Origin of the sequence: Butyrivibrio sp. Su6 (assembly GCF_900108105.1) — a bacterium.
Lineage (GTDB): Bacteria > Bacillota > Clostridia > Lachnospirales > Lachnospiraceae > Butyrivibrio.
On the sequence record NZ_FNUR01000013.1, the window covers coordinates 1 to 115,343 of the forward strand.

General features: G+C 38.9%; 102 protein-coding genes, 4 tRNA genes and 1 rRNA gene (1 of these 107 running past the window's edge). 34 read left to right on the top strand and 73 right to left on the bottom strand.

Annotated elements, in window-relative coordinates; all coding sequences use genetic code 11:
• Nucleotides 1–121, bottom strand: a 16S ribosomal RNA gene (locus tag C4S54_RS12875); the annotation flags it as partial.
• 512 nt (nt 122–633) lie between these two features.
• Here C4S54_RS12875 and C4S54_RS12880 point away from each other — a divergent pair.
• On the top strand, nt 634–1,980 hold the full coding sequence (locus tag C4S54_RS12880) for an MATE family efflux transporter (RefSeq protein ID WP_103869889.1): 1,347 nt from the start codon (nt 634–636) through the stop codon (nt 1,978–1,980).
• A gap of 44 nt (nt 1,981–2,024) precedes the next feature.
• Here C4S54_RS12880 and C4S54_RS12885 read toward each other — a convergent pair.
• From C4S54_RS12885 to C4S54_RS13005, 25 genes are all read right to left on the bottom strand, one after another.
• A tRNA-Ser gene (locus tag C4S54_RS12885) sits at nt 2,025–2,112 on the bottom strand.
• Between the two features lie 120 nt (nt 2,113–2,232).
• A complete protein-coding gene (locus C4S54_RS12890; protein WP_103869890.1) occupies nt 2,233–2,850 on the bottom strand; it encodes a methylated-DNA--[protein]-cysteine S-methyltransferase in 618 nt (205 codons plus the stop codon).
• Between the two features lie 24 nt (nt 2,851–2,874).
• Complete coding sequence (locus tag C4S54_RS12895; RefSeq protein ID WP_103869891.1) at nt 2,875–3,441, bottom strand: Fe-S-containing hydro-lyase; 567 nt, start codon at nt 3,439–3,441, stop codon at nt 2,875–2,877.
• 27 nt (nt 3,442–3,468) lie between these two features.
• Entirely contained in the window at nt 3,469–4,311 is an 843-nt protein-coding gene (locus C4S54_RS12900) for a fumarate hydratase (RefSeq protein WP_103869892.1), read from the bottom strand.
• An 85-nt stretch (nt 4,312–4,396) separates the two neighbouring features.
• A complete protein-coding gene (locus C4S54_RS12905) occupies nt 4,397–4,801 on the bottom strand; it encodes an HIT family protein (protein WP_022772093.1) in 405 nt (134 codons plus the stop codon).
• A complete protein-coding gene (locus tag C4S54_RS12910; RefSeq protein WP_103869893.1) occupies nt 4,801–5,433 on the bottom strand; it encodes a rhomboid family intramembrane serine protease in 633 nt (210 codons plus the stop codon). The genes C4S54_RS12905 and C4S54_RS12910 overlap by 1 nt, the downstream gene beginning before the upstream one ends.
• Nucleotides 5,434–5,451: 18 nt before the next feature.
• A complete protein-coding gene (locus tag C4S54_RS12915) occupies nt 5,452–6,468 on the bottom strand; it encodes an SCP2 sterol-binding domain-containing protein (RefSeq protein WP_103869894.1) in 1,017 nt (338 codons plus the stop codon).
• 38 nt (nt 6,469–6,506) lie between these two features.
• A complete protein-coding gene (locus C4S54_RS12920; protein ID WP_103869895.1) occupies nt 6,507–7,850 on the bottom strand; it encodes a DUF6382 domain-containing protein in 1,344 nt (447 codons plus the stop codon).
• An 8-nt stretch (nt 7,851–7,858) separates the two neighbouring features.
• Nucleotides 7,859–8,287, bottom strand: coding sequence for a pilus assembly protein (locus tag C4S54_RS12925; RefSeq protein ID WP_146059997.1), 429 nt, complete (start codon nt 8,285–8,287; stop codon nt 7,859–7,861).
• Complete coding sequence (locus C4S54_RS12930) at nt 8,280–8,711, bottom strand: prepilin peptidase (RefSeq protein WP_103869897.1); 432 nt, start codon at nt 8,709–8,711, stop codon at nt 8,280–8,282. Before C4S54_RS12930 ends, C4S54_RS12925 begins: the two co-directional genes overlap by 8 nt.
• Nucleotide 8,712: 1 nt before the next feature.
• Nucleotides 8,713–9,609 carry a hypothetical protein gene (locus tag C4S54_RS12935; RefSeq protein WP_103869898.1) on the bottom strand — a complete coding sequence of 299 codons (897 nt, stop codon included), beginning with the start codon at nt 9,607–9,609 and terminating at the stop codon, nt 8,713–8,715.
• Nucleotides 9,599–10,924, bottom strand: a complete 1,326-nt coding sequence (locus tag C4S54_RS12940; RefSeq protein ID WP_103869899.1) for a DUF5702 domain-containing protein — start codon at nt 10,922–10,924, stop codon at nt 9,599–9,601. Before C4S54_RS12940 ends, C4S54_RS12935 begins: the two co-directional genes overlap by 11 nt.
• Before the next feature lie 94 nt (nt 10,925–11,018).
• Entirely contained in the window at nt 11,019–11,237 is a 219-nt protein-coding gene (locus tag C4S54_RS12945; protein WP_330405673.1) for a Flp1 family type IVb pilin, read from the bottom strand.
• 54 nt (nt 11,238–11,291) lie between these two features.
• Nucleotides 11,292–12,749 carry a type II secretion system F family protein gene (locus C4S54_RS12950; protein ID WP_103869900.1) on the bottom strand — a complete coding sequence of 486 codons (1,458 nt, stop codon included), beginning with the start codon at nt 12,747–12,749 and terminating at the stop codon, nt 11,292–11,294.
• Nucleotides 12,750–12,774: 25 nt separating this feature from the next.
• The gene (locus C4S54_RS12955; protein WP_146059998.1) at nt 12,775–13,539 is read right to left on the bottom strand and encodes a type II secretion system F family protein; all 765 of its coding nucleotides are present in this window, start codon (nt 13,537–13,539) and stop codon (nt 12,775–12,777) included.
• Nucleotides 13,475–14,719, bottom strand: a complete 1,245-nt coding sequence (locus C4S54_RS12960) for a CpaF family protein (RefSeq protein ID WP_330405674.1) — start codon at nt 14,717–14,719, stop codon at nt 13,475–13,477. Before C4S54_RS12960 ends, C4S54_RS12955 begins: the two co-directional genes overlap by 65 nt.
• On the bottom strand, nt 14,703–15,731 hold the full coding sequence (locus C4S54_RS12965) for a hypothetical protein (protein ID WP_103869902.1): 1,029 nt from the start codon (nt 15,729–15,731) through the stop codon (nt 14,703–14,705). The genes C4S54_RS12960 and C4S54_RS12965 overlap by 17 nt, the downstream gene beginning before the upstream one ends.
• Entirely contained in the window at nt 15,728–16,126 is a 399-nt protein-coding gene (locus C4S54_RS16465; RefSeq protein WP_442861134.1) for a prepilin peptidase, read from the bottom strand. Before C4S54_RS16465 ends, C4S54_RS12965 begins: the two co-directional genes overlap by 4 nt.
• A gap of 122 nt (nt 16,127–16,248) precedes the next feature.
• A complete protein-coding gene (locus tag C4S54_RS12975; RefSeq protein ID WP_103869904.1) occupies nt 16,249–16,725 on the bottom strand; it encodes a flagellar protein FliS in 477 nt (158 codons plus the stop codon).
• A gap of 37 nt (nt 16,726–16,762) precedes the next feature.
• Entirely contained in the window at nt 16,763–17,923 is a 1,161-nt protein-coding gene (locus tag C4S54_RS12980; protein ID WP_103869905.1) for a flagellin N-terminal helical domain-containing protein, read from the bottom strand.
• Between the two features lie 33 nt (nt 17,924–17,956).
• Nucleotides 17,957–20,923, bottom strand: coding sequence for a DUF6240 domain-containing protein (locus C4S54_RS12985; protein ID WP_103869906.1), 2,967 nt, complete (start codon nt 20,921–20,923; stop codon nt 17,957–17,959).
• An 88-nt stretch (nt 20,924–21,011) separates the two neighbouring features.
• Nucleotides 21,012–22,937 (bottom strand): 1,4-alpha-glucan branching protein GlgB, encoded by a 1,926-nt coding sequence (gene glgB, locus C4S54_RS12990; RefSeq protein WP_103869907.1) that lies wholly within the window; start codon nt 22,935–22,937, stop codon nt 21,012–21,014.
• Between the two features lie 28 nt (nt 22,938–22,965).
• Nucleotides 22,966–25,884, bottom strand: coding sequence for a tetratricopeptide repeat protein (locus C4S54_RS12995; protein WP_103869908.1), 2,919 nt, complete (start codon nt 25,882–25,884; stop codon nt 22,966–22,968).
• A gap of 40 nt (nt 25,885–25,924) precedes the next feature.
• The gene (gene rsmA, locus C4S54_RS13000) at nt 25,925–26,803 is read right to left on the bottom strand and encodes a 16S rRNA (adenine(1518)-N(6)/adenine(1519)-N(6))-dimethyltransferase RsmA (protein WP_103869909.1); all 879 of its coding nucleotides are present in this window, start codon (nt 26,801–26,803) and stop codon (nt 25,925–25,927) included.
• Complete coding sequence (locus C4S54_RS13005; protein ID WP_103869910.1) at nt 26,804–27,580, bottom strand: TatD family hydrolase; 777 nt, start codon at nt 27,578–27,580, stop codon at nt 26,804–26,806. It abuts the gene before it with no gap.
• A gap of 186 nt (nt 27,581–27,766) precedes the next feature.
• Between C4S54_RS13005 and C4S54_RS13010 the strand changes: the two genes are divergently transcribed.
• A tRNA-Lys gene (locus tag C4S54_RS13010) sits at nt 27,767–27,839 on the top strand.
• 240 nt (nt 27,840–28,079) lie between these two features.
• Here the strand turns inward: C4S54_RS13010 and C4S54_RS13015 are convergent.
• The 7 genes from C4S54_RS13015 to sufC form a co-directional block, all read right to left on the bottom strand.
• Nucleotides 28,080–29,570 (bottom strand): radical SAM protein, encoded by a 1,491-nt coding sequence (locus tag C4S54_RS13015; RefSeq protein WP_103869911.1) that lies wholly within the window; start codon nt 29,568–29,570, stop codon nt 28,080–28,082.
• A 260-nt stretch (nt 29,571–29,830) separates the two neighbouring features.
• Nucleotides 29,831–30,379: a TetR/AcrR family transcriptional regulator C-terminal domain-containing protein gene (locus C4S54_RS13020; protein WP_022772112.1), complete on the bottom strand. Its 549-nt coding sequence runs from the start codon at nt 30,377–30,379 to the stop codon at nt 29,831–29,833.
• A gap of 14 nt (nt 30,380–30,393) precedes the next feature.
• Entirely contained in the window at nt 30,394–30,840 is a 447-nt protein-coding gene (gene sufU / locus C4S54_RS13025) for a Fe-S cluster assembly sulfur transfer protein SufU (RefSeq protein ID WP_103869912.1), read from the bottom strand.
• On the bottom strand, nt 30,830–32,050 hold the full coding sequence (locus tag C4S54_RS13030) for an aminotransferase class V-fold PLP-dependent enzyme (RefSeq protein ID WP_103869913.1): 1,221 nt from the start codon (nt 32,048–32,050) through the stop codon (nt 30,830–30,832). Before C4S54_RS13030 ends, sufU begins: the two co-directional genes overlap by 11 nt.
• A 33-nt stretch (nt 32,051–32,083) precedes the next feature.
• Nucleotides 32,084–33,253: a SufB/SufD family protein gene (locus tag C4S54_RS13035; protein WP_103869914.1), complete on the bottom strand. Its 1,170-nt coding sequence runs from the start codon at nt 33,251–33,253 to the stop codon at nt 32,084–32,086.
• A gap of 8 nt (nt 33,254–33,261) precedes the next feature.
• Nucleotides 33,262–34,674: a Fe-S cluster assembly protein SufB gene (sufB, locus tag C4S54_RS13040; RefSeq protein ID WP_103869915.1), complete on the bottom strand. Its 1,413-nt coding sequence runs from the start codon at nt 34,672–34,674 to the stop codon at nt 33,262–33,264.
• Nucleotides 34,671–35,417, bottom strand: a complete 747-nt coding sequence (gene sufC / locus C4S54_RS13045) for a Fe-S cluster assembly ATPase SufC (RefSeq protein WP_103869916.1) — start codon at nt 35,415–35,417, stop codon at nt 34,671–34,673. The genes sufB and sufC overlap by 4 nt, the downstream gene beginning before the upstream one ends.
• Before the next feature lie 177 nt (nt 35,418–35,594).
• Here sufC and C4S54_RS13050 point away from each other — a divergent pair.
• From C4S54_RS13050 to C4S54_RS13060, 3 genes are all read left to right on the top strand, one after another.
• Nucleotides 35,595–35,665, top strand: a tRNA-Gly gene (locus tag C4S54_RS13050).
• A 74-nt stretch (nt 35,666–35,739) separates the two neighbouring features.
• Nucleotides 35,740–36,636: a putative manganese transporter gene (locus tag C4S54_RS13055; RefSeq protein WP_103869917.1), complete on the top strand. Its 897-nt coding sequence runs from the start codon at nt 35,740–35,742 to the stop codon at nt 36,634–36,636.
• Between the two features lie 10 nt (nt 36,637–36,646).
• Nucleotides 36,647–37,105 carry a Fur family transcriptional regulator gene (locus C4S54_RS13060; RefSeq protein ID WP_103869918.1) on the top strand — a complete coding sequence of 153 codons (459 nt, stop codon included), beginning with the start codon at nt 36,647–36,649 and terminating at the stop codon, nt 37,103–37,105.
• 86 nt (nt 37,106–37,191) lie between these two features.
• On the opposite strand, the gene C4S54_RS13065 is transcribed toward C4S54_RS13060, so the two are convergent.
• From C4S54_RS13065 to C4S54_RS13075, 3 genes are all read right to left on the bottom strand, one after another.
• Complete coding sequence (locus C4S54_RS13065; protein ID WP_022772123.1) at nt 37,192–37,503, bottom strand: hypothetical protein; 312 nt, start codon at nt 37,501–37,503, stop codon at nt 37,192–37,194.
• Nucleotides 37,504–37,695: 192 nt separating this feature from the next.
• Nucleotides 37,696–38,466 (bottom strand): hypothetical protein, encoded by a 771-nt coding sequence (locus tag C4S54_RS13070; RefSeq protein WP_103869919.1) that lies wholly within the window; start codon nt 38,464–38,466, stop codon nt 37,696–37,698.
• Between the two features lie 28 nt (nt 38,467–38,494).
• Nucleotides 38,495–39,661 (bottom strand): DUF3810 domain-containing protein, encoded by a 1,167-nt coding sequence (locus C4S54_RS13075; RefSeq protein ID WP_103869920.1) that lies wholly within the window; start codon nt 39,659–39,661, stop codon nt 38,495–38,497.
• A gap of 166 nt (nt 39,662–39,827) precedes the next feature.
• Between C4S54_RS13075 and C4S54_RS13080 the strand changes: the two genes are divergently transcribed.
• Entirely contained in the window at nt 39,828–40,502 is a 675-nt protein-coding gene (locus C4S54_RS13080) for a response regulator transcription factor (RefSeq protein WP_022772127.1), read from the top strand.
• A 28-nt stretch (nt 40,503–40,530) separates the two neighbouring features.
• Nucleotides 40,531–41,937, top strand: a complete 1,407-nt coding sequence (locus C4S54_RS13085; protein ID WP_103869921.1) for a sensor histidine kinase — start codon at nt 40,531–40,533, stop codon at nt 41,935–41,937.
• A gap of 56 nt (nt 41,938–41,993) precedes the next feature.
• Here C4S54_RS13085 and C4S54_RS13090 read toward each other — a convergent pair whose 3' ends face one another.
• Nucleotides 41,994–42,686: a DUF4956 domain-containing protein gene (locus C4S54_RS13090; RefSeq protein ID WP_103869922.1), complete on the bottom strand. Its 693-nt coding sequence runs from the start codon at nt 42,684–42,686 to the stop codon at nt 41,994–41,996.
• A 32-nt stretch (nt 42,687–42,718) separates the two neighbouring features.
• The gene (locus tag C4S54_RS13095; RefSeq protein ID WP_103869923.1) at nt 42,719–43,498 is read right to left on the bottom strand and encodes a polyphosphate polymerase domain-containing protein; all 780 of its coding nucleotides are present in this window, start codon (nt 43,496–43,498) and stop codon (nt 42,719–42,721) included.
• 223 nt (nt 43,499–43,721) lie between these two features.
• Between C4S54_RS13095 and C4S54_RS13100 the strand changes: the two genes are divergently transcribed.
• Nucleotides 43,722–44,207: a hypothetical protein gene (locus C4S54_RS13100; protein WP_103869924.1), complete on the top strand. Its 486-nt coding sequence runs from the start codon at nt 43,722–43,724 to the stop codon at nt 44,205–44,207.
• Here the strand turns inward: C4S54_RS13100 and C4S54_RS13105 are convergent.
• The 9 genes from C4S54_RS13105 to C4S54_RS13145 form a co-directional block, all read right to left on the bottom strand.
• On the bottom strand, nt 44,188–45,612 hold the full coding sequence (locus C4S54_RS13105; RefSeq protein ID WP_103869925.1) for an O-antigen ligase family protein: 1,425 nt from the start codon (nt 45,610–45,612) through the stop codon (nt 44,188–44,190). The genes C4S54_RS13100 and C4S54_RS13105 overlap by 20 nt on opposite strands.
• Nucleotides 45,602–46,312: an RluA family pseudouridine synthase gene (locus tag C4S54_RS13110; RefSeq protein ID WP_103869926.1), complete on the bottom strand. Its 711-nt coding sequence runs from the start codon at nt 46,310–46,312 to the stop codon at nt 45,602–45,604. Before C4S54_RS13110 ends, C4S54_RS13105 begins: the two co-directional genes overlap by 11 nt.
• 88 nt (nt 46,313–46,400) lie before the next feature.
• Complete coding sequence (locus C4S54_RS13115; RefSeq protein ID WP_022772142.1) at nt 46,401–47,090, bottom strand: response regulator transcription factor; 690 nt, start codon at nt 47,088–47,090, stop codon at nt 46,401–46,403.
• 27 nt (nt 47,091–47,117) lie between these two features.
• Complete coding sequence (locus C4S54_RS13120; RefSeq protein WP_103869927.1) at nt 47,118–48,629, bottom strand: sensor histidine kinase; 1,512 nt, start codon at nt 48,627–48,629, stop codon at nt 47,118–47,120.
• Nucleotides 48,630–48,665: 36 nt separating this feature from the next.
• The gene (locus tag C4S54_RS13125) at nt 48,666–49,604 is read right to left on the bottom strand and encodes a glycoside hydrolase family 43 protein (RefSeq protein WP_103869928.1); all 939 of its coding nucleotides are present in this window, start codon (nt 49,602–49,604) and stop codon (nt 48,666–48,668) included.
• Between the two features lie 97 nt (nt 49,605–49,701).
• Complete coding sequence (locus C4S54_RS13130) at nt 49,702–51,282, bottom strand: glucose-6-phosphate isomerase (protein ID WP_103869929.1); 1,581 nt, start codon at nt 51,280–51,282, stop codon at nt 49,702–49,704.
• 162 nt (nt 51,283–51,444) lie between these two features.
• On the bottom strand, nt 51,445–52,140 hold the full coding sequence (locus tag C4S54_RS13135; RefSeq protein ID WP_103869930.1) for a 5'-methylthioadenosine/adenosylhomocysteine nucleosidase: 696 nt from the start codon (nt 52,138–52,140) through the stop codon (nt 51,445–51,447).
• 23 nt (nt 52,141–52,163) lie between these two features.
• Entirely contained in the window at nt 52,164–52,643 is a 480-nt protein-coding gene (locus tag C4S54_RS13140) for an S-ribosylhomocysteine lyase (RefSeq protein ID WP_026663688.1), read from the bottom strand.
• Between the two features lie 4 nt (nt 52,644–52,647).
• Nucleotides 52,648–53,514 carry a MurR/RpiR family transcriptional regulator gene (locus C4S54_RS13145; RefSeq protein ID WP_160110767.1) on the bottom strand — a complete coding sequence of 289 codons (867 nt, stop codon included), beginning with the start codon at nt 53,512–53,514 and terminating at the stop codon, nt 52,648–52,650.
• 191 nt (nt 53,515–53,705) lie between these two features.
• On the opposite strand from C4S54_RS13145, the gene C4S54_RS13150 reads away from it, so the two are divergent.
• The gene (locus C4S54_RS13150) at nt 53,706–54,245 is read left to right on the top strand and encodes an NADH peroxidase (protein ID WP_022772152.1); all 540 of its coding nucleotides are present in this window, start codon (nt 53,706–53,708) and stop codon (nt 54,243–54,245) included.
• A 48-nt stretch (nt 54,246–54,293) separates the two neighbouring features.
• Here C4S54_RS13150 and C4S54_RS13155 read toward each other — a convergent pair whose 3' ends face one another.
• The 9 genes from C4S54_RS13155 to arfA form a co-directional block, all read right to left on the bottom strand.
• Nucleotides 54,294–55,745, bottom strand: coding sequence for a CapA family protein (locus C4S54_RS13155; protein ID WP_103869932.1), 1,452 nt, complete (start codon nt 55,743–55,745; stop codon nt 54,294–54,296).
• Nucleotides 55,745–57,931 carry a DUF3160 domain-containing protein gene (locus tag C4S54_RS13160; protein ID WP_103869933.1) on the bottom strand — a complete coding sequence of 729 codons (2,187 nt, stop codon included), beginning with the start codon at nt 57,929–57,931 and terminating at the stop codon, nt 55,745–55,747. Before C4S54_RS13160 ends, C4S54_RS13155 begins: the two co-directional genes overlap by 1 nt.
• A 96-nt stretch (nt 57,932–58,027) precedes the next feature.
• On the bottom strand, nt 58,028–59,092 hold the full coding sequence (locus C4S54_RS13165; protein WP_103869972.1) for an undecaprenyldiphospho-muramoylpentapeptide beta-N-acetylglucosaminyltransferase: 1,065 nt from the start codon (nt 59,090–59,092) through the stop codon (nt 58,028–58,030).
• A 69-nt stretch (nt 59,093–59,161) separates the two neighbouring features.
• Entirely contained in the window at nt 59,162–60,256 is a 1,095-nt protein-coding gene (locus C4S54_RS13170; protein ID WP_103869934.1) for a hypothetical protein, read from the bottom strand.
• A gap of 8 nt (nt 60,257–60,264) precedes the next feature.
• Entirely contained in the window at nt 60,265–61,782 is a 1,518-nt protein-coding gene (locus tag C4S54_RS13175; protein ID WP_103869935.1) for an MBOAT family O-acyltransferase, read from the bottom strand.
• The gene (surE, locus tag C4S54_RS13180; protein WP_103869936.1) at nt 61,782–62,501 is read right to left on the bottom strand and encodes a 5'/3'-nucleotidase SurE; all 720 of its coding nucleotides are present in this window, start codon (nt 62,499–62,501) and stop codon (nt 61,782–61,784) included. The genes C4S54_RS13175 and surE overlap by 1 nt, the downstream gene beginning before the upstream one ends.
• Nucleotides 62,502–62,532: 31 nt before the next feature.
• Nucleotides 62,533–63,639 carry an SLC13 family permease gene (locus C4S54_RS13185; RefSeq protein ID WP_103869937.1) on the bottom strand — a complete coding sequence of 369 codons (1,107 nt, stop codon included), beginning with the start codon at nt 63,637–63,639 and terminating at the stop codon, nt 62,533–62,535.
• Nucleotides 63,640–63,645: 6 nt separating this feature from the next.
• On the bottom strand, nt 63,646–64,995 hold the full coding sequence (locus C4S54_RS13190; RefSeq protein ID WP_242973818.1) for an MATE family efflux transporter: 1,350 nt from the start codon (nt 64,993–64,995) through the stop codon (nt 63,646–63,648).
• 107 nt (nt 64,996–65,102) lie between these two features.
• The gene (arfA, locus tag C4S54_RS13195) at nt 65,103–66,614 is read right to left on the bottom strand and encodes an arabinosylfuranosidase ArfA (protein WP_022772165.1); all 1,512 of its coding nucleotides are present in this window, start codon (nt 66,612–66,614) and stop codon (nt 65,103–65,105) included.
• Between the two features lie 148 nt (nt 66,615–66,762).
• Between arfA and C4S54_RS13200 the strand changes: the two genes are divergently transcribed.
• Nucleotides 66,763–67,689 (top strand): alpha/beta hydrolase, encoded by a 927-nt coding sequence (locus C4S54_RS13200; protein ID WP_103869939.1) that lies wholly within the window; start codon nt 66,763–66,765, stop codon nt 67,687–67,689.
• Between the two features lie 45 nt (nt 67,690–67,734).
• On the opposite strand, the gene C4S54_RS13205 is transcribed toward C4S54_RS13200, so the two are convergent.
• The 8 genes from C4S54_RS13205 to dnaA form a co-directional block, all read right to left on the bottom strand.
• Nucleotides 67,735–68,697, bottom strand: coding sequence for an AEC family transporter (locus C4S54_RS13205; protein WP_103869940.1), 963 nt, complete (start codon nt 68,695–68,697; stop codon nt 67,735–67,737).
• A gap of 7 nt (nt 68,698–68,704) precedes the next feature.
• Nucleotides 68,705–70,159 carry a GGDEF domain-containing protein gene (locus C4S54_RS13210; protein ID WP_103869941.1) on the bottom strand — a complete coding sequence of 485 codons (1,455 nt, stop codon included), beginning with the start codon at nt 70,157–70,159 and terminating at the stop codon, nt 68,705–68,707.
• 7 nt (nt 70,160–70,166) lie between these two features.
• Nucleotides 70,167–72,722 carry a DNA gyrase subunit A gene (gene gyrA / locus C4S54_RS13215; RefSeq protein ID WP_022772170.1) on the bottom strand — a complete coding sequence of 852 codons (2,556 nt, stop codon included), beginning with the start codon at nt 72,720–72,722 and terminating at the stop codon, nt 70,167–70,169.
• 38 nt (nt 72,723–72,760) lie between these two features.
• Entirely contained in the window at nt 72,761–74,698 is a 1,938-nt protein-coding gene (gyrB, locus tag C4S54_RS13220) for a DNA topoisomerase (ATP-hydrolyzing) subunit B (RefSeq protein WP_022772172.1), read from the bottom strand.
• A 15-nt stretch (nt 74,699–74,713) separates the two neighbouring features.
• Nucleotides 74,714–75,820 carry a DNA replication/repair protein RecF gene (recF, locus tag C4S54_RS13225; protein WP_022772173.1) on the bottom strand — a complete coding sequence of 369 codons (1,107 nt, stop codon included), beginning with the start codon at nt 75,818–75,820 and terminating at the stop codon, nt 74,714–74,716.
• A complete protein-coding gene (locus C4S54_RS13230; RefSeq protein WP_022772174.1) occupies nt 75,817–76,032 on the bottom strand; it encodes an RNA-binding S4 domain-containing protein in 216 nt (71 codons plus the stop codon). Before C4S54_RS13230 ends, recF begins: the two co-directional genes overlap by 4 nt.
• Nucleotides 76,033–76,053: 21 nt before the next feature.
• Nucleotides 76,054–77,163: a DNA polymerase III subunit beta gene (gene dnaN, locus C4S54_RS13235; protein WP_022772176.1), complete on the bottom strand. Its 1,110-nt coding sequence runs from the start codon at nt 77,161–77,163 to the stop codon at nt 76,054–76,056.
• 294 nt (nt 77,164–77,457) lie between these two features.
• Nucleotides 77,458–78,855, bottom strand: coding sequence for a chromosomal replication initiator protein DnaA (gene dnaA, locus C4S54_RS13240; protein ID WP_022772177.1), 1,398 nt, complete (start codon nt 78,853–78,855; stop codon nt 77,458–77,460).
• 541 nt (nt 78,856–79,396) lie between these two features.
• On the opposite strand from dnaA, the gene rpmH reads away from it, so the two are divergent.
• The 14 genes from rpmH to deoD all read left to right on the top strand — a co-directional run bounded on the left by rpmH (nt 79,397) and on the right by deoD (nt 91,895).
• On the top strand, nt 79,397–79,531 hold the full coding sequence (gene rpmH / locus C4S54_RS13245) for a 50S ribosomal protein L34 (protein WP_013282343.1): 135 nt from the start codon (nt 79,397–79,399) through the stop codon (nt 79,529–79,531).
• Nucleotides 79,532–79,588: 57 nt separating this feature from the next.
• Complete coding sequence (gene rnpA, locus C4S54_RS13250) at nt 79,589–79,939, top strand: ribonuclease P protein component (protein ID WP_103869973.1); 351 nt, start codon at nt 79,589–79,591, stop codon at nt 79,937–79,939.
• Complete coding sequence (gene yidD, locus C4S54_RS13255) at nt 79,936–80,145, top strand: membrane protein insertion efficiency factor YidD (protein ID WP_022772180.1); 210 nt, start codon at nt 79,936–79,938, stop codon at nt 80,143–80,145. Before rnpA ends, yidD begins: the two co-directional genes overlap by 4 nt.
• Before the next feature lie 19 nt (nt 80,146–80,164).
• Nucleotides 80,165–81,478: a YidC/Oxa1 family membrane protein insertase gene (locus C4S54_RS13260; RefSeq protein WP_242973819.1), complete on the top strand. Its 1,314-nt coding sequence runs from the start codon at nt 80,165–80,167 to the stop codon at nt 81,476–81,478.
• 27 nt (nt 81,479–81,505) lie between these two features.
• Entirely contained in the window at nt 81,506–82,237 is a 732-nt protein-coding gene (gene jag, locus C4S54_RS13265) for an RNA-binding cell elongation regulator Jag/EloR (protein WP_103869942.1), read from the top strand.
• 68 nt (nt 82,238–82,305) lie between these two features.
• Nucleotides 82,306–83,727, top strand: coding sequence for a tRNA uridine-5-carboxymethylaminomethyl(34) synthesis GTPase MnmE (gene mnmE / locus C4S54_RS13270; RefSeq protein ID WP_103869943.1), 1,422 nt, complete (start codon nt 82,306–82,308; stop codon nt 83,725–83,727).
• Between the two features lie 3 nt (nt 83,728–83,730).
• Nucleotides 83,731–85,647 carry a tRNA uridine-5-carboxymethylaminomethyl(34) synthesis enzyme MnmG gene (gene mnmG, locus C4S54_RS13275; RefSeq protein WP_103869944.1) on the top strand — a complete coding sequence of 639 codons (1,917 nt, stop codon included), beginning with the start codon at nt 83,731–83,733 and terminating at the stop codon, nt 85,645–85,647.
• Nucleotides 85,637–86,374, top strand: a complete 738-nt coding sequence (gene rsmG / locus C4S54_RS13280) for a 16S rRNA (guanine(527)-N(7))-methyltransferase RsmG (protein WP_103869945.1) — start codon at nt 85,637–85,639, stop codon at nt 86,372–86,374. Before mnmG ends, rsmG begins: the two co-directional genes overlap by 11 nt.
• A 292-nt stretch (nt 86,375–86,666) precedes the next feature.
• Nucleotides 86,667–87,443, top strand: a complete 777-nt coding sequence (locus C4S54_RS13285; protein WP_103869946.1) for a ParA family protein — start codon at nt 86,667–86,669, stop codon at nt 87,441–87,443.
• A 13-nt stretch (nt 87,444–87,456) separates the two neighbouring features.
• Nucleotides 87,457–88,353 (top strand): ParB/RepB/Spo0J family partition protein, encoded by an 897-nt coding sequence (locus C4S54_RS13290; RefSeq protein ID WP_103869947.1) that lies wholly within the window; start codon nt 87,457–87,459, stop codon nt 88,351–88,353.
• A gap of 17 nt (nt 88,354–88,370) precedes the next feature.
• Entirely contained in the window at nt 88,371–88,892 is a 522-nt protein-coding gene (locus tag C4S54_RS13295; RefSeq protein WP_103869948.1) for a DUF4446 family protein, read from the top strand.
• Between the two features lie 64 nt (nt 88,893–88,956).
• Nucleotides 88,957–90,249 carry a serine--tRNA ligase gene (serS, locus tag C4S54_RS13300; protein ID WP_103869949.1) on the top strand — a complete coding sequence of 431 codons (1,293 nt, stop codon included), beginning with the start codon at nt 88,957–88,959 and terminating at the stop codon, nt 90,247–90,249.
• 36 nt (nt 90,250–90,285) lie between these two features.
• Nucleotides 90,286–91,173, top strand: coding sequence for a DUF3881 family protein (locus tag C4S54_RS13305; protein ID WP_022772193.1), 888 nt, complete (start codon nt 90,286–90,288; stop codon nt 91,171–91,173).
• 14 nt (nt 91,174–91,187) lie between these two features.
• The gene (gene deoD / locus C4S54_RS13310) at nt 91,188–91,895 is read left to right on the top strand and encodes a purine-nucleoside phosphorylase (protein ID WP_022772195.1); all 708 of its coding nucleotides are present in this window, start codon (nt 91,188–91,190) and stop codon (nt 91,893–91,895) included.
• A 79-nt stretch (nt 91,896–91,974) separates the two neighbouring features.
• Here the strand turns inward: deoD and C4S54_RS13315 are convergent, their stop codons facing one another.
• A complete protein-coding gene (locus C4S54_RS13315) occupies nt 91,975–92,169 on the bottom strand; it encodes a hypothetical protein (RefSeq protein ID WP_103869950.1) in 195 nt (64 codons plus the stop codon).
• 16 nt (nt 92,170–92,185) lie between these two features.
• Entirely contained in the window at nt 92,186–93,931 is a 1,746-nt protein-coding gene (locus C4S54_RS13320) for a S41 family peptidase (RefSeq protein ID WP_103869951.1), read from the bottom strand.
• 122 nt (nt 93,932–94,053) lie between these two features.
• On the opposite strand from C4S54_RS13320, the gene C4S54_RS13325 reads away from it, so the two are divergent.
• Complete coding sequence (locus tag C4S54_RS13325; RefSeq protein WP_103869952.1) at nt 94,054–94,872, top strand: MerR family transcriptional regulator; 819 nt, start codon at nt 94,054–94,056, stop codon at nt 94,870–94,872.
• Nucleotides 94,873–95,088: 216 nt separating this feature from the next.
• Here C4S54_RS13325 and C4S54_RS13330 read toward each other — a convergent pair.
• A tRNA-Arg gene (locus tag C4S54_RS13330) sits at nt 95,089–95,162 on the bottom strand.
• Nucleotides 95,163–95,352: 190 nt separating this feature from the next.
• On the opposite strand from C4S54_RS13330, the gene C4S54_RS13335 reads away from it, so the two are divergent.
• The 6 genes from C4S54_RS13335 to C4S54_RS13360 all read left to right on the top strand — a co-directional run bounded on the left by C4S54_RS13335 (nt 95,353) and on the right by C4S54_RS13360 (nt 104,023).
• The gene (locus C4S54_RS13335; RefSeq protein ID WP_160110768.1) at nt 95,353–96,402 is read left to right on the top strand and encodes an extracellular solute-binding protein; all 1,050 of its coding nucleotides are present in this window, start codon (nt 95,353–95,355) and stop codon (nt 96,400–96,402) included.
• 2 nt (nt 96,403–96,404) lie between these two features.
• A complete protein-coding gene (locus C4S54_RS13340; protein WP_103869954.1) occupies nt 96,405–98,111 on the top strand; it encodes a sensor histidine kinase in 1,707 nt (568 codons plus the stop codon).
• Nucleotides 98,112–98,113: 2 nt separating this feature from the next.
• Nucleotides 98,114–98,878, top strand: a complete 765-nt coding sequence (locus tag C4S54_RS13345) for a response regulator transcription factor (RefSeq protein WP_103869955.1) — start codon at nt 98,114–98,116, stop codon at nt 98,876–98,878.
• Nucleotides 98,879–99,022: 144 nt separating this feature from the next.
• Nucleotides 99,023–100,441: a hypothetical protein gene (locus C4S54_RS13350; RefSeq protein WP_103869956.1), complete on the top strand. Its 1,419-nt coding sequence runs from the start codon at nt 99,023–99,025 to the stop codon at nt 100,439–100,441.
• Between the two features lie 103 nt (nt 100,442–100,544).
• Entirely contained in the window at nt 100,545–102,371 is a 1,827-nt protein-coding gene (locus C4S54_RS13355; RefSeq protein WP_103869957.1) for an ABC transporter permease, read from the top strand.
• Between the two features lie 2 nt (nt 102,372–102,373).
• On the top strand, nt 102,374–104,023 hold the full coding sequence (locus C4S54_RS13360; protein WP_103869958.1) for an ATP-binding cassette domain-containing protein: 1,650 nt from the start codon (nt 102,374–102,376) through the stop codon (nt 104,021–104,023).
• Nucleotides 104,024–104,056: 33 nt separating this feature from the next.
• Here the strand turns inward: C4S54_RS13360 and C4S54_RS13365 are convergent, their stop codons facing one another.
• Entirely contained in the window at nt 104,057–104,926 is an 870-nt protein-coding gene (locus C4S54_RS13365; protein ID WP_103869959.1) for a sensor domain-containing diguanylate cyclase, read from the bottom strand.
• Nucleotides 104,927–105,137: 211 nt separating this feature from the next.
• Between C4S54_RS13365 and C4S54_RS13370 the strand changes: the two genes are divergently transcribed.
• Nucleotides 105,138–106,265 (top strand): aldo/keto reductase, encoded by a 1,128-nt coding sequence (locus C4S54_RS13370; RefSeq protein ID WP_103869960.1) that lies wholly within the window; start codon nt 105,138–105,140, stop codon nt 106,263–106,265.
• A gap of 64 nt (nt 106,266–106,329) precedes the next feature.
• Here the strand turns inward: C4S54_RS13370 and C4S54_RS13375 are convergent, their stop codons facing one another.
• Genes C4S54_RS13375 through C4S54_RS13390 form a run of 4 tightly spaced genes read right to left on the bottom strand, consistent with a single transcriptional unit; the run spans nt 106,330 to nt 111,049 of the window.
• Nucleotides 106,330–107,745: a DUF4340 domain-containing protein gene (locus C4S54_RS13375; protein WP_160110769.1), complete on the bottom strand. Its 1,416-nt coding sequence runs from the start codon at nt 107,743–107,745 to the stop codon at nt 106,330–106,332.
• Nucleotides 107,735–109,216 (bottom strand): GldG family protein, encoded by a 1,482-nt coding sequence (locus C4S54_RS13380; RefSeq protein WP_103869962.1) that lies wholly within the window; start codon nt 109,214–109,216, stop codon nt 107,735–107,737. Before C4S54_RS13380 ends, C4S54_RS13375 begins: the two co-directional genes overlap by 11 nt.
• Nucleotides 109,213–110,079, bottom strand: coding sequence for an ABC transporter permease (locus C4S54_RS13385; protein WP_103869963.1), 867 nt, complete (start codon nt 110,077–110,079; stop codon nt 109,213–109,215). Before C4S54_RS13385 ends, C4S54_RS13380 begins: the two co-directional genes overlap by 4 nt.
• A complete protein-coding gene (locus C4S54_RS13390; protein WP_160110770.1) occupies nt 110,057–111,049 on the bottom strand; it encodes an ABC transporter ATP-binding protein in 993 nt (330 codons plus the stop codon). The genes C4S54_RS13385 and C4S54_RS13390 overlap by 23 nt, the downstream gene beginning before the upstream one ends.
• A gap of 161 nt (nt 111,050–111,210) precedes the next feature.
• Between C4S54_RS13390 and C4S54_RS13395 the strand changes: the two genes are divergently transcribed.
• Both C4S54_RS13395 and C4S54_RS13400 read left to right on the top strand, forming a co-directional pair.
• The gene (locus tag C4S54_RS13395) at nt 111,211–113,673 is read left to right on the top strand and encodes a clostripain-related cysteine peptidase (protein ID WP_103869965.1); all 2,463 of its coding nucleotides are present in this window, start codon (nt 111,211–111,213) and stop codon (nt 113,671–113,673) included.
• Between the two features lie 15 nt (nt 113,674–113,688).
• The gene (locus C4S54_RS13400) at nt 113,689–114,498 is read left to right on the top strand and encodes a YlmH/Sll1252 family protein (RefSeq protein WP_103869966.1); all 810 of its coding nucleotides are present in this window, start codon (nt 113,689–113,691) and stop codon (nt 114,496–114,498) included.
• A gap of 56 nt (nt 114,499–114,554) precedes the next feature.
• Here the strand turns inward: C4S54_RS13400 and C4S54_RS13405 are convergent, their stop codons facing one another.
• Nucleotides 114,555–115,343: the 3' portion of a 3'-5' exonuclease gene (locus tag C4S54_RS13405; protein ID WP_103869967.1), read on the bottom strand. Its footprint extends 147 nt past the window's final position; 789 of the gene's 936 nt are visible here — the last part of the coding sequence; its start codon lies beyond the right edge, outside the window; its stop codon occupies nt 114,555–114,557.

Sequence of the window (115,343 nt, forward strand, 5' to 3'; positions counted from 1 at the left end):
CCGCCACTAAGAATATACAATCATCTGCCGAAGCTTCTGAAACGTATATTCTCCGTTCGACTTGCATGTGTTAGGCACGCCGCCAGCGTTCATCCTGAGCCAGGATCGAACTCTCACGTTTAAAAGTTTGATCAGGCTAGAACTAAGCTTGGCTTTTGTTCTGTCCGTTATTTACTAAATCTTTGTTCTGAATAAATTCTCTTTTGCATTGGTCTTGCGAATTGCTTCGCAATGCTCATTGCTTTTTGGAATTTTTCAGGGTTGCATTACTGTTTATTTGTCAAGGTGCTTTGTTGTTGTGCTCTTCAGCAGCAACTCATTTAGTATATCGCAGCTTCAGATGTTTGTCAACAACTTTTTTAAATTATTTTTTTGAGTTTTTTCAAACTCATTTTTGAAAACCGCTTAATTCTCGGCTTTCTTGCCCCTCTCTCAAGCGGGCAAAAGTTATTATAGCAAAGGGCCATACCAAATGCAACAACTTTTTTGAGAAATTTTTATAAATGTTTTTTATACATTATCTAGTAGCATTTTCTGGCTAAACTACTATTCTTTGTGGTCGCATAATCCTTGTGCAATACATAGGCATAAATTGTATAATGAAGAAAATCAAAAGAATCAATAGGGTGATCTATGCAAAACACAAGGACAAAAACAAGAAACATGACAGAGGGATCCATTATAAAGCAAATCCTTCTGTTCTCAATACCACTGATGTTTGGAAACATTTTCCAGATGCTGTACAACACCGTTGACTCCATAGTTGTTGGAAATTATGTAGGAAAAGAAGCATTGGCTGCAGTTGGTTCCACATCCATGATCGTCAACATGCTGGTGTTTTTCTTTAATGGCTTTTCAATAGGTGCAGGAGTTGTCATCTCAAGATTCTTTGGAGCAAAGAATTCAGACAGACTACATGCTGCTATTGAGACTACCATTACCACAACTTTCCTATTCTGCATCATTTTTACAGCAATAGGGTACTTTGGAGTTGATCCAATGTTAAGATTTATGAAGACTCCAGAAGATGTCTTTGGGCAGGCTCAGATTTATTTGCAGATCTATTTTCTGGGTTTTTCCGGGCTACTTATATATAATATGGGAAGCGCTATACTCAGGGCTGTCGGAGACACTACCCGCCCTCTGCTGTTTCTAATGTTCACAAGTATAATGAATATTATTTTAGATATCCTGTTTGTTAAGTATTTCAGACTCGGCATCAGCGGAGCAGCTTATGCCACAATTATTTCCCAGTTTTTATCTGCTGTTATGGTCCTGATTCTTCTTACTACTTCAAATGAAATATATAAGTTTATTTGGAGAGATATGAGACTTGATAAGGATATCCTTAAGAGCATTTTCATAGTTGGACTCCCCGCCGGAATACAGTCCGTCATAACGGCATTTTCAAATGTCTTTGTCCAGTCTTATATAAATCACTTCGGTTCCAGTTGTATGGCGGGATGGAGCAGTTACAACAAGCTTGATACTTTTATAATGCTGCCTATGTCGAGTATGGCAATGGCTGCAACCACCTTTGTAAGTCAGAATATAGGCGCCGGTAAAAATGAGAGGGCCTCAAGAGGAACCAGAGTAACTCTCTTATTGGCAGTTGGCGTTACCGTTGTTATTGCTGCCCTTTTATTTGCTTTTGCAGAACCTGCAATCGGCTGGTTTTCTAAAGACCAATCAGTTATAGACTTCGGAGCTCTCTTCATTCACGCAAATGTCTTTTTCCTGATTGCAAACTGCGTGAATCACACACTTGCCGGTGCCCTGAGAGGACGCGGCGATTCCAAAGGGCCAATGTTCATAATGATTGGCTGCTTTGTTGTTATCAGACAAATATACCTCTTTGTAGTAACCAGGTATATAGACAATACACCTCTTCTTGTTGGCCTCGGATATCCTGTAGGCTGGGTTACCTGCTGTATTACAGAGCTTATATACTATCGTATCAAATGGGGAAAAAAAGACTAAAAGAGATAACAAAAAAAGCTCGCAAAACTGCGAGCTATTTTTAACGGAGAAAGCGGGATTTGAACCCGCGCACCGCGCGAACGGTCTACACCCTTAGCAGGGGCGCCTCTTCAGCCACTTGAGTATTTCTCCATGCCTGAATCCCTCTACCAATATGTGGTTTTGAATTCATGCGTCTATGTCTAATAACCAAGACGCAAATGTAATTATACAAAGACCCAAAGGCTTTGTCAATTGTTTTCTCACTATTTATTATATACCATATTTCTTTAAATCAACTTTTCCATTTATAACTTCAACGCCTTCTTTTAAAAGAAGACTCTCCTGCACACCTTCTCCAAAAGCAAAATTGCCGGCAAGCTTTCCCTGTGAATTAACCACTCTAAAGCATGGTATGTTATCAGGGTCTGGGTTGTTATGCAAGGCATTCCCAACAGCCCTGCACATTCTCTTATTTCCCGCCATTTCTGCAACCTGTCCATATGTAGCAACATGACCTTTTGGAATTCTTTTCACAGCTTCATATATCCTTTTTGTAGGCGAGTCTGTAATAAGATCATAGCTGTGCCCTATCATTTTCTTTATTTCTTCATCCGGGATAGTGCCATCAAGTATTACCGTATTCCAGTGCTCTTTATTCTGATGATACGCAGGGATAACAGAATCATACGCCTTACGCCACAAATCCCGCCAGTCAGGGTCAACCTTCACGTTGATATTTATATATCCATCTTTTTCATATGTCCATAAAAAGGCTTTCTTACTACCCTTTACTCTGACAAGCTGCCAATTTTGCTCTCTAAATGGTGCTTCCTTATATGTATCAGGAAAGGACAAACCATACTGTATAACTTCTTCTCTAGTCTTCATTTTCAATTCCCTAATCGCACAGTTTTAATCTAAATTATATTTCTTCCCTGCTGTCTCATAGAGGTTGTTTCCCATGGAGTCAATGACTACTATTGCCGGGAATCTCTCGACTTTGAGCTTTCTGATGGCTTCGGTGCCAAGGTCATCGTAAGCAATTACTTCTGACTCTACGATAGCTTTGGACAAAAGAGCTCCTGCTCCACCTATGGCAGCAAAATAAACTGCGTCGTTTCTGACTATGGCATCTATTACTTCTTTTGACCTTTTTCCTTTGCCTATCATCCCACTAAGGCCAAGATCAAGAAGTGCCGGTGCATACTTGTCCATACGGCTTGCTGTTGTTGGGCCTGCTGAACCTATTGGTCGACCTTCTCTTGCAGGTGATGGCCCCATATAGTATATGAGGTTTCCCTCCATATCAATAGGGAGCTTTTCTCCTTTTGCAAGCGCTTCAGACATTCGCTTATGGGCTGCATCTCTTGCCGTGTATATAGTTCCTGTAATATAAACCATATCACCTGCCTTAAGTTCCTTCATTTTATTCTTATCTACGGGAGCCTGAATTTCTATATCCATATTGTTATCTTCCATATTCTTTAAATTATGTGTTTTTCATTATTACAGTGTCTTCGTCACATGTCTGTTCACATGGCAGCATATATTTACTGCCACAGGAAGTCCTGCAATATGAGTTGCGTAGGTATTGATGTTTACTGCAAGAGCAGTTATCTTGCCGCCAAGACCAGCAGGCCCAATTCCTGTCATGTTGATCAATTCGAGAATCTCTTTTTCCATTTCACAGACGTATTCTATCTCAGAATGCTCTCCGACAGGTCTTGTCAGTGCCTCTTTTGCCATTTCAGCGCACTTCTCAAAGGTTCCACCAATTCCAACTCCCACTACCATAGGTGGACAAGCATTCGGCCCCGCATCTCTTACAGCCCTGACAACTGCTGCTTTGACGCCTTCTTCTCCGTCAGCTGGTTTTAGCATGAATACACGGCTCATATTCTCTGAACCAAAGCCCTTAGGTGCACAGGTGATTGTAACCTTATCACCAGGAACTATGTCATAATGAACGACAGCAGGTGTATTATCCTTTGTGTTCTCTCTTATCAGCGGATCTCCCACAACTGACTTCCTAAGATAACCTTCTGTATATCCCTGGCGAACGCCTTCATTTATTGCGTCATTTAAGTCTCCACCTACAAAGTGTACATCCTGTCCTATCTTAAAAAAGAACACTGCCATTCCGGTGTCCTGGCATATGGGAATCTGATCACTTTCTGCTATCTTCAAATTTTCCTGAAGCTGAGTAAAAATCTTCTTCCCAAGTTCAGAGTCTTCTTCCTTTTCTGCCTTATCAAGAGCTCTCTGCATATCAGGAGAAAGCCTGTAATTGGCGCTGATGCACATATCTTTTACTGTCTGTGTTATTTCTGAAACGTTGATCTCGCGCATATAAAACCCTTCTATGTCGTTTTTTATTCTTTATTTATACAAAAAATAAGTAGACCCACAATGTGTGAATCTACTTAATATAATATCAGCCAATAATTGTATCTTTTATCTGAACAAGTTCTTCTGCCGAAGGACTTGTAGGATTCCAAAGAATCTTTTGTCCGTCATTTTCATATCTTGGAATTACGTGAAGATGAAAATGCATAACAGTCTGACCTGCTACAGGTCCGTTGTTCTGCACAAGATTAAGTCCATCGCATGCAAGCTTCTCTTTCATAAGACCTGCTACTTTTTTAGCAACTTTAATTGCTCCTGCTGCCTTTTCTTCAGGGATTTCAAAAAGATCTGCGTAATGCTCCTTAGGAAGGACCAATGCGTGTCCCTTTGTGGCAGGGCCGTTGTCCAAAATTACTCTGAAATCGTTATCCTCATATATTGTGTTTGATGGAATCTCTCCATTTGCAATTTTACAAAAAATACATCCGTCCATTATGCCAAGCCCTCCATAACTTTATTATTGCTAAATACTACTATATTAATAACTCCCAGCACAAATCCTGTAAGGAATCCTCCCAGATGTGCCGGTGTATTTGCCCCTTTTTGAAAAAAGCATGCTTCAACTACAAACACCAATAAAAACAGCATTCTTACAGCAGTTCCTCTATTCTTTAAAAAGGTCTTTCTGTTGGCTATGATCCAGGCAGATAAAAAACCTACGATTCCCATGATAGCACCGCTTGCTCCAATAGAAAACCATGTAAGATTATTTCTGACCTCATATGCCATGGAGAGGATGTTACCAAAGAATCCCGATAGCATGTAAAGAACTACATAATAAATATGACCTGTGTAATTCTCAACAACCGCTCCAACAAGAATCAAAATAGCCATATTGTTGCAGATATGGTCGATATCTGCATGGAGAAACATGGCCGTGAAAATCCTGTAAAACTCTCCCTCGCCCAATATTCTCTCAGTTACCATGGCACCGTCAGCATACATCCATTTGGCAAAGTGCTGACTCATAATAAATATGATCACATTCAAAAGAAATATGGCAATACTAATGTAAGCATGTTTATAGATTTGTTTCTGTCTTTCCCAAAATTCTTCTTCCTGCATATATGTCACCAAAAATTATCAGCCTTTTGTTTCCATAAGTTCAAAGAGTTGATCCATGCTTCTAAGGAGTTTAAAATCTCCCTTCATCTTTATGCTTCCGGCCATAAAGGCTCTTTGGAATGTCATATGACCATCAAGGATTTCTTCGAAAATTTTCTGGTCTGTGGAAATAACCACGTCGCACCCTTCCTCTTCAGCCACACGACAGCTGCACTTTGAATTGTTTATATCGATAATGATGGGTTTAAGTTTTCCTCCATCAATAAAGTTTATTCTGTACTTGGCATTTATGCCTGCCACAGGAGTAAACTTCTTTAAAAGAACTTTCGCATATTCCTCAGAATTACCTGATGCTGCGCCATCCTGGCCCATCTTATCCCTGAAGATGCTTGCAAGTTCCTGAAGATCTTCTTTTTGTTTTTTTACATATTTATCATCTGATGCATATTCAGAAAGTTGCTCAGACTCCTGAGGTGTCAGATCAATGCTGTTGGCGATTGCAACTTTATTGATAACCGCCTGATTGCTGGCAGGGAAAACAGGCATCTTTTGATTTATGGTCCTGTAAATGTTTTCAGCTTTTTTATCTATTATCTTGGTATACTCAGGGCTGTTCTCCAGCTTTGTTGTATCAGCGATGTATCCGCATATTCCCTCGCAAGGAAGTCCCCCAAGCATCTCCCAGGCAGCTGCAAGGCTCATCATGCCTTCGCGTTCTCCATGAGTTGTAGACATGACAACCGGTGCCATGTATATCTGCTTTATCTTCTCTTTGTCGCCATAGAGCCAGCAGGCATCCAAAAACTGCATCATGTAGCCGCCAACACCGAACCATTCAACTGTAGACGCGAGAATAACTCCATCTGCATCCTTCAAGGTGTTGGGCAAAGCAGTAATGCCGTTTCTCTGCTCATAGAGATTGTACTGCTGTACCTTAACATTTAATTCCTGTAAAACTGCTGTAATCTGCGAGATAACGCATAAGGTGGGATCATCGATGATTCCTCGTCCACCGTAATAGATATTAATCTTCATGAATACCCCTCCAACCAGTTAAGGATAGTATATCACATTTATCGAAGGTCAAAACATATTCTGCCCAATTTAACTTCATCCCCTTCATCAATATAGGTCTTTTTCTGTGCCGCAATTTTAAGGCCGTTAACAAAAGAACCATTGGTAGATCCGAGATCGATAAGAGCAATTCCATTCTGATCCTTTACTATCCTGCAATGAAGTCTTGAAACGCTGCTGTCGGGTATAATTCTGTCAACGCAGCCCTCCATCTTTCCTATTGTTATAGGAAGCTTATCAAGCGCTATGCGTATGGTCTTATCAAGGTTTGTGCTGTATAGAGTCATCTCTTTTTCTTCATTATCTGTAAGAACTACTGTCTCTGCGTCGCAGTAATCGTTATGAGGTTTGGATGTCATCTCCCCGGAAAAAGAAGACGTTACTCTTACCGGCGCTCTGTAGGCTTCATAATCTTCGTCATCATAGTCCTCGTAATCTTCAAAGGAGTCGCTATCATCCATTTCTTCTGTAACCTTGTTTTCTTCTACAGACCTGGAGTCATTCATGGTCTTTATGCCTCCAATAAGCGCCACAGCTCCCGTAATTCCTGATATGAGCATGATGCCTATAGACAAAAGATTCTCTTCCTTAGTTAATATATAGTTCATTCTCACATACATTATTCCTGCAATAACAGCTATGAACATGAAAAAGAAAAGAATCTGAACCTTTCCACTAAGCTTCCTTTTTGAGCGCTCCATTCTGCTTTCTTCCACAGGGTCATCCTCAGGCTCATCAAAGCTATACTCATCCTCTGCGTAGAAATCCTCCTCAACCGGCTTTTGCTCTTTTTCTTCAACATTCTTCCCAAGAACATCTTCAAGAACATCCAAAAAGAGCATCTCTTTTATATGCGCTTTATCGCACAGCTCATAGATCATATCAACAGCGCCCTCGTCGTCATGATCCACAATATCAAGAAGCTGCTCAGCAAATTCCTCAAAGCTCTTTTGTTCCTTAAGATAGGGGTAATACATAAAGCTGTACTCGCCTGATGAGAGATTTACGAAAACATTTTTTGTATCCAGAACTATGCCCTCTTCTCCCATGAGAAATTCTGAGAGATTCTCCATCATTTCTTTCATATCTGAGAGGAGCTTTAAAAGCTGATCTTTACCAAGACCTTTAGCAGAAAACCTGTCAGCAATATTTATCATTGAAGTAATGTCATAATATAAGAAGTTTTCCTGATTGATTGCTCGTATATTGCACTTTAGAAGTCTTTTTACTCTCCCGCTTTCAAGGATTTTCAGCTGATACTTTGCGTCTTTGTTCTCTTCATCGTTATCACAGTTGCATACCATGTAGCTATGCTTTAGATCTCTGTAAAATTTAAATTCCATTTCTTCTCCTATTCCAAAAGTCCTTCCCCAAGATCTTTGTATCTCTTTATCTTTCTGATATGCCTGATGCAGTCCAGGTCTTTGGCTCTGCCTGCTGCCATGTAATCCCAACCGGTTTTTGGTTTCAGGAAAAAGTTGCCCATGGCACGGGTCCGCACATTCGCATATCCTCTGACAATCACTTCATTTCCATTTACCTCTGTCTTTATAACAGGCTTAGTACTCCCAAAATACTTATTTCCCAGCTTCTCATCTACCTTTAAATACTCTTTCGAATCGGCGATGCTTGTCCTGAATGCCAGAATATACGCATCCTGTGACAATATGCATCTTCCATATAAATAGTAGGCAAAAGATATTATGATTACGAAAACACATATGACCATAGGCACAATAAGTGAGGCCTCTAAGGTCATATATCCTTTTAATTTACGCAAGCACACTCACCACCATTCCCGCAAATATAAATGGGACAAATGGGAATGTGTCATTTCTTTTTGCCTTTCTTATTGCTATAAGGAAGATTGACATGATTCCACTTGTAAAAAGAGCTATCGCTATTCCAACAGCAAGTTTACTGATCCCAAAGGTCATACCTATTGCCAGGATTATCAGTCCATCTCCGTAGCCTATGCTCTGACGGCTCAAAAGAGCCAAAAGCATCATTATCACTCCCGGAACAATGCATACTATAAGGTCATCTATAGTTCTTTTCCCGTTAAATAAAGCTATTGCTCCATCAGAAAGCGATAAAAGCGCCATACAAATGACAATCCATATAGATATCTCTTTTTTCCGAATATCAGAAAAAGCGGATAGCAACAGTAAAAATAACTGAGTTATATAAAAAAACATTTCCATATTATCCTCCACATCCACTGCAGGAGTGCCTTCCTCCTACTTCAGAGATTGGTATTGTATATATCCTTCTTTTAAGCCCAGGGCAATCGACCTTGCTGTGATATCTGTTTCCATAGTCAGTTATGAACACGTTTCCACCATGCACCTGCTGCCCGCAGTATTCACAGGGGTAGTATTTTGAGCCATCATTATTTCTTGATTTCCCCAGTTCGTTATATGAAATGCTTCTGGTGCTTGTTTTCAGATATTTACAGTTTATGTCCCTGTGATAAACTTCTCCGTGCTCCGTGACATAGACCATTTCTTCTTCAAAAGAATCTTTATACCCCTCACTTTCAAGGTCATATCCAGTCCAGGCATGGCCAAAAAATCTTCCTTCCACCGGAAACTCTCTAAAGCCCACAATTGGGATCATAGGCTTTACCTTGTAGGCCGCTACAATATCTATGTAGTCATTTCCTATGAGAATCTGAGAGGACAAAAAGCTAAGTTCTCCTCCCGAAACAATTCCCTTTTTGAGTTCTTCTCCAAGGTAGTTTTCCACATTATTTTTGGCATATAGTGTGGATACAGCTCCGACAGCTGTGGAAAGGCCTGTATTTTCTGCTCCTATCACTTCTTCAGCGCTCTTTTCATCAAAAGCAAGAAGCATCATTTCACTCCCAGTCTGGTGCAAAGCTGCTTCTACATCACACTGGATCTTTATGATGTTAAAGAGCATCAGGATATTGGCAAAGAAGAACAAAAATAAGGGAAGCGCTATGGAAGCTTCAAGGGTCATAGAAGCAGTTAGAGACACTTCTTTTCTGATCACCTGGAGAAGCGACTGAATTATCCTTTTTATTTTTTTACAAGAAGTGCCTTTAGCTGCTCCTATTTTTGGTGTCTCACTTCTCATAACCATACACTCTTTCGATTGTTGCTCCATAACCATAACTTGTTCCTATTTCAATTTCTGCCCTAAAGCAGTCAAGGCAATGATCCATTCTAAAATCTGCATTTCCTGCCGTTTTCCTGATGTCCATCTCCATTATGTCCATTAGCCTCTGGGTCTTTTTATCAAAATCAGTCATAAAAACTATCATCCGGAGATAATCCCTGTAATACAGCCCTTCACCGCAGTCGCCTCCATCGCTGTCCCTGAAAGAGAACATGGCTTCCAGCCCAAGTCGCCAGGTGTCATCGCTTTTCATCAAAGGAACCCTTCCTCCACTGAACAGGATTCGGAGGTCCGAAATGCTCTCCGCAAAGGTCCATGCAAAAAGTATTGAATATTTCACCAGTTCTTTTAACTCCGGAACCATCATCACTGCGGTCAAAAGAGATGCCATAAGATCTGCCGCATCGACTTTGGGCCTGCAGTTAAAAAGGTAAAGCATATTTGAGGCCTGCCTCCAGAAAAGAAGCGTCTTTGCTACCTGTTCAAGGTTGGCGTAGTCGCTGCTCTCGCCATAAGCCAGATACTCCATCTGATATTTCAAGAGAGATTTATCCATCTCAGCGCCGAAATAACCGCACTTTTCATAGTAGTACTGCTCGATAAGAGCTCTTTTGGATAGTGACATATCAAGCCCATCATCAAGGCCAGTACCTTTATTCTTTTCTCTGTGGGATGCATACTCAGAAAGATTCACTGACGCATCAGATATGCGGGATTTGTCGGGAATAGCCAGACTTAAAGCGCCAATTCCTCTTTGAGAATTGACTGTATCTGCAGGGTTTCCAAGGCTTATCTGTTCCTCTTCGCCCTCTTCATTAATAATAGTTGGAAGTTCAACCGCATCTATCTGTTCCTGATTTTCTCTTGCCATCTCATCTACATCCGTCGTGTCAAATCCAGATTCCTTAAGGCTCCTGACATTCTCCTCAACATCTGTAACAAGACTCCCGATCACGTCTGCACCCATATAGGCAAGGATCTGCCGGTTCAGCACTGCGCCATCATTATCTGTGGCAAAAGAGCTGCCGGTAATCTTAGCATCCTTGCAGTACATGCCAAGCATGGTGTTTCGGCCAAGCGCCTTGCCCTGAAGCGATAGCTCAAGATTTTTTTGAACATAATTTCTTAGATGTTCCTCTGTATTTACAATCGTGTGCCTTCCCGTTCCATAAGAAGTATCTACCATTAAAAGGCCATACTGCTCATAAAGCTGCCTGCTGTATTCTGCAAGAACAGAATTCATGGAGATGTCTGCCACGCATTCTGTCTTCATTTTTACTGCTCCGATCCTGGCTCCTTCATATAAAGCCAGGACCAGAGAAAGTATTATCGTAATAGAAAGGGATAGATAGACGGTGAGATACCCTTTAGTTTGTAACCGCACGGGTTTCCTGTCTGATAGTTTTAAAGACATCTTCGACAATTCCTGAAATCTGCTCCTTGAACACGATTACCAGGCCGATCAGAACCACGATTATCAGTATAACTTCTACTGTTCCCATTCCGGATTCATCATTCCAGAAATTTTTAATTCCTGTCATGATCCCTTCTCCGATTGCTTTTGTCTTTTTTACTAATTTATTCATTTTTCCTCCTTTTGCGCTCTGCGCTATATTTGTAAAAGCAGTATCTGCTATTACTCAAAATGCCATGTATGCCGGTATCATGATCATCACCATGACCACAAGAAGCATAAGTATCATGGGAAGAAGCAGCTTAGTTCCCGCTTCTTCACCAAGTTTCCTGACTGTATCCATTTTTTCATTGAAAGCGTTCTTTGATTCTTCATTAAGAACTTTTAATAGTTCTCCATTACCCTTTCTTAAGTTCTGTGAAAGAAGTGTGGAGAGTCTTGAGTATTGCTGGCTTGCGCACCTTGCGCCAAACCTTTCATAGGCTTCTGCTTCAGATATTCCACTTGCCAGCTCTCTGCAGGTTCTCACCAGCTCTTCGTAGACGAAGCGCTTTTCTTCACCTTTTTCTCTTTCTTTAATGTAGTTTTTCCCAAGCTTTTCAAAAATATTTCTGACTGTCATCCCTGCTCCAAGGTAAAGAACAAGCTCAGACACAAGCTGTGGATAGTCCGTCAGCATCTGCAGATTTCTTTTTTCCATTTCTGCCTTAAGTTCTTTATCTTTTACCATGTAGCACAGGCAGGCGCCTATAATTGCCAGCGCCAGTATGAGGATACTATTATCCTCAACCTGCTCTGACCAGATGATCTTTTCTCCTTCAAGGTCTGTTGGGAGCTGTATTTTTTCATCATAAGTAGTCTTCCCGTCTGCTTCTTTCAGCAGATCTCCCAGATTTTTGGCTATTCTCTCCTTAGGCGAAAGAGCTTTTGGAAGCAAACGCATTACAAATTCCTGCTGCCATGTCTGTTCGTTATACTTGTAAATCGCCGTTACATTAACCAGTGCACCTTCGGCGGGAATCTTGTCCGTCTCAAGACTTCCGTCAGAATGCATGAGTTCAAAGTTATCAAGTTTCCACGAAATCAAAAATGGATATCCAGGAACGCTATCTATTAAATTTATGTCATCTCTTATCTCATCAAACGTTGGATTATCTTTTAGTATTAGTTGTTCAGCCTCTATACTTGCTCTTTCAAAGAGCGCGTTTGCTTCCTCGGCTGAATAAAGTCTCTCATTTACAAGGAAATCATATTCACCAATTTCCTCCCCGGTTTCATTTTGGGCCAAAAGTCTGGCCTCAAACTCACCTTCCCCATAGTTTTTTCTGTAAATAATGCTTCCATCTTCCAGATACTTACTATTTCTGCTACTTATGAACACTGCCGCCGCCAAAAAGCTTCCGGCAAGCATCATCGCCAAAGCAATAGAGATTTTTCGTATAAAATACTCTGTCTCCATTTGCTCTATGTCTTTTCTGTTGTTTAGGGCCAAGAGATATCCTCTTATCTTTCCTTCCTCAATGGGCCTCTTTTTTCTGCTACTCTTTTCATATATAAAAAGAGCTATCTTAAGAAATTCTCTGCTTATACCTTCTTCATTTATTCCTGAAGGCAGAGTCATATCTTTTGCCTTGATCCATAAGACAAAAAGGACTATCGGCGGTATAAAATATAAAACAATCATCTTTTCTTCCTTGCTTTGGGTATAGTTAAACTACAATATTTATGATCTTTTCAGATAAAAGATATGCCGCAAGATATACGAGCATACAGATAGTCATAAGAACAATTCCAAATGGATTATGATATAAAGGATCAAAGAAGCCTTTGCTGGTCAAACCTATATAAAAGATAATGAAAAAGGGCACGCCATTCATTATTCTTGCTTCCATTCTCTTGGCACTCACCAGGACCTCGATTTCCTTTTCCACTTCTATTTTTCTGGATATTACCGAAATGGTCCTGCTTATTATTTCTGTCAGGTTTCCACCGGTTCTTTTGGCAACAGAAAAGACGATCGCAAACTCCAAAATATCTTTGTTTTCGCTTTCAACGCCAAAGTTATACAGAAGTTTTTCAAGTGGAATATTGTTTTTTAGTCCTTTGAGAATTCTGTGAAGATGATCACATATAAGACTCTTTTTCCCATATAGAAGTTCTATGTCTCTTGTGGCCTCTTTAAAGGCATTTTCAACGGAATATCCCGCCTTAAGATTTGTTAGTACTGAGGCTATCGCGTCTTTAAACTGGATTCCTAAAAGTCTGCAGGCTCGCCTCTCTAAGATTTTTTTCTGATAAAAGAACCAGAAAAGAGAAAGGGGCGACAATATGGCCATAGCCACGTACGAGTCATAAAAAACTTTTCCAAAAAGCACAACCACTCCTATGCCCTGAAGCGCAATAGGGATATCACTGACCTTGGGACGGTAGTTTAAAACCTGCTGCCACGAGCTTTTCAGTATTCTTAAGTTCACCGGTTTTCCTCCATGATCCTACTATTCTCCCCTCTTTATCCACATCGTTTTCCTCAAACCTGAATAATTGGTTTACACATATTTTCCCGGTTAAAGGATCCAGTTCTTTTTCAAGCTCACATATTTCCAGCAGTTTCCTTGACCTGTCCCTGAGCCTTCCAAGATGTACAATAATGTCTATTCCAGAAGCTATCTGGCCTCTGACTGCGGACAAGGGGATTTCCATTCCCATAAGTACCATAGTCTCCAGCCTTGAGAGCATGTCCCCCGCGCTGTTGGCATGGCCTGTCGACATTGACATGTGCCCGGTATTCATAGCCTGCAGCATATCAACCGTCTCCTCACCTCTGACTTCGCCCACTACTATCCAATCCGGGCGCATTCGGAGGGAGGATTTAATAAGGTCTCTGATAGTTATCTCTTTGCAGCCCTCAACATTGGCATTTCTGGCTTCAAGCTGAACCAGATTGGGAACCTTCCTTATCTGCAGCTCTGCATTATCCTCAATCGTTATAAGTCTTAGGTCCTTAGGGATAAAATTGGAAAGTGCATTCAAAAAAGTTGTTTTACCTGATCCGGTTCCACCTGAGATGAAGATGTTATACCCCGCCTTTACCAGGACTTTGAGGTATTCCTTAAGATATTCAGACAAAGCTCCAAGATTTATCAGATCATCCATTGAAAAGGGATTCTCCGGAAATCGCCTTATAGTTATGATTGGGCCGTTTAAGGCTATGGGATTGAGAACCACATTGATACGTGATCCGGATATCCTTGCATCTACTATAGGCGATGCTTCATTTACTACTCTGTTACAGGAGGCAACTATCTGCTGTACAACATCCTGCAGTTTTTCTTCTGACTCAAAGCGGCTTTCACTCTTAAATATTGAGCCATTTTTTTCAACAAAAATATTGTCTGTGCCATTTACCATGATTTCCGTGATATCTGGGTCATCAAGCAGCTCCTGAAGAGCGTCCAACTTTCTTATAGAGTAAAAGACCTGCATTCTTACTTGTTTTCTTTGATTGGTGGAAATTGATAAGTGCCTTATTTCATCAAAGAGGGCCTTATCAATAAGCTCCAGCATCTCATCATCGGTAATGTCTTTGGAAAAATCCATGTCTTCGATTACTCTTTGTCTGACCCGAAGTTTCAGCTCATCAGCCTGCTTTACCACTGATTATTTCCTCCTTCTTTAGAAGGTCACAGGTAAATCTGGAAAAAGCCGCAGTGTCCTTTAAATCAGGGAGGCTGATCTTTATGGTTGAAGCAAAGATATCTTCATATCCATTTTGCCTGAGTAAATCTTCATACATCTCAATTCTGTAGGAGTCTGCGCCTGTCTGCCTCGTAATGGTAAGCAGCTTGTCGCAGAGCTTTAAGATATCAAAAAACCCTTCAGGATATTCAGACAGATCAAGTAGTACATATTCATATCCTGCCTCTTGCACCAAAAGATCAATGAGCATCTTTAATGATTCAGCAGTAATATCTCTGATCTGCAATGCTGTCCTTGCCGGCATGATAACATCAAGATTTCCGACTGTCTTTTTAATTTTTTCCAGATAAATGCAAAACTTGTTCTTATCACCTTCAGAATAATACATCAGATCGGTGATACATCCATCAGATTCAACATTCAGGATTTTGGGAAGAGATGAGAAGCTGTCAAAGCTAAGCATGATGGTTCTTCCGTAAGACGAGAGAATTTCTCCCATTTTCAGAGTTAAAGATGTCTGTCCACATTTAGATATTGGTGAAAAAAGCCCGATTACTTTTCCTTTATCGCTGTTAAATCCAGCTGTCAGGCCATCAAAGGATTCAGCCTTTTCCGCACAGAAGTCAACTATCGTATCAACTATCTTTCCAGCCTTTTGGTATTTTGTCGTATGGGCTATGTTCTGTTCGCCAAAAGAGCTTTCTTCCTCCTTTACGCCAACAAAGTCTTCATCAAGGATCAGTATATTTTTAAAGTGCTCTGTTCCCGCTATTTTCTTAAGTTCCAACAGTGCTGACTCAGACACAACAAGAAGCGACGCCGTATTTTTTCTGGCGAAGTCCAGCAAAATATCCACAGACGTAAATGCTTCAATTTTAAATTTTAGTTTTAAGTTTTCTTTTAAATACTCGTAAAGCCTTCCGCAATAGGTCTCGTCAAGATCACAGAGCGTTAGCAGTGGCCTTGTCATAATGTACCTCCAATAATAAACAACGCACTAATAAGCACCGGTACCGCAAAGTGTATCGTTCTTTTTTTGTTTCTTTTAAAGATCAAAATAAAAAGTGAAATAATACCAGCTATCAGGAATGATAGAATGATGCAGGAAAATGTGTCCTGCACTGACATAAAGGATGCTGCCGTCATGAATAACTTAACGTCTCCTGCGGCAATGCCTTTAAAAAGATATACAGGAAGCAAGATAACAAACGAAAAAGCGATTGCTGTCATTGCAGCCAGTAGAGATTCCAGCCCGCCCAAGGCTGCTGTGATGATTCCAACAACTAATCCGGGAATCAACCAGAGATTATAAATCCTGTCTTTGTAAAGATCGGTAAATACCGCTCCAGACAAGAGGGTCAACAAAACCGTATCTATATAAGCTCACTCCTTTCTGTTTTTCTTCGAGCTCGCGAGTATAGAATTTATCAAATTTGAGTTTTGTTGTAAACCCCCTTTTTCTGAATCGTCACTTTGCATAAATTAATTCATACTACATAGCCTCTGTTCATGGAAAGTGCTGTAACATCTTCGTTTAAGCTGTGTTTTCCGTATGTGAGGCCTGCATAGACTTTCTGAGTGTTGTTCATCATAGGTTCACTGTTATCATTTTTTTCCAGCTCCCTGTAGGCTTCGTGAAGAGCTTTGATATTTTTCTTCACTCTCCAAATTCTATGAAGACTATGATTTGCTCCGGAAACAATTAATTCTTTTTTCGAAAAAATGTAAATTTTATGGAGCATTTTTCCCAAATCTGTGTACAGATTTACTGAACGTATTAATTCATCCAAACAGTTCTGAGCTTTTAATAAGCTCTTTTCACCATCAGATTTCTGTCCGACGCTTATCTCATCCAGCGCATCGTTGAGATAGTCAATGATCATCTCGTAAAGAATAGTTATCATCTGTGTTTTGTTGGCCTGAGTTATTTTTAATGTGAATTCCTGTTTTTTCTCCTGAGTCATGTGGCACCTCGATTCGTTACAAGTCAGCGTTTACGGGTTACTGCAGAAGCTGTAACACCTGTGATGGTCTCTCATTGGCCTGTGCCATCATAGATGTTCCTGCCTGTGAAAGAACCTGCTGAGTTGAATAAACAGTCATTTCCTCTGCCATGTCTACATCCATGATTCTTGAATAAGCTGCAGTCATATTCTCAACTGTTATATCAAGTCCGCTTACTGTGTGTTCAAGTCTGTTCTGATAAGCACCAAGTCTGCTTCGAATTGCGCTGATCTCTGAAATGGCATTCTTAATGCTGTCGATTCCCTCTCTTGCACCAGCTTCATTGGCAAGATCAAGGTTATAAAGTCCAAGGGTCGTAAGGGAAATCTTATTTATTCTTATGTCAAGAGTCTGACCCTCGTTTGCGCCAACCTGCATTGTCATTGCTCCCGTTGTTGTAAGTTCCACATTGAGGTCACCGGCATATGGCTCATCAATCTGAATTGAGAGCTTTTTTCCTGTGCTGTCCGACAATGTAAGAACGTCCTCCTGGATTGAAACAAGCATATTGTTTGTCATATACTCTTCGCCGTCTTTATAGATCTTAATCTCTTTTAAAACTTCTTCTTCGCAGAAGATTCCTTTTTTATCAACTCCTGTTGTACCAACAAGATTGATATAGCTGACATTTAGACCGGTTATCAGATAAGAGCCCTGATCCATGTTGTCAGAGTATGTGCTTACTTTAATGTTTGGATTGGTCTTTCCATCCTGATCTGTTACATATCCTTTCAGGTCAAAAGAGCCATCAAGAATGCTTTGACCATTGAACTGAGTTGTGTTTGCCATTCTTTCAATCTCTTCTTTCAAAAGAGTTACTTCAGCCTGAATAGTCTGACGATCAGAATCCGTAAGGGTTCCATTACTTGCCTGAACAGCAAGCTGGTTCATTCTCTGAAGAACTTCATGAATCTCAGATAGCGTTCCATCTGCAACCTGAACAATTGAGATCGCATCATTTGAAGAAGCATTTGCTACTCCAAGTCCTTCTATCTGGGAATTCATTCTTCTGGACATTGCAAGGCCTGATGGATTATCTTTTGCATTTGCAATCTTAAGACCACTTGATAATCTCTCTAGAGATTCAGAGAGGAGTTTGTCATTTTTCTGAAGTGAATTATTCGCAATCATAGCGGATACATTGTAGTTAACTTTCATTTTTACCTCATTTCTGCACGTATCTGGCTCCTATCAAAGAGCTTCAATAAATGCTTTTGCCATTTTAAGTAATGTACCTGTATTTGTTATTTTTCTTTCGCCGTCCATGGCCTTTGCATCAACCGTGCTGCTAATTTGAGGTACCTTCACTCCATAAAGGATTCCTATCTGATTTTGGTCTACACCCAGATCCTTTATTTTTTCTGAAAGTTTCCTGCACAGCTTCTCTTTTACATTTCCAAGATATTCAGACTCTTCAGGGCTTTCCGACATGGAAGTGGTGATCATGCCTTTTATAGAACCACCATCCTCGTAGAGACTTGCTGTTAAAAGACCATACTCATAGGTCTGAATACTTGCGTCCATCCTTGTTTTTAAAGTGTCATCGCTTTTTAAGGTGACATGCATCGAAACGCTGGTTCCTTCTATTTCCACAGGAACATCGAAATCAGCATTACCCGATGCTTTTTTCATAACTGAAATCTGTTTCTGCATGAGCGTGATAGCTTTCACATCGATGTAGCTATCTTCTGTGCTCATCAAAGCCTCTGTCAGTTTTTCTGAAATCTGATCCAGCTTTTGTCTGTAAGAATCTTCGTAATTATCTTCATCAAGAAGTGTCAAAAGATCTTCTTCGTCCTTCTTGATAGAGCCATCAATTTCCGAGGCTTTATCCCAAAGCTTTCCTCTTTTTCGCTCTCTCTTGTTTTCGATCATGGCTTCCAGGTTGTTGAAGTTTAACTCAACCTGCTCAGTTTCCATTTCATCTATAGCTGCCCCGGTTTCTTTGGAGGCGCCAACTTCTCTGATATTCCTCAGATTTTCTTTTGTATACGCCTTCTCAAGTTCCTCATCGATGTCGCTTTCACTTAGCTTTTGGGAGAGCTGTGTTAAAAGAGTATTCTTTTTAGGATTTGCTGCCTTAAGTTTTTCAGGTTCAAGATTCTCGTATACTATATCGGCATGAGCCTTATAAAATATGAATGCCGAATTGATCTGTTCATCAATTTTTTCTCCTTGAGCGCTATTTATGCTATCAAGGCCACCAAACGCATCGTCTACTGTATAATCAATTCCGCGATCTGCCTTCTTCTGAGTTCTTGTGGCATCAAGAAGATTTCCTAAAGTCATCTCCTTTCCAGTCTTTAAAAGATCCCCTATTGCCTTGTGATCATTTACCTTCAGGGTGTGAAAGAGTCTGTAGATTCCTATAAAAGTTTTTCTTTCTTCTTTAGTTATTCCATTGTTCTTTTCGAGCTTATATAAAAACTTTGAATATTTCTCATCGGATTTTTTTCCTGAGTCATTCTTATTATTTCCAAACTCATTTTGATCAAGACCTTTTGACAGTTCTTCTATGGTCATTCCGAGCGGATTTTTCCCGTTACGGATAAGATCCAGCACAGCTCCGGGTTTAAGTCTGTCCATAGTCTCTTTTAGTCTGAGATCATATGCTCTTACTTTTTCAAAATTCTCTTCATTTATTTCAAGAGAATTATAGCCAAGTATCCTTATTGCCCTTCTATTTTCATCAGAGATCTCTTTTCCAAGATCCGTAAGTATTTCATCAACATTTCTAAAGGCTTTTTTGATGCCGTCTCCAAGATCAGCCCTCGGAGCAGTCTCCATCTTTTCATAGCCCTCTTTTGCTGCCCTGAATTTCTGAGTAAGGTCAAAAGAAACACTGCTGATCTCTAAGAGACTTGCTGTCTCAATATGATCAAGCATAGCTCCGGTCACGTCTGCCGGTCCCTGCTTTATAATATCTACCCTGGTCATGGTCATACTGAAAATGTATGCTTTGTTTTCAGAATTGACCTGAGTTTTTTCATCTATTACTTCTCCTGCCAACTCACCTGACAGGCCCTTTAGCTCTTCCTTTATGAGCTCTGCAAATTTCTCCATAGGCTTTAAGTCGATTTTGAAATCCTTATCAGCCATTTTAGAGTTTGCCTCAGCACTCATCTTTATCCTGCTTTCTTCAAGCTGTAATCTCTGGGTCAGAAGCTTTTTTGTTGAGCTTTCAGGATCATGAAGATTTGCTTCTTTGGCAGCTTTCCCATCAGCAAGAGCTGCTGCTATAGCCTTTGCTCCAAGCTCTGTTGTCACAGGAAATTCTATTTCGTTTATATCAATTACTGCTTCAAGATTCTCTTTTGTAAGAGGTATCCCCTGCTCAATAGTCCACTTTGCCTGCTCGATGTTAGTTTCATCACTCTCATCAAGGCCGCTTTCCTTAACTATCTTCTCTATCTGGGGGCGAACCTGCTCAAGATCAAGGTTATCAGCTTTTTTTGCGTAATACCCGTAGGAATCCTGGGCATAAAAGCCTCGACCATTTGCATTTTGTCCATTGGTACTATGCTGGGCCAAATAGATATTGTTGATGGTAGGCTCTTTCCCATTAAGAACAAGGTATTTGACCGCAGAGTCATCTATTTTTTCAATATCAGATATCTGCTCAAATGCCTGCTTTGCTTCACTAACATTTTTAGTTGTGATTGGAATATCGTTTTCTGAAAAGCTCTTTAAAAGAGCTGATGCAAAAGACCTGTTTCCGGTGATCTTTTCAAGCTTATCAAGGCTAAGATCATCGTTGTAACCTTCGATAACTGTCCCTGCTTCTAAGAGGACACTTTTTATCTTATCCATTATGGTTACAGTCTCTGCGCTATTTAGATTTCCAAAATCAAATCCACCTTCAAGGACAGCTGCGTAGTCCTCATCAGACATGGTATTTGATAAAAGAGCCATGTAATTATGCTTATTTTGAACATCCGTGTTCTGTGCCAGATTCTTTACATCATCAAGGCTTTTTGTGCTCTGCGCATATGCATCGCTGCTAAAAAAGCTTGAATCCAGATCAACCATAAAAGAGTTTGCCTTTGTCTGCTCTGTTCTGTTTGATCCTGTATAAATCCTATTATCTGCTTCCGTGCTTTTGATAATCTGTTCATTAGCTGACCTCTTGTCGCTAATAGTCTGAAAAGTTAAACTCATATATGCCTTTCTACGGAAACTTGTTTGTACTAAAAAAGGTGATGGACATCATCCATCACCTTCTATTTCGGCTCTTAGGAAAAAAATCTTAAGATTTCTTTTGGGTTTTCTTAGTCTGGAAAACAAAGACCTCTGCTCCATAGGGCGGCAGATCAAAGGTTATACTGTAGTCCTTGTAATCACAAAGTCCTTCAACCGCTTCTATCTTCTTTGGAATATTACTTCCAAATCCGCCATATTTCTTTTCCGCGCTGTCTAATATATGAGTGTAAGTACCAGCAAATGGAACTCCAACCATGAAGCCCTTTCTCTCAACAGGTGTCATGTTAAGAACAAACAGAACATTGTCCTTGCCATTTATTGCTCTTCTGTAGAAGCTGTAGGTACTGCGCTCCTTATCATCAGCATTTATCCACTCAAATCCGCCCCAGTCATCATCAACTTCATATAATGCAGGGTATTTTCTGTACATTTTAAGGAGCTCGCCCACATAGTCCTTCATTCCTCTGTTGAGATCGTTTTCAAGTAGGAACCAGTCAAGCTCTCGCTTTTCGCTCCATTCTCTCTCCTGTCCAAATTCCTGTCCCATGAACAAGAGCTTTTTACCGGAATGTCCAAACATGAATGTGTATCCGGCACGAAGATTGGCGTACTTATCAACCTGATACCCCGGCATCTTCTCAACCATAGAGCATTTCAAATGAACAACCTCATCGTGAGATAGAGGTAAAATATATTTCTCAGAGCTGTTGTAACTCATGGCGAAGGTCATCATATAATGCGCGCCCTGCCTGAAATATGGGTCAAGCTTCATATACTCGCAGAAATCATGCATCCATCCCATGTTCCATTTAAAGGCAAAGCCCAGTCCGTCCTCTTCAGGCGCAGCTGTAACCTTAGGCCAGGCTGTAGATTCTTCTGCTATTGTAAGAACCTGTGGATAAGTTCCTCTTACTACGCTGTTAAAGTGTTTAAAGAACTCAATCGCCTCAAGGTTCTTGTTGTCGCCATATTTGTTTGGAACCCACTGACCATCTTTCTTACCATAGTCAAGGTAAAGCATGGAAGCAACCGCATCCACTCTAAGACCATCTACGTGGAATTTCCTTATCCAGAAAAGAGCATTTGCGATAAGGAAGTTTTTAACTTCCGGCTTTTCAAGATTGAATATCTTTGTACCCCAGTCAGGATGCTCTCCCTTCCTTGGGTCCGGATGCTCATAGATACACTGGCCATCAAAGCAGGCAAGACCAAACTCATCTGTTGCAAAATGCGCTGGTACCCAGTCAAGGATTACACCAATGTTATTCTTATGAAGCTTATTCACAAGATACATGAAGTCTTTAGGCTCACCATACCTGGATGTCGGTGCATAATAGCCTGTAACCTGATATCCCCATGAGCCATCAAAAGGATGTTCTGCAATTCCTATAAGCTCAACGTGGGTGTATTGCATCTCTTTTAAATACTCGACAATTCTATCAGCAAACTGTCTGTATGTATAAAAACCATCTTCTGTGCCATCAGGATGTTTCATCCAAGATCCTATGTGGCACTCATAAATTGATAAAGGCTGACGATTTATGTCTTTTCCCTTATTGTTGTCAAACCACTTTGAATCAGTCCACTTAAATCCGGAAAGATCTGTAGTTCTTGACGCATTGCCCGGACGAAGCTCTGCAAAATTAGCATATGGATCTGCCTTGTAAAGCTTTCTCCCATCCTGGGTTGTAATAAGGTATTTGTACAGTTCTCCTATTCCTACCCCCGGAATAAATCCTGTCCAGATGTTTCCTGTCTTTGTCCTCTCAAGACGGTTTGCATTTTCATCCCAGTTGTTAAAAGAGCCAACTACATGAACATCTGCAGCATTGGGCGCCCATACGGCAAAGAAGTATCCCTTTTTCCCCTTTTCCGTTGAAGGATGCGCTCCAAGCTTTTCATATATTTCGTAATGCGTTCCCTGGCCAAACAAATACTCGTCTGCTTCGGAAATAAATACTTTTTCTGCCATAAACAGCCCCCTCAAATTTTTAAAGTATTTAATGCATAAAGTCTTTTTCTCTTAAAATTACCATGTCGTTCTCGTCATAGCGCTTGTTGACGATAACATCTACAAAATGAGATATTGATCTCTTCTCTGCATAGTAAATTGCGTCATCAATGATGTCTTTTACCTCAGAAACAGTTACCTCATGGTCAAGTGTCTGTCTCTCTGAAATTCTGGTGTGAAGAGCCAGGATTCCGAGGTTATCGATAGAATACTCTTTCTCAAGAGCATACTGTCTTGCGTACGCTACAAGTGAATCATCGTCGAGAGCTTCTATGTCAACTCTTACGTTAAAGCTCTGTTTGAGAGATGGATTCTTATCAAGGAATCTGTTCATATCTTCCTTGGTATCTTCCATTACGATGATAAGGCCCTTGTTCTCTTCCTGCAGTACCTTGAGAAGTTCATTTACTGTTTCAGGCTCAAGGTCCGCTGCTCTTTGTATGATCAATGCTCCGTTTGCAAGTTTATCAAAGATGCTTTCAACACTCTTTTTATTGAGAGTGTTTGCTGTTATCTTGGCAACCTTACCGCTGAAGTTGGAATCAGATGCCTGCACTGCCTTTATAAGGCCCTTAGCAAGATTAACTGTTCCCGCACCTTCTTCACCGGTCACTATAGCATTTCCGCTAAATGCATCCATGCTCATGTTATCGATAGCATTGATAATCTGGCGTCTTGACTTTTTATGATGGATATATGGTCCAAAGAGCTGCTTCTCTTCAGGGGTCATCGTCCTTACGCGCTCTTCAATCTCTCTGTTTCCAATATGTCTCTTAGCTGCGCCGTTCTCAGCTTTTTTATTCTTTTTGTCTTTTTTCTTATCTGCATTTTTGTTCTTTTGAGGCTCTTTTGACTCTTCAGACTTTTCAGGTGATTTCACTTCTTCCTCGTCATCATCCTGATCTTCTTCGTCTTTATCAGAATCTTCTTTTTCTTCTGTAGCTTTCTCTTCTACAAGAGCTTCTTCCTCTTCTTCATCTTCCTCTTCTGAAGATTTATTTGAGGTTTCTTTTTCCTCTTCCTTAGGCTCTTCTACGTCCTCAGCTTCTCCGTCATCAAGCTCCTTGGAGTCTTCTTTTTCAGGCTCCTTAACATTTTTCTCTGCAGGCTTTTGGTCTTCTTTTGCCTCTAAAAGATCCTCTTCTACAATTTTCTCAAGCTCTGCTGTCTCGTCAAGGAATACCTCTTCCTTGGTATCTGAAGCCTCATCGAGTTCCTCGGATTTGATAACATCGTCAACTGCATTGTCGATTATATCTTCTTTATTCTTGGACCAGTCGCCTCTTCCTGACGCTTTTTCATGACGTTCTCTCTTCAAAGCATCAGCAATTGCCTTCTCCATTTTTTCCTGAAGGCCGACTTTTGTCTTTTCATCGAAGTCAGCAAAAAGATCTCCTGTCTCCTCAGCTACGAGTTTTTTAACTCTCTCAAGCTGCTTCTCCTGCTGGCTCTTTTTATAGGACTCCCAATTGAGCATGTATTCATCAATGCTGATCTGACCTGTTATCTGCTTTTCAACTTCAGGCTCAGGCTCAACAGCCATCGATATCTGACCGTCGTATTCCTGCGAAAGAAAACTATCAAAATGGCTTGGTGCCTGGTATGCAGCGTTAGGATGGATAACCGCTCCCGGAACTTCATCCTCAAGTGGCTTCTCTTCATATACAGGAGTATGGCTTACTTTTTCCTCACCAAGAATAGGACCGTTGCCGCCATACTTTATCTCAATGTTCATGGAAGGCTCTTCCGGAATAGCACTGTCTTCCTGCTCCTCAAGATCTTTTTCTGCTGTTGCCTGTGCAAAGATCTCCTGCATTCCCATATCAGATTCTTTTTCTACTTCAAAAATCTCTGATGTAATAGGCTGAACAAGGCTGACAGGGCTGGTTTCCTGATCTGTTACAGGAGTATAATTCAGCTCCTGATCAGGATCGCTGTCGTTCATGACTGCCTTTAGATTCTCTGCAAGTGCCTCCTGAAGATTCATAGTGTTGTACGCACTTACATCAACAGATGGCTCTTTTATTTCGCTGATATGTGGATAAACAATCCTGTCCATTTCTCTGGTAGGACTGTCTGAAGAAAGATCTGATGTATAAGTTTCCTCTGCAGGCTGACTCCGTTCTGCAAAAGAATCCTCGTGTTCTGAAGCATTATATGCTGCAATATCCGCATCTGTTACAGGTGGCATTTCTTTGGTTGGCTGTTTTATCTCAACAGTGCGTGGATCATCATTGCCGACCTGATCAAGAGCCTTGTCTATAACAACGCTCTTATCAACGTATCCGCCGTGAGCCTGTTTATATCTGACATATCTGTCCTGCTGTTCCTTGGAAAGAGGCTCATGAAGCGCCTTAAGTTCAAGGGCCTTCATAACATAATTGCCATCACCAAGCCACAAAAACATCTCATCACAGGTCTCGATACACTCTGTTGTGAGACCTACGCGATGATACAAGTATGCCAGCTCATATACCCATTTTTCCTTGTAGTCGTGCTTTTTGTACTCTTCAAGAACAGCTATTCTCTCTTCAAGGCTTACATCCTGTGCCTCATAAAGCTTGTACTGAAGGATATACCTTCCAGTATCCCTTGGAGCTATTCTTACGAATTCTTTGTAATACTCAACTGCCTGAACAAACTCGCCCATTTTAATAGCAAGTTCGCACAAAGAGTAAACTATAGCCCTTCCTGTAGGGTGTCTATCGTAAGCCATAAGGAGAACATCTCTGCTCTCTTCATAGCGCCTGTTTATCTTATACAGATCGCTTATCATGCAAAGCATCTGCACGCTTCTGACCTTTTTCCAGTCGATTGTGTCCGCAATCCTAACTGCTTCGGCAAATCTGCCTTCCCCCACCAGAGCTTTTATTTCGTCAGCTCTGATCTTGTACTCAACTTTATCCAAAATATCCACCTCTTTGGTGCCTAAAATACTATATATAGTGTTAGTTTATCATAGCACCACTGCTTTGTAAAATGTCTGAAAGCTCCGCAAACTGTGATAATGCAAGAACTTCGCCCCTTGCTTTTTCGTTAATCCCCATTTTTACAAGAGCTTCCTGAACCTGGTCTCTTGTAACTCTCAAAGAAGGGTTATTTGAAAGAGAATTAGACAGCGTCTTTCTTCGCTGATTGAAGGCTGTTCTAATGATCTCGAACATATACTTTTCATCTTTTACCTGAACCGGTCTGTTCTCGTGTCTTTTGAGATAGACAACTGCAGATCCGACTCCGGGCTGTGGAATAAAGCAACTCGGAGGAACATCCATGATGTTCTGTGCCTTTGCATAATATGCAACCGCAAGTGAAAGCGATCCATAATCCTTGCTTCCAGGCCCCATTACCATCCTGTCTGCAACCTCTTTTTGTACCATTACTGTAACGCTCTCGATAGGAACTCCACTTTCAAAGAGTTTCATTATGATCGGAGTTGTAATGTAATATGGAAGGTTGGCGACTACCTTGATAGGCTTGCCTCCATTGTACTCATTGACAATGGCCTCTATATCAACCTTTAGTACATCCTCATTTATGACAGTGACATTATCATACTCTGAAAGAGTATCTGCCAAAACAGGTATCAGTGTCTTATCTATCTCAACAGCAACAACCCTTCCTGCTGCCTCTGCAAGATACTGAGTCAAAGTTCCGATTCCGGGTCCTATCTCCAGAACACAGTCGTCTCTTGTAACACCTGCTGCCTCAACTATTCCATCCAGGACATTTTCATTTATCAAAAAATTCTGACCAAACTTCTTTTTGGCACTCATATTGTATTTGGCCAATACCTCTTTGGTCTTTGTACTATTTCCTAAATATGCCATTTACACCTCCGCAAAAATACCATACATGCGCTTGGCATTCTCGGTTGTCTGTCTGATAACTTCTTCTTTTTCAATGCCCTTAATAGCTGCTATCGCATCTATAACATAAGGCAGATTCAAAGAGCTGTTCCTCTTTCCCCTGAAAGGCTCAGGTGAAAGATATGGACAATCAGTTTCAAGTAAAATCTTTTCCAAAGGTGTCTGCTCAACAGCCTCTTTTAACTTCTTGCCATTTTTAAATGTTATTACTCCGCCGACTCCTATATAAAAGCCCATATCCACACAGATCTTAGCAACTTCTTTGGAATATGAAAAACAGTGTACAACGCCGCCAATCTCCTCAGCGTGCTCACTCTTCATTATCTCGACAGTATCTGCAGCAGCGTCCCTTGAATGAATGATCACAGGAAGTCTTTCCTGCCTTGCAAGCTGCAATTGCCTTCTAAACCACTTTTTCTGAAGCTCAGGTGAAGGATCAGGCCAATGGTAATCAAGCCCTATCTCACCTATGGCAACACACTTGGCATCTGTGCTCCATTCTCTTAAAAGCTCAATATTATCCTCATTAAGCTCTTCGACTTCACTGGGATGAACTCCAACTGCTGCATATATAAAATCGTATTTATGAGCAAGCTCTAAAGCCCTTGCTGTAGAATCTATACTTGCTCCCACGTCAACCACATGATCAACACCCGCTGTCTTAACAGCTTCAATAAGCTCTTCTCTATCTATATCAAATTGCTCATCATCGTAATGAGCATGTGTATCAAATATCATTATTTCTCCATAAAAAACTTCATCTTTTGGGTTACCATAAATACAATACCACAAAAAAAGCACTCTGAAAACCGCATAAATACGCACTTTTTAAAAAAATTAAAAAAAAATTGAAAAAAGTACTTGCATTAATGTTTATGACGTAGTAATATATCACTTGTCGTTAAGAACGGCACACAAATAAATGCGCTGCTAGCTCAGTTGGTAGAGCACCTGACTCTTAATCAGGTTGTCCAGGGTTCGAGACCCTGGCAGCGCACGCCGAGTACTGTTTTCGCAGGTATATCCTGTGGGGATGGTACTTTTTTTCGCGTCAAAGTGAGCCACGCAAGATAAATAAACCGGATACGAGTTCGTGAGGAGTTTACTCATCTAAGAACTTGTATCCGGTTTATTTGGTTTATGCGGCGAACGCCGCGTAAACGAGAAATTTGCAAAGCAAATTTCGAGTCTTGCGTGGCCCTTTGTCTGCATGGCTCATTTCTTGGTCAACCGCGCATCATGCGCCCTTTATACCTTCGTCACTTTCTGTTTTCGGCTTAGCTTTAAAAGCTGCTAAAGTTCCGTTTTCTCTCTTCTCTTTGATGTAATTCTCATACTTCTTCTTGGTATGTTTCTGATGAGCCCAGATTTCATCAGCCACTGGTGCCCACTCTTTTGCATACTCATCACATTTTCCGCAAAGATGCTCTACATCCTCTTCAGATTCTTCATTTGTTCCATGCGCTCCCGATCTTTCAACCATTTCCCTAAGGAGCTGTGGATTCTCAAGCATTGGACAAGGTCTTAAGTGATTGCGATTAAATGGCTGGCCTTTGTGATACTCCATGAATAACGGGCTCTGAAGCATCTCAAGTATTGAATGCGTATGAATGTTTGTATTAGAAAAATGAATAAATACGCAAGGTTCTGCATCTCCGCTTGAATTGATGTGGAAATAGTTTCTTCCGCCGGCAATACATCCTCCAACTGACTCTCCGTCGTTTTGGAAGTCCATTGGGAAGAATCCTATATCACATCTATCACTTCTTAAGTATCTTATCTGATCTACCATCTTACGCCTCTGCTCAACTGTCGGCATAAGTTCAGGAACAGCGTTATTTCCAACCGGCATGTAATGGAAGAAGAAGCCAAATCTTGCTCCTTTTTCAGCGATAAACTCTATAAACTTTGGATCTGTTACAGCTTCAATATTGTTTCTTGTATAACAGATTGAAGTTCCATAGACTATTCCATATTTCTTAAAAAGATCCATTGCTTTCATTACCGCATCGTAATGACCTATTCCTCGTCTTGCATCATTGGTTTCAGGTGTTCCTTCAATAGAAAGCTGGAATGTGATATTTCCCAGTCTTACTACTTCTTTACAGAAATCTTCATCAATGAGCGTAGAATTATCAAAAATTGAAAATTCCACATCGTTATGTTTCTCAGCAAGTCTTAGGACATCTTTTTTACGTACAAGTGGTTCGCCACCTGTCATCATATATAAGTAAACTCCAAGTTCTTTTCCCTGAGTAACTATCTTGTCCATATCCTCAAAAGAGAGATTGTGCTTCGGGCCATATGTTCCAGACCAACAGCCTTCACAATGCATATTGCAGGCGCTGGTAGGATCGAAAAGAATAAGCCATGGAATATTACAATTAAATTTTTCTCTGTTAGCTCTTATCATCTTGGTTCCCCTGAAAAATGCTTCATATCCAAGATTGAGCATCATCATTTTTGCTACATGTGGATCTGTCTCATCTACCACTCGATTAAGAAACTTAACCCATCTGTTATTCGGATCCTGAAATGCTTTTTTAACGAGTTCAAGTTTCTCCTTGTCTGCTCCCTCACCCCAGAATTTCCCCGCTTCATCTACAAGTTTAAGATAAGTTGCCGTCCTGTCCTCTGATTTATCCAGGTGTTTTAAAAATCTGTCTATAAGAATACTAAACGCTTGCCTTTGAGCTTTGTGTGAAACTTTTTCCACAAATGTTGTCATAATATACCTCCGTCCTTTTTACACACGTATTGGTCAATCTCTCCCTATTATTTGAATTATATAATCGGAATTTTGTTATTACATCGGACAAAAAAATGGTCATGTGACATTTTGGGACAAATCACTCGATTTGTCCGTGTCCTTATAAATTTCATTTATCTACCATATTTTATTTGGGATTTTCCTTATGACAACAATCATATAAGTTCAATCATCTGTAAATAAATACAACCCGTATAGGCTCTTTTAGTCTATACGGGTTAATTTATGTTCTCATCTTCTATTACTTTTTCAGCCAGCCCTAATGTGAGTTTATGAATCTTTTCCATAAGCTGATCCGGAGTAAGGTTCATTCCCTCTTTTACCCAACGCATAATTGCTGATAAAAAAGCATCGCCAAAAAAAGTTACAAAAAACTCTTCATCATCACCAATAACCTTACTACCTTGTAAAAAGTATCGTGTTATTGGTTCAAAAGTCTCTAGAGCATACTCCCTTAACGAGTTCTGTCCATCAATTTGAAATGCTGTACTATAAAATTCTCTATCAGCATAAAAGCTCTTGCAAAGGTCATACATAACGTCCCAGCCTCTTTCATATGCTGAAAAGTTGAGCTTCCCTATACAACCAACATAGAATATCCAATTAACCAGATCATACTTGTCCTTGAAATGGTAATAAAAGCTCTTTCTGTTCATTCCACAGTCATCGCATATATCAGATACACTTATCTTTTCAAAAGGCTTTTCCCGCATTAGCTTTTTTAGTGATGTAGCCAGTGCATTTTTAGTGATATTTGAATCTGCCATATTCCACCTACTACTTAGCTGGTTTGCGTCTTTTCCGGATTTTCAAGCATCTCCTGCATGGTATGCCATCCAAGAACTGCACATTTAACCCTCGCAGGCATGTGTGCAACATCCTGAAGCGCGGCTGCCTCATCAAGCTCTTCAAGGCTCGCCTCGTCAGTGATATCGCCTTTGATCATGCCCATAAATAATCCGGCAAGTTTAATAGCCTCTTCTTTTTTCTTTCCAATGATCTGATCTACCATCATATCGACAGATGCCTGTGAAATTGCACAGCCACTGCCATCATACATTCCATCTTCGATAACTCCGTCTTTTAACTTAAGCTGCAGTGTAATATCATCTCCACAGCTTGGGTTTACACCACGAAGCACCAGATCCGGATTCTCCATTTTGCCTTTGTGAACTGGATGAAGATTATGCTCATTTACTATCTCACGATAAAGTTGCTTAAGCTCCATAGCCCATGACCTCTCTTACCTTTGAAAGCTTATCAAGGAAGATTTCCACTTCCTCTTCCGTATTGTAAAAATAAACACTTGCTCTTGCTGTTGAGCCCGCTCCTATGAACTGCATGAGAGGCTGTGCACAATGATGACCGGCTCTTATGCAAACATGGTCATCATTAAGTACTGATGCCATATCATGTGGATGAACTCCTTCCATTGTGAAAGTAACAATTCCGCAGTGTTTAGCAGGATCCTCAGAACCATACACTTTGATATAAGGCATCTTTTTAAGCCCTTCCATCAAAAGAGTTGTAAGTTTTTCTTCCTGCTCTTTTATTGTATCAAATCCTACGTTTTTAAGATACTTAATTGCTTCAGCAAGTCCTACTGCATCACCGGCATTAACTGTTCCAGCTTCGAACTTGTGCGGAATCTCTGCATATGTAGCATCTTCTCTTGTTACATATTCGATCATCTCACCGCCTGTTAAAAATGGCTGCATCTTTTCAAGAAGCTCATATCTTCCGTAAAGCGCTCCTATTCCCATCGGTGCAAGCATTTTGTGGCCTGACAGTGCAAAGAAATCTGCTCCGAGATCCTTAACATCAACATGCATATGTGGTGCGGACTGCGCTCCATCAACAACCATGATAGCGCCCTTTGAATGAGCATAAGCTGCAATTTCCTTTATAGGGTTAGTTACACCCATAACATTTGAAACATGACCAACTGCAACTATTTTGGCTTTGTCAGTTATCTTGCTTTCGTATTCTTCTCTGGTGATTGTTCCATCTTCTGTAGGTTCCATATATACAAGGTTGGCCTTGCACTTTTTGGCAACCATCTGCCATGGAAGCATATTGCTGTGATGTTCCATAACAGTTATTACGATATCATCGCCTTCGTGAACGTTCTCAAGTCCATAGCTGTATGCAACAAGATTAAGAGACTCCGTTGTATTGCGGGTAAAAATAATCTCTTCCGGTCTGCTTGCTCCAATAAAATCCGCAACAACAGCCCTGGCGTTTTCATACTGTTCTGTTGCCATCATACTAAGGTCATATAAGCCACGAAGCGGGTTTGCATTAGAAGTTTTATAAAAATTTGATACTGCATCCAGAACCTGCCTTGGTCTCTGAGAAGTTGCAGCATTGTCAAAATATACATAGTCGCCAGAATTTAAAATATCGAAATCCTTACGAAAGTCTCCCAAACTAGCCATTGTTTCTCCTATAATAACGAAATATTTTTACCCTTAGACAATTCCCTGAATATAATACAGAACTTTCTGCATGATCTCTGGATCTGGGATCATACGTGCAACACTCTCAAGTCTTGCCTTGATAATGATCCTCTTTGCCTCTTCCTCATCAATGCCTCTTGTCTGCATGTAAAACAGAATGTCCTCGCCAAGCTGTCCAATGGTAGCTCCATGTCTTCCATCAACATCCTCTTCCTGGCAAAGAATTACAGGCATTGTCTTATTCACTACATCCTCGCTAAGAAGCAAAGCATCTTCCTGCTCATCACCTACAGAGCCAGAACTACCATTTTTAAAATCAATAGTTCCTCTGAAAGTTTTGGAAGCATTATCCATGAGAACACCCTTAAACTGCATGAGCGCTTCAGTCTTTTTGCCTCTGTGGTCAGATACATAGTTTATATCCAGTGAATGGTCATCTCTGCAAAGATATCCCATATTGCTGTTAAATACAGACTCTTTTTCCACAAGATTTGTGTAGCATCCTGTCCAGCTCTTTTTAGCTCCAAGTTCAAGAGAAACCAGATCTATCTGACCCTTCTCAAAAGAGGCTCCGCCTATATCATCAAAATGAATAAATCCATTTCCAAGAAGCTGAACTTTAACAAGCGTGATCCTGGCTCCCTCTTCCGCAAGAAGCCTTGTACTAACACCATGGAATCCTGTAGCATCTTTTTCAGATGAATACTCCATGATGACAGTTACTTCAGAATCCTTTCTTGCATGTATAACCTGTGAAGAAAGACTTCCCTGGCCATTTGCAAGATCATATCTGATCACGATAGGTCTTTTTGCTTTTACATTCTCAGGAACAGTATAGACTACAGCTTTTACACCAGTAGATATCATAAGCTCATCTATATCTATTCCCATTCCCGTGCGAATCGCCTGCTTTTCATCTCTGTAGGTCATATCGCCATTGGGTGTTCCCGGAACTCCTGTTGTCTTAAGGATTTTTTCCTTATTAGCCCTAAATATTTCTCCGGCTTCCTCGAAAGTCACATCTCTTTTTACTTCAATTTCATCAGAGATAACTGATTCTACAGGAGTACTAAGGCTATCTATTGTAATATCTCCGGCATTTAAAGTACTGTCATTAACATGCAAAAAATTGTATGTAAGAACAGGCAGTACATTAACCTTCATATTTATGTCTTTATTCATAGCTATCCTCACATGTTTCCACTCATCTCAAGCTTGATAAGATTGTTCATCTCAACGGCATATTCCAAAGGAAGCTCCTTGGAAACAGGATTTGCAAAGCCGCTGACGATCATTGCCTTAGCATCTTCTTCTGAAATGCCGCGTGACATCAGGTAGAATACTGCTTCGTCGCTGATTCTTCCAATCTTAGCCTCATGTCCTACATCCGCATCGTTAGTTCTGATATCCATTCCGGGAACAGTATCTGCTCTTGAAATACTATCAAGCATCAAGGAATCACATGATACAGAAGCTTTAGCCTTTTTAGCGCTCTTCTGGATCACTACGCTGCTTCGGTATGTTCCGATTCCGCCATCCTTTGAAATGGACTTTGTTGATATAACTGATGATGTATGTTTACCCTGATGGACAACCTTAGCTCCGGTATCAAGGTTCTGACCCTTTCCGGCAAATGTAATTCCTGTAAATTCCATCTGAGAATTATCACCCTTAAGTATTGTCATAGGATAAAGATATGATGTATGGGATCCAAAAGAACCTGATACCCATTCCATTCTTCCGTTTTCCTCAACGATTGCTCTCTTGGTGTTGAGGTTATACATATTTTTGGACCAGTTCTCAATTGTTGAGTAACGAAGTCTTGCATTCTTACCAACAAAAAGCTCAACGCAACCAGCATGAAGATTGGCAACATTGTACTTAGGAGCTGAGCAACCTTCTATGAAGTGAAGATCTGCGCCCTCATCTACTATGATAAGAGTATGCTCAAACTGTCCTGCTCCGGCAGCATTCAATCTAAAGTATGACTGAAGAGGGATCTCAACCTTTACTCCCTTTGGAACGTAAACAAAAGATCCACCAGACCATACTGCTCCGTGAAGAGCTGCAAACTTATGATCAGTTGGAGGAACAAGCTTCATAAAGTGTTCCTTGATCATATCTGCGTACTCACTGCGAAGTGCTGACTCTAAGTCTGTATAAATAACGCCCTGAGCTGCCACTTCATCTTTTACGTTGTGGTAAACAAGCTCTGAGTCGTACTGTGCTCCAACACCTGCCAGTGACTCTCTCTCTGCCTGAGGGATTCCAAGTCTTTCAAAAGTGTTCTTGATATCCTCCGGAACCTCTTCCCAGCTGCCCTTCATATCTGACTTATGTCTTACATAAGAAGAAATCTTATCCATATCGAGTCCCTCTATGCTTGGGCCCCAATCAGGAATCTTGATATCGTTGTATAATTTCAGGCATTTAAGTCTAAAATCCCTCATCCATTCAGGATCGTTTTTCTCTTCTGATACCTTTAAAACAGTTTCTTCTGTAAGACCTTCCTGAAGACGATAGAAATCTTTGTCATTCTCTACGTCTTTGAAATCATACATACTGTGGTCTATATCTGCCACAACCTGCTTGTTATCGCTCATACAAACCTCTCAAATCCGTGCTCGTTAATCTCATCTACAAGTGTTCCGTCACCGGTGTGAACTATGCTTCCCTTTACAAGAACGTGAGTATAGTCAACATGCAGTGACTCTAAGATCTTGGTACTGTGTGTAATAATAAGGAGCGCTCCATCCTTCTTTTTCTGGTATTCCTCAATTCCCTTTGAAACTGTACGAACTGCATCAACATCAAGTCCTGAGTCTGTTTCATCAAGGATTGCAAATTTTGGATTAAGCATAAGGAGCTGTAAGATCTCAGCTTTCTTTTTCTCACCGCCGGAAAATCCTACATTAAGATCTCTGTCTGCGTATGACTCATCCATTGAAAGAAGCTCCATTGCAGCCTTAAGTGACTTCTGGAAAGCCATAAGCTTAACAGGTGCTCCTGTCTGTGCGTGATAGGCGTTTCTGATAAAGCTGCTAAGAGAAATGCCAGGTACTTCATATGGGTTCTGGAAAGATAAGAACATTCCTGCTTTAGCTCTTTTATCAGCTGAAATGTGTGTGATATCCTCTCCATTAAACATGATGTTTCCTTCTGTTACCTGATAATGAGGATTACCCATAAGAGTAAAACCAAGAGTAGACTTACCTGCACCGTTTGGTCCCATAAGTACATGTGTTTCTCCCGGTTTGATGTCCAGGTTTATCTTATTTAATATAGGAAGCTCATTATCAATTGAAACTGATAAATCCTTTACGGTTAAAAGAGACTGATCTGACATGATAAAAACCCTTTCTATTTATGAAAAATCTTAAACTAATGTAATTCCTAGTAAGTTAGTAGGAATCATAATAACACCACTAAAATTGTCTGTCAATCGACAAACACATAAAGTTTATCATAAAAGCCCTTGACATACCACATAAACTTAAGTAAAATACATACTTGTCAGCACCGTGCGGGTGTAGTTCAATGGTAGAACACTAGCCTTCCAAGCTAGATACGTGGGTTCGATTCCCATCACCCGCTTTACTGATATTTTTTTTGCATTTTTTCTAAATGCTAATGATTTGCATTTGCATTTAACGAGACAGGAGGTCAAAATGGATTTAATCATTGATGTTGTAATGGACGCTGTAATTGATTCGGTTAAGATATTGCCATTTCTTTTTATCACATATCTGGTAATGGAATTTTTAGAGCATAAGACAGAGGAATTCACATCAGATGTGGTTCAGAAAACTGAGCATTTCGGGCCTTTGTGGGGCGGTCTTATCGGTGTATTCCCACAGTGTGGATTTTCTGCTGCCGCTTCAAACCTCTACGCCGGCAGAGTAATAACATTAGGAACTTTGATAGCTATCTACCTCTCAACTTCAGATGAGATGATTCCGTTATTTATATCCAATCAAGTTCCACTTAGCACCATGATACCTGTTCTGGCGCTCAAGGCAGTTATAGGAATCATCGCAGGATTCATAATTGACGCTGTAGTTCATTATTATCACCGAATCCACAACAAAAGAGCTGATGATCCTGTAAGAATTGACGAGCTCTGTGAAAAAGAGCACTGCCACTGCGACGACGAAGAGTCTTCAGGAGTATGGGGCATCGTAAAATCAGCCTTTGTCCACACCATCCACATTTTTATCTTTGTACTTGTGTTGACACTGGCCCTCAATCTTGTAATTGAAGTGATCGGAGATGACAAGCTCTCAATGCTGCTTAAGACAAGTCCTGTTATCAGCCATATCCTTGCCGGACTTATCGGACTTATTCCAAACTGCGCAGCTTCAGTTATTATTACTGAGCTCTACCTCGATCAGATGATCACACTTGGAACAATGATGTCAGGCCTTTTGGTTGGAGCCGGAATTGGACTTTTAGTTTTATTTAGAGTTAATCCTGAAAAAAAAGAAAACATCAATATAGCTCTTTTGCTTTTCGTGATTGGTACTGTGTGCGGTCTCTTGATCGATGTTCTGGGAATAACCCTTTAATGGAGCGCTTATGAATTGTAAGATACATGCTGAAAGCTATGATTCAATAATAGACAGAAACTGGCCTGAAGGCTTTAAAAAGACTCACCAGAGAAAAGACATATTCATTCTTTTATTTTGTAGTGAAGAACCCATCTCCGCCGCTGAGATCTATGATCAGCTAAACTCCGGAGATTCAAAAGAAAAATATGCATTCTCCACTGTATATAGGAATCTTCTTGCTTTTGAAAAAGCCGGCATTGTCACAAAGACCATTCTCTCAACAGAAGCTGAAGCAGTTTATGAGCTAAAAAAAAGCAGCCATAAGCACTACGCTATATGCACAGTCTGCCACAAAAAGATTCCGATAAAGACCTGTCCTTTACATGATATCTCAAAGGTAGTTGAAGGTTCGCTTCCTGGATTTGAGATCACCGGACACCAGCTGGAGATATTAGGAATATGTAGCGAATGTCAGAAAAAAAGATAATAAAAAAGCCTTTCAATCAAATGATTGAAAGGTCTTTTTTTATTGTACTGGCTAAAGCAATTGATTATTAAAAAAATCTAATTGAATTAGTTGTTAGCTGATGTAGCTTCTGTAGCAGCTTCTTCTACAGATGAAGCGTCTGCTGCAGCATCTTCTGAAGTAGCTTCTGTAGCTGCTTCCTCAACAGATGAAGCATCTGCTGCTGCGTCTTCTGATGAAGCCTCAACTGAAGCGTCCTCAGATACAGCCTCTACAGCCTCTTCTACTGATACTTCTTCAACAGCCTCAACTGATGTCTCTTCTACTGCTGTCTCTGTTGTAGCTGCTTCGCCGCAACCAGCAAGAACTGCTGCTGAAAGTGTTAAAACTGAAAGTAATGTTACGATATTCTTCTTCATAATATTTTCTCCTCTTTTCGTACTAATTATTCTAGTCTGCATAGCAACAATTGCTATACATAATAGTGTGCAATTGCTTCAGTACAAAAGAAGATTATATACTCCAAAAAGAATATTGTCACGGACATAACTGTGCATAATATCTTAAGATTTTCTTAAGATATTGTGCATTTTTTACAAAAACTGTCACATTTACCCCTCAGAAGAGGCACTTGAAGCTTCAGATGGAGCCTCATTTTGGGCTTCTGTATCTTCTGAAGTTGTATCTCCGGAATCACTTACAAATAATGATACCGATCCGGTTTTGGTCTCAGAATCGTATCTAAGTGTTATCGAAGTCTCATTTATTTTCAAACTTCCAAGATCGTCACAAGGCAGTGAAAAATCAGTGTTATTGTCATTGGTAACTACAAACTCATATTCAGTGCTGGCCTTTGTAAGATCAAGCACAACGCCCATAAGTGTGTATCCAGAATTAAGTGTTACATTATCACCTAAAAGGTTATCTGAATAGGTGTCCGTTGTTTTATCATGCAGGACAACGCTCACAAGATTCATTCCTGTTTTGTTAACAAGATAGCACTGAACATCTCTGTGCTTTTCAGCTTCCTTCTTTTCCTCAGTTTCTTTTGCAAGAACATCCTCAAATCCGCTCTGGAGGCTCTGATACTCTGCTGTTATTTCATTTATCTCAGCTATTGCCTCATCTATCTTTGTATCATTATATTTTTTATGATCGATGTTCTCGTACTCTTTTGCCTTTTCCTCAAGCTCCTGGAGTTTCTGCTCCATAGATGAATCAGTAATATCGAGGTACGTTTCTTCCGCACTCTCTTTCGCCTCCATCATGATGCCAACTGCAGTTTCAAGCTCCATGAGCTTTTCATCAGTAGGTCCGCAGGCTGATAAAAGAGCTGATGACATGATTAGTATAGTTGCTATTATTCCAAACTTTTTCTTCATTATAATTCTCCCTTTAGGGGATATTTTATCACACCCCCTCTGGGAAATTGTAATAGTAATCCATGATTAGTGCAACCACGTGTGAATAACTGCATTTACCGGAAGCGACTCCGTTTACCTTTAAATTGGTATCTATAAATGTTTCAGCTGCCTTCTTCACTGTTTCTGTTTTTACAACAGCTTTTTCTTCCACCTTTACCCAGGCTTCATCTGTCATAAACTGATTATCATATTTAACTCTGGCTGATATTTTTACATGGGAATTGTACTCCGCCTTACTCACAGCATTGTAAAAATCATTGTTTATATAGTTTAAAACTCCCAAATAACCGCTGTACTGAAATACCGGATCGTCAGAACTAATGCAGGCAAGAAATCCAAGGAAATTTGCCTCGTCCTCATATATGTACCCGTGAGTGTGGGCAAGTTCATGGCACATGGTAAAGGGCTTGTTCATTATAGACATTGTGTCGTTGTAATTGGCTTCCATTGAAAACGGGAAATAGTAGCCTTGCATATATTGCTGGCTCATGAAATCAGAAAAATACAATGCCTTGGGAGTCACATAATAGCCACCTAAACGCGGAAATCTGTCCGAGATATTTGACATAGCTGCAATAGCTGTCGTTTGCATGTTACCTTCATAAAGTACATTTCCGTACTCGTCATGTGGAACTTCTTTTGCAAGTTCATTGCACTTTTTTACCACATAATCTCTTAATTCTGCCAGCTGCTGAATATCACATTCTGTTGAGTCAGCACCGGAAAAGAGCTGAATCTTAGATGTATGATAAAGAATAAAGCAGTTAAGTGTCATAACTGTGCATATAATAGCCATTAGCACGGGGGAAATCTTATAAAGCGCATTAGAAATTCGCTCGAAAGCCTTCTGGGCTTTGAAATATCTTTTGCCAACAGAAGCTGCGCTGTTGCCATAAATAAGGAAAACCGAATGAACCAAAACAAAGACTACAGAGAACAGCACAAAAAGAACTATGAACACAAGCATGATCTCGCCTACAGAAAACGGAAATACACTTGTCAGCCTTCCATATAATAATGTTATTGCCGGAAAAATATTTTTGACATAGAAGTCAGAAAAAGCCGCACTTTTCCATGCGACAAAGTTAAGCAAAACACAGATTAAGATAATGAATAAAACCGGAACTGGTATTATAGATTTTCTTTCCTTCATGTAACGCTCCCCCGAGTATTATGTATTAATTCTAATAAATAAATATGTACTCATGATGTCTAAAAAAAATCTAAAATGTTCATAATTTATACATATCTTTGTGATTTGTCCAAAAGTTCTTGTGTTAAAATTAATGAAACATTTCTACTATATTAAGAGGTATTTTATGAGACTATTATTAGCAGATGATGAAAAAGAACTGACTAACGCTTTAGTAGCAATCCTTAAGCACAGCAACTACACTGTTGATGCGGTTTACAACGGAACTGACGCGCTGGATTATGCCCTAAGTGGCGAGTATGACGGCATTATTCTGGATATTATGATGCCCGGGCTCGATGGCATGGAGGTATTAAAAAAGCTCCGCGAAAAAGGAATTTCTACTCCGGTTCTTTTCCTCACAGCAAAAACAGAGGTAGATGACCGCATACGAGGCCTTGATCTTGGAGCCGACGACTACCTGCCCAAGCCATTTGACATGGGAGAGCTGCTTGCGAGAGTCAGAGCCATGCTCAGAAGGAAAACTGATTTTGCCCCTACAAACCTCACCTGTGGAAACCTGACTTTGGACCGCGCCGGCTATGAGCTGATCACTCCTGATCATGAAAAGATCCATCTGGCAAGCAGAGAATTTCAGATGATGGAAATGCTCATGACCAGTCCTGGCAGAATCATCTCCGTAGATACTTTCATGGATAGAATCTGGGCCGACGGAGACGCCGATATCAACGTGGTTTGGGTATATATTTCAAACCTTAGAAAAAAGCTGACAGCACTTGAGGCCACCTGCGAGATCAAGGCTTCCCGAGGCGTTGGTTACTCCATCAACGAAACAAACTGATTTCTTAATAAGAGGGCAGGTGTCATAAATGGTAAAAAAACTCAGAAAAAAATTTGTAGTAACAGCCATGCTGTCACTTCTTTTGATACTGGTCATCATGATCGGTGTAATTAATGTCATAAATGTCAGACATGTTATTTCCGAAGCAGACAATCTGCTGACAATGCTTGCTGATAACGACGGATACTTCCCGAATCTCAAAAAAAGTATGATGTTTGATCCTGAAAATCCGGATAATCCTGTTAATCAGAATATGCCGGCAAGTGATTCAGCATCTAGTGAATCCACGACAGATCAAGCTGCAAGTGAGGCGTCAAATAATGTTACTGTTCCGCGTCCCGGAGATCCTAATAACCCGTTTCAATTTGACAGATTAAATAATAACCGTGATGCAGAGATGCCCTATCAGACCAGATACTTCTGGGTAAAGCTTGATTCTTCGGATAATATAACTGAAGTGAACTTCGGGCATATAGCCGCTGTCAGTGAGGAAATCGCATCCGAATATGCTATAGATGTGGCAAAAGAAGGTAAACAGCACGGATACTACCACACTTACAGATACATTGTTTCAACCAAGGATGACGGCTCAAAACTCATCATTTTTGCTGATCAAAGTGCTGCAATTCTAAATGCCCTTACTCTTTTGCTTCAATCCGTTTTGGTTGGGCTTTGCGCACTTATAGCAATGTTCATTTTAGTTTATATCTTTTCAAGTCAGGCTGTTGCTCCTGTTGTTGAATCACTTGAAAAGCAAAAACGCTTCATCACTGATGCAGGGCACGAATTAAAAACTCCTCTTGCTGTTATATCTGCCAATGTAGATGTCCTTGAAATTGAGTCAGGGAAAAGTGAGTGGACTACCAGCATAAAAAATCAGGTCTCCAGAATGAACGGACTTGTTAAGAACCTTTTAACTCTGTCTCGAATGGACGAAGAAAGAATGCATGTTGTCTTTTCTGACTTTGACATGAGTAAGACTGTAAAAGATACTGCGATTTCCTTTGAAGCCCTTGCGACCTCAAAAGGGAAAAAATATCAGATGGATATTGAAGATGGAATTCATATCACAGGAGATAAAAATGCAATAAATCAGCTTGCATCTCTCCTTTTAGACAATGCCATGAAATATTCTTCTGAAAACGGAAGCATACATGTACTGTTAAACAAAGGAAATAAATACATAACCTTTGAAGTGTCAAATACCTGTGATGCTATTCCAAGTGGTAACCTGGACAGACTGTTTGATCGTTTCTACAGAGCTGATTCTTCCAGAGCACGCGAAACCGGCGGCTACGGCATCGGTCTCTCCGTTGCCCGTGCAATTGCCACATCACACGGCGGCTCAATCGAAGCTCTAAGAGATGGTGACAAGATTATCCGCTTCGTAGTAACGCTACCAAAGGAACTACCAAAGAACCTACAAAAAAAGTAATACATAAAAATAAGCCAGGAAGTCACTGCCATTGACTCCCTGGCTTCTATATTTTATTAAAGCTCGTCGCTCTTTACTGCTACTGGTCTTGAGCATGTGATCTCAAGATTTCCATTTCTCTGACGAATCTCGTCTATCATTCCCTTTGTTGATGCCTTTGCTCTCATTGCTACCTTATAGTTGAGCTTGTAGAGACTTCCCATTCCAGATGTCTTAACCTCCTGAAGTTCAGCTCTTGTTGTGTATCTCTCAAAGATGTCATCGAAGATTCCTTCAAAATCAAGGCTTTCAGGTACTGTGATCTTAACTGTCTTTTCCTCATTGGCACCTTCGCCAAAGCTGCAGTTTGAAAGGATAAGGTTTGCTACTGAAATGATAACTGCAAAGATTGCTGCAATTCCGATATATCCCATACCTGTTGCAAGACCAACTGCCATAGCAAGGAAGATAATAGCTATTTCTTTTCCTGAACCAGGTGCAGAACGGAATCTTACAAGTGAGAAGGCTCCTGCTACTGCAACACCAGCGCCAACATTTCCGTTAACCATCATGATAACTACGCCAACAATTGCCGGAAGTAATGAAAGTGTTATGATAAAGCTCTTTGAATAGCTGTTCTTGATCGTGTACATAAATGCGATGAAAATACCGATCGCAAGTGAGCAAAGAGTTGCTATAAGGAATGTTGCTCCTGTTATTGTTCCATTTGAAAAAATTGATCCAAAAATTAAATCTGTCTGTGTTGTCATTTTATATAATCTCCTTCCAATTATCCGTTTGTTTAGACTGCTTTACGAAACACGGCCACCTTTGATTCCTCTTTTTTCTGATCAGGTACAATGCCCTTCATGATCATCTCATTGGTCTGTCCATACATATATTCGAGATACCCTCTTCCATATTTGGAAAAAGAAATCTTTCTGATATTAAGTTCGTCGAGAATTCTTGCAAGCTCCATTGACATAGCTCCTGCAATCTTAAGCTCCATAAGGTGCTGGCCGGGAAGCAGGATATCTTTTCCCACATTTCCCTGTGAAAGGCTTAAGTTCTCTGTTCTCCATCTGATATTCCTATCAAATGTGATCCTGAGATCCGGATCTGAAATGCCTGCCATTGCTATTCTGTCGTAAGATATCGCCATTGCCGGTCTGATTCCCTTGTAGTACTGAAGGAAGTAATCGATCTCATTTGAGATCTGTGATCTGTTTTCAATTTCCTTTCCATTTACAAGATAATCAATTGCTTTGGCGTAAGGCATTGAGATTCTTCTTTTATAGACAACTCCTGCATATTTTTTCTTGATCTCTATAAAAGCATTTGTGTCATCACTTGCAACGCCGTATGTACGAAGCCTTAGCTTTTCTTTGTACTTTGGTTTTTCAAGGGATCTTTCAATAAGCTTAAAATCAGGAGTGTCGAAATATATATTTAAAATGGAGGTCTCTCCATAGCTGTCTATAGCAGCCATTCCTTCAAGCCTTTTCATAAGCTCGTTGTACTGAATGTCATCCAGCAAATATTTAACTTCGATTCTCTGAAACACATCTTTGAAACCTGCCATGATTTTTCTCCATTTCTTTGCGTGTTGTTTTATCTTATGATGCCATTCTAAATTTGAAACCTAAAAATAACTTAAAACGAATCAGAGTTTATAATTTATTAATAAATTATTGACAAAAGCCCATATTTTCTAGCTTTTTCGGGTACGACATGTATGATATAATGTCATTAAGTAACACCTAATTACATCAATTGTTTTCTATTCACTAAAGGGGGAGGTGTCTATGTACAAAAAGGGAGACAAGGTAATCATTCTCGATTACAACGGAAAACCCGCAATTCCAAAGGTTGTTGCAGAAATTGAAGATGTTTACGGAGAAGACAGAGTAAGACTTCATCTGCCTGATAATGCATGCTGTCTTGAATTTACAGATCGATTTGAAAAGATCGATGAAGACACTTATGATGAAATCCTTCACTCCGTACACGAAAGAGAAAAAGAAATGCCTGTTGATCTTCAGCTTGATATCCGCAAGTTTGCGTCCAAGCATCCTCGCAGAAGGAAAGACGAGATCATAAAGATGTTTGATCAGGATAAACGCTATGTTTCAATCCTGAATGCCTATATGGGCAGAGTTATGATGTACGGAAAAGAAAATATCAATGAGAGATTTCTTTTTGAATATAAGGAAGCTCTTTTCGGAATAGTTGAAACCAGGACCTTCTTCCATGAGCTTGATGATTCCATTCCTATTCCTGAGCTGACTTAAGAGAAAGGCCAATTCCAATAGCCATAAAAAGAAATGTTGTTGATACGGTTGTGGAAAAAGACACAACGCTATTAAACAAATATGCGATTATAGGGAGCGAGCAGATAATAGCTGCTGGCTCCTTTTTTATTATTCTTTTTAATGAGTTTACGATAAATCCATAGTATAGCGTTGCACCCACGATTCCTCTTTCTATCAGAATTGTCAAAAATTCGCAGTGAGCGTTTGTAAGCCTGTTGCCATCAAGGACATTTAAGAGGGAATCTGCCCACATCGGATTGTGATAAGCATATGAATAATAGCAGTCCTGACCTACTCCAAATATCTTTTGCCAGGATGACAGATTAAGGAACATGTCAAAAGAAATCTGCCAGATAAAAAGTCTTCCATTTCCAAAGTTGTAGGGAATCTTTCCGAGAGCAATAATCAAAATGGTAATTGCCGCAAAGGCCAGGAGCAATCCACAATACACCTTCTTATACAGATCCTTTTTCCAAAAAATACTGATCTCATCAAGAAAAGCTGACAATCTGTATATAAAAAATGAAAATGCAATAATAACAAGCCCTGTGTGATTGCTGCACAGAGTAATGAGATAGTTCTTTTCATAATTATATGCAGCTGGGTAAAAGAGCATTATAAGATTAACTATTTCTATAGAGAATCCCAAAACCGACAGCTGCACCAAAAATCTGTGAAAACTGCTTCTGTCAGAAAGTGACAGATAAAAAAGAAGACCATAGGTTCCAAGTAATACCAGTAAGCCACTGTCCGCTCCCTGTAATAAAAGAGCCAACAGCCCAACTACTGTATAGGCGCTGCATGCCAGAAAGCTTTTGCTTCCCGGCTTTTGAAGGTAAGCTAAGCCCACACCGGCAGGGACAAATATAGACAAAAATCCCACATACCAGTTGATATTTCCTATGGTTGCAAGAAAAGATGTGTCGCTCCCGTAAATTTCAATCGGATAAATTCCAAACCTTCCAAGGACTCCCATGACAAATATAAGAAATGGTGTTATGAATACTGCCGCAAGGACGTACTCATCAACATACAGGCCTTTTGCCAGGAAGTAACAATCAAGGATCATTATGACAGTGGTCAAAAAACCTACTCTCCACCCTTCAAGTCCAAGAAAAGAGGTTTTGATGTCGCAGGAAAAGATAAGAGTTACAAGATTTGTTAACAGAAGCGCTCTTAAAAGAATGTCATGGACGCCTTCACTTTTTTTAGTAAGTCCCACAAGAAAAGAGGCAGCAAGGATAAATGCTCCGCCGATCAGCATGTACATTATTCCCTTTGCCTCGCCAAGTTTATAATACCCCTGCTCCATATATAAAGGCAGAATAGAGCACAGCATTATTACATGTATAGTTGAAAGTATTTTTAGTATTTTAGTTCTCATGGTCTATGAATTCCGGTTTAATTTCAAAAAAGACTCTTTTTCCTGTTGTCGGATGCTTAAAGCCAAATTTATAGCAGGCAAGACATACTGTCTTTATGCCTTTTTCCTCTGAATATCTCATGGACTCTTCGGTCCCATATTTGGTATCACCAATGATCGGATAGCCAAGCCCTGCCATCTGAACTCTGATCTGATGAAATCTTCCGGTGAGAAGTTTTATTTTCAAAAGAGATGTTCTTTCATCTGAAGATACAACTTCATAATCGAGCTCGGCTTTTTTGACATCGCCACCTATGAGCCTTACTTTTTCCTCTTCAGATACAATAACCGCCAATCCACTATCTTCTCTTCTGCCAAGATAGTTTTCCACATGTCCTTCCTTTGGTTCCACAGCTCCATAGCAAAGAGCATAATAATACTTATCTGTAGTGTGCTTTTTGATCTGCTGTGCAAGACTTGATGTTGCTTTTTTGTTTTTGCCCATCACAACTACACCCTCTACAGGCTGATCAAGCCTATAGACAGTTCCTACGTAAGCAGGGCCTTTTTTGCCTTCCTGTCTGCTTTTTCTGGTGAGATAATTTCTTACCTGACTTACAAGGTCCATTTTCCCGGGGCCTGCCCCCTCTGTGGCAATCCCTGCGGGTTTATGGCATACAATTATATCTTCGTCTTCGTATATATACTCTATTTTTTTCATTCTTATCAATAAAAATTACAATCCTATAGATTTTCTAAATATATGAAAAAAGCGGCAGTGTTACCTGCCGCCACAAAATCAATGGTTATCAAACTTTAAATCTGTAACCGACGCCCCAAATTGTCTCAATATACTGAGGGTTTGAGGTATCATATTCGATTTTCTCACGGATCTTTTTGATGTGGACTGTTACAGTCGCAATATCTCCGATTGAGTCCATGTTCCAGATCTTACGGAAAAGTTCTTCCTTGGTAAACACGTGATTAGGGTTTTCTGCAAGGAAAGTAAGAAGATCGAACTCCTTGGTTGTAAAGCTCTTCTCCTCGCCATCAACATACACTCTTCTGGCTGTCTTATCAATTCGAAGTCCTCTGATCTCTACATAGTCATTAGACTCATGGCCTGATCCAACAAGCCTTGAATATCTTGCCATGTGTGCCTTAACACGAGCTACCAGCTCTGATGGGCTAAATGGCTTTGTAATATAGTCATCTGCTCCAAGACCAAGACCTCTGATCTTATCGATATCATCTTTTTTAGCTGATACCATAAGGATCGGCACATCTTTCTTTTCTCTGATATGTTTGCAAACCTCGAATCCGTCCATGCCCGGAAGCATTAGATCCAATATAATAAGATCAAAATCCTCTGCAAGGGCAGTCTGAAGACCTGCATCTCCTGTGTTCTCGATTGCTACCTCAAAATCACTAAGTTCCAGATAGTCTTTCTCGAGGTCAGCAATAGCCTCTTCATCCTCAACAATAAGAATTCTACTCATACACGTTTCTCGCCTTTCTTTGGATTTTTATGTTTCGTTATCGACTGTAACTGCTTCTGAACCATTTGCAAACTCTATATACTTTCTGAGTACAAAGTGCATGCAGGTTCCTTCTCCCTCATGACTGGTCGCCCAAATATAACCGCCATGATCTTCTATTATCTTTTTAACTATAGATAAGCCGATTCCGCTTCCGCCCTGCTTGGAATTACGGGAAGCATCTGTTCTGTAGAACCTGTCGAAGATATTTGGAATATCTTTCTGTGCTATTCCTTTACCGTTGTCTTCAAGCTCTATTCTTATAGAATCAACTTCATCCAAAATCCTTATATCAATCTGCTCTTTTCCATCGCTTCTCTGCATGTACTTGACACTGTTGCTGACAATGTTATTAACTACACGCTTGATCTGCTCAGGATCTGCAACAATCTGTGTATCAGGTCCTGTGAGGTTGGAATAATTTAGTTTGATCTGTTTACTCTCAAGATCAGCACCAATCTCCTCAATACAGTCCCCAAAATACTCTGCCACATTAAGCTTAACAAAGTTATAAGGTATTCTGTTATTATCAATACTGGAGTACAAGGTAAGTTCATTAATAAGGTTGTTCATATCATTGGCCTTACTATTAATGATCCTTATGTACTTCATCTGCTTCTCAGGGTTGTCTGCAACGCCTTCCAAAAGGCCCTGTGAATATCCCTTGATAGCAGTAATAGGTGTCTTCAAATCGTGAGAGATATTACTGATAAGCTCTTTGTTTTGCTTTTCTCTCTCAATCTTTTCATCAGCAGATTCTTTTAACCGAAGTCTCATGTCTTCGTAATTGCGATACATGGCTCCAAGCTCCCCTTTTTCCATAACGTTGGTAGGAAGCATGTAATCAAAGTTTCCATCCTTGATATGCTGCATCGCCACATTGAGTTCGCTGATAGGTTTAAATATACTTCGTCCGATCCAGGTAGTTAAAAGAACACTCGTAACCAGCAGGATAAGCACTATCGCAATGGTCATATAAACTACAAGTGATGTAGTAAGACCAGTTCTGATGCCGGATATGATATAAAGGCTACCTTCATCACCATCTGAAAAGTAAAAATCAAGCTGCCTAACAAGATGCTTAGAGGTGGTATAATAAATACCCTTAATATCAGTTCCAAATCCCGGAAGTTCATAAATAACTTCTTTCGCCTTGTTCTTATCTGCTACGTAGTAGACCGTAAAGCCTTTTTTTACAATTATAAATGAATAGCTTGGTGCAACTTCTTCATCCAATTGCTGAAGATAGTTCTCATCCTCCAAAATAAATGGATCAGCCAGCATAGTAACCAGAATTTCTTTTACCAGCTGCTCTGTCATCTCGGAGAAGGTTCCTCCGGGATCCGAGATCATTCCATAATCTACCACTTTGGAATACTGATCAATCTGTTGATCATATATCAGATACCTTCCAACAGCAAAATATGTCGCCATTGCAAGTATTATCGGTATGATTACTATCGCCAGTGAGGTAATTAAGAGTTTTGTACGGAATCGCATAATTCCTCCTATGCTCTTTTAGTATACCATATTTTGTTAATTGTTTGGATAGTTCTCTTTTAACCTTTTATACTCTTCATCAGTAATTTCCATAACTGTTCCATGTTTGAAACCATACGGAAAACTGAATACTTTGTCTGAACGCACGAATTTTCCTGTAGAAATATCCTTTGCCACGAATGGAACATAACCCTGTTTTTCTTTTTCACATCCGTAAAAATCAAGCATCAGACACCAGCTTCCATCAGGAAGTTTATAGCAAGTAGGTGCTTCGTACTGTCCATCCTCAAGTTTGTTCATCTCTTCATCAAAAAGAGGCATTCTCTCATATTCGCCTGTAAGAGATGTTCCTCTCTCGAGAATTATGTGTGCAGGATTGAAATCGCTCTTTGTAAATCTATAATAGTAGCCATTTTCATATACAATGTTTGAGTCGATTATTCCTGTATCTGACTTATGACAAAGCTCTTTGGGCTGAGTATAGGTCTTGAAATCTTTGGTCTTGGCATAATATATAGCCATTTCGTTAGAAGAATCTGCCGGGTATCTTGATGACCAGTGAACCATATAGTCCTGATTCTCCTCATCATAGATGATGTCAGGAGCCCATGCGCATCCATAATTGTCATCAACAACTTTTATAAGTTCCTGCTCTGACCAGTGAACAAGGTCGTCAGATTCCCATTTTGAGAGGTATTTACTGCCCTCTCTGTTTACTTTATTCCAATTACTTTCATATTTTTCCTTGAAATTATAAGCAAGAGAAAGATCTGTAGCCAGAATAACAAAGGTGTTGTCTTTTTTTCTGGTGATTGTAAAATCTCTTACTCCCTTCTCACCCATAGTGCTCTCCAGAACAGGTTTCCCATTATTTACCTGTTCCCAGTTAAAACCATCTTTAGAAATACCGAAATAGACCTGTTCCCCATCCGGTGTAACTTTTTCTCTAAAGTGTGCAAATAAATATGCGCTCATGTAACCCTCCCAAGACTGATCATAATGTATTTCATAATTATACAATATAAAAGACTTCTCCTTCAACGGAGAAGCCTTTATAGTATATATTTCTTTATCAGATATTTAAAAGTTTGCTGTACTCAGCAAGTGCGCCATCTGTCTCGTGTGCGAGAACTTTCTTGGCAAGAACCTTACCAAGCTGAACGCCTTCCTGGTCAAAGCTGTTGATGTTCCATACAAAGCCCTGGAACATAACCTTATTCTCGAAGTGTGATAAAAGAGCTCCAAGAGACTTAGGGTTAAGCTCTTCACCAATGATGATGCTTGATGGTCGTCCACCCTTGAAGTTCTTGTTAAGATTCTCATCTTTTTTACCACATGCAAATGCAACGATCTGAGCAGCAACGTTAGCGCAGAGTTTCTGCTGGCTTGTGCTGTCCTGGATGTTAACATCATTCTGAAGCTGACTGTTCTTGAAGCCAATGAACTGAAGAGGAATGATATCAGTTCCCTGGTGAAGAAGCTGGTAGAATGAATGCTGTCCGTTTGTACCAGGCTCACCAAAGATGATAGGTCCTGTTACATAGTTTATAGGCTCGCCGAAACGGTTAACGCTCTTACCGTTAGACTCCATGTCAAGCTGCTGAAGGTGTGCAGGGAAACGGCTAAGTCCCTGTGAGTATGGAAGTACAGCTGTGCTGCCATATCCAAGGATATTTCTCTCATAAACACCGATCATAGCATCGAGCATAGCAGGGTTATCGAAGATGTTCTTATTTGCTGCAAGCTTATCCTCTTCTGCAGCTCCATCAAGGAACTGAGCAAATACGTCAGGTCCGAATGCAAGAGAAAGAACTGCTCCGCCTACGCCTGATGTTGAAGAATATCTTCCACCGATGTAATCATCCATAAAGAAAGCTTCAAGATAATTATCACTCTTAGCAAGTGGTGATGTCTCTGAAGTTACGGCGATCATATGCTTTGAAGAATCAAGACCTGCCTTCTTAAGAGCATCGATAACAAATGACTCGTTTGTAAGTGTCTCAAGTGTTGTACCTGACTTAGATACAAGGATAAAGATCGAATGAGCAACATCAATTCCGTTGAGAACAGCAGATGCATCATCAGGATCTACGTTACTGATGAACTTAGCTTCCATCTTGAAGTTGCCTGTTCTGCGTGCCCAGTTCTCAAGAGCAAGGTACATAGCTCTTGGGCCAAGGTCTGAACCGCCGATACCAATCTGTACTACTGTTGTAAACTTCTCGCCCTTAGTGTTTGCAATCTCACCTGAGTGAACTTTGTTTGCAAACTCTGCGATTCTCTTCTGTTCATTTAAATAGAAATCGCGCTTGTTAACTCCGTCAGCCATAACGTTCTCGCCAAGCTGACCTCTTGTTAACTGGTGAAGGACCATTCTCTTTTCACCGGTATTTATTACTTCTCCGTTGTAGAGTGCTTCAAATTTCTCTGAGAGCTCAGCTTCTTTTGCAAGAGCTTCAAGAGCCTTTAATACATCATCATCAACTTCTTTTGCAGCATAGTTGTATGAAAGACCGGCAGCCATTTTTACAGAATAGTTCTTTACTCTGTTTGCTCCGCTCTCACCAGACATAGCTGATACAAGATCTACATGTTTAACATTTTTTAAATCATCAAAAGTTTTTAGTGTGTCAAGATTTTTCCAATTGGCCATTATAAAATCCTCCTATAGTGATGCACGGAAAACGTATTCCGCCATCAGCTAAAAGTGTATCAAAGAACTTTTTTCATATCAAGCGCATAACTATAAAAAATAGGTTAAAACATTATATAAAAAAGACTTCCCTGATCATCTCAGAGAAGTCTTTGACTTTTTTCAAAGATTCTTTATAAGTTCCATTGTGAGGGCAGCGCAATCCTTTGCTGCTTTTGCTTCGAATGTAGGATAGTCTACATCTGCAGTTCCATCAGCCTTATCGGAAATAGCCCTGATGATAAGGTATGGAATATTGTTAAGGTAGCAGGCCTGAGCAATTGCTGCGCCTTCCATCTCCGCACACATACCGCCAACATCAGCGATTATTCTTTCTTTTGTTTCTTTTCCACTGATGAATTGATCGCCGCTGGCAACTCTGCCTTCAAAAACTCCGATATCAGGAGCAACCTTCTTTATAGCGACTTTTGCTTTTTCTCTCATGTCAGAATCAGCTACAAATGACTCTACTCCAAGCTGAGGAACTACGCCCATCTTATAGCCAAATACCCTTACGTCCATATCGTGGTAAATAGCATCTGTTGAAAGAACCACGTCACCAATGTTTATATCGTTGTTAAGTGAACCTGCTATTCCTGTGTTGATGATTCTTTCAACTCCAAAGATATCTGCAAGGATCTGGGCGCAGATTCCGGCATTGACTTTACCTATGCCGCTTCTTACGACTACAACCTCAGTATTTTCAATTGTTCCTTCATAAAATTCCATGGAAGCTTTTTTTACCACGTTTTTAACGTTCATGGCGCCTTTGAGTGTCTCAACTTCGACTTCCATAGCTCCAATTATTCCAATTTTCATTAGGCTCTCTCCAATCAATTACATTATTCAGGGTATACAAGGTGCTTTTCATCAATGCCGTAAAGAGTGTTATCAAGATATTTTTTGGCAAGATATTTGGCCATTCCAAGGTTCATATCAAGATAATTTCCACAATCTCTTGGGCTCGCTCCCGGGACTTCACCTTCAAAATCTCTTATAAACTCATACATTCTGGTGATAAGAGAAACTATATCCTTTGAGCTGAGATCTCCGGCAAGTACCACATAAAATCCAGTTCTGCATCCCATAGGTCCAAAATATATTGTTTTGTCTTTATATTCCGGATCATTTCTTAAGAACGTTGCTCCAAGATGCTCCATAGTATGCACTTCTGCAGTGTTCATTACAGGCTCCTTGTTTGGGGCAGTCATTCTAAGGTCAAATGTGGTGATTGTCTCCTGTCCTACTTTATCTTTTCTTGAAACATAGATTCCCGGTTCAAGATCCAGGTGATTAACTGTAAAACTTGCTATTTTTTCCATTTCTTCAATCCTTTGGCACATCATTGAATACCTCATAAGAATCTCTGAGATACTCTCTTATATTATCATAATCTCTATTGGCAATGGCAGTATAAAGTGTATCAACTAAGAAAAGTTGAGCAAAACGTGAGCTGGTGATGCCACTCTTTTTGTCAATTTCAGGAGAAGTTGCAAAAAGAACATGGTCACAACCCGTCGTGAGAGTGTTATTTCCGAGCTTTGTAATCGCAATCGTTGTAGCACCTTTGTTCTTGGCAATGCCATAAAGCTGCATGATCTCTTTATTCTTGGCATTGTCACTAAAGAATAAACATACATCGCCCGGTGCTGCCTGAGATACTGTCATTAAACTCATATGAAAATCCTGATTAAAGACAACATTATAATGGATTCTCAAAAGCTTACAATATAAATCATAAGCAGCTACGCTGGCAGTTCCTATTCCAAAAAGCTGAATCTGTTTAGCACCAACAATCTTGGTTACCACATCATTAAAGGTTCCCACATCGAAAAGTCTATAGGTTGTCTGAACAGCCTGTACACTTGTTGCACAGATATTATCAGCAATTGACTGCAGTGATGTGTATTCATTTACATCCTTAAATGCAATCTTTGGTCCTTTGTCTGCCTGTTTTAATGATGTATTAGCCTCAGCATAATAAGCGTTTTTCAGGTCCTTAAGACCATCATATCCTATTGCCTGGGCAAAGCGGGTCCATGACGCCTGTGTTGTGCCTGATTTTTGAGCAAGCTCTTTTATAGGGAAAAGAAACAGATCGTCCTTATTCTGCAAAACATAATCAGCAACCAGTTTTTCTGAAGCTGGGAGAGAGTTATAGCAACTTTTAATTCTTTCACTTACAACGTTCATAAAAATTGGCCTCCAAACCATTTCAATACTATATTTCTAATTGTAAACCATTTTGAAATAAAATTTCATAAGTAATTATAAAATATTTGTGAAAACCATTTAATTTTCTGACTATTATGATATGCTCGATGTAGGCAATTTAATTGTGGGTAGCTAGTTTTTTTGTTTCGCACGAAAGGAGATTTTAGTTTATGAAATGGGTATGTCAGGTTTGTGGATACATTCATGAAGGCGATCAGCCACCAGAGAAGTGTCCTGTATGTAACGCTCCAGCTTCTAAATTCCAGAAACAGGAAGGTGAGAAGGTTTGGGCATGCGAGCATGTTGTTGGTGTAGCTAGTGAAGCTCCGGAAGAGATCAAGAATGGTCTCCGTGAGATGTTCAACGGTGAGTGCTCAGAAGTTGGTATGTATCTTGCAATGTCAAGAGTTGCCATCAGAGAGGGTTACCCTGAAATCGGTGCTTTCTATGAGAAGGCTGCCTGGGAAGAGGCTGAGCACGCTGCTAAATTTGCAGAGATGCTTGGTGAAGTATTAACTGATTCTACAAAGAAGAATCTTGAACTTCGAGCAGAAGCAGAATATGGCGCTACTCAGGGCCGTGCAGACCTTGCTAAGAAGGCAAAAGAGCTCAATCTCGATGCGATCCATGATGCAGTTCATGAGATCGGCCGTGATGAAGCAAGACACGGAAAAGGCTTCCAGGGACTTCTTGATAGATATTTCAAATAATTAAATAGAATGCGAAAGGCTTCTCTGAGGTGATCAGGGAAGTCTTTTTTATTTCATATCATCCTTCCAATATGCATTTATTTCTTTGGTTTCAAAGCCCGTTATCCTGATTCCGTCATAGGTATGCTCAGCAGTAAAAAGAGCTTCTTCTCCAATTTTAGTTTCTTCAGAAAAACCCTGATCAGCTCTGAAATTTCCAAGAGAATAAAAAACTATCATTTTTTTGCCGTCAGGTCTTGTTATCTCTTTTGTCTCCTGGACCACATGCGGGTGCGTGCCTATAACTACGTCAGCATTTCCTTCTGCAAAGAGCTCCGTAAAATGTTCCTGAAAACTGCTTATTTCTGTCTGATACTCTTCTCCCCAATGGACGAACACAACTACAATATCCGCTTCTTTTCTGCTTTCTGTCAGGTCTTTGACCAGCTCTTTTTCGCCATCTTCATCCTGTGGAAGGTAATGGACCAGATTTGGATATTTCTCAGTAGCTTTTTCCACATTAGTATCATAAGTATAGGCAAAGAGCGCGAATTTTATGCCATTTCTTGATATCAATTCATAGGGCATGTAAGTTTTGTCAGTACTTTTCTGAATTCCAACAGTTTTTAATCCACAATCCTCGTAGAAATCCTTTGTAAAATCAACAGCTCCTCTGCCTTTATCCAGAATATGGTTATTTGCACACACTGCTATATCAAATCCTGTATCAGCCAGAGCTTGTCCCATTTCTTTGGGTGAACCAAATGTGGGATAACCGCTTACCATGGATTTTTTATCCACAAGTACTGTCTCAGCTTGAAATGCCGCTATATCAGCATTCTCAATTTCTTTTTTGAAAGGTTCATATAAAAAGTCAAAGCTTTCATTTTCATTGGCATAGGCGTGTTTATAAATCTCTTCGTGGATGATATTATCGCCAAAAGCTATGAACCTTACCGAGTTATCCACATTCTTAAGTCCAAATCCATCCCATCTCCACAGGGAATTGGTTTTATCTACATCTTCTACGAGGATTATTTTTCCGCTTTCATCCTCAAGCTTCATCCGCCTGATAAGGTGCCCTGTTTCAGAGGCAAACCACTTGGGCCTTACCTTATTTTCATCCTCGATCTCATATATGAAGATGTGCTGCGAATAGTTTCTTTCATCTTTATCAATCCAAAAAGGTCTGTACTTTCCGTACTTTCCTCTTTTCCACACAAGGGCAATTATATCCTCATGCCCATTTCCATCAATATCAGTCAAAAGAAAATCCTGTACCTTAACAGTTTTCTCTGTGGAAAAGATTTTATTTCCCTGCTCATCATATAAAGTGAGCATTTTATCTTTAAGCACTAAACGGCCTTCATTCATGGCCTTTTCATTCCATGTAACCCAGCGTGGAATGTAATTATCCTTTATCAGGAAAAAGAGTATACAAAGAACTACTGCCACTCCAAAGAGCAGCAGCAGTCCAATAGATATTCTTAATTTGGTTTTACTATTGTTTGTAACCTGCATCAATTATTTTTTATCCTGTAGCTCTGAGTCCATGAAGGCTGCTCAGGTGCTCTCTCAACTTCAACCCAGTTCCATTCATCGTCCAAATATCCACCGGACAGAGCATTTTTCCATTCTTCGTCTGTCATTCTGTCTGTAATCGAAGTTGTAAACTGATAAAAACTATATGCACTTCCTCTTCCAACGTGTAGCTCTCCATCAATTGGGAAGACCACATAAATTGTTGCAGCATAACCTGAACCAACTTCAAGGACACTGCCGTTTGGATCAGTTGCAATATCAGCAATTACAGGGCATGGGGCCTGTGTGCTGTCAATCGCATCCTCGCCTAAGGAGTCTTTAGTAACTTCTTCCCAGAAGTGCTCAATATATCCACCATAGCATCTGATAAATTCATACTCATCATCTGTAATTGTGTCATTAGTCAGCTCTTTTTCAGAAATCGTAATAAGCGTTCCGGCTATCTCTGACAGTTTATCAAGGTCATCACTTGCTCCATCTGACAGCATATTGCAGCTACTAAGCATTTCTTTTGTCTTCTCAGAAAGAGCCTTGAATCTGCTGTATACTACCGGCTGTGTATCAACATAACCTCTGTCATCAAGTGGTTCAAAATCAGGTCCACCCATCTCAGCCATAGGCTGTTTGGTATAAAGAATTGTGTCATGTTTAAGCTCAGCGTAGGAGCCCGCAAAGGTCTCAAGATTCTTTTTATCCCATTCTTCGCTCTGCATATATGAAGGATAGCCATCTCTCTTTTCTTCAAAAAGAGGTCTTAAGGTATACAGCCATCCTGAATAGAGGCTTGCGTTCCACAAATCCTGCTCATCGTTATTAAATACTGCCTTAAGAGCCTGAATATTCTCGTTGTAATTCTCATATTTTGTATCGCCCTGCTCATCAAGGATCTCGTAAGCTTTTTCTGAACCGAGAACTGCTGCTGTATCAAGGGTATCAGGTAAGTTCCTTCTTTCACCCTCCGTGTTTTCTTTTACTGAGCTGTATATAAGTCTCTGCATTATTGCAGCATCAATAGTAAATCTCTGTCCCATGAATCTGTAGGATGGAATTATTGGGTCTTCTCCATCGTAGACAGGAATTGAATTGACTGCAGGTGGATCGATCTTCTTTAAAGCAGGCAAAATGCTGTCTTTAAATGTCTTTTCATCTGTTACTGTCTGGATTGATGGAGCCTCTGAGCAGCATTCCTCCAAAACATCAAAGATTTCCTGAAATCCCGCATCATCAGATTTTCCTGCAAAAAAGCTTGTGACTTCGTAGATGTTACTCCACTCTTTATTATCTGCTGAAAGCGCAATAGTCTGAAGGATCGCGCTCTTTGCCATCTCATCGTTATCAAGCTCAAATGCAATTCGTCCGTACCACATCATTGCACGGAAGTAGTGCTCTAGCTGGTCATCTCCGTCGTAGTAGCCTCTTGGTTTGTACTGGGTATAATCCTCATTCAAATCTGTCAGAGCGCATACCTCAATTCCTTCTGCAGCCATAACCTTGTCATATTCGCCCTTAACTAACAGATCAAATTGAGGGTCGCTTACAGGTGCTGTAACGCTTTCGTCCTGCAACAGACTTCCTACATAGAAAAATGCAAGGTTTCTGAATGCCGCATTTTCCCAATCTGTTCCCTTCAGCTCCTCATACTGTTTTGCAGATTCTGCCAGCATATTTGAGCTGACTTTTTTTAATTCATCAGACAGATACTGCTGCTCGCACTTTTTCATAAGATGGGCAAAATACAGATGATATGTATGCATCAGTGAATCCACTGTTATAAAATTAGGGAACATAACATATCTGTTATCCTCATAAATGTCAAAAAACTCTCTGCTACCGTCAGCTGTAACAGCAAAATTATTTTTGATAAGTGCATTTCTGAGAATTGATGGATGATTATATTCGCTTTCATATTCATCACTAAAAAGATAAGCAAAATCAGATGCATACACTACATTAGAAAAATCTTCATTCACGCTGTAAGGTGCAATTGAAGGAATAAGATTTGCAGGCTCACTGCTTTCTTCAACGGCCGCATTCTGCTCGTTTCCTTCAGAAACTTCTGTTGTTTCCTGCGCTGACTGCGCGTCAGGGCTTTCAACTGGGGTTGAAGCACAAGCAGATAGAATCATCGTCAGTGCCATAATTAAAGCCACATATCTTTTCTTCATAACATTTCTCCCTCATATAAATTTACGCTAATTCAATAATACACCAATTCTCTGATAAATGAAAAAGCCCCTCCATCTTTATGGAGAAGCTCTCTATTACTGGATCTGTTCATCAATAAGTTTGACGATTGTATTTGTTGCGCTGTGAAGATTACTCTTGTTCATGTTCTCAATGAATTTCTCGCGGTTTTTGTAGAGATCTTCGATTGTTTCCACAAGGATGTCCTCATCAAGATCATCGTTATCAATTACAAGTGAGAATCCCTGCTGCTCAAAAGACCTTGCATTAAGCATCTGGTCTCCTCTGCTTGATTTAGTTGAAAGCGGAATCAAAATGTTAGGCTTTTTAAGTGCAAGCAGTTCGCAGATTGAGTTAGCGCCTGCTCTTGAGACTACTATGTCCGCCATAGCAAATATGTCTTTTAACTCATTTTTAACGTATTCAAACTGCTTGTAGCCCGGAACGGTAAGTTTCAAATTGTCCATCTTTTCTTTTCCGCAGATGTGAACAACATTGAAATACGGAAGGAGTCTTGGAAGGGCATATCTTACAGTCTCATTAACTGACTGTGCGCCAAGGCTTCCGCCAATTACCATAAGTACAGGCTTATCATCCTCGAATCCGCAAAGCTCTTTTCCCACTTCTTTATCGCCAAGTCCAAGCTCTTCTCTTATTGGTGTTCCAGTAAGAACAGCCTTATCAGCAGGTAAAAGACGCATTGTTTCCGGGAAGTTACAGCAAATTTTTTTGGCTCCTGACATGCTAAGTTTATTGGCAAGTCCGGGAGTCATATCTGATTCGTGAACAAGGTATGGAATCTTTAATGCTCCTGCAGCTCTTACAACAGGAACGCTTACAAATCCGCCTTTAGAAAATACAACGTCAGGTTTAATTCTTTTAAGAAGTTTAACTGCCTCTGTGAATCCCTTTAATACTCTGAAAGGATCTGAAAAATTCTTTGGATCAAAATATCTGCGAAGCTTACCTGTGGCTATTCCAAAGTAAGGAATGTTGTAGTCCTCAATAAGCTTTTTCTCGATTCCGTTATATGAACCAATATAATAAATTTCATATCCAGCTTTCTTCAGTGCTGGGATCAATGCGATATTAGGTGTTACATGTCCGGCACTTCCGCCACCTGTAAGCACTATTTTTTTGATCGGTTTATCGCTCACTTTTTATTCCTTCTTCCAATTCTAAAATTATTCTGCACAACATTATACCATAATTTACCTGATTTCGTAGGTGAGCATATCCTGTTCTTCATATGGCACAATAAGCTCATTTACTATTTTGTCTGAGAACTCTTTTACTCCATCAAGGACTTCCTCGTAGTTATCAAGAGTCATCTCATACTCACCCTTAATCATCTGATCAAGCATAAGCTTATTGATCTCAGGCGAGAAGTGGATTGAATCCATGTAATTGTACAGATTTGTTATTACATCCGGCTCATTTTGGAAGCAGAAAATCCTGACATTATCATATTGCAAAAGAGCTTTCGTCATCTCTTTTTCACAATAGATATAGGCATCTCTTTCTCCTGTTCTATAAACACCGTCCCACCAGAGCATTGAATAGGCTGGGTAAAAGAACATGAACTGTGTCTCAGGGTGATCAGCTACCTCTTTTGTCAAAAGAGCTATATTAGCAACGAGCTTATCATTATATATTGTCTCATCCTGCATTTCTACTACATCGATCGGTCTGTAGTAAAGTCCAAGCGCCATCTGAATATCAAAAGTTTTCCACTTGGCCCAGTTATATGAAAGTCCCTCATCGTAATCTCCAAGATAGGAATTGGCTATCATATATGGAATCTTTTCAAAGAGCACATCCTTATTAAAAAGATATTGCACATCATTAAAAGGATTGTGATCATACAGGTACATTGGGCAGCCTGTTGACTCATAGGTAGTCTCCGCATCTGCTGAAAGTGATGAAGGATCGATGTTGTAAAAGACATACTTTATATCATGGTTTTCATAGGCTTCATCCATGAGGTAACAAAGGTCTGCGGTGGCGCCATATGAGCGGATTGCCTTTATCGATTTTACGCCATAAGCCTCATCATACCAGGCATTGTCATTGTTCTCCATAACAGAGGAACCAACTAAAAGAGTGTCATAGTCAAAGTGCCTTAATGTGCCTATGCACTGGTATTCCTTGTCGTTAAGGACTTCCTTAAGTCCAAGCCATGGCTTGTGGTAGTGGTAAAAGGGGTCAAAAATATAGACCACTGCTCCAACTGCAAATATGAGAACAAGAACTGTTATTATCAGTTTTTTTATAAACTTTTTTGATGACATTTTTGTATTATCCATTAAACTCCTTAGAACTGGAAGTATATGAAGGTGCTGACATTTGACAGTGATATGAATGACCATACAAATAAAAGCGCCAGTCCAAGAATCATCTTTTTACTATAACTTGCTTTTTCAACAATTTCCTGTGTGTTTTTCCTTGTCATTATATAGGCTGAAATAGCGATATATATTACAAGAGTTGCTACGTATACGGTATTGTCAGCGTTCATACCAAGCTGGGAAAAGAGCTGTCTTGGTATGTAGTTTTCTGCAATCTCGAGTTTTGATGCTGTTCTGTACAAGAATCCCGGATATGTCCAGAAAAACAGTCTCTTAAACATTCCTATGGCATGCGCCATATCCTCTGATCTGAAGAATACAAGGGATATAACAAACATCAAAAAGGTAAGCGCATTTCCTAGAGCTCTTGGAATAACTAAAAGAGGCTTTTCAAAAAACAGGTATCTTGCTTTTGATTCTTTCCCTTTTTCCGGAGCTACGCTCATGATTCCGAGGTCATCCCAAACAACTAAAAGTCCCTGCATAAGTCCCCAGCAGATATAGGTCCATCCGGCTCCATGCCAGAGTCCGCTGAGCACAAATACTATCAAAACGTTTACTACTGTTCTTACTTTTCCTTTTCTGCTTCCACCAAGCGGAATATACACATACTTAATGAAGAATCTTGAAAGTGTCATGTGCCAGCGCTGCCATAGCTCTTTTGCACTGGATGCTTTATAAGGAGAATTGAAATTCACAGGGAGCTTAAAGCCAAGCATCATGCTGACGCCATTTGCCATATCGCAGTATCCTGAGAAATCAAGATATATCTGAAATGTATAAGCCAGCATTACGGCTATTACTGTTACTGTATCCAAATAGTAGGTCTGCTGAAAGCCGTAGTTCACTGCGCCTGCAAGTGTATCTGCCAGGATGACTTTTTTGGCAAGACCTATTATGAATGAAGTAAGTCCACTGGCAAAGTTATCCACATTTAAACGCCTTAAATCCTTGTTTTCGAACTGATCTATCATTTCTTTGTGGAAAGCTATTGGTCCCTGGATCAGTTTTGGGAAATACACTGTGTATAATGCGTATTGCAAAAATGGATAGTGGGGTGCCTCGTTATTGGCTCTGTCCACAATAAATGATATCTGTCCGAAGGTAAAAAAGCTGATTCCTATAGGCATAAGAATTTCTTTTGCCGATAGATGAGCCCCTGAAATCGCATTGACATTGTCGATAAAAAATCCCAGGTATTTGAAATAAAATAAAAGTATCAGGTTAAATATTACACCTATTATCTTTATGACTCTTGATATTTGTGGTCGCTTTTTGATAATAAAACTCAGGCAATAATTTACAGCAATGCTAAGCAATAGGATCAGTAAAAAAGACACTCCAAAAGTGTAATAGAAATACAGTGACATAAGTGTTAAAAAGCCCTCTGCCACCGTATATTTTTCTAATTTATTCAGTGCAAACCACCCAATAAGAAGTATGGGCAGAAACACTAATATAAAAGTAAACGAATTAAAACCCATCAGCAAAGATTCTCCACAAGTCCAATTGAAACGTAATTATCCAAGATTGCACCATAATCAGTGCCTTCTTCAGGAGTTGGTGAGAAAGCACCATCTACCATGTATCTCACTCCATCGTTTGGGAGTTGTTCTATTTCTTTATAACTGTCTTTGTAAAATGCACTTCTTGATACTACCCTGTCTTTTAAAACGCCTTTGCATTTTTCAAGCTTACATCCCGGGAAATTCACGTTATAGATAAATCCCGGAGTATATTCTTTTTCCACAAGCTCAGCCATTATGTCTCTTAAATATTTATCAGTTGTTTCATGAATGCCATTCATTCCCTCAGAAAAAGCAATGGAGAGATATCCCTGAAACTCACCTTCAAGTGCTGCTCCAACAGTTGCTGAATACTGTATATCTGACGCAACATTATATCCAAAATTTATTCCTGACATTACAATAGCGGGCTTTTTGGGCATCACGCTAAGACTGCCTACTCTTACGCAATCAGCAGGTGTTCCGCTACATGAATATGCCTTAACTCCTTCAACAGGAAAATCATATGGATAAACGTCTATACCATGTCTCAAAGTTATGCTGTGAGATGCTGCGCTTCTCTGATCATCAGGCGCAATTACATACACCTCGCCAAACTCCTTTGCAGCCTCTGCAAGTCTTATTATTCCATCTGATTTAATTCCATCATCATTTGTTATTAATATTCTCTTAGCCATTCAAAAACCTTTCTTATCCAATATTACTATCTTATAGAATTAGCTGCAAAATCACCAGCATTATTAAAAAGAAAATATTGAATAAAGTAAATGTAACTACGTACTTTCCTGTGTTTTCTCTGTACTCTTTTGTATAAGCCTTAAATGAGATAAGGCTTGCCATTGAAGCAATAAGTGTACCCAGTCCGCCAACGTTTACTCCAATTAAAAGTTCCTTATAATTAGTTGTAAATCCTGACAGCATTAATGTGGCAGGGACATTACTGATAAATTGACTTAAAACTATTGATATAGCAAACTCTTTTCCATCTATTGTATTTCTGAAAAAGTCACTAATAAAGCCAATTCTGCCCATATTTCCAGTGAACACAAAGAATCCTATAAAAGTGAGTAATAAAACATAATCAGCTCTAAAAAGTATTTTGTAATCCATTCCTAATATTACTAATAAAACGATAATTACAAAAATATACCATGGAATAAAAATTCTCAATACCGTCAAAATAGCTATTGTAAAAAGTACTCCATATACTAAAATTTGAATTTTGCTGCCAAAATTCTTTGTAACGAGCGTTGAGTTTTTTGTCGAAGGTGTTACATTTTTGAACGATATTGCGATAACAGTGCAAAACAGCATAATTGCTGATAATAAGCTATATGGCAGCATAGTTGCAACAAATTGAGGAAGTCCCATACCGGCAAGTCCGTATAGGTACAGATTTTGAGGATTACCAATTGGAGTTAGCATACTTCCAAGGTTTGCAGCAATTGTCTGAAGAACGATCACAGGTATCATCATATCTTCCATATCGCAGTTATGTAGGATCATGATTGCAAACGGAACAAATGTTATAAGTGCTACGTCGTTGGTTATGAGCATACTTCCCACAAAGCACATAAACACCAACACGGCCGCCAGCTGCCAGCCCTTTTTTACCTTAGCTAAAAGAGCTGATGCTATCTTCTCAAATACGGAGTTTTCTTTAAATCCTTGGATAATGACCATAAGTCCCCAAAGGATTCCTAATGATCTAAAGTCTATGTATGAAATATACTCTTTTCCCGGATGTACAAAAAATGCTGATATTATCGCAAGTATCCAGGATATTACAAGAACTTTATCAATCTTTTTTAACATTACCTATCACCTCGTAAGGTCTTTTACCCATTTATATTTTCTAAATCTGTGCATAACCCATGGAATCTTTCCTACTTCGTCAAGACAGGTACAAGCATATACTACAAGCGGCGACCAGTGAAATATAAATGCTCCTGCAAAAGCCAAGGGTATTGCTATCATCCACATGCAGACAATAAGACTATACATATCAAATAGTGTGTCTCCGCCACCATCCAATACTCCATTTATGGTTACTGTATTAACTGCTCTTCCTATCATATAAACAGACATTATAACCATCATTCCTATGAGGTATTCTCTTGCTGAGTCGGTAAGTATCACGCCTCTAACAACTATCGGTGTAACTGCAAGAACAATCGCTGTAGAAATAAAACCGATAACATAAGAAAGATTCTTTAGTTTGATTCCATATTTTTTACCTACGTCAAGCTTACCTGCTCCAAGTTCATTTCCAACAATAATACTCGCAGCAGTTCCAATACCATTGCACATGCAGCATACAAGGTCTCTTACAACAGCCGCCACTGAGTTGGCAGCTGCCGCATCTACGCCCATATGCCCCATTATAGCGGTATAAGAAGTAAATCCTACTCCCCAACAAAGTGATCCGCCCATAAGTGGCAGACACTGTCTGATAAAGTCTTTTATCAGCAGTGAAGGAATCTTAAAAAACCTCGATAGAGCCGGTTTTACATAATTTGTTCCATAAGATAAAAAGATGCATAAAAATAATTCTATAATTCTTGAAATTGTTGTTGCAAGAGCAGCTCCTCTGGCCTCCATCCTTGGTACTCCAAACAAGCCAAATATAAAGATACCGTTAAGTACTATATTTGAAATAACCGCTGTTGAGCTTATTACAGCTCCGGTTTTGACATGCTCTGACACTTTCATTATCCCGAGATAACTCTGGGAAATACCTGTTATGAGGTATGACCAACCGGCAATCCTTAAATATCCACTGCCAATTTCAATCAGTTCTTTATCTCCGGCAAAAATGCTCATAAGGATTTCAGGACAAATTTCACAGGCTGCAAAAAACAGTATAGAAACAATTCCGCAAAACCACAGCATCAGATTAAAGATGTTCTCAAGAGTAGCCTTATCTCCTTTTCCCCAGTACTGAGCTCCCAAAATTGTACCGGCTGATATAGCTGAAAAAATAAACATATTCTGTACAAACTGAATCTGTGTTGCCAAAGACACGGCCGTCATCTGCTGCTGAGCTACCCGTCCAAGCATAAGTGCATCAGCTGCAGCGACAAGAGCCAGCATCAGGCTCTGAAGGGCAATAGGAAGGGCTATTCTCACAAGATTCCTATAAAACATCTTATTATCTATTTTTACTTCCATGTTATTCCTCATTTTAAAAACTATTCAATCTATATTCTCAACTAGTCTATTATATAGAAAATGGACATGTCTACCAAGACATGTCCACTCATTATAATAAATAATTATTACTTTGCAAGTCTTATTACATTCCAGCTCTTTGCAGGAAGCTTACTTGTGAGGATCCCCTTATCAACTTTAGAACCTTTAGTGAAATCTACAGGTTTAACGTTGTCAGGATTTTTCTCTGTGTTTTCAGCCTTAAGATCCTTGTGAGTAAGTACGCTGTGTTCAACAACCTTGTAACCTGCATACTGTCTAAGGTCACATGTAAGCTCGAAATCTTCTTCAAGGTTCTTATTAACTGCAAAGATTGTAAGAGTCTCATTCTCTTCATCAGTAACAACTACACTGTCTACATAAGGTGCTTCACCATGTTTTGACTCATATGTTGGTGTTTTTACTACAGTATTTAATACTTCTCCTCTTCCATAAACGCTCGCCTGCATATATGGATAGAAAATAGTCTGTCTCCATGCTCCTGTATCTGATGTCATGATTGGTGCAATAACATTTACAAGCTGAGCAAGGCAGGCAATCTTAACTCTGTCTGCATGTCTGAGAAGTGTAATGAGCATTGAACCAACTAAAAGAGCATCTTCAAAGTTATAGATGTCCTCCAACTGATGTGGATGTTCGCACCATTTCTCAATCTTTGCGCCATTTGAGTGATACCATACATTCCATTCATCAAATGAGAGGTTGATTGTCTTCTTTGAGCGCTTAACAGCTTTTACATAATCGCAGATGCTGATTACCTGGCTGATAAACTGATCCATTGCTACGCTGCTTGCAAGGAAGTTAGGTGTGTCATTTTCAGCATTTCCATAATATGTGTGGAGTGAAAGATAATCTGTTGTATCATAACTGTTCTCAAGAACAATTCTCTCCCACTGTCCATAAGTGTCCATATAAAGAGATGAGGATCCGCATACTACAGTCTCAATTGAAGGGTCAACAAGCTTCATGATATGGCCTGCTCTTCCAGCCTTCAAACCATATTCCTCAGCTGTCATATGTCCCATCTGCCATGGGCCATCCATCTCATTGCCAAGGCACCAAAGCTTGATATTGTAAGGGTCTTTAGCACCATTTTTAATTCTCATATCACTATACTTTGTACCGCTCTTTATGTTGCAGTACTCAATTACATTTTTAGCATCCTCGATGCCTCTGGTACCAAGGTTTACTGCATACATTGGCTTTGTGCCAACTTTTTTACACCAGTCCATAAACTCGTCGAGACCGAACTGGTTTGTTTCTACTACTCCCCACGCAAGCTCAAGTCTTCTTGGTCTGTCTTTTTTAGGGCCAACGCTGTCTTCCCAATTAAATGCAGATACAAAATTACCGCCAGGATATCTTACGATTGGAACCCCAATCTCTTTAATAAGTTTCATTACATCCTTACGATATCCATTTTTATCAGCAAATTTATTACCGGGCTGATAAATACCTTCATATACAGCTCTCCCAAGATGCTCGATAAATGAACCATATATACGCTCATCTATCTTGCTGATCGTGAAGTCACGATCAATACATAGTTGCACTTTGTTATCGATTTTTGCTTTTTTCATTTTACATACCCCTAAAATAATTTACAGTTATACAAATAATATAAACCAATTCTTTCAAAATGAAAATGGAAAATATCTTAATCTTTAAAATAATGGTATTATATATATAACCTTTCTGAGGTTTATTTATGACAAGATTGGAGACACAATGAGTAAGAATAATACAATTTTTAAACTTGGTTTATTTTCAGCCCTTTTTGGTGGCGTTTATGCATTTAGTAACTATATCTACAAGATCACTTCAATCCCTCATCAGCACAGCGACGGAGATGCAGATTTTGACAAGCTGATCACTGAAGGCAGATACTTTGTAAGAAACAATCCTGACAGACAGGATATGTATATTGAGAGCATTGATCAGTTAAAGCTTCATGCTTCATTTATTCCAGCAAAAGAAAAAACAAATAAATACGTGATCCTTATTCACGGAATCTGGGATAATCACGAAAGTAATGGTATTTATGCAAAACACTACCTTGAAAAAGGCTTAAATGTCCTTCTTCCCGACCTTAGAGGTTTCGGAAAGAGTGAAGGTAAATACATAGGTTATGGCCTTGATGACAGGCTTGATATCATGGAATGGATCTACTGGATAATTAAAAGAGATCCCCAGGCAAAAATAATCCTTCATGGTATGTCCATGGGTGCCGCTACAACTCTTATGACTACAGGCGAAAAGCTCCCTGAAAATGTTAAAGCTGCAATTGCAGACAGCTCCTATTCAACACTTCGTGAGCAGTTTGCTTCCACCTACAAGAGTTTCAAGGGTTCTTTTGTTCCTATTCCAATAGCAATAGCTATTGCACGTGCTGTTATTCTTATTCGTTCCGGATATGATATAAACGACGCCAGCCCTATTAAGGCTGTAGCTTCATCATCAACTCCAACTCTTTTCATTCATGGAGATGATGATACATTTATCGATCCACATATGTGTTCAAGACTCTATGAGGCAGCAAGCTGTCCCAAGCAGTACTGCATGATTCTTGGCGCCGGACATATTGAGAGCGTGGTAAAAGACCCTGAGAATTACTGGAAAAAGATATCAGAATTTCTTACAAAGATTGAGTTTTAAGTAAGATAAAGGCTTTGTGAATCATCAATTCACAAAGCCTTATTTTTATATAATTCCTATTGATTTTAAAATGTATAACCAGAAAGTAAGTGAAAATCCACATCCTAAGGTTGTCATCATTATAATGCTGCTACTAAGTGTTCCTTCATGGCCCATACTCTTGGCCATTATATAGCAGCTTACGGTTGTAGCTGATCCGAGCATCACTAGAATAGCAACTATCTGTTCACCTACAAATCCCACACCTACTGCGATTGGCATTATTATCGCCACTAATAAGAAGAGTTTTATAAAACTTGCAAGAAGCGCTGGCTTTATTTCTTTTGCTGCCTTTTTTATCTCAAAGGTTGCGCCCATTGACATTAGTCCAAGTGGTGTTGCAAGCGCAGCAACACTAGAAGTCACACTTCTAAAAAATTTAGGCATTGGCATTTTTAGTACCGACCATATCATTCCGCATAGAATCCCCAAAATGATAGGATTTTTTAATATTCCAATTATTGTATCTTTTACCAGTGCCTTTTTTTCGCTGTTATCAGCATTTTCCTTTGGAGCAGTCAATGTAAGAATGATCACAGCAAAGATATTGTAAAGAGGCACACTTCCAAGGATCATAAGCGGTGCCATTCCGGAATTGGAATCCCCATATATATTGTGGATAAAAGCAATTCCAAGCAAAGCCGCGCTGCTTCTGTAGGATCCCTGTATGAATTCTCCGCGTTTTGAATTATCTTTTATTATTATTTTTGAAAATATTGTGATTACTGAAATGCTTATTATCGTTGCAGCAAAACAAAATAGTACAAACTTGCCATCCCAAGTTCCAGCAAAATCCTGGGTTGAGAGATCATTAAATAACAAAACAGGAAGTGCTATCTTAAATACAAATTTATTCATCCATGATGCTGCTTTTTGGTCGATAATACCTATCTTTTCAAAGATATATCCAAGGACCATCAAAAGAAAAATAGGTAATGTAGCATTTAAACTAAAAATAAGATTATCCATTATTTTCTTATTGCATCTGTTTTATTTTTTGAAGATTATCATCTGTTTCTTTTAACATTTCTCTAAGTGAGAGATTATCTTCATAACTGAATTCGCAGATAGAATACTGAAGATGATTCATATATCTGCTTGATTCTTCAAGAAGGCTTGCATTCTGCGCTGACATTTCCTGCCTGAAATTTTCAGCTTTACCTTCTTCATCTGTTATTTCTATAACTGCAAATTCGTCGCCTCTGATTCTGCCATAAATACTCTTTTTAAATACGCTTTCAAGAACTTCGGCAATCCTTCTTACAGCTCTATCGCCTTCTTCATGTCCATATAATTCGTTAATCTTCTTTAGCGAATCCATATGGATATAGGCAACTATTGCATATCTTCCAGGTTTAAATTCTTCTTTTAACAGGTCATAGGCCTTTGCAAAGAATCCTCTTCTGTTAAGGCCTCCAGTGAGATAATCCTGATCTCCGATATGATCCAAAACTGAGTCATCCCTTGCAAGCTCTTCTTGAACTTCATACAGCTCTTCTGTAGTTTTGAGCAATTCTTTTTCAAGGTACGAAAGCCTCGAAACACCAGTTACTATACTCACAAGTGAACTAAAGAAGTGGTTTATAAGTGTCTTTGATCTGAATTCTGTTACTACAATTCCTAGCTGATGCTCTCCGACGAATATGTCACCTGCGATAAGCACCATTGGTTTATTCTTAAGGAATTGTGAAAAGATTTTATCTGTGTCTACTATCCTCTTTTCTTCATCAAACACATCTACTTTTCCACAAATCGCTGTGCTTTTTACACTTATTTTTTCAGGCAATACCCAATTATACTTGAGATTATTCCTTATCTTTGTGTCATAAAGAAAAATACCAAAGTTCTTTATTCCATCGGCAACAGCTTTTTCTGAGAAAATACCATATGCTTTCTCATTTCCATATTTTCTGTTCAGAAGTAGAGCACCTAATTCTGAGAGAGTTTTAATTGCATCGGATTCAGGTTTTTCCACAAAAGAAAAGCTCTTTTGTGCTTCATTTGGCGGAAGTTTTCCTTCCTTAGCAAAAAAGCATGCATCACAAACTGCTTCATATCCGAGTTGCTCAAACTGTTCATGATCAGTTTTTACTTCATTTACTGAAGTGAAGCCTTCCTGTTCTGTTAGTGTTAAAACAGGCACCTTATCAAATTTCTTTAAAAATGATTCTTTTTTTAGAATAGTAGCGTTTCTTCCTATGCGCTCTATGTCTATGATAAGTGCATCGAAATCAGCAGTATTGGCATATTCAAATAATGCTGAGTATTGATAGTCATAAGGATTTTTCGCATCTTTGTTATCAGAAGCAAGATATTTACCAGGCATGATGACAAGGGAAACACCCTTGTCATCAGCAGCCTGACTAGCTCCTATACAAATCTTTTTTACATCCTTATCTTCTAATTCAGATACTAACAGTCCGATGTTCATTGGCCCCTCATTCCTCAGGAATATCTTCTGTTACGTCATCAATATTATCTAGTTCTTTATCGCCGTCTGATATTTTTTCTCTTACTTTTGCAATCTTTGCTACTGTAACACCCTTATCAAGATTTATCATCTTAACGCCTGATGTTACTCTTCCATGGACTGATATTTCATCCATTCTGAGCTGGATTATTATTCCGGCATTAGTGATCATCATGATCTCGTTGTCGTCATTTACTGCCTTAACTCCAACTACGTTACCGGTCTTTTCTGTTATCTTATAGCACTTAACTCCCTTACCACCTCTAAACTGATTATGGAATTCATCAAGAGTTGTTCTCTTTCCATATCCTTTTTCAGAAACGATAAGAAGTGAATCACCCTGAGTATTGAGCTGCATACCAACGATCTCATCTGTATCGTCAAGCATCATTCCTCTTACACCCATTGATGATCTTCCTGTTGAACGAACGTCATCTTCGTCAAAATGGATACACATACCATTTTTTGTAACAAGGAATACTTCGGAGTTTTTCTTTATTGTCTTTACTTCAATAAGCTCATCGTCATCACGAAGGTTAATTGCAGCAAGTCCTGTCTTTCTTACATTTGAGAAATCTGTAATAGGAGTTTTCTTTACAGTTCCTTTCTTGGTTACCATAAAGAGACTCTTTTCCTCATCCTCAAAGTCTTTTACAGGTATCATTGCGGATATCTTCTCTCCAGGTGCAAGCTGAAGCAGATTTACAATAGCCATTCCACGTGATGTTCTTGAAGCTTCCGGAATCTGATATGCCTTTAATCTGTATACTCTTCCGGTATTAGTAAAGAACATTACATAATTGTGTGTAGTAGTCATGAGAATATCTTCAACGAAATCATTTTCAATTGTTGTTATTCCCTTGATTCCCTTTCCACCACGATTCTGCGCTTTGAAATTGTCAATAGACATTCTCTTAATATAGCCAAGATCTGTCATTGCAATTACTGTATTTACATTAGGAATCAGATCTTCCATGTCGATGTCTGAATCGTCATGTCCTATCTGTGACTTTCTGTCATCTCCGTATTTATTTGATATTTCCTGTATTTCTGTCTTAATAACTCCAAGAAGAAGCTTTCTGTCTGCAAGTATAGCTTTCAATTCTTCTATTCTCTTTAAGAGTTCTGCGTGCTCCTGTTCAAGCTTGTCTCTTTCCAAACCTGTGAGAGTACGAAGTCTCATATCCACAATGGCCTGAGCCTGAACATCAGAAAGACCAAATCTCTCCATTAACTGCTCTTTGGCAATTGCAACTGTTTCACTTCCTCTTATGATCCTGATAACCTCATCGATGTTATCAAGCGCGATGAGCAATCCCTCTAAGATATGATTTCTTTCTTCCGCTTTGTTAAGATCATATTTTGTTCTTCTGGTAACAACTTCTTCCTGATGCTTAATGTAGTACTTAAGCATATCAACAAGACCAAGAACTTTAGGTTCATTATTAACAAGCGCAAGCATGATTATACCGAAGGAATCCTGCATCTGAGTATGCTTATAGAGCTTGTTGAGCATGATGTTAGGATTTACATCACTTCTGAGCTCAATAACTACTCTCATTCCTTCTCTGTCTGATTCATCACGAAGAGCTGTGATTCCATCAAGCTTTTTAAGCTTAACAAGCTCTGCGATCTTTGAAATCATATTTGCTTTATTAACAAGATATGGAAGCTCAGTAACAACGATCCTGTTCTTTCCATTAGCCATAGGCTCAATGTTTGTAACAGCTCTGATAATTACTTTTCCACGGCCTGTTCTATAAGCTTCTTCTGCTCCTCTTGTTCCAAGAATAATTCCACCTGTTGGGAAGTCAGGAGCTTTAACTATTTCAAGGAGTTCTTCAATTTCAGTTTCTCTGTCCTCAAGAACTCTGTTATCAATCATCTTTGTAACTGCACTTATAACTTCTCTAAGGTTATGTGGTGGAATGTTAGTAGCCATACCTACCGCAATACCTGTAGTACCATTTACCAGAAGGTTAGGATATCTACTTGGAAGTACTGTTGGCTCTTTTTCTGTCTCATCGAAGTTTGGTACAAAATCAACAGTATCTTTGTTGATATCTGCGATCATTTCCATAGAGATCTTGGTAAGTCTTGCCTCAGTATATCGCATGGCAGCTGCACCATCACCATCCACAGAACCAAAGTTACCATGTCCGTCAACAAGGCAATATCTCATTGACCATGGCTGAGCCATATTTACTAATGAACCATAGATAGAACTATCACCGTGTGGATGATACTTACCCATTGTATCACCGACGATACGCGCACATTTACGATGTGGCTTATCTGGTCCATTATTCAACTCTATCATTGAATAGAGTATACGTCTCTGAACAGGTTTAAGACCATCTCTTACATCTGGAAGTGCTCTTGAAGCAATTACGCTCATGGCATAATCGATATAGTTCGATTCCATGGTCTTCTGAAGATCAACTTCTTTTATTTTATCGGTTGTGACTTTATCAAAGACATCCTCTGATAAGTCATTGTTGTTATTATTGTTGTTTTCAGCCATTTCTAATTATTCCCCTTTACAATGGATGAGTAAAAATCTTAAATATCCAAGTTCTTTACAAACTTAGCATTCTTCTCAATAAACTCTCTTCTAGGCTCAACTTTATCACCCATAAGAGTAGTAAATGTAACATCAACATCAGATTCAGATTCTTCATCCATGTTTACTCTGAGAAGAACTCTTCGTTCAGGATCCATTGTTGTTTCCCAAAGCTGCTCAGGGTCCATTTCTCCAAGTCCCTTATATCTCTGGATTTTGTTGTTCTGATCTCTTCCGACATCAGCAAGAATACTGTTCAATTCTTCATCACTGTATGCATACCAGACTTTTTTATTCTTCTCAAGCTTATAAAGTGGTGGCTGTGCAAGATATACATGGCCTTCTTTGATAAGCTCAGGCATAAATCTGTACAGGAATGTAAGCATAAGTGTTGCAATGTGAGATCCGTCAACATCGGCATCAGTCATGATAATGATCTTGTCATAACGAAGTTTGTTAATATCAAAATCATCGTGGATACCAGTACCAAATGCTGTGATCATAGCCTTAATTTCAGCATTACCGTATATTCTGTCTACTCTTGCTTTTTCCACATTAAGGATTTTTCCTCTAAGTGGAAGAATAGCCTGTGTAGCACGGCTTCTTGCAGTCTTAGCTGAACCACCGGCAGAGTCTCCCTCTACGATGAAGATTTCACATTTTGATCTGTCTGTTTCAGAACAGTCAGCAAGCTTTCCTGGAAGTCCAAATCCATCAAGCGCTGATTTACGTCTTGTGAGATCTCTTGCTTTTCTGGCTGCATCTCTAGCTCTCTGAGCAAGAATAGCTTTTTCCAAAATCTGCTTAGCAACAGAAGGATTCTGCTCAAGATAGTATGTAAGCTGTTCGCCGACAACACTTGCTACAGCTCCTCTAGCCTCTGAATTACCAAGCTTTTGCTTAGTCTGTCCTTCAAACTGAGGATCTTCGATCTTAACACTTATGATTGCTGTAAGACCTTCTCTGATATCTTCACCAGTAAGGTTTTCCTCACTGTCTTTAAGCATTTTGTTTGCTCTCGCATAGTCATTAAATGTCTTTGTAAGAGCTGCCTTAAATCCTTCAAGGTGTGTACCACCTTCAGGTGTATTGATATTGTTTACAAAGGTATAAATACTCTCGTTATATGAATCATTATGCTGGAAAGAAACTTCAACCTGAACGTTATTCTTGTTTCCTTCAAAGTACATAATATCGCTATAAAGAGATGTTTTGCTCTTGTTGAGGTACTCAACAAATTCCTTTATTCCACCTTCGTAATGGAAAGTCTGCTTTATAGGATCTTCGCCTTCACCAACTCTTTTATCTGTAAGAGATATCTTAAGTCCCTTTGTAAGGAAAGCCATCTCTCTAAGTCTCTGCTTAAGAATATTATACTCAAATACTGTTGTCTCTTTGAAAATGAGCGCATCCGGCTTGAAATAAACTCTTGTACCTGTTGCATTTGAAGGCGCATCTCCAACAACCTTAAGAGGATAGCATACTTTTCCTCTTTCATATCTTTGCTGGTATACTTTGCCATCTCTTGTAACCTGTACTTCAAGCCACTCTGAAAGAGCGTTTACTACAGAAGCACCTACTCCGTGAAGACCGCCGGATACCTTGTATCCCCCACCGCCGAATTTTCCACCAGCGTGAAGGATTGTGAATACAACTTCCACACCAGTAAGTCCTGATTTGTGGTTTACGTCTACTGGGATACCTCTACCATTATCTTTTACAACAATGGTATTGTCCTCGTTAATAGTAACTTCGATATGATCACAAAAACCAGCAAGCGCCTCATCTACAGAGTTATCAACAATCTCATACACAAGATGATGCAATCCCCTGCTTGCTGTTGTTCCGATATACATACCAGGTCTTTTTCTGACTGCTTCAAGTCCTTCAAGAATCTGAATTTGGTCAGCGCCATATTGTACTTCTTCGTTACCCATTATTTGCTCCATTTCTTAGTTTTCACTATTTACTGTTCCTTCAGTTACTTTGAACAGTTTATCTATTTCAAATCTGTTATTAACAAATTCATCAAGTCCGGTACATGTGATAATTGTCTGAATATCTCCTATTGTGTTAAGAAGGTAATTCTGTCTATTGCTATCAAGTTCTGACAATACATCATCAAGCAAAAGAACCGGATTTTCTTTTTTAGCTTTTTTCACAATTTCAATTTCAGATAGCTTTAATGACAAAGATGCTGTCCTTTGTTGCCCTTGTGATCCAAATTTTCTTATATCAATTTTTTCACTGTTATCGCTATTTCTTTTTACGATAAAAGAAAAATCATCCTTGTGAGGGCCAACTGTGGTCTGCTTTGCATAGATATCTCTTTGTCTGGAAGAACTTAATTTCTTTTCAAAATCAGTTGCATCCACATTTGGCTCATAATAAATCGACAGGTCTTCTTTACCACCTGTAAGCTTATTATGAATAGGTCTTATTATTTCATTAAGATCACCAATGAATTTTTCTCTAGTCTTGATTATGACAGATCCATATTCGCATAACTGCTTATCCTGAACATCAAGAAGAACGCTGTTTTCAGGATGATCAAACAGATCTTTTAGAACTTTGTTTCTTTCGACAACAAGTTTATTGTATTTAGATAGACTATTTAAATATACCTGATCAAGCTGACACAGCTCCATATCCATGAATCTGCGTCTCTCAGAAGGTCCGTTTTTTATGATACTAAGATCTTCAGGTGAGAAAAAAACTACGTTTAACTTTCCAATAAGATCCGAAGCCCGTTTTATCTTTTGACCATCAATTGCAATTCCCTTGGTCTTACTACTCCTAAGATGCATATCAACACGATATTCTGCGTTGTCTCTGTCAAGAATAGTCCTGATATGAGCCTCATCTTTTCCAAATCTAATAATCTCTTTATCCTTGCTACCCTTGTGTGACTTAGTGGTAGCTGACATAAATATAGCTTCAAGGATATTGGTCTTTCCCTGGGCATTATCGCCATAGAGAATATTAGTTCCACTACTAAAATCTATTTTTAAATTTTCGTAATTTCTAAAATCAGATAACTCTAATGATTTTATTATCATTTTTCTATTTTTACCTGTGTGCCATTATATTCCAAAATGTCTCCATCATATAGCTTGCGGCCACGTCTTTCCTCAATTTCTCCGTTAACCTTTACAAGTCCTGCCTGAATATCCATCTTGGCATCAACACCAGATTGCTCGAGACCTGCCTTTTTAAGGGCCTGTCCGAGCTTAATAAAATCATCCTGTTCTCTAAGTTTTACTATTTCCATGATATTTCCTTTTTGTTTTTATTAGTCAACAGTTGTGAAGTTGACAGGAAGAACAAGATAAATATATGATCCGTCTTTGTCTCTGATAAAGCATGGTGCCTTAGGATTAACAAGATAAATATCAACTGTCTCGTCTTCAATTACTCTGAGCGCATCAATAAGGAATTTTGGATTGAATCCGATCATAAGATCCTTACCCTGCTTCTCAATATCGATTTCTTCATCCATACTACCAATGGCTGAATTGATCTTAAGTTCCATTTTTCCATCAGTAACTGAAATGATAACAGGCTTCTTATCTCCTTCTTTTACAAGAAGAGTTGCTCTGTCTATACACTCAAGGAACTCTTTTCTATTGATGGACATCTTTGTTTCATAGTCGCTTGAAAGCATCTGGTCAATACTGAAATACTCACCTTCAATAAGTCTTGAAACAACAATTGTCTTATCAAACTCAAATAATACGTGCTTGTCTGTGAAGTAGATGCTGACCATCTTATCAGCACTGTCACTTAAGATCTTGCTTATTTCACCAAGTGTTTTTCCTGGAACGATTACTTTTTTGTATGAATAACTTCCACCAAGCTTAACTTTTCTGATAGAAATTCTGTGACCATCAAGAGAAACAAGCTTTAAATTCTCACCATCAACCTCAAAAAGCTCACCAGCCATCATCTTGTTGGCATCGTTCTCTGAAATTGAAAAGATTGTCTGCTGAATTACATTTCTAAGTGTAAGGTGTGAAACTGAAACTCCATCAATTTTTTCAATAGATGGAAGATATGTAAAGTCATCACCCTTTCTGCCAATAAGATTAAACTTTGCTTTCTCGCAGCTAATTGTAACTTTATTGGATGAATCAGATTCGATCGTAACGTTATTATCAGGGAGTTTTCTAACTATATCTACAAAGAGCTTAGCATCAAGTGCTATAAAACCTCTTTCTACAATATCTCCGTCTACTATAGTCTGAATACCAAGTTCCATATCATTGGCAATAAACTTTATAACACCTTCTGTTGCATCAACAAGTATACATTCAAGAATAGACATTGTTGTTTTAGAAGGAACTGCTTTTGATACAATTTGGAGTCCACTCACAAGATTAGATTTAGAGCAAACAAATTTCATTTTGAATTATTACTCCCTTCGCATGCGTAAATATAAAAATATTATAAATAAATAATAAAAGAATTAATAATAGCTGTTGATAAGTGTAAAACCTATTCTATTATACTATTTATGCGGCTTTTTTACAATTTTTTGATTGTTGAAAAGAAAAAATTTCATGTTGAAAATTAAAAAGTTATAAACAAGCCAAATTTTAACAAATGAGTACTAGTTTTTCTTATCCACCCACAAATAACAGATAATCCTCTTTTAAATCACAACTAATCACCAAGGTTATCCACATTTGTTTGTTAATTAAAGTGATGGATTGATTTTTTTCATTATTATATCTATGTTTTTGTTGAGTTCATCATCAACAGTTATTTTCTTTTTAATCTTATTTATTCCGTTCATAACTGTTGTGTGATCTTTTTTACCCAGAAGTTTTCCTATTTCTTCTAATGAAGAATCAGTATGTATTCTGCACAGGTACATTATTATCTGACGTGGAAGAACAATATCTGAATTTCTCTTTTTGGAAAGGATATCCTCTTTTTTGGTCCCGTACTGTTCACAAACTGTGTCGATAATGAGCTGTGGTGTGATTACTTTTGATTTATCAGGGTAAATAATATCCTTGAGAGCTTCCATAGCGTTCTCTAATGTAACATCTACGTTGTTAAGTCGTGAATAAGCAATTATCTTGTTATATGCACCTTCAAGCTCTCGAATATTTGATTTAATGTTTGTAGCAATGTAATCAATTACTTCATCATCGATGTTTTTGCCATAGTTTTCAGAGTTCTTTCTAAGGATGGCCATTCTGGTCTCATAGTCAGGTGACTGAATATCAGCTATAAGACCCATTTCAAATCTTGATCTGAATCTCTCTTCAAGTGTTTCCATCTCTTTAGGTGGTTTATCAGATGAAAGAATTATCTGTTTTCCAGCCTGATGAAGCTCGTTGAAAGTGTGGAAAAACTCTTCCTGTGTTGATTCTTTTCCTATAATAAACTGTACGTCATCGACCATAAGAACATCAACAGTTCTGTATTTTTCACGGAGTTTTGACATACTCTCTGTTTTACCACTTCTGATGGATTCAATAACTTCATTAGTGAACTGTTCAGATGTTACATATAATACTTTAGCCCTGTGATCATGTTCCATAATGAAATGACCAATTGAATGCATAAGGTGAGTTTTTCCAAGACCAGGTCCACCATATAAGAAAAGAGGATTGTAGGAAATTCCTGGTGATTCAGCTACTGCAAGAGATGCAGAGTGGGCAAATTTGTTGTTGCTGCCTACTACGAAAGTATCAAATCTATATTTGGGATTGAGATTTGAATGCTCATAATTTGCATTGTTTTCATAGGCTCTTGCATTATTCTCGTCGTTTTCATTTTGAGTTTCTTCATTATTAATAATATCTTTGTTCAAAATGAAAGTTACGTCGATCATGAGTTCCAAAAACTCAGAGATCGTAACGCGAATAAAGTCCATGTAGTGATTGATTATGTACTGAAGTGCCATGGAATTATCGGATGGAATAAGAATTTTCACATTATTATCCTGAACACTATATACAGTTAAAGGATCAATCCAGGTACGATATGATATTTCTGTAATACCGGATTCTATCTTTATTGTATGTTTAATCGACTCCCAATTATCTCTTAATTTTTCTGTGATTTCTTTAGATGATTGCATGAAAAAACTCCCAACAAGCATAATTTTAGACTTTAATTATTGTATATTAAAAGGCTATAAATATCAAACAAACTCAAATTGTGGATAACTTATTTCTAAAATTGATTATTTTTAGATACTTTTTTTCACTGTGGAAAAGTGTTCTGTTTTCCACGTGGAGCTATCTACACTTAGAATGCCCATAAAATCACGGGTTTGAATAAAATATACCCAATTAATGTACTGGCTTATCCACAAATTTGAGGAAAATTGTGGATAAAATAGTTCAAAAATTAATAATCAACAGGTTGTCCACAAATTCAACATTTAGCTGTGGATAATTTTTTTTAATACTACATATTGTTTATATTTTTTTAGAAAAAAAATTAGTGATTTATTATATGATTTTGTGTCCATTAATGGCTTGACTTCGGCCTTTTTATTTTTTATAATTATAAAGATTTTTTCCACACTGGATAATTTTGAGATTGTTCATATAATGAATTTTCTCATTTGACGGACCTTTATAGGTTAGTTTGTATAAGAAGGAGGTGTTTCCAATATGAAGATGACATTCCAGCCTCATAAGCTTCAGAGAGCCAGAGTTCACGGCTTCAGAGCAAGAATGGCTACAAAGGGCGGCAGAAAAGTACTCGCTGCTAGAAGAGCAAAGGGAAGAAAGAGATTATCTGCATGATATTAAAGGCCGCAATTACTGTGGCCTTTTTTCTTCTTAATAAAAAAGGATAATATGATGCTTTTTTCAGAATCTATGAAAAAAACGAATGATTTCCTGAATGTTTATAGGAACGGAAAGAGTTACGCTGACAAAAATATTGTTATTTATGTGTGGAAAAATGAAGGTTCCAGAAATAAACTAGGGATTTCATGTAGTAAAAAAGTTGGGAACAGTGTTGTAAGGCACAGATTTGCAAGACTTGTTCGAGAATCGTACCGACTACATGAAGATATATTCAATAGTGGTTTGGATATAGTAGTCGTGGCCAGGGCCTGTGCAAAAGATGCGAATTTTTTTGATATTGAGAAATCAGTATTAAGCCTGGCTGGGAAGGCCCGCATAATGAAAAATGGCGGTGATTTATGAAAGAAATACTTATCTATTTAATTAAATTTTATAGGAAGTATCTGTCTCCATTAAAAAGAACAAAATGTCCATATATTCCTACATGTTCTGAATATGGACTAGAAGCAATAGAAAAATACGGAGCCCTTAAAGGGGGACTTTTGGCTGCATGGAGGATACTTAGATGTAATCCTTTCTCAAGCGGCGGATATGATCCGGTTCCGTAGGCTTTAGAGGAGGTCAATTTTGACGGGAGCATTTTTTTTAACCCCTTATCAGGGTAAGATAGTAGGGCCTGTAGCTTGGGTATTGGGACACATCATGAATGGTATTTTCAATATTTTAAATGCCATCGGTATTCCAAACATTGGTCTTGCTATTATCATTTTCACTTTAGTTATCTATTTATGTCTTTTACCACTTACATACAAGCAGCAGAAATTTTCCAAACTTCAGTCTAAAATGAGTCCTGAACTTAAGGCTATACAGGCTAAGTATAAAGGAAAAAAAGACAACGATTCTATGCTTGCTATGCAGGAGGAAACAAAAGAGCTTTATGCAAAGTATGGTGTTTCTCAGACTGGTAGCTGTCTTCAGCTTATAATCCAGATGCCTATTTTGTTTGCTCTTTATCGTGTTATTTATTCTATTCCAGCATATGTTACTATTGTTAAAAATGCGTTTTATCCACTTGTTGAGCAGTTACGTAATACTGATGGAGCTGTTGCTTTTATTCAGGAAACTTTATCAAGTGCCAAGAACTACTCAGGTCAGTTTAACAACGAGTTATTCACATCAGGTGATCCGACTTATGTGGAAAACACATTGGTTGATGTTCTTAATAAAGCATCAACAGCTGATTGGGATGCACTTACTTCTAATTTTGGAAGCTTAGCTGATTCTATTAATAGTACACATGCACAGCTGAATCAGTTTAACTCTTTCCTTGGACTTAACATTGGTGATTCACCTATGTACATGGTTCAGACTGCTTTTGCAAACAAGAACTTCATTCTTCTTATTGGTGGAATTATTGTTCCTGTTCTTGCAGCCCTTACTCAGTGGATCAACACAAAGCTTATGCCTCAGCAGACTGACAATAATGGAAAAATCGATCCTGATGATCCAGCAGCTCAAATGCAGCAGTCTATGAAGACTATGAACATTATGATGCCTCTGATGTCAGCATTTTTCTGTTTCAATCTTCCTGCAGGTATGGGTCTTTATTGGATTGCCGGTGCTGTAGTTAGATCAATTCAGCAGATCGTTATCAACAAACATATCGATAAGATTGATATCGATGCTGAAATTGCAAAGAATACTGAGAAATATAAGCAGAAGATGGAGAAGATGAAATCTACTCCTCAGATGAACAGATATGCTAACATGTCTACAAGAAATATTAGTTCTAGCGCTAATACTTCTGTGAAGTCTGATTCTGAAAAAGAAAAGCAGCTTGAGGATGTAAGAGCTAAGTTTAATGGTAAGGAAATTCGTAAGGATTCACTTCTTGCCAAAGCCAATATGGTTAAAGAGTTCAACGAAAAAAATAATAAATAAATAAGATTTCCTTATGTGGAGGATAAAATGGAATACAGAGAGTTTAGCGCAAAGAATGTTGATGATGCTATTACAGAAGCTTGCGAAACATTTACAGTTACCAGTGATAAACTTGATTATGAAGTTATTTCCGCTGGTTCAACAGGATTTCTTGGTATCAATTCCAAGCCTGCAGTTATAAAAGCAAGAGTAAAAGAAGAGAAAGAAGTCTCAGAAGTAAAGACAGAAGAAGTTGTTGAAACAAAAAAAGCTCCTGAGAAAAAAGCTGAAGAAGTTAAAGTTAACAATGCATCTGTTGATAGTGATGATCTTTGCAATAAGGCTAATGAATTCTTAAAAGAAGTATTCGAAGCCATGAAAATGGAAGTTAATGTTGAGACTAAGTTTAATCAGCAGGATAAGATCCTTGATGTTGAGTTAAATGGACCTGAAATGGGGGTTCTCATTGGTAAGAGAGGTCAGACACTTGATTCTTTACAGTATCTTATTTCCCTTGTTGTTAACAGAGGACAGGCTGATTACATTCATGTAAAAGTTGATACAGAAAACTACCGTGAAAGAAGAAAAGCTACTCTTGAAAATCTTGCTAAGAATATTTCTTATAAGGTTAGAAAGTCAAGACAGTCAGTTGCTCTTGAACCTATGAATCCTTATGAAAGAAGAATTATTCATTCAGCTCTTCAGAATGACAGATATGTTACAACACATAGTGAAGGTGAAGAACCATTTAGAAGAGTAGTAGTTACTTTAAAGAAATAATGTTAATCAAATACCCCTTGGACAATTTGTTCCTTGGGGTATTATTTAAGTAAGTGAGAGGACTTCATATGTCTACTGTACTTAATAATTTTAGTAATGATACTATTTGTGCTATTGCAACTGCTATGTCTGATGCCGGTATTGGTATTATCAGAGTTAGTGGAAATGATGCAGTTTCAATATGCGATAAAATCTATATTTCAGCTAATAAGGAACACACACTTATTAACCACAATCCCAATTCAATTCGTTTTGGATATATTTGTGATGATTCTAAAATCATAGATGAAGTCATGATTTCTTATATGAAGGCTCCCCATAGTTATACAAAAGAAGATGTTATAGAAATCAATTCACATGGTGGAATGCTGGTGATGAATGAAATCTTACAACTTTTATTGAAAAATGGTTGTAGATTAGCTGAACCAGGTGAATTTACAAAGAGAGCTTTTTTGAATGGTCGTATTGACCTGACAAAAGCAGAAGCTATCATGGATGTTATCAGCGCTCAGAATAATTTTGCACTTGAGAGTTCCAGGTCACAGCTTCAGGGAAAAGTTTATTCTAAGATAAAAGAGCTTAGAGAAAAGATTCTTTATCAGATGGCATTTATTGAATCTGCTTTGGATGATCCTGAGAATTATGATCTTACAGGTTTTCCTGAAATATTAAGAGGAATAATCGAATCTGTTAATTCAGAAATTAGCTTTTTGATCAATACTGCAGATGAAGGTAAGATCAGAAAAGATGGAATAAAAACAGTAATTGTTGGTAAACCTAATGCTGGTAAGTCATCTCTTTTGAACACTTTAACAGGAGATGAGAGAGCAATAGTTACTGATATTGCCGGTACAACAAGAGATATTATTGAAGAGACCGTTAGGCTCGGGGATATTGTTCTTCATGTTATTGATACTGCCGGTATCAGAGATACAGATGATGTTATAGAAAAAATTGGCGTTGATAAAGCCAAAAGTAAAGTGAGTGAAGCGGATCTTGTATTATATATATTAGATTCTACTTCAGCTCTTGATGATGAGGATAAACAGATCATTGATCTTTGCAAAGATAAAAAGACCATTGTTCTATTAAATAAAAACGATCTTTCTGATAATATTAAAATAACAGAAGATATCCTTCGTATGCAATTTTCAGAGTATAAAACTGATAAATTACCTGTTATTAGTACCTCAATGCTTAAAGGAAACGGCATTCAGGAATTAAAGGAAGCTGTTGCTGATCTTTTTTTGAATGGCGATATTGTTCCTAAACAGGAATTGTATATTACGAACTTGAGACATAAGTCTTTATTAAAGGAAGCTTATGATAGTTTATTGCTTGTAATTGATAGTATTGATAAAGATCTTTCTGAGGATTTTTACAATGTAGATCTTACAAACGCATATGCTGCACTTGGTGAAATAATTGGTGAAGAAGTTGGAGATGATCTGGTTGAAGAAATCTTCTCTAAGTTCTGTATGGGTAAATAATTTATGATAGATATTCGAGAAAAATATGATGTAATTGTTATTGGTGCTGGTCATGCAGGATGTGAAGCTGCTCTTGCTTCTAGCAGGCTTGGTCTTAATACTATTATCTTTACAATGAGCGCTGATAATATTGCATTCATGCCATGTAATCCACATATTGGTGGATCTTCAAAAGGACATTTGGTAAGAGAGATTGATGCTCTTGGTGGAGAAATGGGAAAAAATATTGATAAGACATTTCTTCAGTCAAAAATGCTTAATACTTCAAAGGGACCTGCTGTACATTCTCTTAGATGTCAGGCAGATAAGATGGAGTACTCCAAAGAAATGAGAAAAGTGCTTGAAGCTCAGGATAATCTTACAATCAAGCAGGCAGAAGTCTCAGAGATACTTTTTGAAGAGTATAACGATGATGGTTATAAAAAGAAAATTACCGGAGTTAAGATTTTTTCCGGAATGATATATGAAGCAAAAGCAGTTATTCTTTGCACCGGGACTTATCTAAAAAGTAGATGTCTTACAGGTGAGTCCATCACTTATAGTGGACCCAATGGTCTTTTGCCTTCTAATTATTTGTCTGAGTCACTTATTAATGCAGGCATTTTACTTAGAAGATTTAAGACAGGAACACCTGCTCGTATGGATGGTCGTACTATTGATTATTCAAAGATGTCTGAACAGTTTGGTGATGATCCGGTTGTTCCTTTTTCTTTTGATACAGACGCTGCAGATGTTCAAAAGCCACAGGTTTCATGCTGGTTGACATATACCAATGAAAAAACACATGAAATAATACGAAATAACATTGATAGATCGCCAATTTATGCAGGCATTATTGAGGGAATTGGCCCCAGATACTGTCCATCAATTGAGGATAAAGTTGTTAAGTTCCCTGATCATGAAAGGCATCAGGTATTTGTTGAACCTGAAGGAACATATACAAATGAAATGTACATTGATGGTATGTCTTCATCTCTACCTGAAGATGTTCAGCTTGCTATGTATAGAACAGTTCCTGGTTTGGAAAATTGTAAGATAGTAAAGAATGCATATGCTATTGAATATGATTGTCTTTGTCCAGGGCAACTTTCTCCTTATCTGGAAATAAAGGAAGTTAGAGGTTTGTTCAGTGCCGGACAGTTTAATGGAAGCAGTGGATATGAAGAAGCAGCTGCTCAAGGTCTTTATGCCGGAATCAACGCATCAATGCAAATTCTTGGAAAGCCTTATCTGACTATCGATAGATCCGAAGGATATATTGGAGTTCTTGTTGATGATCTTGTAACAAAAGAGAATCTTGAGCCATATAGAATGATGACTTCTCGTGCAGAATACAGATTACTTTTGAGACAGGATAACGCTGATATCAGACTTCGTAAAAAGGGCTATGATATTGGACTGATTGATCAGACTAGATATGACAAGTTAGTTTCAAAAATTGAAGCCATAGAAAATGAAGTTAAGAGATTAAAAAATACTGTCGTTGGTGCTAACAGTAAAATGCAGGCTTTCATGGAGAAGAATGGAAGCTCACCTTTAAAGACAGCAACTTCATTGGCTGAACTTATTTGCAGACCAGAATTTTCATATGAAACAATTGCTGAGATTGATACTGATAGAAAAGAACTTCCTTCAGATGTTATTGAACAGGTAGAAATAACTATTAGATATGAAGGTTATATTAATAGACAGGAAAGACAGGTAGAGCAGTTTAAGAAACTTGAAAAGAAATTAATTCCTGTTGATATTGATTACAATGATGTTGGTAGCCTTAGATTAGAAGCCAGACAAAAACTAGAAAAGTTCAGACCAACAAATATTGGTCAGGCTTCTAGAATTGGTGGAGTTAATCCTGCTGATATATCTGTGTTACTTATTTATCTTGATTCATTGTATAGAGGTAATAAGGATGAGAACTAAATATAAAAATATGATAGATGATTTCAGTTCATATGGAATTGATTTATCTGATAGACAACTAGAGCAGTTTAATACATATTATGAACTGCTTATCAAATGGAATGAAGTTATGAATCTTACAGCTATCACAGATTTTGATGATGTATGTAAGCTTCATTTTGTTGATAGTATTTCTGCTTGCCAATATTTTGATTTTAGTTCCAAAAATTATTCATTAATTGATATAGGTACTGGAGCAGGATTTCCTGGTATACCATTAAAGATAGTTTTTCCTAATCTTAATATTACATTGTTGGATTCTTTGAATAAACGATTGAATTTTTTAAATGAAGTTATTGATACATTAGAACTTAACGAAAAAGGTTCAATCAAGACACTTCATGGAAGAGCAGAAGATTATTCACAGCCAAAGGAAGGTTCACTTAGAGAGACATTTGATATTGCAGTTTCAAGAGCAGTTGCAAATATGTCTACCCTTTCAGAGTATTGTCTCCCTTATGTAAAAGTTGGCGGATGTTTTATTGCTTATAAAAGTGAAAAAGCATCTGAAGAATTAGAACATGCAAAAGGAGCAATTCATCTCTTAGGAGGAAAGCTTTTAAGCTCTAATGAATTTCTTTTACCTGGAACTGATGTGAGTAGAACCACCTGTATAGTTAATAAGAAAGAAAATACTTCAAAGAAATATCCTCGCAAAGCAGGTACTCCTTCAAAACAACCTCTATAATAGATGTTGTGGTTTTATTATTTTTGTTAATCAATGTTTCACGTGAAACATTACAATTAACTACAATTATTAATACAAAAAATTGTTTCACGTGAAACATATAAACCCAAGATATTGTAATTATAATCGTGAAACATTATTATTAAGATAAAATTGTATTGTGAAACCGTACAATTTCAAACACTATATCTTGATTTATAAAAATAATTAGTGATAAAGATGAAATGTATTAAACCACATTGAAGAATTGATGTTATACTTAATATAGTGTGTTTTGAAAATAGGAGGAAAAATGGGAAGAGTTATTGCGATAGCAAACCAGAAGGGTGGAGTCGGAAAAACCACTACTTCGATAAATCTATCGGCAGCGCTTGCTGAAAGAGGAAAAAAGGTATTAGTTATTGATACTGATCCACAGGGAAATACAACAAGTGGTTTTGGTCTTGATAAAAATGAACTTGAAAATAGTATCTATGAACTTATGATAGGTGAGTGTTCTATCGATGAAGCTATACAGAAAGATGTTGTTGAAAATCTTGATGGAGTAGATATCATTCCATCAAATGTTAATCTTGCAGCGGTTGAAATTGAATTGATAGATGCAGATCAGAAAGAGTTCATTCTTAGGGAAGCAATAAGTAAAGTAAAAGATAACTATGATTTTATTGTTATAGATTGTCCACCTTCACTTAGTATGTTAACAGTTAATGCAATGACTACAGCAAATACTGTTTTGGTTCCAATACAATGTGAGTACTATGCGTTGGAAGGATTAAGCCAGTTGGTTCATACAGTTAATCTGGTCAGGGATAGATTAAATCCTGAACTTGAGATGGAAGGCGTTGTATTTACAATGTTTGATTCAAGAACAAACCTTTCACTCCAGGTTGTAGAAAATGTAAAAGAGCATATTCAGGAAAATGTTTATAAAACAATTATTCCTAGAAATATTAGACTTGCTGAAGCACCTAGTTATGGCTTGCCAATAAATATATATGAACCAAAGTCAGCCGGTGCAGAAGCATATAGACTTCTTGCAGATGAAGTTATAGAAAGAAAGTTTGATTAAGTTGGAGGGGAGAATGGCACCAAAGAGTACTAAAAGAGGTCTGGGAAAAGGCCTTGATTCAATAATACCTGCAAAGGTATCAACTTCTAAAAAAGAAGTACCCGAAGAAAAGCATGTTGAGGGTCAGGTAGTCACAGTAAATATTACAAAGATTGAACCAAATAGAAGTCAGCCAAGAAAAACATTTGATGAAGATAGTCTTATAGAACTTGCTGATTCAATTAAACAGTTTGGAATAATCAATCCACTTATTGTTACTGATAAGAAAGATCATTATGAAATAGTTGGCGGTGAAAGAAGATGGAGAGCTGCCAAGAAAGCCGGCTTAAAAGAAATTCCTGTAATAATTAAAGATTTAAGTGAACAGGAAATTGCTGAGATAGCATTGATAGATAATATCCAGAGAGAAGATATCAATCCTATTGAAGAAGCACTTGCTTATAAAAAGCTCATTGATGATTTTGGATATACACAGGATGTAGTTGCTGACAAAGTATCAAAGAGTAGAGTAACAATTACCAATTCATTAAGACTATTAAAACTGTGTGACCATGTAAGACAGATGGTTATCGAAGGAAAGATTTCAACTGGTCATGCAAGAGCATTAATCTCAATTGAGAATGAAGAAGAGCAGATAACAATAGCTCAAAAAGTTTTTGACGAGAAGCTCAGTGTAAGAGAAACCGAAAAACTGGTTAAGTCACTTGGAAAGCCAGCAAAGAATAAAAAGAATAATACTAAGAATGAAAGTATCGATGCAGTTTATGCAAGTCTTTCAGAAAAGTGTAAACAGGCAGTTGGTACAAAAGTAGATATTATCTCTAAAGGTGATGGTGCAGGAAAGATTGAAATTGAGTTCTATAGCAATGACGATCTTGAAAAAATCATCGACAGATTATGTAAAGGATAAAATGGAGATAATACAAAATGAACAGTGGAATACTTAATGCTATAGGAATAGGAAATTTAGATCCTGCAATAATATTTATAGTACTAATAGTTCTGATCATTGCTTTGTTTGTATTATTTATTATCAATGCAAACAAACTGAAAAAACTTGAAAAGAAATACAACAAGTTTATGCAAGGAAAAGAAGCTGAATCATTGGAAGAAGAAATTGTTGGACTGTTCCATGATAACAGGCTTATCCGAAGTGAAAATGAGAAGAACAGAAAAGACATAATTGACATCAACAGAAGAATGGCCAGAACATTCCAAAAAATAGGATTGGAAAAGTATGATGCTTTCAATCAGAGTGGTGGAAAACTTAGTTTTTCATTATGTCTTTTGGATGAAAATGACAATGGATTTCTTTTGAATTCAGTTCATGGAACTGACGGAATCAATTATGCTTACTCAAAAGAAATAAATGCAGGTGTTGCAGACGTCGAACTCAGCAATGAGGAAAAGAAAGCTTTAGAGCAGGCGCTTGACAGTGTAAACAGATAACAACTTATTTAAAATTAAATTGTTATAAATATATTTTAATAATATTTTTTTGGAGGAGATCGAAATGATCGACATTAAATTTTTACGTGAAAACCCAGATGTAGTAAGAGAGAACATCAAGAAAAAATTCCAGGATGAGAAACTTCCTCTTGTTGATGAAGTAATAAAGCTTGATGAAGAGAGAAGATCAAACCAGCAGGAAGCTGATGAAATCCGTGCTCACAAGAACAAGATTTCTAAAGAGATTGGTGGACTCATGGCTCAGGGCAAGAAAGACGAAGCAATGGCCCTTAAGGATGAAGTAGCAAAAGAAGCAAAGAGACTTGAAGAGCTCGAGGAAAATCAGAAGAAACTTGATGAAGAAGTTACTAACAAAATGATGATCATTCCTCAGATAATAGATGAGTCAGTTCCAATCGGTAAAGATGATTCACAGAACGTTGAGATTGAAAAGTTTGGCGAGCCAGTTGTTCCTGATTTTGAGATTCCTTATCATACAGATATCATGGAGAGCTTCAATGGTATCGACCTTGATGCAGCTAGAAGAGTTGCAGGTAATGGATTCTATTATCTTATGGGTGATATCGCAAGACTTCATTCTGCAGTTATTTCATATGCAAGAGATTTCATGATCGACAGAGGATTTACATACTGCGTACCACCTTTCATGATCCATGGAAACGTTGTTGCAGGTGTTATGAGTTTCCCGGAAATGGAAGCTATGATGTATAAGATCGAAGGTGAAGACCTTTACCTTATCGGAACTAGTGAACATTCAATGATCGGTAAGTTCATCGATCAGATTATTCCAGAAGATGAAGTACCAAAGGCACTCACAAGTTATTCACCTTGCTTCAGAAAAGAAAAAGGTGCTCATGGAATAGAAGAGCGTGGAGTTTATAGAATTCACCAGTTTGAAAAGCAGGAAATGGTTGTTATATGTAAACCAGAAGAATCAAAGGAGTGGTATGACAAGCTTTGGAAGAACACAGTAGATCTTTTCAGATCTATGGACATTCCTGTTCGTACACTTGAGTGCTGTTCTGGAGATTTGGCAGACCTTAAGTGCAAGTCATGTGACGTAGAGGCTTGGTCACCAAGACAGAAGAAGTACTTTGAAGTTGGTAGCTGCTCTAACCTTGGAGATGCACAGGCAAGAAGACTTAAGATCAGAATCAAAGGTAAAGATGGAAACTACCTTGCACATACACTTAACAATACTGTTGTTGCTCCTCCAAGAATGCTTATCGCATTCCTTGAGAACAACCTTCAGGCTGATGGAAGCGTAAGAATTCCTGAAGTTCTTCGTCCATACATGGGCGGAAAAGAAGTTCTTGTTCCTACAAAAAAGAACTAATTATTAAATCGAAACTCAGAAAGAGGTGAAATCTTATTGCATAAATTCTTAAGAGCGGTAGGTTTTTCCAAAATTAAAGATAGAAAAGAACTTACAAAGTTAATAACTGATTCTATACAAAATGCAGGAAAGCGCTCATATGTGACAACAGGTGATAACATAATACTGGCTGAATTTGCAAGAGATTTTGCTGATGGTATCGGATTTGCTGTATGCGGGGAATTTGATGAGGACGATAAATTCATTTATGAATATTACTATCCTTATCTTGTTCCAACAGGGATAAGTACTGAAGAAGATATCAATGTTGAGAGACATGCAGCGCAATATTCATACGCCGGAGTTTGTAATGAACCAAGAATTGGAGTGACACTTATTTTTTACCTTCAAAATATGATTCCATATGTGAAGTATGAAAATGAGGATCATTTTCCAATACGAGGAACAACTCTTTCTCTTTCTGCTCTGTCAATTAAGGGACAGATACTAATGCCCATAGCCAAGACAGAAGAGGAAAAAGAGGTTGCCAAAAAGAAAAACAATTATAGAAATAAGTTAATAAATAATGCAAGGAGAGGGGATGAGACAGCAATCGAATCCCTGACCCTTGACGATATGGATCTTTACACAACACTATCCAAGAAAATCAGAAAGCAGGATGTATACAGTCTCGTTGATTCATACTTTATGCCTTATGGCGTAGAGTGTGATCATTACTCAGTTCTTGGTGAAATAAAAGAAACAAGGACAGTTGAGAATAGTATGACAAAAGAGAAAATTCATATCATGCGGGTGAACTGCAATGACCTTGAATTTGATGTTTGTATAAATGATGAAGATTTGTTGGGAGAACCAGCAGTTGGTAGAAGATTCAAAGGAAATATCTGGATGCAGGGTTATATTAATTTTCCAGATGCAAATTGAAAGGAGATTAAACTATGTCAACACCACATAATAGCGCAGAAAAAGGTGATATAGCAAAGACCGTCTTAATGCCAGGTGATCCACTTCGTGCGAAGTTTATAGCTGAGACATTTATGACTGATATAAAGTGCTTCAATGAAGTAAGAGGAATGCTCGGTTTTACAGGTAAGTATGATGGAAAAGAAATCTCAGTAATGGGACATGGTATGGGAATTCCATCAATTGGAATCTACACTTATGAACTTTTTAACTTCTATGATGTGGATAACATCATCAGAGTTGGAAGCGCCGGTGGATTACAGGACGATGTTAATGTAAGGGACATCATTTTTGCAATGGGTGCTCACACAGATTCCAATTATGGATTCCAGTTCGGACTTCCAGGAACATTTGCTCCAACAGCAAGCTACAAGATTCTTGAAAAAGCAGTGGCTATAGCAAAAGAAAAAGGTGTTACCTATCATGTAGGTGATGTTCTTTCATCAGATGCATTCTACAAGAAATGCAATGAGAGCGAACTTTACAAGAAGATGGGAGCCCTTGCTGTAGAGATGGAAACACCAGCTCTCTACATGAATGCAGCAGAAGCTCACAAGAATGCACTTACAATTCTTACAATTTCTGATCACCTCTTCAAGAGTGAAGAACTTTCAGCACAGGAGCGTCAGACAAGCTTCACAGACATGATGGAAATTGCACTTAAAACAGCAATTCAGCTTTGATAATGTTGTGTTCTATATTTTAATTCTGAAAGAACGCGTCGATTTGTTCAATCGGCGCGTTTTCTATCAGAATCGATGTTTAATACAAATAATCTCCATACATATTATAATGTCGAGTATCTTCTTTTTCTGCGACATGTATACTCGATCCGCCCGCTACCATATTCAATTCATCATCTGTCAGCTTCAATCCAGCATTTTCAATCATTTTTTTTGCTTCATCCCTGTTTTTTGCACTTTCCACTTGTTTCTTAAGATTTCCTATAAGTTCCATGATAATACCTCCTTATTTAGAAAAGATTGTCTATGTAATCAGTTAGCGCTTTTCTGTCATAATAATCGTCAATCTTGGCTATGCCAAAGTCAGGTGTGGCACCCCTGTCAATATCATAGAAAGAACCATTTTTAAATATGCTTATCCTCTTGTATCCGGATATCTGTATTGTGCTCCCGCCCGCGGTTGACATGTGATGCACACCACACGATCCGCCCCCTGAAGTCATTCCGAGCAAAGTCACTCTGGGAGACATCATAAAAGCATTGGGGACAAGGTTTCCGCACGAAAAACTCTCAGGAGAAATAAGGCAATAAAGATTAAGACCTTTTAGCGAAAGATGATCCTCTGCATTAAATTCCCCATCCCTGTTAGTATCAATCTGATATGCAGCAACTCCTGCTGCGCCGGTCATGGTATTTACAACACTCAAATCACCAAGACCCAGATAGAAGGCTATTACATAAGCAGCAGACACAGCAGTTCCGCCCGGGTTAAGTGACAGATCCATTACTACATTCTTAATGGGACTGTCGGGGCGAAGAATCTTATCTCTTGAATACTGTATCAGTCTTATAGTGTCATAAAGCTCTTCTTCTGTCGGATCAGACATATAATCAATTTCATCTACAGGATGTGAGAAATGATCAAATGTGATATATGCAGTATCCCCAATCTCCTCGTATGGGGGCACACCCTCGGGAAATGCTTTGTCTCTTGCATTTAAAAAATCCTTCGAATTGTGATTAAATCTTAATCGCCATGGCCCAGCTATTTCTGCCGATGCTTTCTCGAATGTCTCTTCATCGCTCATATATGATCTTGTATTAAAACCTGAGTGCAGATCATCGAGTTGATACTCAATAAACTGTTTAAGGGCAATGTCCGCTTCAGTCTGGTCTGTACCCATAAGCTTATTGCGGACGCCACATTCAAAGAAGAAATCATCAAAACTGGTTATATTATGTATCTCCTTTAAACCATATTCATAGTCAAGTGCAAGACAGAGCTCATTATAGTCAAACTTTGCAAACTCCTCTGTCCTTGTACTGGAAGCTGAGTAATAGATCTTGGCAAGATCATCATCAAGCGCACCAGGAACATAAAAAACTGCTTCTCCGTTACATAGAATAAAATCGACATTATATGTGAGAATAATATCACTAATAGTCTGGAGCGGAGCATAGTAACCATCCCCTTCATGGACTATATTTATATCATAAGGTTTTAAGTCGAAGGTCATGACTTTACCATATCTGTCATTTGAGTAGACCTCTTCTTCTGAAAACAATGGCGCGATTGCGCTATCATCCGGAATACCCACATTGACGATCGGTCCTGCTTCATTTCTTAGGAATGCATCGTAATCAAAGAAAGTGATTGTGTCATTTTCAAAATCAAAATCACAGGTCAGCTTGGTTCCTTTTCTTGTAAATATCGCGTGCTCTCCGTTATATTCCAGTTCATAAAGCTCTTTGTCATGAAGATTCTGCAGGAATTCTAATACAGTATCCATGGAAATATACGGAACTGTGCCTCCATCAACATAGTAAAGATTAATAGTTTCCTTGTGACTAGCATCTTCCACATAGAACGGGACTGTATCCTCTGTAATACGGTATTGACTTGTAATATCAGCTTTTACAGGTATATCTTCTGAAGAATTGGTTTCCATAGGTGACGATACGTTTCCATTACAGCCTGCAAGCAAAACTGTTAATACTAGCAAAAGAGATATTATTTTCAATTTTTTTGTTTTCATATTAATCTCCTTTTCTCTAATAATCCGACCTAAAATGTACGAAACATTGATTCATCTGTGATAAATCAATATAATATAAACACTACCACCTATGGTATAGTCAATAAAATGGAGATGAAATCGTGATTATTTCAGATAACAGAAAGCTATTTACAAGTGCAGAGGTATGTCATGTATGTGGAATCAGTAAGACATCGCTATTTCGCCTTGAAGAATTCGGCTTCTTAAAGCCATACTATGTTAATCCGGATACGGGATACCGCTATTATGATTTGCAGAACATTACCGCTGTGGGACAGTTTCAGAGAATGCAAGGTATCGGACTATCAAAAAAAGAGATCGTGGATGTGTATCTAAATAGAGTGGATAATGCAGATTTTCTGAAAACACAGAGGCAGAAGCTTAATAAGATGCAACGATTCCTGGATGAATACGAGTGCCGCATCACCCGTAGCAACAGCTCAGAATCATTTGTGTCGTTATCTGCTGTGAAATGTTATTGTACAAGAATTACTGCGTTCTCTATCGAAGAAGCAGCAAAACTTGATTATCTTGCCCATGAAAAATGTGCAGAGGAGGGCTATAAATTGCTTGGGAGCGAGCCTTTGTTTGGCATTATCGAGGATCGCTATGCTTTGTCAAATGCACAAATTTCCGGGCTTGACTATACGTTTTGTATTCCTGTATTTCCCGATACCGAAATGGATACTCATATCCGCTTTTTTCAGGAAACATCAGGATTCTCACTCCTGGGATTCGGAGATTTCTCTGTCATACCGGAATTTGAGAAGCGATTTTGGAAGGAAGTAGACAAGCGTAAGATGACAGCATCTGAACCGCCACGTTTTATTATGCATGTCGGAAGTTATGCAGGCACACAATACAAACCTGATGATTATTGCTATGAATATGTACTTCCAATAAAAAATGCAGCAACCTAACCAATTCTTCCCATATATAACTTTTTCCCTCCGTAATATGTGATTTACTAACCTTTGTTGTTACCGCGGGCTATAAGCCATGCATGAACTCGGAAGCAAAGCTTCCTTCGTCGCGGGCTGGCGCCCTATAAAAAAAGATACATAAAAGCTCTCTAGTGAGTAAACTCCCATTGAGCTTTTATGTATCTTTTTTGCATGGCTTGTAGCCTTCACGAATGTTCCCGATGCGATTCGAACGCACGACCTTCCGCTTAGGAGGCGGACGCTCTATCCTGCTGAGCTACGGAAACATGCACAAATAATATTAACATAAAGACATATGTTATTCAAGTGCGTTGACTAAGTATAAAAAGCGTACAAAAAGCGCTTTACGGAGCTAATATAGATACGTAAAATATAATATGATATTTTGAACGAGAAAATGGAAAGTCGCATTAGACTAAGATAATCCAATAACTAATGAACATCAGAAAAAGTAGCATGGATAATAAGAAAAGAGCAAAGAAAATAATAGTATCAATTCTTACAGGAGCAGTAATGCTCCTTATTTCGTCATGTGGAAACAGTAAAAGACAAGAACAGATAGATTATATCTCTGAAAAATACAGTGTTTCTGAAGAAAATCAGCTTATAGTCTATACTTCCCATAAAGAAGAAGTGTACCTTCCAATAATCAGAGAATTTGAGAACAGAACCGGGATATGGGTTGAGGTGCACGCCGGCGGAACAGCAGAAATGATGCAGAAGGCAAAAGAAGCATCTGAAAAAAGCGAATGTGACGTCATGTTTGGTGGCGGAATAGAAAGCTATGAAGCGCAAAAGGATATCTTTTTACCATATAAAACCAGTGAAGTTCAGTATCTGGACAAGGCCTATGTATCAGAAGAAGGGGCATGGACTGCGTTTACAGAGCTTCCAATAGTTTTTATCTATAACAGGAAACTGGTATCCTCATCTGAAGCGCCAAGGGAATGGAAAGATCTTTTTGATGAAAAATGGAAAGGCAAAATTGCCTATGCAGATCTTAATAATTCAGGGACAAGCTTTACCATCATTTCAACGATGGAGCAGCTTTTCCACGAATCTTACGAAACATTACTTCCAAGGTTTTATGAGCAGCTTGATGGAAATATTCTGAAATCATCAGGAGACATAATACCTGAAGTTTCTGATGGCGACTGCCTTGTAGGAATAACTCTGGAAGAAACAGCAAAAAAATACATTGAGCTCGGCTATGAGATTTCTATCATATATCCAAACGATGGGACAAGCGCAGTTCCTGATGGATGTGCTATGTTAAAAAATGCCCCCCACAGCTACAATGCAGGAAAATTCATAGACTTTGTTGTTGGGTATGATACACAGCAATATGCCATGGACAATTTTTATAGAAGACCTGTTAGAACAGATGTAGAGCTTACTTCTAGTTATGGATCCATAAAAGAGATTTCATTTGATGTAAAAAAGTCAGCAGATGAAGAAACAAAAGTTTTTTCACTGTGGAATGAACTCACAAAGAAGGAGGACTGAAGATGAATCTGATAAGACAGTCCTTCAAAAGACAGCTCTTTGCAATACTGATGATAACCACTGTAATACTGGTAATCTGCGGTGGAATCCTTACTATACAGGGATTTCAGGCAAGGCTTACAGCTGATTATGAGAAAAGAGATATTGAGCAGAGCAGGATAATCAATACAAGACTCATAAATGACCTTGAGCAGGCAGAGCATGCAGTGCAGGAGCTTTCAGAAAATGAAGTTATAATAAATGCCATTTCAAGGAAAAGGAACAATTCACTAAGTATTTATTCAGAGCTTTACGCAATTTCAAAGGATATTCGCGATTTTGCTGCTGTGGATATATATCAGGGAAGCAAGTGCATATTCAGCACTGCAACAAGTTCATTGTCAAAAGAACTGCCATTAAACTATTCAGTGTTAAGAGAAGCGGCAGAGAAAGAAGACAGTATCATTTTTTCTCTTGATCCGACATATTCATCAGAAAATGGCGCAGACATCCTCATAGCAAAAGAGATTAATGGAGAAGAAAATCAGGGATTTGTTGTAGTTAGGATTGAGCAGGAAGAAATAGAGTCAAGATTAAAAGACAGTATTAATGCCAAAGACGGATTTATGCTTACGGACAGATTTTTTAGACCCTATTGCCTTATTGGAACAGCCAAAGATGGTAAAGCCTTAGCACTTATAAGGAACAACCTCCTCAATAAGATCAGCTATAACAGCAACATAATAGGAAACGTGTACATAAATGAAGTGGGAGAGACAGGACTTCTCAGCGTTTATATTACACCGCCGGTTCTTGGTGAATCCGCGGTAAAAGTAGGGTATCAGATACTGATATTTGAGGCAATAATAAGTATATTTATATGTCTTTTGGTGGCCTCAAGGCTGAGCGCATACTTTTCAAAACCAATTAATATATTGTCTTCCGGAATGAAGACCTTTAGAAAAGGTGACTTCGATACCAAGATTGAGCTCAACAGAGAAGATGAGTTTGAGCAGCTGGCAGTTGGATTTAACAAAATGACCTCGCAGCTTAAGCAGACCATAAATGAAAGAGTAAAAGCCGAGCGAACTATAAACGAGACCAGAATACAGATGATGCAGGCCCAGCTAAATCCGCACTTTTTGTATAACACTCTGGATACGATAAAATGGGTGGCAAAAGCAAACGGTGTTCCTGAAGTAGCAACAATGTCAGCTTCACTGGCTGGTATACTCAGGACCAGCATATCTGAAAAGCAGTTCTGCAAGCTGTCAAAAGAGCTGGAACTGATTCAGAATTATTGCGAGATACAAAAGATCCGATTCGATGATAAATTTGACATTACTATAGATGTGCCACAAGATGTGATGGATGCCATTATTCCTAAACTTATCATGCAGCCGATAGTGGAAAATGCCATTATTCATGGAATGAACGAGACCGAAAACGGGCATATTTATGTAGCTGCCGTAAGAGATAAAAATGAAGAAAAAGATCTTTTGAAAATATCAATACAGGATGACGGAGTCGGAATCAGTGATGAGATGATGAAGGCACTTAACAACGATGATGTGGAGACACTAAAAGGCCATCTTGGGCTTAATAATGTAAATACAATTATCAGATTATATTATGGAAAAGAGTATGGAGTAATGGCAGTAAGACCGTCAGAGGGAGGCACTGTAATGATCATTACGCTTCCATATTCTGAAAAAGAACCGGAGCAATAAAAATGACAAAAGTACTCATTGTAGATGATGAAAAATATGTGCGTATGGGAATAAAAGCAGAGACAGACTGGACGCTGATAGGATGCGAAGTAGTGGGCGAAGCTGCTAATGGAGTAGAAGCCCTTGAAGTAGCAGAGAATACAAAGCCTGACCTCGTCATCTCAGATATCAGAATGCCCAAAATGGACGGAATAGAGCTGGCAGAAAAGCTGATTGATAAGTATCCCGGGATAAAAGTTGTTTTCCTAACTGCCTATAACGAATTTGAATATGCCAGAAAAGCAATAAGGATTGGAGTATCTGACTATATTTTGAAACCCTTTCAGGATGGCGAACTTGAGGGAGTGATCCAGAGGCTTTTGCATCTGCATCCAAATCTTCCGGCAAAAGAAACAGAGCTTGAAAATGAGCTCATTTCACTAAAAGGGAAGGATGAAATTGCTAACAGGTACGTACAGTCAGCTATCGAATACATTGAAAAGAACTACTCAGATACGAACTTTAGTGTTGGAAAACTGGCAGAATCCTTAAGCGTAAGCGAAGGCCATATAAGCAGGCTTTTTAAATCTGAAACGGATAACAGTATAAATAACTATCTGACAAAGTACAGAATAAAAAAAGCAATGGACTACTTAAAAGATATAAACATCAAAGTATATGAAGTTGCTGAGAAAGTAGGGTATCAGGATATAGCTTATTTTTCTAATACATTCAAGAAACTGACAGGCAAGAACCCCTCTGATTATCAGGCAAAGGGACTTCAGTAAAACATATCAAAATATTACAAAAAATATCAGAATTGTCTTCTCAAAAAATTTATAAACAAATCATAAACTGTAATTACAAGCAAAGAACTGCCCGTAATTACAGTTTTTCTTTTTATCGGGCTAATGTAAAAAGGAGGAAACGAAGTGAAAAAGAAGGTATTATCAACAATCTTAGCATTCTCAATGGTTGTATCAGCCCTTGCAGGATGCGGAAGCGCAGCATCGGGAACAACAGAAACAACTACAGACACACAGACTTCCGGAGAAACACAGACTCAGACACAGGAAGCAGCTCCTGCGGAGACACAGGCAGAGCCGGCAGCTGAGCTCACAGGAATTGATGCTATCATCGCTGAAGCAGAAACAATGACAATGGAAGAGCTTGCTGCAAAAGCCATTGAAGAATCAAACGGAAAGACATTCTATGGCGTTGGTAACTCCAGCCGTGGTAAGTCAGCACTTCCAGTATTTATCGAGTATTTACAGTCAATTGATCCATCATATTCCATGGAATTTGAATGGCAACAGCCAAAGAACAACAAGATCTTTGAGCAGCTTACATCTGATTCACTTAAGAGCGAAGGCACATTTGCAATGACTCTTATCCAGGATGGAAATCAGATCCAGACAAAGATGGTGGATACAGATATCTTAAAGACATTCGTACCTAAGGAATGGGCAGAAGCAAACGGAACAACTCCTGATGCTTTCTCAGGATTCCTTCCACTTCAGACACTTAATAAAGTATTCATGTACAACAACACAGGAAGCGCAACATTTACTAACTGTTGGGACTTTGTATATGAGGGTTCACATCCACTTTTCATGGGTGTTGATTCAGAAATCGTAGGAAAGAACTTCCTTATGATGCTCACAGAAGATAAGTATGCAACATGGCTTAAGGAAGCATATGACAAGCTTGATGATACAAAGAAAGCTTACTTTGAGCCTGTTATCAAAGAGATGCAGGCAGATGCCAGCGACCTTGGTCTTGGAGCAAATGGAGCATATGCTCTTGCATGGATTAAGCTCTGGGTTAACAACTACAACGAGCAGACTGATGACGGCCCTATCTGCAACACTCTTGTAGATGCTTCAGCTACAGATCAGTCAGGATTGTTAGTTTATTCAAAGCTTCGTTCAGTTGAAGAGTCAGCTACAGTATCAGTAAATAACATCAACGTTGCTGCATATCAGGACGGCTACACAGGAATTGGCGGATATGGATATTGCCATTACCTCTTCCTTACAAAGAACAGCCCACTTCCTTGGACAGCATGTGCATTCATCGCATTCATGACATGTACTGAGGCAGGTTTTGAGCCATGGGGCAAAGACATGGGTGGCTATTCAGCAAATCCTAATGTTGCAAAAGAAATCGAAGAGAAATTCCAGCATTCAAATGGTGGCGGAGATGAATTCCCAGCTAAGAATGACAGAGGATATGACTGGTGGACAACCACAGGAGAACTCGTTCTTGAAGATCCTGCATACTGCTCAGATGTTTCATTTACAGTAGGTAGCTGGATCGACGTTCTTGATCACTACGCACCAGGCGAATAAGAATAATACAGGTGACGAAAGTACAGATGCGTTCATGCTTGCATGAAACGCATTTGTACTTTACACCACCGATATATTGGATGATTTAGAAAGGAATGCAAAAATGGAGGCAATCGCAAAACCAGACAAAAGTGCGATTTTTAAAAATAAGGTAAAGACATGGTTTTCCCAACCTCAGAACATAATACTTTTGCTGTTTGGGATTGTTCTTACCTTTAGTACTGTCGCACCAATCGTTGCAATAGTAAAAGACACTTTTGCTATTCATCCCGGTACAATAGATCAGCATCTTACCGGCAGAACAACGGGATATACAGTAGTAAACTATATAGATCTTTTTACCAGCAGACTTGCTGTAACTAATCTCTGGAAACCATTATTAAATACAATCATCTTATCTGTACTTACATGTTTCATATCAATACTGTTCGGTGGACTCTTCGCGTTTTTGGTAACCAGAACAGATATGAAATTTAAAAAGTATTTAAGTTCAATCTTTATTTTCCCATACATCATGCCACAGTGGACTTTGGCTGTTGTGTGGCAGCACATGTTTTATTCAAATAAAGTTACCGGAACATCAGATGGACTTCTTGCAGCAATATTCCATATTTATTTTCCTCACTGGTGGTGCCAGGGTGTATTTCCAAGTGCAGTAGTTCTTGGCCTTCACTACGCACCCTTTGCTTACATTTTGATAGGCGGAATATTTAAGAATATGGATGCGAATCTTGAAGAAGCAGCAACAATTCTTGATACTCCCAAGTGGAAGATCATGTTCAAGGTAACACTTCCAATGATCAAACCAGCCATTCTTTCAACTATCCTTTTAGTATTTGGAAGTGCAATGGGAAGTTACCCGGTACCTCATTACCTGAGCCTTACAACACTTTCTACCAAGTACATCTCAATGAACAGCAAATACACCGGTGAAGCCAGTATCCTTGCAATCATCATGATGGTATTTGGAGTGCTCATTTTAGGCCTAAACCAGATGAGTTTAAAGAGCAGGAAAAATTACACAACAGTTACGGGTAAATCAGGACAGCTCACCAAGCTAACAATTGGAAAGATTGGAAAATATCTTGTAGGAATAATCTTTATAATAATCACATTCTTTACGAGCATATGGCCAATAGTTCTTTTTGCCCTGGAAACATTCCTTCCAAACCCAGGAGATTACAGCTTCCTGTACACAGGAAACCTGGCACACCTCACAACAAAGTGGTGGGTAACTAACGAAAACATTACAGAAAACGGCATGTATGGACAGTCCGGAATCCTTTACAACAAGACCATATGGCATGCGTTCTTTGGAACACTGTTCCTGGCAGTTGTATGCGCACTTATTGCAGGAACCATCGGAACTCTCATCGGTTATGCCGTTGCTAAAAAGAGAAGAAATAAGTGGGCAAACTACGTGAACAACGTTGCATTTCTCCCATATCTTATGCCTTCTATCGCAGTTGGAGCAGCATTCTTTATCCTGTTTTCCAACGAGCACATAAATCTGTTTAACACATATACACTTCTGATAATTGCAGGTGTAGTAAAATACATACCATTTGCTTCAAGAAGCTCCCTTAATTCCATGCTTCAGATAAGCAACGAGCTGGAAGAGGCGGCAATTATCATGAACACACCATGGATAAAGAGAATGACAAGGATCATCATTCCAATTCAGAAGTCATCAATTATCAGCGGATATCTTCTTCCGTTTATGACATGTCTTCGTGAATTATCCCTGTTCCTTCTTCTTTGTACACAGGGATTCATCCTTTCAACAACACTTGATTATTTTGATGAGATGGGACTTTATGCATTCTCAAGCGCAATAAATCTGATACTTATCGTTACAATTCTTGTGTTTAATACATTAGTAAACAAGCTCACAGGCGCCAGCCTTGACAGCGGCATAGGAGGAAAGTGATCATGCCAGAAATAGTTTTAGAAAACATAACAAAGCGTTGGGGTAAATTCTTTGGCGTTGATAACGTAAGCCTCAATATTCCCAATAATTCTTTTATCACACTCTTAGGACCTTCAGGATGTGGAAAGACAACAATCCTTCGAATGATCGCAGGACTTGAGACACCTACTGAAGGCAGGATCACAATCGGTGATAAAGTTGTATTTGATTCAAATGCAGGAATCAATGTGCCAGCCAACAAGAGACGAGTAGGCTTTCTTTTTCAGAACTATGCGTTATGGCCTAACATGACAGTTTATGAAAATATCTCTTTTGGCCTTAAGAACATTCATGAAGAAATGCCTGTTTTAGATGTTGAGGCAAAAAGAGCCGGAGACATAATAAGAGCTCTTCAGAATGGCACAAAGATAAAAGAAATTGTAGAAGAGTGCCGCGACAAAAATGGAAAGCTCGATGAAAACAAGGCATATGTAAAGCTTATTGATAACTACAGCCTTTCAATCTATACGGCAAAAGAACTGTTTGCACTTGGAATCCATCAGTCACAGGATCCTGATACACAGGCTAAGGCAAAAGCTACTGAGTATGAGGCAAAACTTTCAGAGATAAAAGAGAAGCTGAAAAGTGAAGGTAAAGAGCTCAACGAAAAGTTCCAGGTTACAAAAGATGGAAATGTAGTCATTGAAAATAGAAAGCTTACAAAAGAAGAAATAGATTCGAGAGTAAGAGCCTGCTCAAGAATAGTTAAGATCGGAATGTTCATGGACAGATATCCGGCAGAACTTTCCGGTGGACAGCAGCAGAGAGTTGCAATAGCGAGGACTCTGGCTCCGGAGCCACAGGTTCTTTTCATGGATGAGCCTCTGTCAAACCTTGATGCCAAGCTCCGCCTGGAGATGAGATATGAGCTGCAAAGACTCCATGTGGAAACAGGTAGCACATTTGTCTATGTTACTCATGATCAGATGGAAGCTATGACCCTTGCTACAAGAATATGCCTTGTAAGTAACGGTGTCCTACAGCAGTATGCAGCACCTCTCGATGTTTATAACAGACCTGCAAATCTCTTTGTAGCAGATTTCGTTGGTAATCCTTCAATGAACTTTGTGGATGGAAAAGGAAAGCAGCAGGAGGATGGCAGTGTTGTCCTTGATATTTTAGGAGAGCACAAGGCAAAATTTGTTCCAAATGAAAAGATTCTCTTATCTGACTGGAGAGCAGCAAGGGATAAAGAAGATGCTGATAAGCAGGAGTTTGAGCGCCAGAGACTTATGAAGAAAGGCGCTGTTGAAAAGAGCAACAAGGATGAAGTTTTCAAATACCATGTTCAAAAGGTGGAGGAGCAGGACGAGAGTATCATGGACGAACCTGTTATTACAGATGAAGATTTTGTTCTTGGAATCAGACCGGAAGCAATTGATATCGAGCCAAGCGGAAAGATAAATACCAAGATATATGGTGCGATGCCTACAGGTATGGAATCTACCTTAAAGCTCAGAGTAGGAGAATTCCTTCTGACTAGCGTTATCTTCGGTAATTCAATTTATCTGATCGGACAGGATGCCAATATTGATATTAAGGGAAATGACATTCTTTTATTTGACAGAAAGTCAGGAAAACTTATTACAGCAGGAACATTAGAAATAATGTAATATCAAAAGACCTCTCGTATGGCGCGGGAGGTCTTATCTTGATGCTTTATGTTGTCTTTTCATTTCATACATTCTTTTGTCTGCTAGTTCTATAAGAGATAGAAGAGAAGTGGTTTCGGAGTAAAGTGCATGTCCAACGGAAGCCTTTATTGAAAACTTGGCGCCATCAAGATTTCTAGGGCCATCAACTGCTCTGATGAAGCGCTTTTGAAGTAATTCTATCTCATCTTCTGACTGAAGCTGATGAAGTACAACAAATTCATCGCCGCCGTATCTAAATAGCACACAGTTATCAGAGGCAGCAACGGTAAGGCTTTTACAGATTGACTGCAAAACAAGATTTCCATATTCATGGCCATAGTTATCATTTACAGCTTTAAAATCATCCAGATCTATCATGTATAAAACAAAATCAGTATGATTTTGTTTGTACTGTTCTTCATACTGGAGCACAATTTCGGTGTAAGCTCTGCGGTTCAAAACACCTGTGAGCTCATCTGTCTGCGAAAGAGCAGAGAGCCTTGTCTGTTCCTGAACAGCATCGGTAACATCCAAAAAATAACCAATAAGTCCTACAATCTTTCCGTCAGAAAAAAGAGGGCACTTGGAAGCTTTTATATTGCGAACTCTTCCCTGAACTATGCATTGTCCGGGGACGTTAAGTACAGATTCTCCGTTACCTATAACCCTGAGCTCAACATTTCTAAATGGCACAGGATCAATATGCCAACCCATGTCTTCATCAGTTTTACCGATTATTTCATCGACTGATTTTAGATTATAATAATCCAAAAACATCTGGTTGGCGCCAAGAAATCGTCTGTCTGTGTCCTTCCAGAAAATACCGGCAGGAATCAGAGTCATCAAGTTATTTAGTAAATCAGATTCACTAATATGTTCCATAGTCTTCTTATCTTATCTGGAGAATTACCTACAATAGTTCAGATTAATTTTAGCATGGTAAAGGAGCGCAATTATAAAGAGAGTATTACATCTTAATAAATAATCTCTTTAAAATGACAAAAAAGGATACAAATTAAATATTTGTCTATGATAAAATTTAATAGGGTAGGCTAAAAATTTCATATTTTTTTAAATGTTCGGAGGGCAAGCGATGGACAATTCTTTTCCACAGATAAAGACCTTTTTTGGTTTTGGATGCATGAGACTTCCTATGAACGGCTCAGAGGTTGATATTGAGCAGTTCAAAGAAATGACCGATTATTTTATCGATAATGGATTCAACTATTTTGATACAGCACATGGATATATTGATGGAAAGTCAGAGCTGGCAATAAAAGAGGCTCTTACCAGCAGATATTCAAGAGATAAATATCTTTTAACAGACAAACTCACAGAACCCTATTTCCATAAGGAAGAAGATATAAGACCATTTTTCCAGAGTCAGCTTGATGCATGTGGCGTTGAGTATTTTGACTTCTATCTTATGCATGCTCAGAATGCTACAAATTTTGAGCACTTCAAAAAATGCAGAGCTTATGAGACAGCATTTGATCTTAAAAAAGAAGGAAAGATCAAGCATGTAGGTCTTTCATTCCATGATAAGCCTGAGGTTCTTGATAAAATACTTACTACATATCCTGACGTTGAGATCGTTCAGATTCAGTTGAACTATGTAGATTATGATGATGCTTCTGTTCAGAGCCGTAAGTGCCTTGAAGTATGCAGAAAGCACGGCAAGCCTGGTATCGTTATGGAGCCTGTAAAGGGCGGAAGCCTTATAAAGCTTCCTGACGAGGCACAGAAAGTTTTTGATGAAATGCCATCTAAGCTTTCAAATGCAAGCTATGCTATCAGATTTGCTGCAAGCCAGGAGGGAATCCGTGTTGTACTTTCAGGTATGAGCGATATGGCGCAGATGAAAGACAACGTATCTTTCATGAAAGATTTCAAGCCTCTTTCAGAGGAAGAGATGGGAGCAGTTGCCAAGGTAACAGCTATCTACAAAGGACTTGATATGATTCCTTGTACAGCATGTCATTATTGCGTAGAGGAAAATCATTGTCCGATGAATATTAAGATTCCTGAATTATTTGCTTGTCTTAATACAAAAAATGTTTTCAATGACTGGAATCAGAAAATGTACTATGATCTTTTAACAACTGATGGTGCAGGCAAGGCAAGCGATTGTATAGAATGTGGCGGCTGCGAAAATGTATGTCCACAGCATTTAGAGATCAGAAGTCTTCTTAAAAATGTTGCAGCAGAATTTGAAAAATAATCTAAATAAGTTATAAAAAAAGAACTCCTTCCAATGTATGGCAAGGAGTTCTTTTTTTCTTATTTTAATCTGAAATTTCCTGATCGGCTTCGTCAGTACTTTCTTTTCCTAAATTGAGCATTGTGGTGATGAAATCCTCTTTTAGGGTGGACATTTGGCTTCTGTCAACGAGACCAAGAGTCTCTCCATTAAGAGTTACAAGGCAGCTGTCACCGTCAACTCTATAAAGAGAAATTGCCAGAGAAGTATTATCTTCATCGTTAAGAACAATAGTGATAGAGAACTCTTCAGTGCCTGGAGGCTCAGTAGTATCAAATTCTTTTACGCTGAGAGAGGTGATGTCGTTTACGATTGTACTTCCCTCGATTTCATAACCATTAACTGTATAGGTAACAATGTCATCGATTGTTTCAGCATCAATAATGTACTGATCAGAATCTATACTTGCTGTGATGGTCTGAACCTGTGATGCAGAGATATCAACAACTGCTGTCGGGCGAAGTGATTCATAATCATAGCCTGTCAGAGTTTCGTAATCCTCAGCAGTATATGAGTAAATGATCTGTGATTCATCAACTCTTAGATAAATAGTCTCATCATCAATCTTCTTAAAGTACAGATAGTGATCTTCCTCTTCACCAAGGTCATTGTCGTCGGTAAAGTCAGTATCGTAGCCATATCCCTTTACATGTATGGTCAGAGAAGGTGCATCAAATCCCCAGTTAGAGAGCTCTTCGTCAGTGACACAGTATGTGACGTAATCAGAAAAAGTTATATGGGTGAAATATCCCAAAAAGCTTGTGACAAAAGAGTCAGAAAGAGGAAGGTAAGTATCGCCATCCTTTAAATAATAGTTATAGCTTGTAGTATAGTCATATGTAGCATCTTCCTCATAGATCAGCGAAAGGTTACTATCTCCTGTAAGTTCAACGGACTCAATCTGCTGGTAATAAGGAATCTCATCGTTATCAAGATAGTCATCCTTTTCAGAAGAAAGATACTCTTCAATGTCATCGTCGATAAGATATACAGTTCCGCCGTTTATGGAGATATATCTTTTGGAATCCATAGTTGAAAAAGTTCCGCAGGAGAGAGTAGTTTCTCCATCCGAAGTCACAAATGTGATCTCTGCCTCAGGATCATCAAGTCCGTACTGGCTGTAATCTTCAACATCCTCAATAATGAAACTCGCATGCACTTCTGCAAAATTTTCTATCAGGTAAGATATTTCTTCCTGATCTACAGGAAAAGAATCATCTCCTGAATAAGTCCAGACATCATCAGTTTTTACGAAGTCCAGTGTCTTATCTTCAAAAGTCCATTTTATCTCTGTTAGACTTTCAGCGTCTGCGGCATAAACAACTTCATCTATAGTTGAAATACTTTCAACATGCTTTTCGACGGCATTTACTATAACTATCCCGCCGATAATGAGCACGAGAAGTGCACATAATATAATAAGAGTTTTTTTACGCTTCAACTGCTTTTCCCTCCTTCCTTCTTCTGAATACCTCATCTATTCCGTAAACCAGATAGCCAATAGGAAGGATGAAGATCATTATGATCTTAATACGCTTTGCTGCAGTCTCGCTGATGGTCAGATAGTTGTAGTCAAGAGACTTTGATCTGATTGAGATTGTCTCCTCTTCGCCGATCATCCATGAAATTGAGTTCATGATAAAGTCCACATTGGCGCCTGAAGAGTAGGAGTTATATCCATCATCCAGCATTACATCAGATGCAACCCAGACAAGCTTTCCGTCAGTTAACTCACTTGCTACAGAAACAGCCAGTGAAAATGGTCCGTCGATATCGCCATCCTCTTTGTCATAGGTCTCAAGTGAATAGCCTGCAATCTTTGAGAATGAATCAGCAGATGTAGTCAAAAGAGATGTGACAGTGTAAGAACTTGATGAACTGTCTACTGTCAGGCCTGAAGCGATAGGTACAATAACATTGCTCTTTTCATTAATAAGCGCATCTGTAATGTCAGATGACTCTATTTCAGGTAAAAGAATATACGGCTGGGAGAAAGCATAGTAATCCCTGTTTCCTTCTACTACAACACCATCATTTATAGATACGCCAAGGCTTTCGATAATGCCACGAAGGTTAGAAAGATCTGTATCATCCTGAAGAGGACCGGATAGAACAAGGAGATGCCCTTCGTTTTCTATATAGTCTTCAAGCATTGTTACTTCTTCAGAAGAAAGATCACTTGTTGGTGAGTTTATAAGGATCATATCCGCATCCTCAGGTATTTCATCAACATTTAAAAGAGAAAACTCCTCAGTTTCAATATTTGCTTTTTCAAGGCTGTCAGTGAAAGTTGAAGACAGCTCACTTTCTCCGTGTCCTGTAAGGACATAAACCTTAGGGAGATCTTCGGAAACTACATAATCGATGGCTGTAGTTATTTCGCTTTCACCGTCAAAACTTGCAGAAGCAGAGCCTGTCATGTAATAACTTGAGGAATCAACTTCATAGATGTCGTTGTAGCTGATGAATCTGTATTTATCGCCGCATTCAACCACCAGTGAGTTGTTGGAAACATAGTCCTCTGTGTACTGCTGTGCAAAAGTAGGATACACATCAGGGTTCTTTTTTACGACAGTGATGTGTTCTGACATATCGTCGTATACATCAAGAAGCTTTTCAATTACTGAATCCTCCTGGCCTGACTGAACGATCCAGTAGATAGTCACATCTTTTTCCAGATTGTTTACGACAACCTTGGTTGAGGAAGTCAAGGAGTAAAGCTGCGCTGCAGATATGTCAAACTGAGTGATAGTAGATGGAAGAGCGCTAAAAAGCACGTTTATACCAATAAGTATCAGAAGGACAATGACTGTGATGAGGAAATTGTAGCTTCCGATCTTTGCAGTCTTACTGGTGAGAGCCTGCTTGTTTTTATTAAATGCACTATTAAGAGAATTCTTTATGCTGATCATCCGTTGTACCTCCTCTTTTCAAGGGCCTGAACACATAAAAACAGGAAAAATACGATTACACTGATGTAATAAACAATTCCTGTAAGGTCGAAGATTCCGTTTACGAAAACAGAAAATCTCTCAAAGAGGGATATCTTTTTCATAATATTTGGAAGGAGGTTGTTTAAAAGATCTGAATTAACAAAGTAAACAACGACTGAAGCTATGCTGCACACTACGAAGAGCAGTAGCGCCATGATGTTTGATCTGGTCATGTATCTGATAACAAGAGCAAGAAGGGCTGCGATAACAATGAGAGATATAAGAGCGCCAACTGCTGTTGCTGAAACATAGTCAGAGAGGCTTGCGCAAAAATAATTAAAGAGCATGAAAGCAACGCATATTCCTGCGGCGATTCCCTGTGAATCAGTCAGCGCTGAAATATACATTCCCATGCTTATAAGTGCCATGCCCATAAATATAAATGCGATCATTGATCCGTACGAAGTAGGAAGGTAAACGTCCCCAAACTGCGCAAAGATAAGTGGATAAATACAAATAATTACTATTGGAATGAGGAAAACTACAAACAGAGATAAAAACTTTCCGACAATGATGTCAGTAGAAGTTATAGGTAGAGAGTACAGTAGCTGATCTGTTTTCTGTTTCTTTTCCTCAGAAATAATTCTCATGGTGAGAATTGGAACTAAAACTATAAATATGATCGAGATAAAATCCAGTACATATTCGAAATTCGCAACTGATGCATTAATGTTGTATAAAAGAGCTCCTATTCCTGTGAAAAGGAGTAGAAAAGCACCAAAGATATACCCCGTCATGCTGTGGTAGAATAGCGAAAGCTCATGCCGTAATACTGCTATCAATTTCTTTTTCCTCCAAAGTTATAATGTTGTTTTCGTCCGATTCTGAAGTGAGCTCCATAAAGATATCTTCAAGGTTTGTCTTTACAGGGTTCAGCTTAAACAAAGGAATATCCTTAGCTGCAAAGGCGCGGAATATAGCCTTGCTTATATCTGTAACGTCGCAGTTTTCCACATGGAGCTTTAGCGTATGATCATCATCGCTTTCACAGGCTTCAAACTGGCTTATATTCTGGATGTCCTTAAGGATCTCTTTTGCCTCATCGGTGGAAACGTCCGCACCAATTTCTATTACACTGCCTGATGATGAGTCTTTTCCCAGATTATCAGGGGTATCGAAGGCCACAAGCTTTCCTTTATAGATGATAAGAACCTTGTCGCAGATGGCCTGAACCTCAGAAAGAATGTGAGAACTGAGGATAACTGTGTGTTTTTGTCCCAAATTGTGGATAAGTTCCCTGATTTCCAGGATCTGCATGGGATCAAGGCCAACAGTTGGCTCATCGAGGATGATTATCTGTGGATTGCCCAAAAGTGCCTGAGAAATACCAACTCTCTGGCGGTAGCCCTTTGAAAGGAATTTGATGGGCTTATCCAGTACATGATCGATATTGGTTTCCTTTGCAACACGCTCAATCTCTGCGGGTCTGTCTTTTTTGGAAACTCTCTTGGCCTCTGCAACGAAATCCAGGTATTCTCTTGGTGTCTGATCAACATAGAGGGGTGGGATCTCAGGCAGATATCCGATCAGTTTTTTGGCTTCTTTGCTGTCTTCAAATATGTCATAGTCTCCGATTCTGACGGTTCCTTCTGTTGCGGCAAGGCAACCTGTAAGAATATTCAGGGTAGTTGATTTACCGGCGCCGTTAGGGCCGAGAAATCCGTAGATATGTCCGTCTTCAATGGTAAAAGACAAATCGTCTACAGCCAGGGTAGAACCGTAGCTTTTAGTCAAATGATCGACAATGATCAACTCTTTTTCCTCCTTAGTTTTGTATATAGTAAGTCAGAATCTAGAATAAAACCCTTACCTAAAACGAACCTAAAAAGGAAACTCTGTAAAAAAATAATTGAAAAAGTGTATACTATACTTAATTGAAAAAGAAAATGGTATGTAACATCTGGGAGGGAGATATGGCAGATAAACCAATTGGAAGAAAGAAAAATGTAGGAACGGGCGGTTCCGGCGTTCATAGAAGAGGCGAAGCATTAGGAACAGGACCGGTTGGAAATCCTGATGGATACTCATCTTCAAATAAGACTCCGGGAGTTGGTACGCCTCAGAGATCAGGTGGCAGAAGCCCGCTGTTTATGATAATTGTCATTTTGATCCTTGTGCTTGGAGGAGGCGGTGGGCTGACTTCATTCCTTGGAGGTGGAGACAGCTATACAACGGAGGAAACTGCACAGCCTGAGTTTAGTAATACAACGAGCCAGACTACCACAGGAAGCGGCGTATCTTCAACAAGTTCAACAGGATCAGCTTTGTCTACCCTTAGCCAGCTCTTTGGAGGATACAGTGCATATTCAGGTGGAAGCTCATCTTCAGCAGCCTGGAGCGAGCCTGCAAACACAGGAAAACTAAATACAGCTGTGGATGAAAATGCTCGTCCAAAACGCACAACAATCCTTGGAGATGGCGAAGACGTCATTACTATCATGGTTTACATGTGCGGCGCGGATCTTGAATCCAGAAGCGCTATGGCGACAAAAGACATCCAGGAGATGATGGCAGCAAGCCTTGGGGAAAATATAAATCTCATCATATATACCGGTGGAGCAAGGCAGTGGCAGAACAATGTGATCTCAAGCTCAACCAATCAGATCTATCAGGTAAAAAATGGGAAGCTGTCTCTTTTGCAGGATAATATAGGAAACCTTCCGATGACAAAGCCGTCGACACTTTCAAGCTTCATTAAGTGGGCAGCCGGAAATTTCCCTGCAAACAGATATGATCTCATTTTCTGGAATCATGGCGGTGGATCAACAGGTGGATACGGCTATGACGAGAAGTTTGCTTCAGCAGGTTCCATGTCTCTTTCAGGGATAAATACAGCCCTTAAAGATGGCGGAGTAACTTTTGATTTTGTGGGATTTGATACGTGCCTCATGGCGACTGTTGAGAATGCCCTTGTGGTTTCAAACTATGCTGATTACCTGGTAGCATCAGAAGAGACAGAGCCTGGCATTGGCTGGTATTACACAAACTGGCTTACAGAGCTGTCACAGAACACATCAATGGACACCCTTAGCATAGGAAAGAACATAATCGATGATTTTACAAATGCCTGTGCCCAGAATTGTCCCGGTCAGAAGACAACTCTTTCTATCATAGATCTTGCTGAGCTCTCACAGACAGTGCCAAAAGAGCTTGCTGATTTTTCAAAAGACACAACAGAGAAGATAAAGGGCAATGAATACAGAGAAGTTTCCACAGCCCGCAGCAGTTCAAGAGAATTTGCAGCATCATCCAAGATAGATCAGATAGACCTTGTGGACTTTGCAATCCGAATGGGAACAGATGAGTCAAAAGAACTTGCGGAGACTTTAAAGAGTGCCATCAAGTACAACAGAACAAGCACAAATATGACAAATGCTTATGGCTTGTCCATCTACTTCCCTTATAAAAAAACATCAAAAGTCGATTCCATGGTGAGCACTTATGATGCGATTGGCATGGATGATGATTATGCAAAATGTATTCAGAACTTTGCATCCATGGAAGTAGCAGGTCAGGTCGCATCCGGCGGTACATCAAGTCCTGTTCCGTCACTTTTTGGCGAACTGTCATCACAGGGAAGCGGAAGTGCATCAGCCGAGATGATAACGCAGCTTCTTACAACATTTTTATCAAGTGATTTCAGCAGCATAGATGGGCTTACATCGGGCAATACATCTTTCCTTGGAAAAGGCCTTGATGTTGAGCAGGCAGCGGACTACATCGCAGCTAATCAGTTTGACGCCTCAAAGCTTGTATGGACCAAAGCTTCAACTGGCGAAGACGCGATCAAGCTTTCAAAAGATCAGTGGCAACAGGTAAAAGATGTTACATATAAAACCTTCTATGATGATGGAGAGGGATATGTGGAGCTTGGCTGCGACAACGCGATTGAGATCGATGACAACGGATGCCTTCTTGCGCAGTCAGATAAGACATGGCTTTCTATTGATGACCAGATCGTGGCATATTATGTTATTGATGTTCAGGGAACAGAAGATAACTATGCGATCACCGGCCGCGTTCCATGTTACCTCAATGGAGAGAGAACAAACCTTATCATCGTATTTGATTCAGAAAATGAAGATGGCTATGTAGCAGGTGCTTGCAGCGATTATCAGAACGGAGAAACTGAAACTATCGCTAAAAATGCCACAGAACTGGTAGAAGGTGATAAGATAGACTTTGTTTGTGATTTTTACTCATATGATAAGACATTTAACGGTGCATATCTGCTTGGAGAAGAGATGACTGTGACAGGGCCTATGTCCGATATGGTCATTATGAATCTCCCTGTTGGCGAAGGCGATGTTCTTGAAACATACTGCTTCACTGATATTTTCGGGCAGACCTACTATTCACCAACAATAAAGTACTAAAGAACGGATAGTAATATGGAAGAAAAAACAAAAGATTTTCTTGCAGGGCGCGTAAGAGATCTTGCCACAAGGGCATATATGAACAACTTCGTCACCCACACAGATTTTTTGTCAGTCTCTGAGATTGCCATGTTTCATCAGATACTCTCGGCTGAGGGCGTATCGTCCAATGTCCATGAATACTGTGGCGCTAAGTACGTTATATACGGCGGATTTGACGAAGCTGAAAGGGCAATGATATGTTTTTTGCCTGATTATATGGATGAAGAAACATTTCTAATGATGGAAAAAAGTGAATCATCTGTCTGCAGCTGCGTAAGGATACGGCCGGTAAATAAGAAGTTTGCTGATGAATTAAACCACAGAGATTATCTTGGGTCACTTATGAATCTTGGGATAGAAAGAGATCAGCTCGGCGATATCTTAACCGGAGATGATGTGGCATACGTATTTGCAACAATGGATATTGCCCAGATGATCTGCAATGAACTGATAAGGATAAAGCATACATCTGTAAAGTGTGAGATAGTCACATCAGATGAATGTACTATAAGACCAAAATTTGAGGAAGTAACAGGAAGTGTAGCATCAGAGAGAATCGATGCGATACTGGCTTTTGTTTATCACCTTTCAAGGTCAGAGGCCCAAAAGCTGATAGAAAGTGAGTCCGTGTTTATTGATGGCAGAACTGCATACAGCGGTGGATATGACCTAAAAGAAGGGGCCAGGGTCTCTGTCAGAGGTCATGGCAAATTCATATATTTGGGAATGCAGAACACCACAAGAAAAGGCAGACTATTTATTTCAGTAAATAAGTTCATATGATAGAAAAGGCTTTGAAAGATATATCACTTTCAAAGCCTTTGTTTTAAATCATTATATTATGGTGTTGGTCTCTTTTTTGCCTTTTTCTGTTTGGCTTTCATGTCCTCGAGCTCATCCGGAGAAATGAATCTGCTGGTTTTGACCACAAAGAGCCGTCCATTTTCAGCTTTTTTGATACGCACCTTAGCCTTCATATAGCCATGTTTATCGCAGGTTGCCACAGCGTAGTAGTGTTTGCCGTTTGGTGTGAACCACTTTATCTTTCTTCGGATATTTTTATGGCATATATAGCACTTGGTGCTCATGATCTCCATGTTTTCAAGGATATCTTCCTTGGTATCAAACTCTCTGGAGATGAATTTCTCATAGTTGTCAAAAACAATCTTGATTTCCTGCTTCCTGGTCTTTGGAGTGACATACGTGTCAAAAGAAATTCTTTGTAATATCCGCTCACTAAGAAGCTTGAAAATCTCAGCAGTATAAGCCGCATCAGCCAAAGCCCTGTGGAATGGATAATCCAGATTTATGCCTTTTTCCTCTGCTGCGGTAGAAAGGGAAACACGGGATTTACCATCGTCAAAAGACAGACTATAAAGCTTTTGAACATCATAAAATGCAAGCGGTCTGTCGGACAAAAGAGGAAGATCAAAGAAATCCAGATTGCACTGGAACTCCCTAAGATCAAGAGGTCCCCAGCTGCAGAACTTGGGATCCTCGCCGCACCACTCCAGAAAATCTCTTGCAGCATCCTGGAAAAGCTCACCATTTTCAAGATCTTCCATTGAAAGGTGAATAAGCTTTCCTGTTATCTTATGCATCTGAGTATGAACCTGAGGCTTTATAAG

Excerpts from the sequence above, each read along its gene's own strand:
- C4S54_RS12880 (WP_103869889.1), top strand. The coding sequence starts at position 634 with ATGCAAAACACAAGGACAAAAACAAGAAACATGACAGAGGGATCCATT.
- C4S54_RS12890 (WP_103869890.1), bottom strand. The coding sequence starts at position 2,850 with ATGAAGACTAGAGAAGAAGTTATACAGTATGGTTTGTCCTTTCCTGAT.
- C4S54_RS12895 (WP_103869891.1), bottom strand. The coding sequence starts at position 3,441 with ATGGAAGATAACAATATGGATATAGAAATTCAGGCTCCCGTAGATAAG.
- C4S54_RS12900 (WP_103869892.1), bottom strand. The coding sequence starts at position 4,311 with ATGCGCGAGATCAACGTTTCAGAAATAACACAGACAGTAAAAGATATG.
- C4S54_RS12905 (WP_022772093.1), bottom strand. The coding sequence starts at position 4,801 with ATGGACGGATGTATTTTTTGTAAAATTGCAAATGGAGAGATTCCATCA.
- C4S54_RS12910 (WP_103869893.1), bottom strand. The coding sequence starts at position 5,433 with ATGCAGGAAGAAGAATTTTGGGAAAGACAGAAACAAATCTATAAACAT.
- C4S54_RS12915 (WP_103869894.1), bottom strand. The coding sequence starts at position 6,468 with ATGAAGATTAATATCTATTACGGTGGACGAGGAATCATCGATGATCCC.
- C4S54_RS12920 (WP_103869895.1), bottom strand. The coding sequence starts at position 7,850 with ATGGAATTTAAATTTTACAGAGATCTAAAGCATAGCTACATGGTATGC.
- C4S54_RS12930 (WP_103869897.1), bottom strand. The coding sequence starts at position 8,711 with ATGGAAATGTTTTTTTATATAACTCAGTTATTTTTACTGTTGCTATCC.
- C4S54_RS12935 (WP_103869898.1), bottom strand. The coding sequence starts at position 9,609 with ATGAGAAGTGAGACACCAAAAATAGGAGCAGCTAAAGGCACTTCTTGT.
- C4S54_RS12940 (WP_103869899.1), bottom strand. The coding sequence starts at position 10,924 with ATGAAGACAGAATGCGTGGCAGACATCTCCATGAATTCTGTTCTTGCA.
- C4S54_RS12945 (WP_330405673.1), bottom strand. The coding sequence starts at position 11,237 with ATGAATAAATTAGTAAAAAAGACAAAAGCAATCGGAGAAGGGATCATG.
- C4S54_RS12950 (WP_103869900.1), bottom strand. The coding sequence starts at position 12,749 with ATGATTGTTTTATATTTTATACCGCCGATAGTCCTTTTTGTCTTATGG.
- C4S54_RS12965 (WP_103869902.1), bottom strand. The coding sequence starts at position 15,731 with ATGACAAGGCCACTGCTAACGCTCTGTGATCTTGACGAGACCTATTGC.
- C4S54_RS12975 (WP_103869904.1), bottom strand. The coding sequence starts at position 16,725 with ATGACTCAGGAGAAAAAACAGGAATTCACATTAAAAATAACTCAGGCC.
- C4S54_RS12980 (WP_103869905.1), bottom strand. The coding sequence starts at position 17,923 with ATGAAAGTTAACTACAATGTATCCGCTATGATTGCGAATAATTCACTT.
- C4S54_RS12985 (WP_103869906.1), bottom strand. The coding sequence starts at position 20,923 with ATGAGTTTAACTTTTCAGACTATTAGCGACAAGAGGTCAGCTAATGAA.
- glgB (WP_103869907.1), bottom strand. The coding sequence starts at position 22,937 with ATGGCAGAAAAAGTATTTATTTCCGAAGCAGACGAGTATTTGTTTGGC.
- rsmA (WP_103869909.1), bottom strand. The coding sequence starts at position 26,803 with ATGGCATATTTAGGAAATAGTACAAAGACCAAAGAGGTATTGGCCAAA.
- C4S54_RS13005 (WP_103869910.1), bottom strand. The coding sequence starts at position 27,580 with ATGATATTTGATACACATGCTCATTACGATGATGAGCAATTTGATATA.
- C4S54_RS13015 (WP_103869911.1), bottom strand. The coding sequence starts at position 29,570 with ATGACAACATTTGTGGAAAAAGTTTCACACAAAGCTCAAAGGCAAGCG.
- C4S54_RS13020 (WP_022772112.1), bottom strand. The coding sequence starts at position 30,379 with ATGGCAGATTCAAATATCACTAAAAATGCACTGGCTACATCACTAAAA.
- sufU (WP_103869912.1), bottom strand. The coding sequence starts at position 30,840 with ATGGAGCTTAAGCAACTTTATCGTGAGATAGTAAATGAGCATAATCTT.
- C4S54_RS13030 (WP_103869913.1), bottom strand. The coding sequence starts at position 32,050 with ATGGCTAGTTTGGGAGACTTTCGTAAGGATTTCGATATTTTAAATTCT.
- C4S54_RS13035 (WP_103869914.1), bottom strand. The coding sequence starts at position 33,253 with ATGAATAAAGACATAAATATGAAGGTTAATGTACTGCCTGTTCTTACA.
- sufB (WP_103869915.1), bottom strand. The coding sequence starts at position 34,674 with ATGAGCGATAACAAGCAGGTTGTGGCAGATATAGACCACAGTATGTAT.
- sufC (WP_103869916.1), bottom strand. The coding sequence starts at position 35,417 with ATGTCAGATCAGTCTCTTTTAACCGTAAAGGATTTATCAGTTTCAATT.
- C4S54_RS13055 (WP_103869917.1), top strand. The coding sequence starts at position 35,740 with ATGGATTTAATCATTGATGTTGTAATGGACGCTGTAATTGATTCGGTT.
- C4S54_RS13060 (WP_103869918.1), top strand. The coding sequence starts at position 36,647 with ATGAATTGTAAGATACATGCTGAAAGCTATGATTCAATAATAGACAGA.
- C4S54_RS13065 (WP_022772123.1), bottom strand. The coding sequence starts at position 37,503 with ATGAAGAAGAATATCGTAACATTACTTTCAGTTTTAACACTTTCAGCA.
- C4S54_RS13070 (WP_103869919.1), bottom strand. The coding sequence starts at position 38,466 with ATGAAGAAAAAGTTTGGAATAATAGCAACTATACTAATCATGTCATCA.
- C4S54_RS13075 (WP_103869920.1), bottom strand. The coding sequence starts at position 39,661 with ATGAAGGAAAGAAAATCTATAATACCAGTTCCGGTTTTATTCATTATC.
- C4S54_RS13080 (WP_022772127.1), top strand. The coding sequence starts at position 39,828 with ATGAGACTATTATTAGCAGATGATGAAAAAGAACTGACTAACGCTTTA.
- C4S54_RS13085 (WP_103869921.1), top strand. The coding sequence starts at position 40,531 with ATGGTAAAAAAACTCAGAAAAAAATTTGTAGTAACAGCCATGCTGTCA.
- C4S54_RS13090 (WP_103869922.1), bottom strand. The coding sequence starts at position 42,686 with ATGACAACACAGACAGATTTAATTTTTGGATCAATTTTTTCAAATGGA.
- C4S54_RS13095 (WP_103869923.1), bottom strand. The coding sequence starts at position 43,498 with ATGGCAGGTTTCAAAGATGTGTTTCAGAGAATCGAAGTTAAATATTTG.
- C4S54_RS13100 (WP_103869924.1), top strand. The coding sequence starts at position 43,722 with ATGTACAAAAAGGGAGACAAGGTAATCATTCTCGATTACAACGGAAAA.
- C4S54_RS13105 (WP_103869925.1), bottom strand. The coding sequence starts at position 45,612 with ATGAGAACTAAAATACTAAAAATACTTTCAACTATACATGTAATAATG.
- C4S54_RS13110 (WP_103869926.1), bottom strand. The coding sequence starts at position 46,312 with ATGAAAAAAATAGAGTATATATACGAAGACGAAGATATAATTGTATGC.
- C4S54_RS13115 (WP_022772142.1), bottom strand. The coding sequence starts at position 47,090 with ATGAGTAGAATTCTTATTGTTGAGGATGAAGAGGCTATTGCTGACCTC.
- C4S54_RS13120 (WP_103869927.1), bottom strand. The coding sequence starts at position 48,629 with ATGCGATTCCGTACAAAACTCTTAATTACCTCACTGGCGATAGTAATC.
- C4S54_RS13125 (WP_103869928.1), bottom strand. The coding sequence starts at position 49,604 with ATGAGCGCATATTTATTTGCACACTTTAGAGAAAAAGTTACACCGGAT.
- C4S54_RS13130 (WP_103869929.1), bottom strand. The coding sequence starts at position 51,282 with ATGGCCAATTGGAAAAATCTTGACACACTAAAAACTTTTGATGATTTA.
- C4S54_RS13135 (WP_103869930.1), bottom strand. The coding sequence starts at position 52,140 with ATGAAAATTGGAATAATTGGAGCTATGGAAGTCGAAGTTGAGACACTC.
- C4S54_RS13140 (WP_026663688.1), bottom strand. The coding sequence starts at position 52,643 with ATGGAAAAAATAGCAAGTTTTACAGTTAATCACCTGGATCTTGAACCG.
- C4S54_RS13145 (WP_160110767.1), bottom strand. The coding sequence starts at position 53,514 with ATGAACGTTGTAAGTGAAAGAATTAAAAGTTGCTATAACTCTCTCCCA.
- C4S54_RS13150 (WP_022772152.1), top strand. The coding sequence starts at position 53,706 with ATGAAATGGGTATGTCAGGTTTGTGGATACATTCATGAAGGCGATCAG.
- C4S54_RS13155 (WP_103869932.1), bottom strand. The coding sequence starts at position 55,745 with ATGCAGGTTACAAACAATAGTAAAACCAAATTAAGAATATCTATTGGA.
- C4S54_RS13160 (WP_103869933.1), bottom strand. The coding sequence starts at position 57,931 with ATGAAGAAAAGATATGTGGCTTTAATTATGGCACTGACGATGATTCTA.
- C4S54_RS13170 (WP_103869934.1), bottom strand. The coding sequence starts at position 60,256 with ATGGATAATACAAAAATGTCATCAAAAAAGTTTATAAAAAAACTGATA.
- C4S54_RS13175 (WP_103869935.1), bottom strand. The coding sequence starts at position 61,782 with ATGGGTTTTAATTCGTTTACTTTTATATTAGTGTTTCTGCCCATACTT.
- surE (WP_103869936.1), bottom strand. The coding sequence starts at position 62,501 with ATGGCTAAGAGAATATTAATAACAAATGATGATGGAATTAAATCAGAT.
- C4S54_RS13185 (WP_103869937.1), bottom strand. The coding sequence starts at position 63,639 with ATGTTAAAAAAGATTGATAAAGTTCTTGTAATATCCTGGATACTTGCG.
- C4S54_RS13190 (WP_242973818.1), bottom strand. The coding sequence starts at position 64,995 with ATGGAAGTAAAAATAGATAATAAGATGTTTTATAGGAATCTTGTGAGA.
- arfA (WP_022772165.1), bottom strand. The coding sequence starts at position 66,614 with ATGAAAAAAGCAAAAATCGATAACAAAGTGCAACTATGTATTGATCGT.
- C4S54_RS13200 (WP_103869939.1), top strand. The coding sequence starts at position 66,763 with ATGAGTAAGAATAATACAATTTTTAAACTTGGTTTATTTTCAGCCCTT.
- C4S54_RS13205 (WP_103869940.1), bottom strand. The coding sequence starts at position 68,697 with ATGGATAATCTTATTTTTAGTTTAAATGCTACATTACCTATTTTTCTT.
- C4S54_RS13210 (WP_103869941.1), bottom strand. The coding sequence starts at position 70,159 with ATGAACATCGGACTGTTAGTATCTGAATTAGAAGATAAGGATGTAAAA.
- gyrA (WP_022772170.1), bottom strand. The coding sequence starts at position 72,722 with ATGGCTGAAAACAACAATAATAACAACAATGACTTATCAGAGGATGTC.
- gyrB (WP_022772172.1), bottom strand. The coding sequence starts at position 74,698 with ATGGGTAACGAAGAAGTACAATATGGCGCTGACCAAATTCAGATTCTT.
- recF (WP_022772173.1), bottom strand. The coding sequence starts at position 75,820 with ATGATAATAAAATCATTAGAGTTATCTGATTTTAGAAATTACGAAAAT.
- C4S54_RS13230 (WP_022772174.1), bottom strand. The coding sequence starts at position 76,032 with ATGGAAATAGTAAAACTTAGAGAACAGGATGATTTTATTAAGCTCGGA.
- dnaN (WP_022772176.1), bottom strand. The coding sequence starts at position 77,163 with ATGAAATTTGTTTGCTCTAAATCTAATCTTGTGAGTGGACTCCAAATT.
- dnaA (WP_022772177.1), bottom strand. The coding sequence starts at position 78,855 with ATGCAATCATCTAAAGAAATCACAGAAAAATTAAGAGATAATTGGGAG.
- rpmH (WP_013282343.1), top strand. The coding sequence starts at position 79,397 with ATGAAGATGACATTCCAGCCTCATAAGCTTCAGAGAGCCAGAGTTCAC.
- rnpA (WP_103869973.1), top strand. The coding sequence starts at position 79,589 with ATGCTTTTTTCAGAATCTATGAAAAAAACGAATGATTTCCTGAATGTT.
- yidD (WP_022772180.1), top strand. The coding sequence starts at position 79,936 with ATGAAAGAAATACTTATCTATTTAATTAAATTTTATAGGAAGTATCTG.
- jag (WP_103869942.1), top strand. The coding sequence starts at position 81,506 with ATGGAATACAGAGAGTTTAGCGCAAAGAATGTTGATGATGCTATTACA.
- mnmE (WP_103869943.1), top strand. The coding sequence starts at position 82,306 with ATGTCTACTGTACTTAATAATTTTAGTAATGATACTATTTGTGCTATT.
- mnmG (WP_103869944.1), top strand. The coding sequence starts at position 83,731 with ATGATAGATATTCGAGAAAAATATGATGTAATTGTTATTGGTGCTGGT.
- rsmG (WP_103869945.1), top strand. The coding sequence starts at position 85,637 with ATGAGAACTAAATATAAAAATATGATAGATGATTTCAGTTCATATGGA.
- C4S54_RS13285 (WP_103869946.1), top strand. The coding sequence starts at position 86,667 with ATGGGAAGAGTTATTGCGATAGCAAACCAGAAGGGTGGAGTCGGAAAA.
- C4S54_RS13290 (WP_103869947.1), top strand. The coding sequence starts at position 87,457 with ATGGCACCAAAGAGTACTAAAAGAGGTCTGGGAAAAGGCCTTGATTCA.
- C4S54_RS13295 (WP_103869948.1), top strand. The coding sequence starts at position 88,371 with ATGAACAGTGGAATACTTAATGCTATAGGAATAGGAAATTTAGATCCT.
- serS (WP_103869949.1), top strand. The coding sequence starts at position 88,957 with ATGATCGACATTAAATTTTTACGTGAAAACCCAGATGTAGTAAGAGAG.
- deoD (WP_022772195.1), top strand. The coding sequence starts at position 91,188 with ATGTCAACACCACATAATAGCGCAGAAAAAGGTGATATAGCAAAGACC.
- C4S54_RS13315 (WP_103869950.1), bottom strand. The coding sequence starts at position 92,169 with ATGGAACTTATAGGAAATCTTAAGAAACAAGTGGAAAGTGCAAAAAAC.
- C4S54_RS13320 (WP_103869951.1), bottom strand. The coding sequence starts at position 93,931 with ATGAAAACAAAAAAATTGAAAATAATATCTCTTTTGCTAGTATTAACA.
- C4S54_RS13335 (WP_160110768.1), top strand. The coding sequence starts at position 95,353 with ATGGATAATAAGAAAAGAGCAAAGAAAATAATAGTATCAATTCTTACA.
- C4S54_RS13340 (WP_103869954.1), top strand. The coding sequence starts at position 96,405 with ATGAATCTGATAAGACAGTCCTTCAAAAGACAGCTCTTTGCAATACTG.
- C4S54_RS13345 (WP_103869955.1), top strand. The coding sequence starts at position 98,114 with ATGACAAAAGTACTCATTGTAGATGATGAAAAATATGTGCGTATGGGA.
- C4S54_RS13355 (WP_103869957.1), top strand. The coding sequence starts at position 100,545 with ATGGAGGCAATCGCAAAACCAGACAAAAGTGCGATTTTTAAAAATAAG.
- C4S54_RS13360 (WP_103869958.1), top strand. The coding sequence starts at position 102,374 with ATGCCAGAAATAGTTTTAGAAAACATAACAAAGCGTTGGGGTAAATTC.
- C4S54_RS13365 (WP_103869959.1), bottom strand. The coding sequence starts at position 104,926 with ATGGAACATATTAGTGAATCTGATTTACTAAATAACTTGATGACTCTG.
- C4S54_RS13370 (WP_103869960.1), top strand. The coding sequence starts at position 105,138 with ATGGACAATTCTTTTCCACAGATAAAGACCTTTTTTGGTTTTGGATGC.
- C4S54_RS13380 (WP_103869962.1), bottom strand. The coding sequence starts at position 109,216 with ATGATCAGCATAAAGAATTCTCTTAATAGTGCATTTAATAAAAACAAG.
- C4S54_RS13395 (WP_103869965.1), top strand. The coding sequence starts at position 111,211 with ATGGCAGATAAACCAATTGGAAGAAAGAAAAATGTAGGAACGGGCGGT.
- C4S54_RS13400 (WP_103869966.1), top strand. The coding sequence starts at position 113,689 with ATGGAAGAAAAAACAAAAGATTTTCTTGCAGGGCGCGTAAGAGATCTT.